This window comes from Psychrobacter piscatorii, assembly GCF_043641605.1.
Classification (GTDB): domain Bacteria; phylum Pseudomonadota; class Gammaproteobacteria; order Pseudomonadales; family Moraxellaceae; genus Psychrobacter; species Psychrobacter piscatorii_C.
This window is the reverse complement of sequence record NZ_JBHZRK010000004.1, coordinates 57,672-172,006: the sequence shown is the minus strand read 5'-3', so window position 1 is coordinate 172,006 and position 114,335 is coordinate 57,672. Positions and strand designations below refer to the sequence as shown.

The window sequence follows — 114,335 nt, the reverse complement described above, 5'->3', positions numbered from 1 at the left end:
GCCTGAGCCAATTGCTGAGCCTGAGCCAATTGCTGAGCCTGAGCCAATTGCTGAGCCTGAGCCAATTGCTGAGCCTGAGCCAATTGCTGAGCCTGGTGAAAATGATTCTCAATCAATATCATCATTTGATGAAGACCCACGCACCTTACTGCGTTGTATGCCTCAAGAGCTGACGGGTGAGTGGAATTCAGAAAAATGGGATTACTGGTTACAAACTGCTCGTGAAGACAACGTACTGGCACAGGACGAGCTGGCTTTAGCACGGCAAGGTACAATGATAGGTCAATGCAATGGCAAAGCTACGTTTTTGACCAGTGTTGATAGTAAGCATTTGCAAGTCACTTTTCAGCAGTTAGCTGCTAAGCTACAGCAACAGTTCACAAGTGCAGAAATTGATTTGAAAATTGACAACAGTATTATGCAAAGTGATGATAAAACACCGGAGCGTCGCCAGCAAAAACGTTTGGAGCAAGCAAAAACGGTTGCTGAGACGAAGTTGCTACACACCCCAGTAATGCAATACTTGACTGAACGTGGTGAAGGAAAAATGGGTAAAGTACAATTATATTAAGTTTTAAAAAAAGCTGTTGTTAAAATTATTTAAAAATATAGATAGGTTTTAAACGTAGTTTTATATAAAATATCAAGGCGATATCACACTATCGCCTTGATATTTTTGTTTTTATTGCGGGTCAAATGGGCTTTCTCAAGTAAGAGAAAAATATTAAGTAACGATAATATAAATTAAAATTCGTTATAATGGGTTAAGTTATATTAAAAACTGAAATGAAGTTTAGGTGAGAATATGTTGGATAATTTACGCGGTATGGCTGTGTTCGCCAGTGTGGTCGGACATGGTTCTTTTAGTGGCTCAGCTCGTGAGCTTGGTATTACAACGAGTGCAGTCAGTCAGCAAATTCGTTCACTAGAGAATGAGCTTGGCGTTGTGCTATTGCATCGTTCAACTCGTAAGCTAAGCTTGACAGAAGCTGGTGAGAGCTTTTATGAGTCTGCAAAAGATGTGGTCAGCGCGGCTGAGCAAGGTCGAATCAAAGTTAATCAATTGCGTGATGAGCTAGCAGGTAGTCTACGGGTGTCGACGACGCCTGAGCTTGGCGTAAATCATATATTGCCAGCGCTCTCTACGTGGATGGCTGCACATGATGATCTGAGTGTCACTTATCTCGCTGACAATCATTATATCGATATGATTGACGAGCGTATCGACATCGCGATTCGCATGAGTCCATCGATTAATGACGCAAGCTTGAGCAGCCATCCGCTCACAGATGTGCGCCAGTTACTTGTTGCCTCACCTCAGTACTTGCGTCAGCATCCTAAGCTGAAAACGCCTAAAGAATTGGCTGACCATCAGTTAATCTGTATTGAAATCATGAAAGATGCCAATCAGATTGACATGATTCAGACAGAGACCAACAAAAAAACGCGTGTAAAAATGAACTCACGTATCTATACCAACAATGTCTTTATGGCGACAACCTTAGCTAAAGAAGGTCATGGTCTGGTTAGAATGATGGAAATGGACATCAAAAAAGAGCTTGAGAGCGGAGAGTTGGTAGAGGTATTGACTGGTTATCAGTTGCCGAGCTTTGTACTATATGCCGTTACTTTAAACCGCGATCAACAACCAGCTAAAATCACTCGTTGCCTAGAAGTACTGAAGAAATATTTTCATGCCAACTAAGTATTATTTAGACTAAATATTGGTTGTTTCAATAATCGGTCAGCAAAAAGCCTATGGATATCGTTATCTATAGGCTTTTTTATTACATGCTATATATTCAAGCAAGCTTTAGAATGTTGGCTTTAATAAGTTGATCAAGCGTTCAGCGACTTGTGTGCTTTCATCACGGCTCATATTGAGCGGTGGTAGCAAACGCACCACATGGCCACCTGTCACATTGATGATGAGTTTTTGCTCATCACGGGCACGATTTACCAATTGGCTACAATCCATGTCTTCTGGCAGTGCAATACCAATCATCATTCCAGCACCGCGGCTACTTACACCATGTTGTCCTAGTGCATTGACTAGGCTTTCTCGGATAAATAATCCTTCCGTCACCGCATTCTCCATGATGTCGCTATTTGCAAGTACATCGTACACGCTATGTACCACGCGACTGGCTAATGGCGTACCACCGTAAGTAGAGCCATGGCTCCCTGCACCAAACAAACCATTGGCACGGCCACGTACCATACAAGCACCGACTGGGAACCCGTTACCTAAGCCTTTTGCGGTCGTCAATACATCAGGGCGCGCATTGCTATGCTGATAAGCAAAATATTTACCAGTACGACCATTACCTGTTTGCACCTCATCAAGCATAAATAGCCAGTTATGTGCGTCGCACTCTGCTTGTAGCTCCTCTAAGTAAGTAAAGCCATTGGCCGCAGTATTAAGACCTCCTTCACCTTGGATCGGCTCTACAAAAATGGCGCAGATGTCCTCATGATCTAAAGCCGCTTGCTTTACCGCCGCAATGTCACCAAACGGCACACGGATAAAGTCGTCATCTAGCGTATAAAACCCTTCGCGGGCTTTTGGGTTAGCAGTGGCCGATAGTGATAGCAATGTACGGCCGTGAAATGACTGTTCCATCACGATGACTTTTGGACGTGCAAAGCCTTGTTGCGACGCATACAGGCGTGCAAGTTTTAATGCGGCTTCATTTGCTTCAGCGCCACTATTGGCAAAAAACACGCTATCCATTTGAGCTGACGTACATAGTATCTCTCCTGCACGCTCTTGCCAGTCAATACCGAATAGATTGCTGGTATGAACCAAGGTCGCTGCCTGCTGTTGAATAGCGTCGGTCACTTGTGGATGGCAATGTCCTAGTCCACATACCGCGATACCAGTTAAGGCATCTAAGTATGGCGTATCGTCTTTTGTGTAGAGCCAACTGCCTGCACCGCGGGTAAAGCTGATAGGTTGACGATTATAAGTGGGCATTAGGTAAGTAGCAGACATGTAAAACATCCTTGGTATAATAAATTGAGTAAAGGGGGAGGTTATAGCTCGTCAGAGAAAGGTGTGGTTTCTGCAGGTAACGTGTAGTCTTCATTTGCCCAAGCACCTAAGTCGATCAGCTTACAGCGACTACTACAAAACGGCTTATATTTGTTGTCTTGCCAAGCAGTTTGAGTGCCACAACGTGGGCAAGGGTAGGTTTTGGGTGCAGTGTTGGTATTAGAGTCAGTCATAATAAAGGTGGATGTATCCTTAATGTTATTAGTATCATTTGCGCACGATAGTTATTTATTATCATATAAATTGTGATGAATTGAGGGTACTAGTTATCGTTATATTACTATTCAATTAGATTGGCTATATAATAGCATGGGGCAGAATAATGACAAAAGACAAATGCTTTAAGGATAGTAGATGACAGACAATATCGAGTTCACGCATCAGCAAGCGCGTGCCTTTCAACCACAAAGACTCTCCGCACCGCGCGACTTTATTATTCCAAAAATCATCAGTGATAATAAAGACGAAAAGCCGTTAATCTTGGAGATTGGAGCAGGGAAGGGCAAGCACGCACTTAGCTTTGCCGTGCAAAATCCTGATAAGCATTTGATCGCCATTGAGCGCACACGCAATAAATTTGATGCTTTCTCAAAGCTGGCTACACTACAAGACCTACCGAACCTAGATGCGATCCATGCAGATGCGATTGCTTGGACGGTGCATGCGCTAAAACCCAATAGTGTGGCTAAAATATTTATTCTTTATCCCAACCCTGAACAGCATAATCCCAATCAGCAATGGCTAAATATGCCCTTTTTTGAGTTTCTGTTATCTCGCTTGCAAGTAGGGGGAGAGATAATACTGGTCACCAATATTGAATCCTATATGGACAATGCAGAGCATCAAGCAGCTAAGCTTTGGTGCCTGCCAAATACTCGTTACCGAGTGCCTGTCGACAGCCAGCGTACGCATTTTGAAGTGAAGTATCTAGCGCGGCAAGAGGTATGCTGGGAGCTAAGCATCCGTAAGCCGAAATGGTATAAAACAAGGTTTGATAACTGGCAAGCTTAATAATAGGCGAAAAAAATAGCCTAAGCAATCAAAAATATAACTAGAAGTGCACCGTCACCATATAGTGTGAAGATTAAACATAAAATAGCCTAAGCAAAAAGATCTAAATCGAAAAAAGCCGTCACTAAAGGACGGCCAAAATTTCACGCTATTAGAAACTATAAATAAGGTTTTACCAAAGTGTTAGGGTTAGTGTGTGCATCAAGTACTGTTAAGAAGGTATATGCGCCAATAAATTTACGGCTAATAAACATAAACTCTTTTGGAGGAAGGTTAAATTCAAAAGATTGCATCGCACGAGTAGCTTTAGTAGATAAGCGTGAATGCAGTTTACTATTGGCCCAAATATAGCGATTTTGCTCATCCAAACAATCTGTAGGGATGTCATCGTTTTTTTCAGGATCACTGAACGGCTCGGTAGCCAATAGGAACAATGAGGCAATATCAGAGCGTACTTTATCACTCATACTATCGAAGAAATCATAACCCGTCATGGCTAGAGTCATCGCCTGATGGTTGTGGTGATATCCTGCCCTCAATAGTCCACGGGCAATCGTAAGCAAATTACTGTCAAATTGGCGAATAGCACCAAAATCTAGCAAAACAAGTTTATCAATATCGTCTGTGCTTTCACTAACTCGAACTAAATAGTTACCAAAATTAGGGTCTGTCTGCATTTCACCCCAGATAAAAATCTCTTGTATCATAATTTCGATGGCAGCTTGACCAATCGCACTGCGGCGCTCCTGAGGCAACAGCTGTAGTGCTTCAGACACGACAGTGATACCTGGCTCATATGACATACATAGCAGACGTTTTTTTGAATAATTACGGTTAATTCTAGGCACGATATAACGTGGATCATTGCTTAAACGATCGTAGAAGCGCTCTGTTGTTGCTGCTTCCGCTTCATAATCGACTTCATGGTGGAGTAGGTCACGTATTTCCTCAAACCAAGCATCGAGAGCGCGCGTTTGGGGGACGATGTTACTTATCTTTAGTAGTCGCTTAAATAGGGCGAGATCAGAATTGATGGCATCTGCCACACCCGGATATTGAATCTTCAATACGACTTGTTCACCAGTTGCTAATACTGTCGCCCGATGGACTTGGGCAAGAGAAGCCGTTCCAATAGGAACAGGGTCAATATCAAGCTCATTTAGTTTTTCACCCAATAGCTGGCGCAATGTTTGCTCAATTGTCGGCCAAGTCAACGTCGCCGTATCATCATTGAGCGTTTGCAAGGCACGCGTAATCTCTGGTGGCAATATATGTTCACCATAGATGGCTAGCATTTGACCAATTTTGACAACTGAACCTTTCAGTTTACCAAGCTCTGATGCCAGATAACTCGCTTGAGCTTCCATAAATGCTTGATTACGTGCTGTCCGTGCTTCTTTATTCAAAAACATGCCAGACACACTATTACCCGCCCAACGACGACCAATATTTAAGGAGGTTTTAGCAATCGACATGCGGCGATCAAACCCTGAGGTTTTTAGACTATCAATTGATTGCTTATTGTTAGAAGGTTTAGACGTATCATTTGCCATAAATATAATCATTCATCCAGTTGGTATTGATTTGCGGGTTCGAGACCTACAATACAAGGGAGATGTGATGCACGGGTATAAAATTGTATCATATAAAGTGCATGGGTTTTATGAGCGCACACAGGCTGTTGATAGTTACTTTGTAAGTCAAAATAATTGCGTGATATTTTGCCGATTTAATGTTGAGAATTGTGCTCATGTCTGGTCTGTCGTTAAGCCGCCATCTCATGTTTCATGAGCATTTCATCAAAAATAGGCACAAAAATGAATATCAAAAAATAAGACCTGGCATGCATGATGCTAGGTCAAATAATGTATAGCGTATCAGTCATATTTGCTTAATCAGACATATGGAGTGAAACATTCACATTATCTGACAAGCGTTAATTCATTAAGCATTTTCACGAGCAATGGCATGATGTCCGATATCACGACGATACTGCGCACCATCAAAGCTAATCGCAGCAGTAACTGCTAGTGCTGCTTGCTGAGCTTCAGAAATATTATTTGCTAAAGCAGTCACGCACAATACACGACCACCGTTAGTCACAACTTCGTTCTCATTGTCATTCGAGAATGCCGTACCAGCATGAAATACTTTAACCGCATTATCGTTCGTAGTGTCCATCTCTGGCAAGCCAGCAATCACATCGCCTTTCGATGATGTTTCAGGATAGCCTTTCGATGCAACTACGATACCTAGGGCAGGGCGGTTGTCCCATTTGGCTTCGCTAGGCAATTGACCGTCTAGTCCTTGTGCGACCAAGTCTACCATTGATGACTGCAGGCGCATTAAGATAGGTTGCGTCTCTGGATCACCAAAGCGGCAGTTGAATTCGATAACATAAGGGTCGCCTGCTTTATCAATCATAAGACCAGCATATAAAAATCCAGTATAAGGATGACCTGCCTCTTTCATCGCATTAACCACTGGCTGAATGACTTGCTCTATGACTTTGTCATGAACGTCTTTGGTTACGACTGGCGCAGGTGAATAAGCACCCATACCGCCAGTGTTGGGACCCGTATCCCCTTCAAAAGCACGTTTGTGATCTTGGCTGGTCGCCATTGGCAAGATATTGTCACCATCAATCATGCAAATGAAGCTGGCTTCTTCACCTTGCAAGAACTGCTCAATAACCACACGACTACCAGCATCACCGAATTTGTTGTCCGCTAGCATATCATCAATCGCTTCATGCGCTTGCGAGATAGTCTCAGCAACGATGACGCCTTTACCAGCAGCAAGCCCGTCAGCTTTGATAACAATAGGCGCGCCTTGCTCATCAACATAAGCTTTGGCAGCAGTAGCGTCTGTAAATCCTTGATAAGCCGCCGTTGGAATATTGTTCTGTTCCATGAACTCTTTGGCAAAGGTTTTCGAACCTTCTAATTGAGCGCAGTATGCTGTTGGCCCCCATGCTTTGATACCAGCATCACGGCACGCATCAACGATACCAGTGACCAAAGGTGCTTCTGGTCCAACGATGACCATGTCAATGTCATTGTTTTGGCAAAATTCGATAACAGCGCTGTGCTTGCTGGCATCAGTAGACGTTAAGACAACGTTTTGGCATTTAGGTTCAAGGGCCGTGCCAGCATTACCAGGAGCGATATAGACATTTTCGACATTGTCATCTTTTGCACACTGCCATGCCAGCGCGTGTTCACGACCACCTGAACCAATCACCAAAATATTCATCATACCTCTTGCCCTTAGCATTAAAGTTAATAATGAGCTATTCGTACGCTCGTAGATATATCGACATATTCTAACAAAAAAACAGTATTAATTACTATGAGTATCCACTTGCCAGCACTTAATCTTGAATATTATGGCATTAAACATCATTGTCTCATTAGCAAAGGTTATCGACATGTCGCTGATTCATGAAATGATGTTGTACGCTTTAGCTCGCGTCGCAGGTGCGTTAAACTTCACTATATTGATGGTATTAAATCCTGATGGCTACATATTCATAAAAATAAGAGTAAGAAAAGGAGAAAATCTTTAGACGTCATAATAAAAGAATAAGTCGCGTGACTGAATATATTGCTATTGCATCACAAGTTATAAGCCCCATATGCAATGACGGTAATTAATACAGATTGATAAACATAAATAGATAAACCAAACCTATAAAAAGGACGAAGGACAATGCCAAACTCCCTCAGTATCGCAAAAGAGCGCATTAGCCAGATAAGCGATATTGCTACCAGTTATGTACAAAAAGACAAATCGCTATTTGATCATTTTATCCATAGCTACTATGAGCCGCTGCATCAAGAAACTGCAGAGGCGATTAGTAATGTTGACTTGGCGGGCATGGCGCTACATCACTTTACATTGCTCAAAGCCTACGATTGCAGCAAACCACAACTGGCAGTATTGAATCCCTTAGCAGAAGAGCAGCACTTTCATAGCTCACACACGGTCATTCAGATCGTGGCATATGATAGACCATTTTTAGTCGATACGATCTTGATGAGCCTTGAAGCTGAAGGTATTGATGTGCATCGTACTTACAATATCATCGTAAGTGTTAAACGCGATGAAGATGGCCAGATTACTTATGTTGAAGGCGCACATGAAAGTGCCACTTCTCATATGTCGTTGATTCATTGTGAAATTGCTTATCAAGATAATGAAAACTTGGAAGCATTACAACAAATGCTCATGTCTAAAATTGACACGCTTGATACCGTCGTTGGTGACTGGAAACAAATGCGTGCGCAGTTAAATGACATTAAGGCTGAGCTGTCTAACAAACCACTGCCAGAAGTGTTCTACTCACAACAAGAAATCCAAGCATTTTTAGATTGGATATTAGACGATCACTTTATCTTCTTAGGTTATCGCGAGTACCGCTTAGAAGGTGGTCACGAAATCGAAGTCACCGAACCTACTAATTTAGATTTATTTGCTATTGGCAATAGCGGTCTTGGGCTATTGCGCGGTTCAGAAGAAGACAAGCTGTCAGAAAGCTTCAATCAACTGCCTAAAGGGCTAAAACAATTATTGACTGAGCCACGCGTGTTGATGCTGTCTAAATCAAGCCGCGTCTCTCCGATACATCGCTCGGTATATATGGACTTTTTGGGCATCCATAAGTTCGATGATAATGGTAAATTGATTGGTGAATATCGTTTTATCGGCTTGCTGACATCACAAGCGTATCAGCTTACCGTACAGCAAATACCGCTATTACGCGAAAAGGCCAACAAGATTATGGCCATGGCAGAATTGCCACGTGATGGTCATGCTCATCATAAATTGATGCATGTGATTAATACATTGCCACGTGACGATCTGTTCCAAGCCAGCGTCGAAGAGCTATACCCAATTGTCTCAGGTATTAGCCAATTACAAGACAAAAAGAGCTTACGCTTATTTAGCCGTATCGACCATTACCAACATTTTGTGTCGTGCTTAGTTTATATCCCACGTGATAAGTTCAACACTGAGCTACGCATCAAAGTACAAAACGTTCTAAAAGATGCTTACAACGGTATGTCTTCAGGCTTTACCACTGAGTTCAATGAATCTGCTCACGCCCGCGTTCATGTCCATGTGCGCACAGTGCCAGGTCAGGTGAATGATGTTAATATCGCGACACTTGAAGCCAAACTGTCAGCACTTATGCAGTCATGGGATGACAATTATCAAAAGGTGCTGCTTGATAATGTGGGTGAGCAACAAGCCAACGCCTTAAACCGTCGCTTTTTAGACTATATTCCTGCTGCGTACCAAGAGCGTTTTGATGCTCGTACCGCAGTTGAGGATACTAAGCGTCTGGCGGGACTGACCGCAGAAAACCCAATGCTTTGGCATTTATACCAGTCGACAGGCGATGCACGTAACCAACTTCACCTAAAGCTATACGGTCGTGAGCAGCCTGTTATCCTATCAAAAGTGTTACCAATACTTGAAAACTTTGGTGTGTCAGTTATCTCAGCACAAACTTATGAGTTTGATTTGCCAGAGCAGCCTATCTGGATGCAAGAGTACGAATTGACGCTAGAGCATGTCGATACGGTCAATATGCAAGTCGTGCGTGGTCAGTTCGAAGATAGCCTCAAGCAAATCTGGGCGGGCCGTGTTGAGAGCGATTCGTTCAATGAATTGGTACTAACGACCAAGCTCGACACTTACGATGTCGTCGTATTGCGTGCATTGTCTCGCTATATGCTGCAAGCACGTGCACCATTCTCTAGTGCTTATATTCAACAAACTGTCGTTAAAAACAGTGATATCAGTGTGGCATTGGGCAGCTTGTTTGATGCGCGCATGAACCCTGAATATAGTGATGAGACGCGCCAAGAAAAAACAACGAAAATTCAAGAGCAAATTACTGCTGCTTTAGCAGATGTCGATAGCCTAGACGAAGATCGTATCTTGCGCTGGTACTTGGATTTGATCAATGCGATGGTACGTACTAACTTCTATCAAGTGGATAGCGATGGTCAGCGCAAAGATCGTTTGTCGTTTAAGTTCTTGGCAGCAGACATTCCAAACTTGCCTAAACCAAAGCCAATGTTTGAGATATTTGTGTATTCACCGCGCGTCGAAGCCGTACATTTACGTGGTGGCAAAGTCGCTCGTGGTGGTCTTCGCTGGTCAGACCGTATGGAAGATTTCCGTACCGAAGTACTCGGCCTTGTCAAAGCACAGATGGTCAAAAACGCAGTAATCGTTCCTGTTGGCTCTAAAGGTGGCTTTATTGTCAAAACCAAAAGCATGGCTGATGGTCGTGAAGCATTCCAAGCAGAAGGCATTGCCTGCTATCAAACGTTCTTACGCGGTATGCTTGATGTCACAGACAACATTGTCGATGGTACTATTGTCCCGCCAGCCAACACAGTACGTCATGATGAAGATGATCCGTACTTGGTTGTCGCAGCGGACAAAGGCACAGCGACTTTCTCTGATATCGCTAACGCGCTAGCAGCAGAGTACAACTTCTGGCTGGATGATGCCTTTGCTTCAGGTGGTTCAGTAGGGTATGACCATAAAGCAATGGGTATCACAGCACGCGGTGGCTGGGAGTCGGTCAAACGTCACTTCCGTATGCGTGGTATGGATATCCAAAACCGTGACGACTTTACTGTGGTCGGTATTGGTGATATGAGTGGTGATGTATTTGGTAATGGTATGCTGCTCTCAACGCATACTAAGCTCGTTGCTGCCTTTAACCATTTGCATATCTTTATTGATCCTAATCCAGATACGGCGGCCTCGTACGCTGAGCGCGCACGCTTGTTTGAGCTGCCACGCTCCTCATGGGCAGATTATGAAGCGTCATTGATCAGTCAAGGTGGTGGTATATTCTCACGCCAAGACAAAACCATCGCTATCAGTCCTGAGATGAAATCGCTCTTTGATATCAGTGCAGACAGCCTTGCACCGAATGATTTGATCAGTGCGTTATTACGTGCGCCTGTCGATCTCATCTGGAATGGTGGTATCGGTACTTATGTCAAAAGTGCAAATGAGACGCATGCCGATGTTGGCGATCGTGCAAATGATTCGCTACGTATCGATGGTAATGAGCTACGTGCAGCCGTCGTTGGTGAAGGTGGTAACTTAGGTCTGACCCAGCAAGGTCGTATCGAGTACGCTCAAACAGGCGGACGTATCTACACAGATGCCATCGATAACTCAGGCGGTGTAAACTGCTCGGATCATGAAGTCAATATCAAAATCTTACTTGGCAAAGTGGTCGAGCAAGGCGATATGACGCTGAAGCAGCGTAATGAATTGCTTGAGAGTATGACTGATACCGTAGCAGAATTGGTACTACGTCAGAACTACTTACAACCACAAGCCATTGAGCTGAGCCATATTCGCGCCGCAGCCAATCTAAGTGATCACCAGCGCTTCATCCAAATGTTAGAGAGTGAAGGGCGTCTGGATCGTGCGATTGAGTATCTGCCATCAGATGAAGAGATTACGAAGCGTCAAAAAGCAGATACTGGTCTGACCAATCCTGAGCTCGCAGTCGTCTTGGCTTATGGCAAAATGTGGGTCTATGACAATCTGTTATCATCTGATTTACCAGATGATCCGTACTTCATTAACGAGCTACGTAAATACTTCCCAGATGAGCTTGCGTCACGCTTCTTTGACGAGATGACTGAGCACCGCTTGCATCGTGAAATTATCAGTACTTACTTGACCAACAGTGTGGTCAACCGCTTAGGTATTGAAGCGCTATTCCGTCTCTTTGAGGAAACTGATCAATCACTAGCGACTATCGTACGTGGTTATGCGATTAGCCGTGATGTATTCAACGTATCGCGCGCTTGGCAAGCATTAGAAGCACTAGATAATCAGGTTGAAGCAACACTACTGCTGAATCTTGAGCTACGTTTACGTGATGTGCTTGAGCGCGGTGTGGTCTGGTTTATCAATGCCTTCGGTCAAAACTTGCAAGTTGCTGATATGATTAGCCGCTTTAGTGAAAGTGTTGAAAAGCTAACTAAGCCAAGTGGCTTTATTGAGCAGCAGTTTGCACAGTATCTGCAAGAAGATACCGAACGTTTGATGCAAAAAGATCTGTCTGACAACGATGCTACCTTATTTGCGATGCTACCGTATCATGTCGATGCGCTTGATGCTGCATTGCTGGCTGAGCAATATGAGCGTCCTGTTGATGAGATTGCAACCCTATACTTTGAAGCCTATCAAGTGTTGCAGTTAGATTGGATGATGGATAATATTGCCAATTTACCACAGCAAGACTACTGGGATCGCCGTGCACGCCATGCGTTAGTGAACGAGTTGTCACGCAGCTTGCGCCTGCTAATGGATGCGGTACTGTCTAAACCAGATGCCAAACAAGCATTTAGTGAATGGAGAGCAAGACACGTCGATCAGCTGGCAGCAGTCACGACGGAGATGAATAAGTTAGATGAGCTGCATAGCAACGATGAAGAAGGTCAAATTGGTCTATCAACGTTGTCAGTATTGATGAGTGAGCTGAGTGGTTTAGTCACTAAATAATAAGTTACTCAGTAAGAAATAAATATCCGTCTTTTCAAAAAAACCACCGTTCTTAATGTTCGGTGGTTTTTTATTGTCTAAACAAAATCGTTTAATCGAAAGTAGAGTAGAAAGTAGCAAACTGACTAGCTTAAATTATGATGCTTTGTCACTGACAACTTTGTGACATCCTTGACCACTGATTTGACTGAATCCACCTGAAAGTTTTTCTACTTTTATTTGGGTTAAGATACGATCTTTTAGAGCCTGCACATGGGAGATTACCCCGATTAACTTGCCTTCTTGCTGCAAACTGGTCAGCGTATCTAGCGCAATGTCTAAAGACTCTTCATCTAATGTCCCAAAGCCTTCATCTAAAAATAGTGAATCCACGCGAATGTTTTGACTGGCCATTTGTGATAGCCCCAATGCCAGAGCAAGACTGATAATAAACCCTTCACCACCTGAGAGATTTTTGGTACTACGGATCTCACCGCCTTGATAATTGTCAATGACATTGAGCTCAAGTGGACTATTGTCATCACGAGCCAGCAGGTAGCGATCACTCATTTTTTGCAGCTGAGTATTTGCATGATTAACCATTAGATCAAAAGTGAGGCCTTGAGCAAAGGTACGGAACTTTTTGCCATCAGATGAGCCAATCAATTTATGCAGTTGTTGCCACACTTGTAACTTCTCTTTTTGGGTGTTGATGGCATCAATTTGCAGCTGTTGCGTGCTTTTTTTATCTTCATTGTCTTTTAGACGCTGACTGATTGCACCAATAGATTCAATGCAGCTATTAAGCTTCTCTTGGACTTGCGCTTGCTGCTGGATAAGCGTTTCTTTATCGTCTGTTGTCAGCGGATTAGCTTGTTTATCTTCTAATGCTTTCTCGGTTTCTTTCAATAAGGATTGCGCTTGATTGAGTGCATAATCAATACGTTCTTGCTGCTGCTTGAGTGTATTGCGCTCATCCATAGGCAAGCGCGCCGCCAAAAACTCTGCTTCCGTATCAAAGCTGGAGGCGGCAAGTGCGTTATCAAATGCGGTATGTTGCGTTTCTAAGGTTTGCGTAGCTGTTTCGATACGACTGGCTAAGTTTTCTTGCTGCTTTATGAGCTGTTGCAAATTATACGTTTCTGTATCTAATTGTCGTTGGGCAACACTGTGCGTCTCTTGCGCTTGATCTAGCGTGTCTCTAAGCGTACGTTCAGCTGCTTCTAGGTCAGCCGCCTCAAAAACCTCTGCGCGTTCGTTTTGGGACTGGGTTAGTGCGGCTGTCTGTTTATTCTTCGCTTGTATTAGACTGTTAAGCGTATCGGTATCTTTTTTGAGCTGTGCTTCTTTATTCTCAATATATGCTTTTATGCGTTCAAGGTCGGTCTGTATTGTCTGCTGTTTGTCCTTATCTTCAGCGAAAGCGTCTTTTAGCTGTACGAGGGCGCGGCGCTGCTGACGTAGTTCTTCAAGATAACTGTCATAATCCGCATCGCTCAGCACTATTTGTTGTGTAATGCTAGCTGATAACATCTGTAAATTATCGGGCGCACGTTGCAAGGTACTGAGCGCCTTTGTCGGATAGCTACTGGCAGCATAAGGGTTAATGCGCTGCAAAATGGTAGTAATGAGCGTTTGTAGTTCAGAAAAGTTCTCTGTAATCTTATTATCGATACCTGTTATGTTGTTTTCACTGATGGTAATATGTGTTTTCTGCTCAGAGATATCGTTTACCAACGCTTGCTGGTCTTTTGATGCTGTCTCTAGTGTCTCACGCATACGGGTTATGTCTTCACCGTAGCTTTCGTAGCGTTCTAAAGTATCTGCGATTTCTTTTTTATACTGATTTAACTTGTCTTTACTATCAGCAAGTGTTTGCGCAATGTCGTTATCACTGCCCAACGCCAGTAACGTTTGTATCAAGTTGGCAATAGTACTGTCAGCTACGTTTTCATCATTCATCTGCTGGCTAATGACATACAGCAGTTCTGTTATGGCGGTGTCATGCTGCTGTATTTGCGCATTGAGTTCGGCTTGCTGATTGCTTTTACTCTCAAGCGTACTTCGTTTACTTGCCTGCTCAATCTGCTGGGCAGTGATGCTCTTATTCAGCGCGGCAATTTGTTCATCTAAAACACTAATATACTGCGCTAATTGGAAGTTTTCGTCATTGGGTAAAAGGTGCGGGTGATTTTGGGAGTAAGGGTGCTCAAGCGCACCGCATAAAGGACAAGGTTTACCGTCTTGTAAATCGGCAATATAGTTCTCTAGCGCCATGACCTTTTGTTGTAGTTGTAGCTGATCCGATTTGTCTTGGCGCTTTTCTTGCGTGTTTTTGAGGTTTGCTTTTTTTGTTGTAATCAACTCTTCATAGCCACTGATTTCACTCTCTAGCTGCTCGATGTGACTCATGATTTTTGTCACTTGTGCGTCAAGGTCACTGCGCTGCTGGTCATGAAAGCGCAGTTGATCGATCTGCTGGCTAGTGCTGTCTATCTGCTCTTGTGTCTCACGCATCTGTGTGACCGATTGTGCTTGAATCAGCTCGCTTTGTACTTTTTTTAATGCGGTTAATTGCTCTCGGGTGGCTTCATTTTTATCACCTTGTGCTTGTTGGCGTTGCTGTTGTACTACCAATGCGGTTTTGTGTTCTTCTAATTCACGTGTTTGGCGTATCTTGTCTTGCGAAAGTACTGAGTTTTGCTGTATTAAATCTTTTAGACGGCGGCAATCGCTGTCAAAGTTAGCAATGTCGCCATCTAATTGCGCCAAATGCGCGGTACTAGCTAGCTGCTTAGTGAGCTTGTCTAAATTGGTCTGTTGGGCGCTGCGGTGTTGCAGTTTTTCGTATAATGAAGTCTTTGCATCCGTAATCTCTGTCGTCAGTGTGTCATGGTAACGTTCCGTCTCACGCAAGGTATGGTCTTGCTGAGCAATCTCAATATCCAAATCTCGGGCTTTTTTAATAGCGGGTAGCGCGGTTTGTAAGGCATCATCGGCGATGTGTACGTTAGCAATGGCATTGTCAAGAAGCCCCTTAGCTTGTTCCAATGCAGCCTTTTGTTTTGGTAATAGTTCATCTAGCTGCTTTGTATCTTTTCGGTACTGCTGGTGCTGCGTACGCGCATTCGTCAGCTTGATAAACTGACTGTCAATCTCCAACGCCTTATTGGCAGCGGTTAAGCGTCTAGCGTTAGGGATAAAATCTTGCTGCGATTGCTGCGCCTGCACCAAGTCGTTTTCATAAGCATTCAGCTTTTCTTTTGCTTCTGTGACGCTATCTAGCCACTTTATTTTTTCGACCAAATCTTGAATTTCTCGCTGATGCGTATTCTGGGTATTTTGATATGACTGCAAATCGGCTCTTAACTGACCTTCTTCTTCGGTATCTAAAAGTGCCAAGCCATCTAAACCGTATTGCAGTTTACTCAATATCTCTTCTTCAGTGCGCTTCTTATTATGAACATGTGTTGAAATGGTGGCATAAATATCAGTGCCTGTAATTTTTTCTAAAATATCAGCACGTTCATCAGCCTTTGCCTTCAAAAAAGCTGAAAAGCTACCCTGAGCGAGCAATATCGAGCGAGTGAACTGCTGAAAATCCATTCGAGTCAGTTCAATGATTTTATTTTTGGTATGTTTTAGAGTGCTCTCTAACAGCTCATCCTCTTTCGACGGATCATCAACGTGAATTCTAGCGATTTCATGAGTTGCGTCTTGCAAATTTCCGTCCGCTTTATTATAAGCGCGGCGCTGTCCCCAACGGCAGCGGTACTGCTCACCATTCAGATCAATCACGACTTCAGCGAAGCATTCCGCTGTTTGCCGCGTCATTACTTCATTGCTGCTTTTGCTGATACTGTTGATCCTCGGTGTTTCACCATATAATGCCAAACATATGGCATCCAATATTGTGGTCTTGCCAGCGCCAGTCTGTCCTGTGATCGCAAAGATACCTTCATTGGTAAAAGCGGTGTTAGCAAAATCAATATGCCATTCACCTTTGAGAGAATTGAGGTTTTTGAGTCTGAGTTCGATTAGGCGCATGGATATATCTTATTATTAGTGATAGCAGCAACTGCGAAAATTTAGAAAGATAGAAAATAGAAGTGCGATAATGATTCACACTTATATCATTCTGCCTGTTTGTCTTCATGATGTAAGTGATAAAGTATCTGACCATAGGCATCACGCAACGAGTCTTTTTGCGAATCAGCCACATCATTTATCGTCAAGCAGCGCTCAAACACTTCCATCTCATTTAAGTCTTGCAAGTTCTCTGAGGTCTGCTGTTGATTAAGCACTTTGTTATAAGTACGAGTGTTTTTTATCTTAAGCACTTCACACGGCAATCCTTCTACCATTGCTTGCACTTGCTCACGCAAATCACTAACAATCTCGTCACCCGTATAGACCACCTCTAACCAAACAGATTCAGTTGGTGTGAGTGATTGTATCGTTTGCGAGATTGTGGTTAGGTCACCAGATATCTGTGCCAGCTGTTGGAATTTTGGAATGGGTAGGGATGTGACTTGCATCTGATTAACCTCATTGCAGTGCAGAGTTTTGTTTGGGACAGCGGCATCAGCAGTATATTTTTTCACTTCCTCATTTTCTAATGGCTTGTCAAAGCCAAACAAGTCATCTATAAAACCAGATTGTACGGGTGCTTTTTTAGCATTTTTTTCTACTGATCTTTCAACCGTGGTAGTTTTAACATTAGCATCTGTGCTGGCAAGTTGAGGCATGACGTTTAGCCCTAAGCCATCATCATCAAAAGATTCAGAATTGCTAAATTGTATAAGTAGCACTTGTTTTTGTTGTCTTGCCTCGCCAAAGCCCATCGCGATGGGTGATCCTGAGTAGCGAATACTCTCACGACCGCCAACGCGCTGTGGTACGTGCAAATGCCCAAGAGCAACATAATCAAAGCCCTCATCAAACATGTCGGCGGAGATTTTGCCAAGTGAGCCAACATAGAGATCGCGCACGCCATCATCGTCGGTTGTTTTGCCACCAGCAGCGAATAGATGACCTGTGGCAATGATAGGGATATGCCGTTGATGACTTTTTATTAATTTTGCCTGCTGTCCTTTTGCAATATTCGCTACTGCATCATAGTGGGCCCGAATACCTCTGATAACATTGGCATCTTTGCTATCCGCGGACTCGCCAGCGCTACTGCTACGCACATCACGGTCGCGCAGGTAGGGTACAGCGGCGATGATGCAATGAGGATTGTTATTATCATCGCCTAAGACCAATACTTCATCTTCTAAATCATCACAAGCCGTGCCAATAACATGGACATTCAAAAATTTGAGCACATTGCTTGGCGCATCCAAAAATGTTGGTGAGTCATGATTGCCTGCGACAATGACCACATGCTGACAGCAGGAGCGTGAGACCCTACCCAAAAACTCATAATACAGCGCTTGAGCTTTATTGCTAGGCGTCATGGTATCGAAGATGTCACCTGCGACAATCAATATATCTACTTGCTGTGCGCTAATGGTGTCTTGTAGCCACTGCAAAAACGCCTCAAACTCTTCATAACGCAGACGACCATATAAACGTCGCCCCAAGTGCCAATCGGACGTGTGCAATATTTTTAAAGGTTTAGTAGAGGTATATTTAGAAGCAATAGATGGGGACATAGTTTGGCTTATTATTAAACGTCAGAACAGGGGTTAGATTGCTTTCATTCTAGCAAGAATTGTTGAAATTTTCTCTGTTGCCAAAAGAAAACCCTACCAATAGATGATTGGTAGGGTGGCTTTGCGTTACAGGTAATAATAAAACACAGAGGATTAATCGATAATGAGTTGTTCTAGATCGGCCCCTGAATTTGTCGCAAGATTTGCAATCATCGATAGTGCGTGCGCTTGCTGGTCTATGGGTTGTTTTACTGCTTCACCTCTCGAGCCTTCACGTAACCAATTTTCAGCTATATCATCACTGTTTTGACTGTGCTGCTGATTCTGTAGATTATACCAAGCCAAGTTATCATGCAGCGCGACCACGTCGCCCATGATAAGTAGAGCAGGTGTCGGCAGCTGAGCGACTTCTTGCTGACTGACGATGCTGGCAAGCGTACCTGTTAGGACTTGCTGATTGGGCATACTGGCATTTGAGACAATGGCAATCGGGGTATCAGCGCTACGACCAGCGCCTATCAGGCCTTCAGTCAAGCGCGCCAGCGAATGCAAGCCCATATAAAATACCACCGTCTCATCGGTGTTCAAGAAGTTTTTAAAGTTACTGTTGGGTGCGCCTGCTTTCAAGAATCCTGTCACAAAACGTACGGATTGTGAGTAGTCACGATGAGTGAGTGGAATCCCCGCATAGCTCGCAGCGGCATTGGCAGCGGTGATCCCTGGTACGACCTGATACGGTACGCCATGAGCGCGCAGGCTCTCAATCTCTTCACCGCCGCGACCAAAGATAAACGGATCGCCACCTTTTAAGCGAACGACACGCCGACCTTCTTTGGCGCTATTAACCAACAACTCATTGATGCCAAGCTGCGCGACCGTATGGTTACTGCGTTTTTTACCGACAAAAACTTTGTCCGCATCACGGCGGCAAAGATCCAGCACTTGTGGCGATACCAAGGCGTCATAGTAGACAATATCTGCTTGCTGCATCAAACGCAGTGCTTTGAACGTCAAAAGTTCTGGGTCACCAGGGCCTGCGCCAACGATATAGACTTCGCCAACGGGGGGTAATTTTTTTTCTGACTCGTCTGACAGAGTGGGCGTTGTATTTTTTGCAGCATCAGGGTGGGCTGTCTTATGAATAGCAGCGGCAGTGCTATCTAAATCCGCTTGCAGCTGAGCAGTCGCTTCCATTTCATTACCGGCAAACATCAGCTGGCTGACTTGACCTTCAAACGCACGCTCCCAAAACTGCCGCCGTCCAGTAAGCGTTGGTATTTTGGCTTTTACCTCAGTACGGAAATCCCCTGCCAACTTGGCTAGCTTACCGTAGCCTTGCGGGATCAAGGTCTCAAGGCGCGCTCTTAATAGACGCGCCAACACTGGCGCTTTACCATTTGATGAAATCCCAATCACAATGGGATTACGATCGATAATCGCTGGAAAGATAAAATCACACAATGGCGGCGTATCGACCACATTGACTGGGATGTTTAACTCAGTCGCATCTGCATGAATCTCATGGTTAAGCGTTTCATCGTCAGTCGCGGCAATGATTACGCGTGCACCTGACATATAGCGCTTATTATAATTCTCGTAGATAAATTCGTGCTTATCATCCGTGAGCAAGGCTTGTATCTCATGGCTGATGTCAGGCGCAAGAATCGTAATGCACGCGCCAGCACGGCTGAGCAAGTCAGCTTTACGCAGTGCCACTTCGCCGCCGCCCACGATGAGCACTTTGCGGCCTTCTAATTTAAAAAATAGCGGGAAGGTGTTCATAGCGTCACCATATATTGAGTTATTTATTATAAAGGGTAGAAAAGGTATGAAAGATGCCGCCATTATGAGGTATCACAGGCATACTCTCACCTAGTGAATTGGCATTAGCATATTCGTTTTTGAAATATTAATTGATATTTTTCTTGCCAATAGGAATAGATGAGAGGACTTTCTCAAATCAATAAATTATCTAACACACGCTAACATATCCTAAAATAATGCTGTTGAGCTAGAAGAAGATTTTTACGATAAATTGATGGCGATTAATGTCAAAGCGCCTTATCTGGCTTCCAAAATGGTAATTCCACATTTTATTAAGCAAGGCGGCGGCACTATTATTAATGTCGGTTCGCAAGCCACACAGATGGCAGGACCGGGCGGCTCAGCCTATGTCACCTCCAAACATGCCATTCTTGGGTTCTCGAAACAGTTGGCTTTTGATTTTGGTAGTCAAGGCATCAAAGTGAATACATTGTCGCCAGGTTTTATAAAAACACCAATGACTGAGGGTATCGACGATGAACGTCTAGCGCGTATTCCTGCCAAGCGTGCTGGTAAGCCTGAAGAGATTGCTGCACTTGCCGTGTTTTTGGCATCTGATGATTCTAACTATATGCAAGGCGCTAACGTTTTGATGGACGGCGGTTGGGTGCTAGGTCGCAAATAGCTTTAGTAGTTGTCAACATGGTCGTCAATAATATAACAAACGATTCTTAGGTTTCTTCCTAATAGTAAAACAAAAAAGCCCTCTCAAAATGAGAGGGCTTTTTTGTTTTTGACGAATGCTGTGAGCAGTTATCAAAAATTATAACTGAGTATGCAATCCGCACTCACGGCTTTCTTCTACCTTAGTTGGATCAAAGTAGTCATGCTCGTTTGGTAGGTTGTTTTCTTCTAGATAAACGTCCAAATCAGCATCTGTTTTTTCAAACAATGGCGCTACTTTTAATACGCCGTCTTTTGATAAGCTGAGTACATCAAGACCTTGACGGAATTCTGTTTGATCTTTACGAATGGCATTAAACCATACATCAGGCTTTAGCTCGTCTAGTGCACGGCGGAATGGCTCAAGCTTAACTTGTTCAGTGAACTCGTCATGCTGAGGATTATCGATACCTGGGATACCATTCATGGTCGCATCACGGTGTGCCGCCGTTTGTTTTGGGATATAAGTCACAACGTTTAGATCAAGATCACGAATCAATTTGTTAGCAAACTGATAGGTCGCATCCGTATTGTAACCTGAGTCTACCCACAATACTGTAATGTCAGGACGCTGTTTGGCAACCAAATGCAAGATCGCTGACTCATAAGGACGGAAATTGGTGGTGATGATTGGGTTTTTTGCTTGCGTCAGTGCCCACTCAACGATTTGCTCAGGTGATTTACCTTGCAAATCTTGGTTTGCTTGGTCGATATCTAGGTTTGGGTGTAATTGGCTCATGATACATTCCTTAATAATTGTTAATATAAAAATAGCGATTTGATAGTGAACAATAAAATTAGTTTTTTGAGAACATCGGTAATGCTGAAGCGTCTCGACCATCATAGCTGCTGGCTAGGGCAGTGAAGGCTTGGCTGATATTAGAGTTGACATCATGCTCATTGAGTACAAAGCTAGTAGCACCAGCGCGCAGCAAATAAGCGATTTGGTCACGACCAAACGCGCCTGCCATGCGAATATCACCTTCATAACCAAGCTGACGCAAGGTCTGTGCAAAACTAAAACCGCGACCATCCACAAAACTTGGGACATGAATCACGATCAAGTCTTGCGTCAATAAAAAGTCTTTTACATCAGGCAGATCATCAGCATCGGTGTTGGACGTGATCCACACACCCAATCGGCTGCTGTGCTGCTTGAGGATGTCCAATACTTGCTCTAGCAAACCGTTTGCCAGTTTGCCATCAGCATTCAATAAATCTGCTAATGGTACGAGTACATCGACTTTTTCTTGCTTGTGTAACAGTTCAAGCAAGGTCAGGTTTGATAACGCGATACCATCAGGCAGTTGCGCTGTCGCTAGCGCTTGCCAAGTATCTTCGCCACTGATGTCTGCGCCATGGCTATCGAGCACATGATGATTAGCCATAGACCTTCTCCTTAAAGGGGGCGATACCAACGCGATCAATCACGTCACCAAAACCCTCAACATCTTGTTCGTTAGTGCCGCGTATATCGAGATAAACATCTAAAATGGTTTGTAAGGTGCTGGCCACATCATCCGCTGGCACCGCTTTGCCTAAGATTTTGCCCAATTTGGCGTCATTACTAGAGTTACCGCCAAGGCTAATCTGATACCAATGCTCACCTTTTTTATCCACACCCAGAATACCGATATCACCTGTGTGATGATGGGCGCAGGCATTCATACAGCCTGACATGTTTAGGCGAATATCACCAAGATCATATAAGTAATCTAGATCATCAAACTGCTTTTCGATTTGCTCAGCAATATTATGCGTAGTGGCATTGGCCAGTGAGCAATAATCCCAACCTGGGCAGACAATCATGTCGGTTAAGGTGTTGATATTGGCGCGTGCTAAATGCAGGTCTGACAGCTGCTGCCACAATTCATAAAGCTCATTGGTTTGCACATCAGCGAATACCAGATTTTGCTGATACGTACCACGTAACTCACCAAAACTATAACGATCAGACAGATCGGCAAGGGCGTCCATTTGCGCATCACTCAAGTCACCTGAGGGCACATAACGACCGTCCACCAATCCGGCTTTTAAAGAAATCACGACCGCACGGTAGCCATCCACTTTATGTGCGACGGTGTTCTGGTTATACCAATTGGCAAAGTCTTTATCAGCGTTTAGTTGTTGTTGTAGCTCAGACTGTACTGCGAGCGCATCAAATGACTGATAATCAGGCATGCTAAAGTAGCTAGCAGCGGTGTCAAAATTGTCTTCAGTCAAGGTAAGTGGACCATCTTTAGTATGTGCTTCCCACTCAGCATCCACCAACTTGGCAAACTGATTGCCGCCTAAGCTATCAACCAAAATCTTGATACGGGCTTTGTACTTGTTATCACGGCGACCATGCAAGTTATAAACGCGCAAAATGGCATCGAGATAGCTGAGTAAATGCTCACGCGGTAAGAATTTGCGAATCGTTTTACCGATAATAGGCGTACGTCCTAAGCCACCCCCAACGATCACTTCAAAGCCAAGCTCGCCTGCGTCATTGGTAACGACGTGCAGACCCACATCATGGACTTGCGTTGCCGCACGATCCGCTTCGGTACCGATGACTGCGATTTTAAATTTGCGCGGTAAAAAAGCAAACTCAGGGTGGAAGGTTGACCACTGACGAATGATTTCGCAATAAGGACGTGGATCAGCGATTTCTTCTTTATGGATACCCGCATAAGGATCCGTTGTGGTATTACGAATACAGTTGCCCGAGGTTTGGATGGCATGCATCTGTACCGTTGCCAATTCTGCCAAAATGTCTGGCACTTCTTCTAGTTTTGGCCAGTTCAGCTGGATATTGGTACGGGTAGTCATGTGCCCATAACCTTTATCGTACTTGCGGGTAATCTCTGCCAATTTGCGCAACTGATAGCTGGCAAGTAGTCCGTAAGGAATGGCGATACGGAGCATCGGCGCATAACGCTGAATATACAGACCGTTTTGCAATCGCAGTGGCAAATACTGCTCTTCTGGCAGCTCACCCGCTAGAAATCGTGCGGTTTGGTCGCGAAATTGGGCAACTCGTTCCTCTACCAACGTCTGGTCAGCGTAATTATATTGATACATGACGTAATCTCAGTTTTGTTTTTAGTCTTAAAAGCAGCGATGGAAGCAATCTAATATCTGTGCTCGTAGGTGAACCACAAATCGCAATTTAAACAATTCAGGGTCACATCATATAAGCTTCTATCTATAAACATAAATTCCTTTCAGACATATCCATATCCAAACACAGCATAAATTTTCATAACGAAAGTTAGGTAGCCTATGCTTATCAAATTTAACGCCTGATCGTTCGCGCTTTATTCTTATTATCATTTATTGGTGGCTGACTTATCAGCCGCTTACTTTGTTGATTATCTTTCTCGACCATTCTTTCTAATAAGAGGTTTTAATAACTATATGTCTCAGACCCAGATTCAGAACCCAAGCCAAAGCCAATCAAAATCAAAGCTGGTTCCACCACATGGCAGTGCCGAGCTTAAACCACTGTTGTTAGAAGGCGACGCACGCGAGCAAGCATTAGAGCTTGCCAGCACCTTGCCAACCATTACCTTAAGCTCACGCGAGCGTGGTGACCTGATCATGTTCGGTATTGGCGGCTTTACGCCACTTAATGGTTTTATGAATAAAGCCAACTGGCAAGGTGTGGTTGATAACATGCGCTTGCAAAGCGGTGATAATGAAGGTTTGTTTTGGCCAATTCCGATCACGTTATCTGCACCAAAGGCGACAGCGGATAGTTTGAGTCAAGGCGACAAAGTGGCATTGGTTGCCAAAGATGGCGAAGTCATGGGCATCTTGACGGTAGAAGAGACCTATACCATTGATAAAGAACATGAGTGTCAGCAAGTATTTACCACCACAGATCCAGAGCATCCAGGCGTCCAGCAAGTGTTGGATCAAGATGATGTCAATATTGCAGGTAGCGTAGAAGTACTGAGCGAGGGCGAGTTCCCAACGCGTTATCCTGGTATCTATAAAACGCCCGCGCAAACGCGTGAAATCTTTGAAAAGAAAGACTGGAAGACTGTGGCGGCGTTCCAAACGCGTAACCCAATGCACCGCTCACATGAGTATTTGGCCAAAATCGCAATTGAGATCTGCGATGGTGTCATGATTCATTCATTGCTCGGCGCACTAAAACCAGGTGACATTCCAGCAGAAGTACGTCAAGAAGCCATCAAAACCCTGATTGATAATTACTTCAAGCAAGACACGGTCATTCAAGCGGGTTATCCATTAGATATGCGCTATGCTGGTCCACGTGAAGCCTTATTGCATGCGTTATTCCGCCAAAACTATGGCTGTAGCCATCTGATCGTTGGTCGTGATCATGCTGGTGTGGGCGATTACTACGGTGCGTTTGATGCCCAAACCATTTTTGAACAGGTTGGCAAAGATGACCTCATCACCCAGCCGCTAAAAATTGGTTGGACGTTCTGGTGTAATGCGTGTAACGCGATGGCATCGGACAAGACTTGCCCGCATGACGCCTCTGAGCATGTCAAAGTATCTGGCACTAAGCTGCGTAAAGCGCTATCAGAAGATATGGAAGTACCAGAGAACTTTAGCCGTCCAGAAGTGCTTGAGATACTGCGTAACTATTACGGTAGCATCGCTCGTGAAGAACGTGCTGAGGTCAAACTCACGGGTGCATCTGCGGTATAAGCTCGAGCGTGTCAGCATAAAAAATCAGTGCTAAATCAATAATAAAAAAGGTGTCGGACAATTAGTCTGACACCTTTTTTATGTTCATCATTTCTAGCATCTTTCACCTCAGTTAGCGTGAGCTATCAAATCTCTAAATCTTCTGCCAGTTTTTGATATTCTCCCGCAAGTGAGGCACCACCTGAGCAAAAATAATTCAGCGCATACGTATCTGGGCTATCAATCATCAGCATATTGTCTTTAAATTGAAAAAAGATGGTACTGTCATTTGCCTGCGCCTGAAAAATCGTACCGTGTGCCGCGTCTTGCCCCATTAATATCGCCTTACCATCAAACTGACAAGTCTGTTTTTTGATATCGCTGCGTGAGCGAATTTTTATATCAATTTGTTGGTCACTCTCTGCACGTACCATGACGCCAACCCAGTCATATCCTTGTGCGCGTTTGTCATAATCTGCAGAAGCATAATCACCAGAAATATAGTCTTTCATAACATCACTGATAACGTCTACTGGAATTGAATGAACTGCTACAGCACTGTGCGCAGAATTCTTCACCGTGGGCGTCACGTTATGACAACCCGTTACGGCAGCTAGGGCAGAGGCCATCAATGTTAATGCTGCAACAGAATGAAAGCGATGGGACGAAAGAGTCATAAAAAGGCCTTTGGTTAAATAAGACGGTAAAATGAATATAGCATTGGCGCTTGGGCCCTACCATATAGAATGATGGTACAGCCTAGCTAAATTATAGTCTATTTAATAAGCCTGCCTGCAATGATTTACCTCACGTTTCCCATAATTTCCTAAAAGCATATGCTAAGTGCTTATGCCAACATCAGGACTTGATAAGCGGATTCGTCACTAAGCGTTTGCTATTTATGCTGCTAGCATGGCTTTCATCATCCGAAAACCGAAATCAACAGAGTAAAAGTCAAAAGAACTAAGCTCAAATGATTGTAAGCCTTGTGATGATGGTCAGAATTTTGACAAAACGCTTCTACCACCTTTATCGAGAGCATCATGCAAAAAAAATTCCGCATTGCTAGCACCCAGCCAACCAATAATAAACATATAAAAGCGCGGGCACTTACCACCAGCAGTATGCTTGCAGCAGCGATCATAATGACAGGCTGTAGTCCAACCGAAGGGGCGCAAAACGAAGCAGCAAACAACGCTAATGGTGAGACGCAGGATGTCAATCTACTCAATGTCTCCTACGACGTGTCGCGTGACTTTTATAAAGACTACAACGCGCTATTTAGCACTGACTATCAAAAAGCCCATCCAAACAGCAAAGTTAATATCAATCAATCGCATGGCGGTTCAAGCAAGCAGGCATTATCTGTTGCCAATGGACTACAAGCAGATGTGGTCACCTTTAACCAAGAGAGCGATATGAACCTGCTGGTTGAGAAAGGTCTGGTCGCTTCTGATTGGAAGCAGGCACTACCAAATAATGCCGTGCCGTACACCAGCACTATGGTGCTACTGGTTCGTGCTGGTAACCCAAAAAACATCCAAGACTGGTCGGACTTAGCACGTAACGATATCGATGTGGTCACGCCCAATCCCAAGACCAGTGGGACGGCACGTTATGCTTTCTTAGGCGCCTATGGCTATGGCTTGTATCAATTTAAAGAAAACAGCAGTGACAACCCAGTTCAAACCAATGACTTTATCAAAAATTTGTTGGCAAATGTCGTCACTTATGACAATGGCGCACGTGCTGCGACGACCAGCTTTACCCAGCGCGGCCTAGGCGATGTACTCATCACTACCGAAAACGAAGCGAATTTGGCCGCTCAGCAATTTGCCAAGGGTCAGGTCGATATTGTCTATCCCAGTTACTCGATTGAGATTGCCAACCCAGTAGCAGTCGTCACGGCAGTGACTGATAAAGCGGGCAAGACCGAAGCGGCAAGTGCCTATCTAAAAGGATTGTGGGACAAGCCTGCACAAGAGCTGATGGCAAAAATGTATATGCGTCCGAGTGATGAGCAAATACTTGCCGCCCATAAAGATACATTGCCTGATATTGAAACGTTTGAGCCTGTCGCCGTCTTTGGCCCATGGGCAGAGATTATGGATACTTTCTTTGTAGACGGTGGTCGTTTTGATCAGCTGGCAAGTACTAAGTAGTCGTTAATTTCTGGCTTGTAGAATGATCTATCTTGGCCGTTATTAGTGAAACACGGACAAGATAGATAAGCCTTATCCAGTGCTGAAATTAGAAAACAGTTGGTTATGCGTATAGAATTTTTTCATAAATTATTGATATGATTGGCTTTGCCTGCTTGTTATTCCCTTTTGGCAATAACATACGCATATTCATCATTAAACATAATAAGATGGCGCTGTTAGCATACTTGCATTACACAACAGACATTTTTGAGGTATTTATGACAGACGTAGCTCATTATCAACAAAAGAGTAAAACCCTTAGTGCCTTGAGTATTGCAGGTGTTGCTTTGACTCTTGGTTTAGCTGGCTGTAGCAATAGTGAGAATACTGAGGCGGCAGCTGACGGTTCAGCGACGACAGAAGGGCAGAATATTGAGCTACTCAATGTCTCATACGATGTGGCACGTGACTTCTATAAAGACTACAACCCTTTGTTTGTTGAGCATTATAAAGCTGAGCATCCAGACAGCAAGATTCTAATCAAGCAGTCACATGGCGGCTCAAGCAAACAGGCATTGTCTGTGGCTAATGGTCTACAAGCGGATGTTGCCACTATGAACCAAGGCTCTGATATCGAGCTACTTGAGAAAAAAGGCTTGGTTGAGTCAGATTGGGAAAGCAAATTCCCTGACAACGCGGTGCCGTTTACCAGTACGATCGTATTTTTGGTACGTAAAGACAATCCAAAAAATATCAAAGATTGGGAAGATTTGACTAAAGACGGTGTTGAGATTGTCATGGCCAATCCAAAGGTGACGGGTAATGGTCGTTATGCGTTCTTAGGTGCATACGGTTATGGTCTACATGCTTTTAATCAAGATGAAACAAAAGCTAAAGGTTACGTCAAAGACATGCTAAAAAATGTCAAAGTCTATGAAAACGGCGGACGTGCAGCAACGACGACTTTCGTTCAGCGCGGTATTGGTGATGTTTTGGTCACGTTTGAGAACGAGGCCAACCTTGCAGCGACTGATTTTGGCGCAGGTCAAGTAGATATCGTTTATCCAAAATACTCAATCAAATCAGAAAGCCCTGTGGCAGTTGTGAAGACGGTAACAGACAAAAAAGGTACTACAGACGCGGCCAAAGCGTATCTTGATTATTTATGGAGTGAGCCTGCTCAGCAACTAGCAGCCGATTTATATCTGCGTCCTAGCGTTAAGAGCGTTCTTGACAAAAACAGTGACAAATTGCCACCTGTTGAGACTTTCCGCCCGAACGATGCCTTTGGCACATGGGATGAAATCATGAGCACTTACTTCAGTGATGGCGGGGTGTTTGATCAGTTGGCTGTTAATGCGCCGCAGTAATTGCCTGCTACGTATATAAGAGCCGCTACTGCGCTAACCACTGAAACTGGTCGCAGCAGTTAATCGTACAGTCAGTCATGAAGCACCCCATAAAGGACATGGTCGTACGCACTATGTCCTTTATATTGTAAGCCGACCAATAATAATTTTAATAACAGTTGTGATAATAATGGTCTTACGGTGAGCACCCTCGCTAAGTACCATCAGTTAGGCAATAGGACATCACTATGAGTGCAACATCTTCTTCTGCCAGCAAACCCACCAACAAAAAAGGGTGGTTGACACGCTTGCGTCAGCGCAATGTGCTACCTGGGTTTGGTCTGAGCATGGGCATCACTGTCTTTAGCTTATCATTACTAGTGGTGCTACCGTTTGCCATGATGGCCTATACCACAACTCAGATGGGTTGGACGGGTTTTTGGGAAACCATCACCCAGCCGCAAGTCACTGCTGCAATTAAGCTCAGCTTATGGATGTCGTTTTTAGCGATGCTGACCAATATGGTCTTTGGTACGCTTGTCGCGTGGGTGCTAGTGCGTTATGAGTTTTGGGGTAAGTCACTGATTAATGCCTTGGTTGATTTGCCGTTCGCTTTACCAACAGCAGTGACGGGCATCTCACTTGCGACACTGTACGCACCTAATGGCTTGATTGGTCAATGGTTCGCTAAATTTGATATTCAGGTCGCCTTTACGCCGATAGGTATTTGGCTAGCATTGGTTGTGGTGAGCTTTCCCTTTATCGTCCGTGCAGTACAGCCTGTACTCGCAGAGCTATCGGTTGAGTTTGAAGAAGCCGCAGCCGTATTAGGTGCCAATCGCTTAACCACCTTTCGTAAGGTAATTTTACCAGAGCTACTGCCTGCTTTACTGATGGGCGCAGGTATGATGTTTGCCCGTGCTACTGGCGAGTATGGCTCCGTTATTTTTATCGCGGGTAATATTCCGATGCAATCTGAGATTTTGCCACTCATCATTATCAGTAAACTTGAGCAGTTCGATATTCAAGGTGCTTCTGCGGTTGCGCTGTTTATGCTACTTATATCGTTTGTAATTTTATTGACCATCAATATCATGCAGTGGAAACTGTCGCGCCGCGTGGGAGCTCGCTAATATGCAAATATCTAATAGCTACGACTACCAAAGCAATGCTGCGACCAAAGACACGCCATGGATACGCCGCACCTTTATTGTGATCGCTGTGCTGTTTATGGTCCTAATGCTGGTGGTGCCATTATTGGCTGTGTTTTATGAGGCTTTTAAAAACGGCTGGCAGTTATATCTTGCGTCATTGGTTGATCCTGAAGCATTGCAGGCAATCAAACTGACGTTGATCACAGCGGCGATTGTTTTGCCAATCAATATGGTGATGGGTATTGCGATTGCATGGTTAGTCACGCGCTATCAGTTCAAAGGTAAGCAGCTGGTGACAACGCTTCTTGACTTACCATTTTCTGTGTCGCCCGTGGTGGCCGGTTTGATGTTTGTTCTGTTATTTGGACTCAACTCTACGATCGGCGGCTGGCTTGAGAGTATGGGATTTCAGGTCATTTATGCGGTCCCTGGGATCGTCTTGGCAACACTGTTTGTGACCTTTCCGTTTGTTGCACGTGAGCTAATACCATTGATGCAAACACAAGGCGACTCTGAGGAGCAAGCCGCATTAACCTTGGGCGCGACTGGTTGGCAGACCTTTTGGCATGTGACATTGCCTAATATTAAATGGGCGCTGCTATATGGTTTGATTTTGACCAATGCACGTGCGATGGGCGAGTTTGGTGCGGTCAGTGTGGTATCTGGTCACATTCGCGGCGAGACCAATACCATGCCGCTGTTGGTTGAGATTGCCTATAATGATTATAACTTTACCGCTGCATTTGCCTTATCGAGCTTACTTGCCGCCCTTGCCTTAGTGACACTACTGATTCAGCAAGTCATGACCAAAATGCAAGAGCGCAAATTTGCCAAGTCTGAACGTTTGGCGGCTGCCCCTGAGCTACCAGTGAGTGCCAATGCGACGACGTCAACGGCTGAGAGTGCTAGTAAGCTATAAGTTGTTTGATAAGTATTCAGGGTTGTTCAATCATATTGACACAGTCGTTAAGACATCAGTCTCAATACGACAAAAGATATTATAAGAGATACCATTATGAGCATTGAGATTCGCAACGTTAATAAAAAATTTGGTGACTTTACGGCTTTAGACAATATCAATATTACCGTGCCAACTGGCAAGCTGACGACGTTGCTAGGTCCATCAGGCTGCGGTAAGACCACATTGCTACGTATCATTGCGGGTCTGGAATATGCCGACTCTGGACAGGTACTGTTTGATGAGCTGGATGTTACCAATACGCCAGTACAGAAGCGTCATATTGGCTTTATGTTTCAGCATTACGCGTTATTCCGTCATAAGAACATTGCGGATAATGTGGCCTTTGGATTGACGTTGCTACCAAAGAATGAACGTCCTAGCAAAGCGGATATCAATAAGCGCGTAGCAGAGCTGCTAGATCTGGTACAGCTCCCACAAGTTGCCAATGCATATCCGCACCAACTATCAGGTGGTCAGCGTCAGCGGATTGCACTGGCACGGGCACTTGCGGTAAAGCCAAAGCTGTTATTGCTGGATGAGCCATTTGGTGCGTTAGATGCCAAAGTACGTAAAGAGCTACGCACATGGCTAAAGAACATCCACCACGAGCTTGGTATCACAAGTATCATGGTGACCCATGATCAAGAAGAAGCCCGCGCCGTATCGGACGAGATCGTTGTAATGAATCAAGGTCGAGTAGAGCAGGTAGGGACGTCAGAGGAGCTGATACACCATCCAGCCAATGCCTTTATCAGCGACTTCTTAGATTTGGCTTAGCGGCTTAGCTTTTATCTCACTGCCATTCATAATTGATAAGCCAAAAAAAATCCTACCTAAGTAGGATTTTTTTTGGCTTATTGAATCGTACAGAGTGCAATGAACTACACTTGTCTATCCATAACATTTAAGCAAGTCTCGATTCATCTTTATCTGAATCACTTGGAGAAAGTTGATCATAAGTGATATTCAAGATGTCTTGACACCATTTTGGTAAGTCATCAGCGACTTCGTACCACATCCATGTACCGTCACGCACACAGCTTAAGATACCCAGTTTTTTCAAATGGTTCAAATGACGCGATATCGTTGGTTGCGGTTGATCAAGCATGTCTACCAAATCACCCACGCAACGTGCTTCTTTTTTAAAAAGAATTTGAAATATTTTTAGGCGTGTTGGATCAGATAAGACTTTGAACAAATCAATAGGTCGTATCGTAAAATTATTATCAGACATAGGAAAATTCCAATGGACTTCGTTTATAGGGGTTCAATATAACAGCAGTTATCTAGAAAATCGATTAAAAAATAAGCAAAATTACAGTTCATCGTTAATTTACTACCTTCTACAATATTCGGTTACATGGACGCTTATATCCACTTACATAGATGAATGGTGCGAAATACAACAGTACCATCACGACCAAAAAATGTTCCGAATGTTATTGAAAATGATAACAATTATCGTTATTATACTGCATGTAATCAGCGTGATGCTGAGCAAGTAGTCGCTATCAAATAGTGGTAATCAGAGGAGCCAATCCATGTACGTATGTATCTGTAATAACGTCAAAGAAAAGCAAATCAAAGCAGCCATTGCTTCTGGTGTAGATACCCTCGATGGTCTAAAAGACACCCTCGACGTTGCAACTTGCTGTGGATGCTGTGAGCCTATGGTCAATGACTACTTGGACGAGCATCATGCAGCACTCGATGTCTTAGCGTATGCAGTATAACTACTTTCAGCTTAGTCGATATTGTCTCTAATCTAACCAAATATATTCAATATCTTGCATCTATTCTTTCATTATACATAAGGAGTAGGTTGCAGGCGTCCATATAACCTCATCGATACGCCAACATCGCTGCTATCAATTTGTATCAAGTATCGTGACTGACAACTGTAGCTAATTACAATTCTCAATTAGCATCTTATTCTTAGTTCACAACATTACATGCCATGCAGCGACTGTATGCTACTATATCTGTCTAAGATTGTAAGACGTTTTGTTGATTTGACCCTTTACTGATCAGTTTACCGATTCCGCTGTCTTTATATGTAAAAATGTGAATATATAATGGTCTGTAAAAAATAAATAGAGGAGTGTACATTATGATAGGCAGTCAAAAAGTCATTGATTATTTGAATTTCTTGTTAGGCGGCGAGCTGGCTGCACGTGACCAGTATTTTATCCATTCAGAGATGTATGCTGAATGGCATTATGGCAAACTGTATGATCGTATCCATCATGAAATGGAAGATGAGACACTACACGCACAAGCAATTATCCGTCGTATCCTGATGCTAAGTGGTACGCCAAAAATGACGGTTGATACAATCAATATCGGCAGCACTGTCCCTGAGATGTTGCAAATTGACCTTGATTTAGAATATAAAGTACAGAAACATCTAAAAGAAGGCATTGCGCTTTGTGAAGCAGAGCACGACTATGTCACACGTGAGATGCTCGTTGAGCAGCTAAAAGATACTGAAGAAGACCATGCGCATTGGCTTGAACAACAGTTGCGCTTAATTGACATGATTGGTCTGCCTAATTATCTACAAACCCAGATGGCTGAAGTCACTCCTAATCTTGTTTGATATCATCACAGATACGAATAAAAAAATATAGCATTTAGTATAAATATGAAAGGGAGAGAGATCATGAAAGGGGATAAAGAGGTCATTCGTGCATTAAACAAGGTACTTGGTCAATCATTAATTGCGATTAACCAGTATTTCTTGCACGCACGTATTGCCCGTCATTGGGGCTTGGAAGCGCTTAACGACTCACTTTATAAGCAGTCTATTGCTGAGATGAAATGGTCAGATGATTTGATTGCGCGTATCTTGCTGTTAGGTGGTTTACCTAACTTACAGGAATTGGGTAAGGTATTGGTCGGTGAAGATGTGCCCGAAGTCATTGAGTGCAACTTGCGTTTAGAAAAACAAAAATTCAGCATCATTACGGATGCAATCACCCTATGCGAGACAAAGTCTGACTATGTGTCTCGCCACCTACTAGTTACGCTAAAAGATGGTAATGAAGAATATCAAGATTGGCTAGAGACGCAAGAAGATTTGCTCGAAAGTATGGGTGCAGAACGCTATATACAATCACAAATCAGTGATGATGACGCGCCATAAATAATTTGTCTTAATTAGCATTCGTCTCAGTTAGCAATGAAGCAAACTTGCCAGCGTGTGATTGGTTTTTCACCAAAACACACACTGGCTTTTTTATGTTTAAAAACCACTAAAGGCTTATATGCGGCAATCAACTTTTGAGTATTTACCGCGGTAGTTAGTACAAACCACGCCCATCTTCTGGTTTTAACCGTAAAAAGCCCAATCCTGAGAGAATGGTAAAGCCGCCCAATATCCAATAAGTGACCTGAAAAGCAAGTAGGGTATCAATTTGAAACCGCTCACGTAACAAGTTGAGCAGTGCGGCACCAAAGGCAATACCCAAGCCGATTGCCATTTGCTGATTGACGGCCATTAAGCTGTTGCCACTACTGGTCTGTGCCCCTTGTAGATCGCCGATAGTGATGGTATTCATGGCACTGAACTGGATTGAGTTACACACACCAATCACAATCAGCACCGGGATCATCCATGGCCACTGCGCCGCATCTGAGAACAGTCCTAGTACAATGATCAGTAAACCCAAAATAAGGGTGTTGTATACCAATACCACGCGGTAGCTGTAACGCTGAATAATTTTGCTGACAAAAGGTTTTATCCCAAGCGCACCAACGGCAATAGGAGCAAGCAGCCAACCTGCCTGCGAAGGGGTGTATTCAAACACGACTTGTAATAGTAATGGTAATAAAAAAGGCACGGCACTGATACCAATTCTTGTCGAGAGATTACCAATAATACCGATTCGAAAGGTAGGCACATTAAAGAGTGTCAAAGAAAATAGCGGCGCAACATGGCGTTTGGCATGCCATACATACGCCAGTAAAAAACCAATCGATGCGGCAGCTAGCAATAGTGCATTGTAACCGTGGCCCACTTTTGAACCCATCTCAACGGCTAACGTCAACGCGCATGCACCCAATGCAAACAGCCCAAAACCCAGCCAGTCTAGCGATTGTTTGTCGCCAAATAGTGCTGGTATTAGTTTTTTGCCAATCAAAAAACCCACCACACCCATCGGAATATTGATCAAAAATATCCAATGCCAGCTGGCATATTGCACTAAATAACCGCCAAGCAAAGGTCCAACCAATGGCGCGACCAAAGCAGGAATTACTGCAAAATTCATCACCGTTAGCAACTGGTTACGTGGGTAGGACTTGACCAAAATCAAGCGTCCAACCGGAGTCATCATGGCACCACCAATGCCTTGTATCACTCGTGAGATGACCAAAAAATTTAACGTAGAGGCCATAGCGCATAGTAGTGAGCCCACGCAAAATACCACAATGGCTGATAAGAAAACACGGCGTGTACCATACTTATCTGCCAAAAACCCGCTAATTGGGATAAAAATTGCTAAGGTGAGCGCATAGCTGATAACGGCCCATTGCATTTTTAACGGTGATTCATCCAACGCTAATGCCATTTGTGGCAATGCGGTGTTCAAAATAGTGGCATCTAAAATTTGCATAAATAACGCTACCGCTAGGACATAGGGTAGGTATTTATTTTGGGTTGGGGTGAGCGTCAGCATGTCAATCCCATTGGATATCTTATTATAAAATCGGGAGGTTCGCGTCTTTACGGACAGATTGCGCGATATAAGTTGAGTAGTATAAGAAAGCTTAGAGGGTAATTAAAGTGCCTCAAGGTAACGAAGCATTATGGTGGGCTTGGGTCATTGAGTGGTATGTCATTAATCACAGCAAAATCGTAACATTGATTACAAGAGAAGACTTTAATATCAGCAGAGGTTATCGTTATAGTAAAGCCTAGCTAACAAATAGCATAGCAATTGATAGAATGATTAGCATGGCTATCAAGAAAAACAGTACTAAGATAAGTAAAAGCTAATATAACCAAAAATAATGGCAATAATCACTAAGGATATTTTATGAGTAATGCATCGACCAGTGACACACAAAACGATAAATATGTACCGCCCAAAATTTGGACACAAGACAAAGACAACGGCGGTAAGTTCGCAAGCATCAACCGCCCAACCTCTGGCGCTCGTTATGATAAAGAGCTACCAGTAGGCGATGCTCCGTTACAGCTATACTCACTGAACACACCCAATGGCGTCAAAGTAAATATATTATTAGAAGAGCTGGCAGAGCTTGGTATTAGCGGTGCTGAGTATGATGCTTATAAAATTGATATTTCGCAAGGTGAACAGTTTGGCTCAGGATTTGTAGCGATTAACCCCAACTCAAAAATCCCAGCGTTAGTCGATCATTCTACTGATACCGCTGGTGAGCCGATTGCTCTTTTTGAGTCGGGCGCGATTTTAATGTATCTGGCAGAAAAGTTTGACAAATTCCTACCTTTGTCACCAGGAAAAGCGCGAGCGGATTGTCTGTCGTGGATCATGTGGCAAATGGGTAGTGCGCCTTTCTTAGGTGGCGGCTTCGGACATTTTTATGCCTATGCACCAGAGCCATTAGAGTATCCAATTAATCGTTACACCATGGAGACTAAACGTCAGCTTGATGTATTAGATACTCATCTAAAAGACAGTGAGTATTTATGCGGTAATGATGAGGCTGATTATAATATTGCCGATATGATCATTTGGGCATGGTATGGGCAGTTGGTACTCGGTAAGCTATACGATGCGGCAGAGTTTTTACAAGTACAAGACTACAAACACATACAGCGTTGGGCGAAGAAAATCGCTGAGAGACCTGCCGTCAAGCGTGCTGTAGAGCTAGAACTAAAACCAATCGATTAATTATTAGCGCGAGTATCATTTAATTATTTTCAATTATTACAGTTAGGCCGGTAAGTTATTCACTTATCGGCCTATTTTTATTATATTTAAAATAATGAATATATAATCGCTGACCACTTCCTTTTGTATTTACATAATGGTACATTAGTACAACAGATAGAAACATTGGTGCGTTAAGATAACCGCTTATCACCGTGACAGATAGGTGTTTATACTTATTTGATTGATGAGTAATGGATTATGAAACACAATAATAAAATGCGCTTACCTATGCTTGCAGCAGTTAGCATGGCTTTGTTTAGTACAGCAAGTATGGCGCACACCGAAACTGAGTTTACCAGCCAAGATTGGCAGGTAGTCTGTGATAATACCCGTACTTGTCGGCTGGCAGGATATCAAGCAGATAATAACAGTGAGTTCCCAGTATCTATCTTGCTGACTCGCCGTGCAGGTGCAGATGCTGGCGTGGATGGTAAAGTAAAGCTTGGTGGCGCTAAAGACAGCTCTTCTAAAGCCTTAATGCAATTGGGTAACCGTCACCGAATATCACTATTTATTAACGATCGAAATTACGGCGAAACCAAGCCGTATTCTGCAGCTGCAGGCAGTGCTGAGCTAACCCAAGCACAGGTCACAGCACTGCTAAGCGCGCTTCAAAGGTCAAGCAAGATTACGCTAGCACTGCGCAACTCACGCTGGCAGCTTTCAGATAAAGGCGCTAGTGCAGTGATGCTAAAAGCTGACGATGTCCAAGGAAGAGTAGGCACACCAAGCGCTTTTATAAATAGCAATGAGGCCGTAAAATCTAACAACAGTGTATTGCCACCCAAAGCTGTACCAGTACTGCGTTTTGTAGAGCCTAGTGGCCAGTCTGCTGCTAGCAATAAAAAGTTTGTCATGAGATCCTCTCAATTGGCCTCGTTGATGAAAGGAACGATGAAAGATGCCGATGCTGACTGCCCAAATCTATCAGACAAGTCACCTTGGCGTGTCAGTCGCCTAAATGACTCACAGCTGCTCGCACAGCATGATTGTTGGACAGCTGCTTACAATGCGGGTAGTGGCGCGTGGGTAATCAATGATAGTAAGCCTTACAAGCCGACATTGGTCACAACTAGCGCCACCAATTACGACAAAGGTAAGCTTAGCTCAGTACAAAAAGGCCGCGGTATTGGCGACTGTATGAGTAAAGTCGATTGGGTGTGGACAGGCCGCGCATTTGAGAAAAGCCATGAAAGCACCACTGGGCTGTGCCGTCTCATCGAAGCGGGCGGGGCGTGGCAGCTACCGACTTATGTCACGGATGTTAAAGTAGTCAAATAATCACCGATTTTTTATTGAATGAGACGTTTAGCATGCTCAATAGAGGACTTATTCGGGCTATTTACTCAGTAATTGAATAAATGGCTACACATAATTTTTTATTGTGCTATACTGCGTCGCCACGTTAGCTTAGGCTTTCGTGAATTATGAGATTGATAACATCGCCTGCGATTTTGGGTCTAGGATGACCATAAGTAATTGTTGCCGATGATTTTGTGTACTTAAATAACGCCTTAAACATATCAGTTATTTTTGACTCATATCTTATCTACTGACCTATATAGGGTCTAGATTGGTTGCTGTTTGCGATTATCTGCTTTGGACAAAGCATTGATAATATGCGTATATCAAGCATGGATAAGACACTCGGCACTACCACCAAAATACGTCAGACAGCACGAACGCATTTATTATAAAGACGCTAAGCTCTATTGGCTTGGTTTCTGATTATCGACACTTTTATGTTGCTCGGTAACCTTTAATAAAAGCAGCGTGATGAACGGTTATCAGTGGTATGCATCAAGTTTGCTGAATTTACAGCAGCTTATACTTACCAAGGATTACTATGACTGACATCTTATCTGCAATCGCTGCTGAAAACGGCATCATCGAAAGCAACGACACTACTGCAAATACTGACACCAATACTCAAGCGGCTACTACTGACGCTGCTGAAGAAAACAAAGTCACCTTTACTGATCTTGGCATTGCTAAGCCAATTCTTACTGCACTTGATCGCAGTGGCTATACCAATCCAACCCCTATTCAAGAACAAGCCATTCCTTTTGCTCTAGCCGGCCGTGACCTTTTATTGTCAGCGCAAACGGGTAGTGGTAAAACAGCGGCTTTCGTTATCCCTGTACTTGACCGTTTGAGCCGTGCGACTAGCTTTGACAAACTAACCAAAGCACTTATCCTAACGCCAACGCGTGAACTTGCTCAGCAAGTACATGACAGCGTCCGTACGTATTCTAAAGACATGCGCGGTCTATTTTGTGTGCCACTCGTTGGCGGCGCACCATATAACGGTCAGATCACTGCTTTGAAAAAGGGCGTTCAAGTAATTGTTGCGACGCCTGGTCGTCTACTTGATCATATCAATGCAGGCCGTGTTGATCTATCAAACCTAGAAGTATTGGTACTTGACGAAGCGGATCGCATGCTAGATATGGGTTTTGCTGATGATATCAGTGACATCCTTCGTGCAGCACCAATCGATCGTCAAACAATCATGTGTTCAGCAACTTGGGATGGCCCAGTCGGTAAAATCGCTGCCAGCTTCACTAAAAACCCTGAGCGCGTATCAATCAAAGTAGAATCTGCACACATCGAAGAAAAAGTGTACTACTGTGATGATTTTGATCATAAAAACCGTTTGCTTGACAAAATCGTTTGCCAGCAAGATATGGAACAGATCATTATCTTTGCTGCGACCAAACGTAGCACTGAAAAACTGGCTAAGCAGCTACAAGAAGCGGGCCATAAAGCAAGCTTCCTACATGGTGATTTGCCACAGAGCAAGCGTAACCGTATTGTTCAAGACTTGCGTAATGGTAAAGTAAAAATCCTAGTAGCGACTGACGTTGCTGCTCGTGGTCTAGATATCCCGGCTATCTCGCACGTCATCAACTATGACTTGCCGCGTCAGACTGAAGATTACGTCCATCGTATCGGTCGTTGTGGCCGTGCTGGTCGTACTGGTGTTGCTATCAGTCTATGCAGCATGGATGATCGTCCACAACTGAATGCTATCAACCGTTACTTAGATCGCAAAATGGAAGTATGTGTTATCGAAGGTATGGAGCCTAAGAAAACCTACGTACCTAGCGAAAACAAAGGTAATGGTCGTGGCCGTGGCCGTGGTCGTTCTAACGGCGGCGGTCAAGGTCGTGGTCGTTCAAGCGGTGGCTATGCTGGTAAATCTAGCGGTGGTCAAGGTCGTGGTCGTTCAAGCGACAGCGCACCAACTGGTCAACGCGCAAGCAACGACAGCGGTTATCAAGGTAAGCCACGTGACACGTCAGGCAAACCAAATGAGCGTTCAGGTGGCAAGCCGTATCAAGGCAAGCGCACTGGTGGTCCAAGCCGCGGTGATAGCAATGGCGTTCCACGTGGTGAGCGCGCTGCAACTGGTCGCGGTCGTCCAAGTGGCAGCCAAGGTCGCCCAGCAAGTCGTTCTGACAGCCGTGGCCAAGGTCGTCCAAACGGCGGCAACCGTGGTAAAAACTCATAATATCGCTATAACGAACGATTAAAACTACTAATTCATTAATCGTCTAGAGATAGCAGCAAAAAGCCAGATACTTGTTATCTGGCTTTTTTATGTTTGATCTAGCCATCATGAACCTGAAAATAGATATCTCAAATGAACGACAGCTGTTTACTGAAGTGATAAACCCATTGGTCATCAAACCAAGCATAATGTCTGCTTGCGCGAGTTTTTTAGCTTGTCTATACTGATTCACTTTTGCCAGCTGTCAGCCTTGGAGCGACTTGATGCCTACCAGTTCATCTTTAGCAATCGATAGCCTGCCATTAGCGTTTGGCATTATCATGGCCATCATCGGCTTGGTCTTTTATACCCAAGGCTTACCAGGTAAGTTTTGGCGACGGTTTTATGCGGTATTACCCGGCATTGTACTGTGCTGTTTTATACCCGCCACCCTAAACAGCTTAGGGGTGTTCGCCGACGGCGTTGGCGCGCAGATTTATGGTTTTACCGCCACGTATTTGCTGCCAGCAAGTTTGCTATTGATGACCTTATCCATGGATGTTCCCAAAATACTAGGTTTGGGCTGGAAAGCCATTGCGATGTTTTTTGCTGCCAGTATCGCCATTATTATCAGTGGACCTATTAGCTTAGGAATTGCCAAATGGGTGTCACCTGAGATGTTTGTCGACGATACATTGTGGCGCGGGTTTTCTGCCGTCGCGGGCAGCTGGATCGGCGGCGCGGCGAACCAAGCAGCGATGAAGGAGCTGTTCGGGGTCAGTGATGATCTATTTGGCATGATGATCTTGGTGGATGCCACTAATGCCTCATTATGGCTACTCGCAATCTTGGTGATGGCAAAACACAGCGCAAAAATCGATCGATTCTTGCGCGCTGATACTAGTAGCATTGATAAAGTTATCAAAGCCGTCGAAAGCTATGAGCGCGATCATGCCCGCCCAGCCACCATCAATGATCTGATGGTAATGTTTGGTTTGTGCTTTGCCATGGTCGGAGTGGCACACTTTGTTGGTGGACAAATTGCTGACTTTTTTGCCCCATATAAATGGGCGGTGCAATATAGTTTTGCCAGTTCATTCTTTTGGATGGTGGTCATTATTACGTTGATAGGTGTCATTTTTTCTTTTACTAAGATTCGCAGACTCGACCATGTGGGCGCGTCCAAAATGGGTACCGTATTTATCTTCGTGCTGATTGCCGCGATTGGTATGCAGATTAATTTGGCGGGTATTGTCTCGCAGTGGCGGCTATTGCTTATCGGCTTTTTATGGATGAGTATTCACGTGGTGATTATCTTTGCTGTTGCCAGACTTATCCGTGCGCCGTTTTTCTTTTTGGCGGTTGGTTCTAATGCCAATACAGGCGGCGCATCATCGGCACCGATTGTCGCGACGGCTTTTCATCCATCGCTTGCGCCTGTAGGGGTGTTTTTGGGTATTATGGGCTATGCGGTGGGGACATTTGGTGGGTATATCAGTACCCAATTGATGCGCTTGGTAGTGGGCTAGTATTTAGGTTATCTATATTCTGATAGTATTTTTCCTCAAAAAACCCGCAATGACTGCGGGTTTTTTTATTATAAGGTGCCTGATGACTTAAGTTGTCGTTTTGTCTATCTATGCTATTGATACGTAAGCCTTGCCATAACCCTGCATGAGTACGTGTTAACCTTCCTGTCACTCAGATGAATAATAATAAATACGTTAGCAATAACTAGCGACTCAATAGGAAAAATAGCATTATGGCCAATCCAAAAAAATTAGAAGAAACAGCAAATAAGACAAGTGTCGTCAAGAACGCTTTATACAACCCCAACCAAGAAAACATTCAGGTCAGAGGTGCGCGTGTTCATAATTTAAAGAATGTCGATGTGGATTTACCGCGCAATGCTTTAGTGGTCTTTACGGGTATATCTGGATCGGGAAAATCATCACTAGCATTCGGTACGCTATTTGCCGAGTCACAGCGCCGCTATCTTGATTCGGTGTCACCTTATGCAAGAAGACTCATCGATCAGGTTGATGAACCCGATGTCGATGCTATAGAAGGGTTACCGCCAGCAGTTGCTCTACAGCAGCAGCGGGGTACGCCGTCAGTGCGCTCTTCCGTGGGTAGTGTGACGACTATTTCTAATGGCTTACGTATGCTGTACTCACGAGCAGGAGCCTATCCTGCCGACCAAGAAATGCTATATGCCGATGCGTTCTCTCCCAATACACCAGATGGTGCTTGCCCGACTTGTTCAGGTATCGGCCGCGTATTTGAGGTCACTGAAGAGCTGTTGGTGCCAGATAACACTAAGAGTATACGCGAGCGGGCAATTGCGGCTTGGCCACCAGCGTGGCAAGGACAAAACCTCAGCCGTATATTGACCACATTAGGCTATGATATCGATAAACCATGGCACACACTGCCGAAAAAAACACGTGATTGGATTTTGTTTACCGATGAGACGCCAACGGTGCCTGTTTATCCTGAGTATGATATAGAACAGACACGCGAGGCGATTGAGAAAGGGGAAAAGCCAAATTATATGGGCACGTTTACCAGTGCCAAAAACTTTATTTTGCATTCTTTTGCCACCACTCAAAGCCCGCGCACCAAAAAACGCGTTTCGCAATTTATGCAGATATCCGAGTGTCCAGAATGTCATGGCAAAAAACTCAAAAAAGAATCACTGTCGGTTAAGTTTGCAGGACTGGATATCGGTGAGCTATCACAGCTCACATTGACGGATATGGCCATCAAACTTGAGAAAACAGCATACACCAAAGTAGCAGATGACACACCAAACCGCGAAAAAGCCATTGTTGCCCAGCGCATTGCTAGTGATATTCTCTCTCGTATTGAGGCACTAACAAGGCTTGGTCTGGGCTATCTGTCGCTTGAGCGTACCACGCCAACGCTATCGCCTGGTGAGCTCCAACGATTGCGGTTAGCGACCCAGATTCGCTCGCAACTGTTTGGCGTGGTTTATGTCCTCGACGAGCCATCAGCAGGTCTACATCCTGCTGACACGCAGGCACTACTTGAGGCGCTAGATGAGTTGATCGCGTCTGGTAACTCGGTGTTTGTCGTTGAGCACGATGTGAGCGTGATTAGACATGCTGATTGGGTGGTGGATGTCGGGCCACAGGCTGGCACGCATGGCGGTGAGATTGTCTATAGTGGGCCTGTAGAGGGGTTGCGTGAGGTTGCGCAGTCGCATACGGGTCAATATCTCTTTGCCAACGACACAGCTAATGCGCAGTCAAAATCTGACAAAAGGCAACCGACAGCGTGGCTGAAACTTGCAAATATCGAGCGTAACAATATAACAGGCTTAGATGTTGAGTTTCCACTTGGGGTCATGACCAGTGTCACGGGTGTCTCAGGGTCAGGTAAGTCGAGTCTCGTCAGCCAAGCATTGGTGGAGCTTATCAGTGAATTATTGGGTCAAAAGACAGTTACTGAAGCCCCTGTAGGTGAGGCAGATTTACTTGAGCAAGAGCTTGAGACAGTCACTGGTGGTGAAATTATCGCTGGCATGTCGCATATTCGTCGTCTTATTAATATCAATCAAAAGGCGATTGGGCGGACACCGCGCTCCAATTTAGCAACCTATACAGGATTGTTCGATGATGTGCGTAAGCTGTTTGCCGCAACCAAGCAAGCAAAAGCATCTGGCTATGACGCTGGACGTTTCTCATTTAACACCAAAAAAGGCCGCTGTCCAAATTGTGAAGGGTTGGGTTTTGTCAGTGTTGAGCTGCTGTTCTTACCAAGTGTTTATGCGCCTTGTCAGGTCTGTCATGGGCAACGCTATGACGAAGAAACGTTAGCCATCACGTATCGAGACAAAAACATTGCTGAGGTATTAAATTTAACGGTTGAAGCGGCTCATGAGTTTTTTGCTGATGAAGCGCCTATCTTGCGCGCGTTAGATGCATTGCTGCAAGTGGGTCTTGGCTACTTACGTTTGGGGCAGACAGCTACTGAGCTGTCAGGGGGTGAAGCACAGCGCATCAAGCTTGCCACTGAACTACAACGCACGCAACGAGGCGATACACTGTATATCTTAGATGAGCCAACCACGGGTCTACATCCTGCTGATGTATCCATGCTGATGGCGCAATTAAATGGTCTGGTCGACGCGGGGAACACGGTCATTATGGTTGAGCATGATATGCAAGTGGCCAGCAATAGCGACTGGGTGATTGATATTGGGCCAGGGGCAGGTGATGAGGGCGGGTTAATTGTCGCTCAAGGCACGCCAGAAGACGTGGCCCAATCAGAAGACAGTCGCACCGCACCGTTTTTATTGGTGTGATTTTATTGATGTGACGACCAGTCTTCAAATTGGGTCTAAGGGTGAAAGGTCTATCCCCAATAGTTATCAGGGCATTTGGGCAATTCAACTAACGTGCGACGTAACGCATCTGACCATTTATGACGAATCGTATTAAAGTACTCATCACGCTCATCAATACGGCGACCTTTGGGTAAGATTAAACTGTCATTTTCATAAAGCACAAAATCTATCGGCATACCGACTGATAGGTTTGAGTGAATCGTCGAATCAAATGACAGCATTAACGCACGTGCCGCATGCCTTACATCCGTGTTATAGCTGACAGAACGATCCAAAATAGGTTTGCCGTATTTGCTCTCACCTAATTGAAAAAAGGGCGTATCTTCTGTGGCTTTGATGCAATTGCCTTCAGGATAAATCAGGTATAACTCAGGCGGATGTCCTTTAATTTGACCACCAAGCATAAACGAGCTAGTAAAGGCACCATCGCGACTAGAATTAGCGACTGCTTTTGCATGATTCATAATATCACGCATACATTCACCGACCATTTGCGCCGCATCAAATAATGTAGTCACTGTATTGAGGTTGCTCTCAGCACGCTGGTCAATGTCGTTTTGTAGTTTATTGAATACGGCTTGCGACGTCGCTAAGCTACCCGCTGTCTGTAACACCATAAAGCGCTCGCCCTCAACGCCATATTGATATAACTTTCTGAATGTTGATATGTGATCAACACCGGCATTGGTGCGGGTGTCACTGGCAAAGACCATACCGTCTTTTAGACGAATGGCAGCACAATAGGTCATAAGATACCCTTGATGAAAAAAGTAATAGAAAATAGCAAACGCTATGATAGCTTTTTGACTAATACCAAACTGTAAAGATTTTCGTAACCACCGCCCATACGTACGCCGCGCACAGGTGCGGTATCTAAATAATCTCGCCCAATCGCCACATACACATGTGAGTTTGGGGTAAATGCCTGATTTGAGATATCAAAAGTATACCAGTAACCATCTAACCAAACCTCAGCCCATGCGTGACTGGCCATGTGATTTTCGGTATCGTCATACAGATAACCTGATACATAACGCGCTGGAATCTGTTGATCGCGCAAGATACTTAAAAATACATGTGTATGGTCTTGGCACACACCGGCACTTGCCGCAAACGCCTCAGCAGCGGTCGTGCCCACATGCGTGACGTCTTTAACAAAAGGCATTTTCATGATCAGTGCATTCGCCATTGCCTTTAGGCTGTCATGAGTGGGTGTTTTTAGATATGGCGCTGCAAATTCTCGCATCTCTGGTGAGCATTTGGTCAATGGGGTTTGTACGGTAAATAGCAGGTAGGGGACATGATCCATATCTTCTAGTCGTTCGGTTTCGGTATTGATCTCAACGACACCCGACGCCTGCATTTGCAAGTTGTTATGTGCTTCGTTACGACTAAGCGTGAGCCATGCATTACCGAAGCCGTCCTTTTGGTTGGTCGCCACTTTAGGGAGCATGACATCCCATTTATGAATGGTTTGGTGCGGCATTTGCATGGGGGTCATGCGTATGTACTGTACACTGCGCTGCGCCAGCTCATCGTAATAGTAGTTGGTTTGGTGACTGATTTGAAGTTTCATAATATCTTCTCCTTTTTCGGTTTATTCCATATGTCTTATGAGCCATTATTATTGGTTTTTGGCTAGACACTTTCTATACACCTTGACGCAATATGAGATTAAACTCTTTGCTAATCAGCGCAAAATCACTAAATTTCTTTGACCTGATCATCTGATTGGTCAAGCGGATAAGCTCACGCCAGCGCGTATTCTCTGGCAACTCATTAATCCAGTGTCTGAATTCAAAACTGACCTCTGTTGAGTCCTCTCCCAACAAGACGGCGCGCTCAAGCTGCTCAAAGTGACGCCCTAATTGCCAAAAACAAGTCACTGTCGGATTTTCTTGTTTCATCGCAGCGTTACACGCGTGTAGCTGCAAGGTCGCCGCTCGATACGTGCCAGCACTCGATAGACGTTTAATCAAGTTATATAGCTCAGCAGTATCTTTACCAATGACACCTTTGGCCTCTTGGACATTGTCCTCAATCGATTGCACGATATTTGGTATGATGTTTTGTTCCAAATCAGACATCATTTGTGCTTTCATGGTGGTAAGCGACGCTTCACCATCAACGGCAAACCCTAAGTGACTGATTAAATGTTTGATCTGTGATTTTTTGAGATCGCCTTTGATAAGCTGTTTCATGACATCGTCATAGTAATACAGGCGCTCACTATATCGGCCTAGCCATATTAAGTGACTGGCGGTAGAGAGTAGCAGTATCATGGGCGCATCATCTAAACTCTCATAACCGGTTTCTAAGGGCTGGACGCGATTATAGTAGTTCGCATGCCCTGAAGCGTTGCCTGCAGAATTGACACCTACTGATGATGAAGGCGAGCACTTGTCGGCTTGCTGGCTGTCTAAAGCACTGTCATCAATAACCCAAGTGTCTTTGATACCGCCGCCTTGCGATGAATTGACGACCAAAGAGCCTTCAACCATGGCCACTCGTGTCAGACCACCGGGTACGATATCTACCGTGCCATCACCATGACTGAGAATAAAGGGACGCAAGTCAATATGACGCGGTGCGATACCATCGCTCACGGCAGTGGGGTTGGTAGATAGTGAGATGGTTGGCTGAGCAATAAAGCCGGCTGGATTTTCAAGCAGACGTACGCGATATTCTTCGATTTCTTCTTTGGTTGATGTCGGACCAATAAGCATCCCGTAGCCGCCTGAGCCTTGCGTTTCTTTTACCACCAACTTGTCCAGATTATCAAGCACATATTTGAGATCGTCGGGCTTACGGCACTGGTATGTCTCAATATTAGGTAGGATAGGCTCTTCATTTAAGTAGAACTTAATCATATCTGGTACAAAAGGATATAAACTCTTATCATCGGCCACGCCCGTACCTGGTGCGTTAACAATCACCACGTTGCCAGCGCGATACGCACTCATAAGACCCGATACGCCCAAGATAGAATCTGAGCGGAATGCTAAAGGATCAATATAAGGGTCATCAATGCGGCGGTAGATGACATCAACTTGTACTTTACCGCGAATACCTTGCATGTAGACTTTGCTGTCCTCAACGACCAAATCATAACCATGAACGAGTGGCACATTCATCTCATGTGCTAAAAAGGCATGCTCATAATAGGCACTATTAAAGCGACCTGGCGTTAAAATGACGACTTGCGGATCATATTTGGACGTTGAGCTGGCAAGACAGGCTTTGAGACGGTTGGGATAATCACTAATACCCATAATAGGGGTGTCAGCAAATATATCAGCTAAGAGCGTCTCTGATATATTGCGACTCTCAAGCATATATGAGACGCCTGACGGGGTGCGCAAGTTATCCTCTAGCACACAAAACTTGCCGGACTCATCACGGATTAGATCGATACCACTAATGTGAGAGTATATTGGTTTATCGAGCTCAATGCCCATCATCCACGGCTCATAGCAGCCACTGGCATACACATAGCTGGCAGGGACAATATCGGCCTTCATAATGTCTTGATCATGATAGATATCATGCAAAAAAGCATTAAGAGCGGTGATGCGCTGTTTACAGCCTGCTTCTATTTGTTGCCATTCGCTCGCTGCAATAATGCGTGGAATGATATCAAATGGAATCATACGCTCGATGTTTTTGGCATCGCTATAGACCGTAAAAGTAACCCCTTTGCGGTAAAAGATGTTTTCTGCTTGTTCGTTTAGATAATTGAGGGCATCCATGTTGATGTTATCAAGCCAATGACCAACGGCTTGTGCAACGGGACGATACTGACCTTTACTCGTTTGGAGCTCATCAAAGCTGGGTGCTCGTGATGGGGGAGTGTCTGTTGAGTTACTGTCTGCTGAATGATTGGCGGGCGTGTTGTCCTTGTCTTTTACACTGATTTCAGGGGTAGCCGTATCCTCATTTGTATTTTTATTCTGACTTTGGTCTTTGATTTGACCTATTAACTGCTCTTCTTGAGGTTGATTTTGGCTCTGACCCTGACTCTGGGATTGAGATGATTTTTTATTCATAAGTACCTCACGTATCCTTGGTAAAGTTATACTTTATGATGACTACACCCTCTATGCTAAGCAAGGGATCACTTGTATTTCGCCCAACAGGTAGTCTATCTCCTGTATGAACTATACAACGGTTACCGAGTAACATACAACAAGGGTTAAGTAATAGGTTTTTAGTAATATCAGCCTAATTCTGATAAATTTAACTCAATTTGTATGAAAAAAGGAAAAGAGTGGACATGAAGATACGAGGTAAGTTCTTGGTGCTGGCTAGTATGGGGTTGGTAGCGACTCTGAGTATAACCGGCTGTGGTAGTGAGCCACAGCAAGATACCTTGCCAGCTGGTAGCACAGTGATTGCCCTTGGTGACTCGCTGACTTATGGCTATGGCACGAGTCTAGATGCAGCTTATCCTAAGGTACTTGCCAATCTGAGTCATTGGAACATTATTAATGCAGGCGTCAATGGCGATACCTCCGCCGATGTGCTGGCTCGTGTCGATGATATTACTAAGCAAAACCCTGACTTGGTACTGCTTGGCGTGGGTGGTAATGATGTGTTGCAACGCGTTCAGCCTGAGACTACACGTGCCAATATCACTGCTACTATCGACACCTTGAAATCTGCAAATATCGATGTGGTCCTTATTGCTGAACCTCACTTTAGTGCCAGCGCTCTGTTTGGACGGGTGAGTGATAACCCATTATATGAAGATATTGCTGATGCTAAAGAGGTGCCTTTATATTCAGGTGGCTGGTCTGCGGTATTGTCGGATGACACGTTAAAGTCCGATCGCATCCACGCCAATGCTGCGGGTTATCGGCAGTTTGCAGAAGGGCTGCATGATTATTTACAAGAGGAAGGGTTGGCACGATGAAAAATAGCTACTTACTGATGGCAATAAGCGCAGTGGTTTTTTTGTTTGTAGATTTTTTACACCGTAACGGACGCTTACTCAATGATAAAGGTGAGATGGTGATTAATAACACAGGTCTTGCTGCTTTGACCTTATTGGTCGCTGAGTCTGACCCGAATCAAAAAGAAACCTTGATCAAGTTGATTATGAACATGTTGTCGCTGGAGGTTTGATTTAAAAAATACGTTGTTTCTTTTTCTTGTAAACCACATTTAATTGAGTTATTTTTTAGTGTCGATTACATTTCTTTAACCAAGGAGAAACAGTTTGCATAATAGATTATCACCGCTCACGATTTCAGTGGTCGCTGCGCTGACACTACTTACAGGCTCACAAACATTTGCAGAAGCCCAATACGGTGATTATGGTAAAGAAACGGCGTTAACGCTCGCGCGCGACTATGCTGGTCGCTATACCGGATCTGACAAGGAAACCCAAGCTGCTAACTATATGCAGCAACGTATGACTATTGATGGTAGTAACAATCAAGTCGATCGTCAGACTTTTGATTTTGTTGCACCTCGCGGTTTATTTAGAGGTCAAACACTAACGAGTAATAACATTATCGTGACCCAAAAAGGTATTGCTGATACCAATAAAACACTATTTGTCGGCGCGCATTATGATTCTGCAGTCGCCTATCCAAATTATCAAAATCTAGAGGCATTGGATGATAATGCTTCTGGGTCTGGCGTGTTGACTGAGTTGACAAGAAACCTGAGCGGCATTGACACAGAACATAATATTCAGTTTGTGGCGTTTGGTGCAGAGGAGGGCGGTCTCAATGGTTCAAAGGCGTTTGTTGATCAGCTCACTGACGCAGAAAAATCGACAGCACTGGGCATGATCAACTTAGATAGCTTGATTACAGGCGATAAGATGTATGCCAATGCGGGGCGAAATGCTTACGACGATGACGGCAATGAAGTGGCTGCCAATGTAGGACTGCGTGAAAATGCGCTACGTATTGCAAAAGAGCTTGGTATCACACTCGAAGTCAATCCAGCTATCATTGCACCTGGCGCGACAGAACCCTACGAGCCTTATGGCGTTGGCTGTTGTAGCGATCAAGAGTCTTTTGACAACGTAATGCCTGTAGTAGGATTTGAGGCGACCAACTGGGCTCTTGGACCTGATTATGATGGTTATACGCAAACGGAAAATCCGAATATCCCAGGTGGCTATACGTGGCATAATCCCGAATTAGACAATGAGGATGTGCTGACAGCTGCATTTGGGGAAGAGCGCATCGCACAAAGAATGCGTGACTATTCGCGTATTCTTAGCAGATTGATCGTTGAGCAAACCAATGCTGACATCATTGCCGCAAACAAAAGCGCGCTTAATCTTCAAAATAGAATGGGGGCAGCGTTAAAGCACAGTGCCACTGATTCGCACTCAGCTATTCTTGAGCGTGCTAATGCTTTGGCTTTACCTGCCGTTGATAACAGTGATAACAATGATGCTTTGCGTACTCAGGTTTGGGTAGACGGCTCTCAAAGCTATATCGATTCTGATAACGTCCAAGAAGGTAATCGCGCTAATATTGGCATCTATGGTGAATACGTTGTGCAACCTAGCTGGCGTGTTGGTGCAGGTCTCAAAGCCACCAATCAAAACAATAAAACGGTAGAGAACGGTATCAAAAAAGACACCAGCTATGGCATTCAAGCTTACTCGCTATTGGGCGGTAAAGACACGGCTTGGTGGAATACGACTTCTGTAAGCTTATCTAAACATGATTTAGATGTTAATAGCACCGTTAGACTAGATGGTAATAATGGCATCAACATTATTAACAATAGCGAACGCGGTAATGCTGATGCCGATGTGTTTAGTGCTTATAATGAGCTTGGCTACAATTTTCTTATCAAGAAAAACATCGCTCATGGCGCTTTTTTAGGTTTGAACTACAGTGATACCGACATAGACGGCTACACGAGTGGCAGTGCCAACTCTCGCACAGCCCTTAAAGTTGATAGCACATCTAGTGAGGCATGGGACTCAGAGCTTGGTTACCAGCTGCAGTATGGGTTTGATTTAATGGGTACACCCGCCAAGCTTCAAAGCAAACTCGCTTACGTGCATGTCATCGAAGACGGTTTAGTGGATCGTTTATCGACAAATTCTTTCGCTGATGGGCAAAACAGAGACATTAGTATCACCCAAACAAACAAAGATGATGACTATGGACGTTTTGAGCTGAGTGTTAGCAACAAGGTTCATAACAATGTCTATGCGTATCTGAATGGCGATACCACCTTTGCACGTGATGATAAAGACAGCTCAGTACAGTTAGGCTTACAGTATCAATTTTAAAACATAATGTATGGATGACAGTCTGCGCCGCTCAGTAATTTATTTATGAGCGGCGTTTTTTATACATTTTAATATGGTAATTATCATAGTGTACTACTGGGTATCGCTGTAGTATGTGTAGAATTGACGGCCTATATAATAAGAACAATAGGGATAAAGTGTATGTTTGACATCATCAAAGACTGGCGTGAGCAGCGCATATTGGACAATAGCGAGTTCACGCACGAAGACTGGGCGCGGGCGGCTGAGCGTATCGTTATCCTTGATAGATTAGGCGAGGAGGAGAGAGGTCGTTTATTTGACTTAGCGACTTTGTTTTTGGATGACAAGTCTTTTACAGGCGCGCAAGGGTTTGAAATTACTGACACTGTCAAACAATCAATCGCGCTACAAGCATGTTTGCCTATCTTAAACCTAAGTCTTGAATGGTATAGCGGCTGGTCGTCTATTATTATTTATCAAGGTTCGTACAAAAGTGAGAGTACAACGGTAGATGAGTTCGGCATCGTCCACGAAGGCAGTCAGCACCGTAGTGGGGAAGCATGGCAGCGAGGCCCTGTTGTTCTTTCTTGGAAGGATGCTAAGCACTCAGGTGAGCGTGATGGACACAATGTTGTCATTCATGAATTTGTGCATAAGCTTGATATGATGAATGGCCGCGCTAATGGCTTTCCGCCGATGCAGCCTGACATGGACCCTGCACGTTGGACTGAAATCATGTCGCGAGATTTCGAAGATTTTCAAACGCACCGTAAGTCAGGTTTAGATCGTTATGGCGCGACTAATCCAGCCGAGTTTTTTGCGGTATTGAGTGAAGTATTTTTTGAAACGCCGCAAAAGCTGGTTGACGCATATCCTGATATTTACGATATTATGGTCAAGTTTTTTAAGCAAAGTCCAATTCAACCAAAACCATAAGTTTAAATTTATATATTAAAAATTGAATATAATATAACAAAGAAATAAAAAGGGCAGTGCTTCATATGTGATGCATTGCCCTTTTTTAATATATTTATCTGACCATTCAGATGCTTACGCTGTTATTTAAACCGTCCACTGATCGTTAATGACAGCGACGAGATAACGCTTACCCTGATACTCATCAAACACCAATCGCAGTACACGCCAGTCCATACCAGCGTATTCTTCAGTGCCTTTATAATAAAACTCCACAACGTCTGAGTTTTGGTATATGTCTTTTAAGTTATTGATTGAATTGCCATTATTGGTCAGTTTATTGACGCTGATATCCACATCATTGAATTTCTTGCCATCCACCCAAGTCTCCAAATACGTCGGCAGCGGTGTGATTAATAAATCACCAGTACCGTCTTTCTCGCCCCATGTGAAGCGAATATTGGACTGTTGTAAATATTGCGCATATTGCGCGCGATTAAAGACTTTATCAGACTCAGGGCGCACGTAGGCATACATCGAAAAACGAACGCCACGTGTGGGATGGATATCATCAGTAATTCTAGCAAAATCCTTATTGGCGAGCGCCCGCTGTATACGCAACGCTTGCTGTTTTAAGGTTTGTTGACTGATATCAGTACTCATAGGCGTTGCTGAGGTGCTGGTAGGTTGATAAACAATGGCTTCACTAGATTCAGAAGCGGACTGGCAACCAGTCGCGGTCAAAGTAAGCAATAAAAGGCCACTAGAAGCCAATGTTGCAGATTTTTCCTTAAAAAAGGTAGGTAGTATTATCATAAAAGCATCCTTACCACAGTTATTAGCAAAATAAACGTTACGATAAGCCACTAAAATTTGTCATCACAATAGATAAAAAAGAGCATAAAAGCGCTATGTAATCGGAATTTTGATGAGTGAACCTGAATGATACGATAATACAGCAGAGTCGTTATATGGCTATGATGTAATAGACCGTAACACTTATAAAATAAAAGCTCGTAGAGAACGACATGCCAACATACAAATCACTGATATTGCTATCAACCATAGCACTGACAACTGTCGATACTGCCACAGCAAATGTGACAAAAGCATCTCAGAAACAAGCTGCTGTGGCTGACATAAAGATCGCAACCATCACAAAAATGTACCAACAAGATATCGATGATCAAGGTATGAGTAATCCTGTGGTGCTACAACAATATGCCAATGATGACTTGCAAGCAGCCATGCAGCTAGAACAAGATTATTTTGATAAAACTCAAATGTCCTGCAATGTTGATTATGATGTGCTGTGGGATTCTCAAGATCCTGATTATACGCAAGACAAGAAGTTTTCGATGACCGATAAAGGATTGGTTCAAGTCAGCTTGGCGCAAGGCAGCAATATCTATTATGATTTGACGTGCAATGATAAAGATTGCCAAATCGCAGATGTTAGCTTGAATGAAGACGGTGGAACTTTGAGTAAGCATTTGCTTGAAACTTGTCGTTAGTAGAAAACTGAATTGACATTAAAAATGTCAGCGCTATGCTATTTTAAATTTAAAAATACTCAGGTAAATATACAAACGACATGACGCAGATTAATATTTAAGTTTCTACTGAAACCGTTGGTATGTTTTCGCATAATGTATATTATGTTAAATAAGGTCTATGTGGTAATAACTTCATGACACAGACTGCAGGTTTGTTCTACGTGTCATTCTTAATCGCCATAACAGCTGCCTAGCAAACCAAGCAAGCAGTCATCATGTGTTTCTTATGAGAATACTGTGAACTAACCTAGCGGACGTTTGAGTTTTTTTTATAAAGCATTGATACTAATCAGTGTTGTTCACGACTAAATTCAATTTGCACATTACCTTGTCCCAGTATATCAGCTAACTTATCAGGCTGACTCAATCTACCAATACGCGCATAAGAATAGGATGAAGAGAAACTCTTATAAAACACTACTAACGTTGATGAGCCATACAACATGACATCACCATTATTAATAGTATTTGCGCGACTGGCATTCGTTGGCAGTGCATTTGGTAGCTGAGCGTGCTTCTCATTACTGTGCAAATCCTCCATATTTAACGTCAAGGGTAATTGTGCCGCAAAAGCATGCGCAGTCGCGTTGTCTTCAGCCAACACTTCAAAACGATTTCCATTAATTGTCATCCACATATTCACTTGCTCCTTTTCTGATATCGGTTGCTCTGTATTATTAGAGCTTGTTTTTTGCGTCAAACTTTCATGCACAATGGACGAGTTTGATGTGCCATTTTGATCGTCAGCACAAGCACTCAATGCTGGCAAGATACCAACAGCCATCATAATGATCATACGGTTGCTCATATTCATCTGTTAAACTCCCCTAAAGTAGTTACTGCGCGGTCAAACGCGATGTTAAGAACGCGGAAATCACTAAGATAACAGCGCTAAATACAAACGTTGCCTGATAACCGCTATGATCAAACAAAATACCACCTACTGTCGAACCTAATGCAATAGCCAGTTGCACCACAGCGACCATCAAGCCACCCCCTACTTCAGCCTGTTCTGGCAATGTGCGAGCAAGCCAGCTCCACCAACCAACAGGGGCTGCTGTTGCTAAAAACCCCCAAAGACCAAGTAACACTGCCACAACCATGGTCGATGTACCAAAAAATATCAACGTCGCTGCAATTGCTGCCATAAGAATAGGAATTACAATCAAAGTTGTATAAAAATGCCGCTCTAAGAAAATGGTAATCACACACGTGCCAATAAACCCCATCATGCCAATGCCAAGCAAAATAAGTGACAAAGTAGAGATATTAACTTGAGTGATGGTTTCTAAAAATGGTCTTACATAAGTAAAAAGTGAGAACTGTCCCATAAAAAACAAACTGACGGCCAACATACCAATCATGACGATAGGATTACGGAGCAATCCTAAGATAGAGGGAGTTTTGTCATTTTTATCTGTGGTGACTTGCATAACAGGTAAACTGATCCACTGCCAAATAAGAGCTAATAGAGCCACAGGAACTAAACAAAAAAAGGCACCGCGCCAACCAATGATTGACCCAAGATAACTGCCCAAAGGTGCTGCAATGACCATTGCCAAGGCATTGCCACTGTTAAAAATAGCCATGGCCCGCGGCACATCTGAGGGTGGCACTAATCGCATCGCCATTGCTGCTGACATGGACCAAAATCCACCGATAACCACTCCAATCAGTGCCCTTCCAATCATATAAATCATATAATTTTGCGCCAGTGCCACAATGGTTCCTGATACCGCCATCATGGCAGTTAAAAGCAACAATAGCGTTTTACGATTCATATTGCCTACCACACGAGAGATCGTCAAACTTGTGATAACCGCAAATGCACCTGAAATGGCAATACCTTGACCTACCATCCCTTCACTGATGCTGAGATCTACTGCTATCGGCGTGAGTAGACTCACAGGCATAAACTCTGAGGCAATTAATGCAAAAACGCACAATGTCATGGCAAAAACCCCACTCCAATAGGCGGGCTGTTCTACATTTTTTTCTTTTTCTTTGGTGTTCAACATACACACTCTCGATATTGTATTGAGAATCTATTAAAAAATGGGTTTTAAACTAAACGAAAAACCGGCCATCACGTAGCTGGTTGTTTTTATAACTCACTACTCTCTTTTTTTATTTCAAGTTTTTATTAAAAAAGTCTGTCAATTTGTCAAAAGGGATTTTATCCATGCGGTCGTATAAATCGACATGGTTCGTATTTGGTAAAATGAGCAGTTCTTTTGGTTGTTTGGCTTTTTGATAAGCATCTTTACTAAAATAAAGTGAGTGGGCATCCTCGCCAGCAATGATTAAGATAGGACGCGGAGATATCTCGTCAATATAGCTCAGCAGTGGCATATTCATGAATGATAAAGGCGTCGTCGCCGTCCATGCGCCGCTTGAGTTCACTGCATTTTTATGAAAACCCCGATCTGTGCGGTAGTAATCGAAAAACTCTTTTTGCACAGGGTTTGGATTACTATCTAACGTTTCGGGCAAAATACGATCTGCCGTGGTCACTTTGTCGTTATCGTCTACATAGAGATCATGATTGGCCGTCGCAGGCTGCCCTTTCTCTGCGTCTATCCAGCGTTGTTGATTGAGATGTTTCAATACTGCTTGACGATCGCCTGCATCATAGCGATCATCACCGTCACCTACCCCATGTCCCATCGCACGACTCATATCGTACATACTGGTCGTGGCGACCGCTTTGATTCGCGTATCCATCGCAGCGGCATTTAAACCCATTCCGCCCCAACCACAGATACCAATAGCGCCAATACGATTTCTATCGACCTCAGGACGTAACCCTAAGTAATCTATCGCTGCACTAAAGTCTTCCGTATTGATATCTGGGGACGCGACATTTCTAGGCGTACCGCTGCTTTCACCCGTATAAGAAGGATCAAAAGCTATAGCGACAAAGCCCTTTTCTGCCATCTTTTGCGCATATAAGCCTGACGATTGTTCTTTCACAGCGCCAAAAGGCCCGCCAACAGCTAATGCTGCTAGCTTTTTGCCGTTATAGGATTTTGGTATATAAAGATCTGCGGCAAGCGTGATGCCATAACGGTTTTTGAATGTTACTTTTTGATGTGTGACGCTATCACTTTTAGCAAAAGTTTTATCCCATTTTTGTACGAGTGGGACGGTAGATGTGGCGGCTTGTGCCATATGATTCGCTCCAAGGATGGTTGAGCTGAGCAGTATTCCCAGGCTAAGCTTTTTGATCATTGATGGTAAGGTCATTGGTTGTCCTTTTTGATAGTAAATCATCACTTATCTGATGATTATTCATAATGTGTGAGTAGAAATAGCCATGTTATAAACAAGACAAAATTGTTTATAATATATTCTCTAAAGTCATGAGATTATCTTATACTTCTACGATTCTAGTGATAATACCCATTTTTTAACTTTTATTTATTCACTCAGGTTCTGAATATGCGACAACAAGAGAATTATAATGAGCTGCATGCTTTCTTATTGGTTGCTCAAGAGAGTAGTTTTACTAAGGCCGCTGTCAAACTTGGGATATCACAATCCGCACTGAGCCGCTCTATTAAGTTATTAGAGCAGCGCTTAGGTCTACAGTTATTCACGAGAACCACCCGTAGCTTGTCTTTAACACATGCAGGCGAAGCGTTGTTTGTGACCGCTGAGCAGAGTTTTAGTTTATTAGATGAGAAGTTAGATGGACTCAAGCATTTGCGCGAAACGCCTGCGGGGTTGGTACGCATTAGTGCTGGTCAGTATGCTATTGATAAAGTGCTGCTACCAAAGCTGGCCAAATTCAAACAGCTATATCCTGATATTGAACTCGAGTTGATTAGCGATACTGCTTTGTCAGATATTATCAGCACACAATTTGATGCAGGGGTTCGCTTTGGTAGTTTAATCACCGAAGGTATGATATCGGTACGTATCGACTACGATGAGGAGATTGCTGTAGTCGGTTCGCCAGACTATTTCCATGAGTTTGGCTTTCCCAAAACACCTATAGAGTTGAACGATCACAATTGCTTGGGCTATCGATTCATGGGTGGCGGTATGTATCACTGGGATTTTATGATTGATGGTCAACCATATAAATTAAAGACGCAAGGACAGTGGGTATTCTCGACTGATTACTCAGTGATTGATGCCGCAAAACGAGGGCTAGGCATTGGTTATGTGCCCATCGATATGATTAAAGATGAGCTAAAAAACGGCAAGCTTATTCATATATTGAGAGAGTTCAGTCATACCTTTAGCGGCTTTCATTTATATTATCCGCATCATAATGTGTCACCTGCGCTACGAGCCGTTATTGATGCTTTGAAGCTCAAATAGTATTTACTTGGGTAGCAAAGCATCAAGAAAAAATGAGCCATTCAAGCTCATTAAGACGACCCCTAAAGTTATGACCATTTAAGGTATAATCATCTATAAATCAGAAACTAACGTTGATATTTATGGCTAAAGTGTCTTTAGATCGCCCCAGCCTTATTGCTTGCCCTATCGCTCACAACCTTTCGGTGTTTGGCGATCCTTGGTGCTTGCTGATCTTACGCGATGCTCATATGGGACTGACACGATTTGATGAATTTCATAACAGCCTAGGCATTGCACCGTCGGTGTTGACCAAACGTCTAACCACTCTAGTCAAAGAAGGTGTATTGACAAAACACCGCTACTCGACACAGCCGCCGCGCGAAGAGTATCTATTAACGGAGGCAGGTCAAGATATACTACCGATACTATTCATCTTAAGGGAATGGGGTCTTACTCACAGTCCTTGTTCAGACTATGATAAAAGGGCTATTTTTGTAGATTCTGAGACAAGTGAGGAAATCCAACCTGTCGTCATTGACAAAGTGACTGGCGTTGAGATTGGTAAACTTGCCATCCAAAAAAAGTTTAAATAAGCGTTTTATATAGATTTTAAGCGTTATCATTTCTTGATGATTTTTCAATCCTTCTTTTGCACAATCAACTCTTTTTCATAAGCCATTGCTTGTGCTCGTGTTATTTGGCAAAAAAAATCGTGCTTAACTCGCCTTTGAATCACCCGTACGCTCTGTTGTATTAAAGAATTCTTTTAGCGATACGTACTTACCACCAGCTGCCATTCTCACGCGAATATATTGGCATAAATGGCCTCAAATTTTATGCTACTTGCCAGCAATTCTATTAGAAATAATGAAAAACTCTTAAGAATAAATATACATAGTAACTGTATTCTTAAGAGTTATTTTTAAGAGTTACTATCTTTTTAGTAGTAACTATATTATCTTATATTACTTCTTTGCCAACAAATCTGCGCGTCGCTTATAAGCCGCTCCCACCAAATAGAATGTATAAAAAACCCATACACAAGGACTGTAAAATGGATGTTACGAAAACAGATATTAATAATACGCTGGCTAATTGGGAAGCTGATGATGTGCGTATACGCGCTACATTAGGCTCTATAGGGATAACCTCGCCTGCTCAACTGGCCAGCATGAGTGGCCAATCATTTTTTGATGCCATGTTTGCGGGAGAGTTGCCCTCACCACCGATTGGTGAAACGCTTGATTTTATTCCTATCCACATAGAAGGCGGTAAATCCATCTTTCAAGGTCGACCCGGTCAGCAACATTACAATCCACTAGGTAGCGTACATGGTGGGTGGTTTTGTACCATCCTTGACTCTGCTGTCGGCTGCGCCATTCACTCAACCTTGCCAGCTGGTAAAGGCTATACCACATTAGAGATTAAAGTAAATATGATTCGAGCGTTGACCAAAGCCATTCCGCTAGTGCGCGCTGAGGCTAATATCATCCATGTCGGGAGACAAACGGCCACTGCTGAGGGACGCATTGTTGGGCCTGATGGCAAACTGTATGCTCATGCCACCACGACTTGCTTGATTTTTGATATGCAGTAGTGAAAATACTGACAACTTTTTTACTTAACATGTTTTTGATCATTGATGAAATTTTGATAGTTAACAAATAATAAGGCCAATACTATGCAAGCATTCGAACGGGCAATGACCCTAGGTAATAAAAAAGCCCGCTATTATGACTTATCTGCTTTGGTTAATAATGATAAAAACGCCCCGTTATCTCCTGCGCATTTTTATGGCGGCAATGGTTTTACGGCTGGTGTCTATTTGCCGCTACTCACCAAGCTCAGTGAGCAATTTACTATCAACAGTCTTGCCATGCGTGGCTATTGGTACGATCTACCATCCGTCAAAAAGCTGACTCGCGAGCAAGATGCTGATATATTGATTGATTTTTTAGAGAGGACACAGGATAAGCCTATTGTAGGTATTGGACATTCTCAAGGCGCGACTGCCACCGCCATTGCCGCGGCCAAACGTCCAGAGCTATTTTCACAACTGTATTTGATAGAGCTCGTTACTTTTACCAAATCGCAGATGCTCATGATGAACTCAGCACCTGACGATTTAAAGATAACTCAAGAGCCTTTTAAAAGCACACAAGCCAAGCAAACACAGTGGGAAAGCGTTGAATCCTACTATGACTATCTACGGGCGCATCGTGCTTTTAAGCGTATTGATGACAACAATCTTTATATCTTTGCAAAAAATAGTCTTGTCCAAAATAAGCAAGGGCAATATAGTTTGCTTTTCGCTCCTGAGCAAGAATTAGCAAGCTACTTCGATACCCCTTTTGTTAATGACGCCTTAAAAGACCTTAACACTGTTGGTTTGCCTTACACTATTGTCGTTGGCAAACCTTCTATGTTTATCAGCGATGAGGTGCGTAAAGTTTGGCAGCACCTTGTCCCTAGCGAGCGAATCATTGAGCTGTCGGACAATGGGCATCTGCTGCCAATGGAAGCGCCTGAACAATGTGCAAACATCATTATAAAAGCGTTTAATGATTGAAAGACATAGTATGAAAAACTCCGAAGATGAAAAACCGATGATTGATGATTGAGAATCACCCTATCTTTGTGAGCTAAGCTCGCACCTAAAGAAAATTAACTTTTATAGCTACTATTAGTATTATCTAAAAATAACGAAAGCCCTAATATCACGGAGTTATCCAATGCGACAGATCAAAAGACTACCTGCCATAGATGGTCAGCTTGGTTGGTTTGAGTCTGTACTTTTTACACGTCCTATGCCCGTGCAGCAAGCTGAAAAAAACGAGCACTTTGACGTTATTGTCATTGGTGCAGGATTCTCAGGTCTCGCGACCGCTGGCCGATTGGCTGAACTCCTTCCAGAGGCGCGCATTGCCCTTGTTGATGCGCTAGAAGTTGGTCAAGGAGCGTCTGGTCGTAATGCAGGATTTATTATTGATATACCTCACAACCTAGATCCTACAGAGCCTGATGCACAGGAAAACACGAAGGCTCGCGACTTGAATACCTTTGCTATTCAGCGACTACAGCGTATTCAAGAGCAACAAGGATTAGAGGTTTGTTGGCACCAGGCTGGTAAGTATTTGGCGGCTCATGAGGAAAAGCACTTCTCTGGTTTGAGTGACTTTGTAAAGACGTTAGAAGCCATCGGAGAACCGTACGAGATACTAAGTGGTGATGCCCTAGCAAAGAAATTGGGTACGCATTACTATAAGCGTGCAGTCTATACACCAGGTAATATATTGGTTAATCCAGCAGCCTTAACAATCTCCGTCGCCAGTGCGCTACCCGCTAATGTGACCTTGTTCGAGAATACGCCAGTCCAAGAAATAGACTTGGCCAATAAAGTCATCCAAACCCCAAAAGCGCGACTCAGTGCCGATACCATCGTCTTAGCCACAAATGCATTTACAGAAAAATTTGGTGTGGCTCCTAATCAAATAACGCCGATATTCACCTATGCCAGTTTGACTCGCCCGCTGAATGATAATGAAATGCAGTGTTTTAAAGACAAGGCTACTAAAAATATAGCACCTTGGGGACTTACTTCTGCGCATCCAGCTGGCACGACGGTGAGATTTACACCAGATCGACGAATATTTATCCGCAATACTTTAAATTATCAGCCTACCCTATCTAGCACTGGGGCATCACTCGACAAGGTAAAAACCAAGCATCGTCAGTCTTATTTAGCGCGTTTTCCGCAACTGCCAGACGTACCATTTGAGTACACATGGGGCGGTATGATCTGTGTCACGATAAATCACCAACCTGTCTTTACGGAGCATAAGCCTAACGTATACGCCATTGCTGGCATGAATGGTGTTGGAGTGGCAAAAGGCACTTATTTAGGTCATTATATGGCGGAGCACATCTGCGGCAAACAAAGTCCAGAGCTGGATTTTATCCTTAACCATTCAGTGCCGAGCTGGATACCGCCTGATCCATTTCGTAGTGTCGGCGCGCATATTCGCCTCTCTTTTGAAGAGTATATGGCAAAAGGTGAAGTGTAGCTTCCAACTATAACAAAAGTGTTAAGTATAAAAATTAAGCACGGACGATCATATGACCCCTATATACACTGCACTGGCTGTACTAGTTACCTTTATCTGGGGTGTGAATTTCACCTTTATTGCGTGGGGGTTAGAGAGCTTCCCGCCACTAATGCTGACTGCTCTACGCTTTTTCTTTACCGCCGTACCCTTGGTTTTGTTTCTTAAGCCACCTACGTTTAACCGTACCTTACTCATCTATGCTATCGGTACCTTCGTCATGCAATATGCCTTTGTATTTACGGCCATGCATCTAGGTGCGTCACCGGGTTTGACGGCGTTGTTGCTACAAATGCAGATTTTTATCACTGTACTGTTGGCGTACTTTATTTTGGGCGAAGCAGTCAGTCGCATGCAAATCATCGGTATGTTGGTCGGAGTATTAGGCCTTAGCGTGATTGCGCTAAACCTTGGTGGAGATATGCCTGTGGCTGGATTTGTCTGCATCTTGATTGCCGCAGTCGGTTGGAGCTTTGGTAACATTGCATCCAAGCAAGCCTCAGCACAAGCGACCTTAAAAGCAGCACAACAAAAAACAGACGTGGCTACTATCGCACCTACCACTGGGAAAAACAAGATCTCTGCTTTGTCTGCTCTAGCACTGGTAGCATGGGGCGGACTCATTGCCTGCGTGATCTTAACTGTATCTTCTCTTATGTTTGAGACTGATGCATGGCAGCTGGCGACATTTACGGATGCATCGCTCAAATCTTGGCTATCACTTGGGTTTATCGTGTATATCTCAACCTTAGTGGGTTTTGGACTCTGGGCACATCTACTCAGTCAAAACACTGCCTCCAAGGTTATGCCGTTTGCTCTATTAGTGCCGGTATTCGGTATGACAACGTCCGTAGTGCTTACGGGCGAAGTTGTAACGTGGTGGAAAATGCTGGCAATGATATTGATATTGTCAGGGTTATTATTAGCAAACGTGAAATTTGGGATAAGGAAAAAACCTGCTCATAAGTACAGAGTCTAATAGTTCACTCTTAGATAAATGGATAAACGATGGTTAAAGACTCATTGTCGAGACAATGAGTCTGGCTATTAAGTAATATGACGTGAAGGCAGATAAAATAAGAGAGACGATCAATAGCCTATGGTTTCTCATGTTTATCGTTACTCATTTATCAAATCCAACCTTCTTCCAAAAGATGCTCAGTATTACTGATTTTAAACTCACTACATAAATCATAAAATGTCATTGGATCTTCAACATTATCAAGCATCTCACGTTTATTAAGCGCCACAAATAACGCCAGTGCATAAGCTGCACTATGAATAGACTTTTTGGGATTAAAGGTAATATCGGTAAAGGCTTGATATTGCATCACCTCCTCATGTAGCTGAGGATTTTGTTTTAGGGCATTTACATATAGCCAATCATAAAACACAGTCAACGGTTCTGTACCCCACTCCATACCAAAATAATTGTAGCCAATGAGTTCACCCGAGGTCATTAATCGCTCGTCCTTTCTGGCTTGTCTTGGCGGTGCTGTCAGCAAGTCAATGTAAGGGCCACCATCTTCAAAAACCATACTGGATTGAAAAGCATTTTCGACACTGTATTGATTACCATCATGCTCATCAGTGATTTTTAAGCTGAACGGACTCAGCGGAAAACTCAGCTTATTGCCAGATTTACTGGATAATTCCAAAACATGGTTAAAGCCATACTTTTTGCGAATGACTTGATGCATATCATTGATAGATTTTTTCTTTTGTCTGGTCGCAAACCCCACATGCCGTTCAAATCTGACCATGTCTGTTTTTACTAGGTTGTCACTGTTGACTCTAGGCATAAAGACAGGTCTGTGCTCTACAGCGTCTTGGCTTTTTTCCATAGAGTTGCTTCTTTGTTCCATAACGATGTGCCTTATATCAATAGTCTTTTATAAATTTTCTTTCACAGTTGATCTGGTCGCCAAATGGTAGCTGTTCACTCATTTTGACAGATATTGAATTCCATTAGCGCTCGCGAGGCAGTTTATCTTATTATGCATCATTTATCTGCCCTATTTTAAATTTGCCAATAGACTTGCTGAGTTTTGTTTTTATGAATACTTAGAAAATTAGCTTTTAGTCGTTTTACGTGCCTGCACTGATATTAGACCTTAAAATAGCACCTTCCAGATTTGCATAGAACAGTACTATGACCCTAATTTTTATATTCTGTGCGCGTACGCGACCGTGGTTTTTACGATAAATCCGCGCTATCGCTTACCAAATGGACGATTCGCTTTATCAATTTCTCTAATTATGTACCGAAATGATGAGCGAAAAACGATACTTAACCCAATAAGCGTGTGGTCTACTCCTTATTTCCCCAATATGCTACAATTATCCCCAAGTGAGCCTTGGGGATAATTAATATATAAATCCTTTTGTATAAAAGGCCTGTAATATTATTAGAATAAATATCGGTGTCCACATCAGTGTCCAAATACTCTCTGGCTCTTTATATAAGGGTATTTTCATAAGTTATCGAATTTGCATAAACCATCACGCATTTTCCTCATAAACATTACGGATAAGAACATGGCTGTCGACAATATAAATGATATCAACAAACTTGAATGTCGAGATAAGGATTACTCGGTCAGTGTCTCAGGTATCGCGGGTTTGAGTCTACGTGTCTATCCAAACGGTAAAAAAGAATACTACCTACGCTACTCTCATCCACATGTCGATGGTAAGCGACCTAGAATGATGCTGGGCAAGATTGAGGACATCAGTCTATATGAGGTCAAGTACAAAGCAGAGACCATACTTAATATGGTCGCAAACGGCTCTGACCCCAAAGCCATACAGCAAAAAGAGCAAGTGAATAAGTATGCTCACCTAAAAAACGCCACATTCGCTGACATTGCTCAAGCATGGCGAGCTCACAAAACATCCAGTCGTCAGCAAAGCAAATCGAAAAAGCCTGCGTTTAGTGAGTCGACACTCAAATTTTGGGATTTGTGCTTAGGATACATGTGCCAAAACATTGGCGACTTAAGGATGAATGATATCACCAGTGAGATGATACTAAGTGTGTGTGAAGCAATCCAACATAATGATAATCAAGCGACTTTCGTTGGTGCCAGCACTCGGCTTTATACGGAAAAAGTATTTTCATTCGCCGTCGCACGAGGATTATGCGATAAAAATGTAGCGATTGACACCCGTGGCGAGCTGGCACCAGCTGGCTCAAGCAATCACTTGCCAGCCATTACCAAACCGGAGCAGTTTGCGACGCTTTTACAGGATATGGCCGATTTCAAAGGGGCAAGCAAGCTCACATTAGAAGCCATGAATTTACTGCCTTATGTGTTTGTCCGTAGTATTGATTTACGCTCTATGCGTTGGCAGGATATTGACTGGGATAATAATACATGGGCGTTCTCCCCGACCAAAGGCGAAGGTCGCGACGACATGGTATCGCACTTGGTTGTGCCATTAGCCACGCAAGTGATTGCGCGATTACGAAATATTCAGTCTATCACAGGCCATAAGGAGTACGTCTTTGCCTCAATGCGTGGTTCAAGCAATGCTTATATCAGTAAAGCGACACTGGTACAGATATTTCATCGGCTTGGATACAAAGATGTGCAATGTGCGCATGGATTTCGAGCATCGGCTAAAACCTTGCTCATGGAACAGCCTGAGCTACGCTACTCAGACATCGTCACAGAGTTACAGCTGGGCCACAGGATAAAAGATACACATGGCGGGGCTTACAATAGACTCGATGAGATCGATACTAGAATCCAGATGATGCAAGATTGGGCGGATTATATAGATAAGCTTCGGAGTTGTTAGAAAGTTATTTTAGAGTTAAAAACCATATCTGGCTGCGCTTATTTATGATTCTTTAAAATGTATTTTACGAAAGCTCACAGGGGACATGCCAGTAAATTGCTTAAACTGTCGACTAAAAGCACTATGGTCTCCATAACCACAATTCAAAGAGATTTGAGTCACGGTCAATTTATGATTGGCCAATAATCGAATGGCATGCTCTAGACGCATTTTTTGTACAAACTGAATAGGCGACATATTTAGTACGGCTTTAAACGTACGTTCTAGCTGTGATTGACTCAGATTTGTCAGTTTGGCTAATTGGACGATATGAATTTTTTGATCAAGATGATCTCGTACATACTGAGCCACGCTTGCCAGCCGAGCGTGCTTACGCAGTATCCGCTCGTTATCCTCATCAATATCTACGGATATACCTACCATCGCTACAATATAATTTTCTATATCATAGACGGGGATTTTTTGCGTAATACACCATCCAAGCTGGCCTGATGCATAGCTATGAAGCTCTAGCTTATCCACGATATCTCTACCCTCTTTTAAGACTTTCAAATCCTGATTGAGATAATCCTTGCCTTGAGAACTCAAAAAAACTTGCTCGGGTGTCAGGCCTATTAGTGCTTGTTTATTCTTAAACCCACTGCGTTTGATGAGCGTTCTATTGACGAGTCGATAGCAGGCTTTATCGTCTTTCACAAAAAACACCACATTCGTCATCGTATCAAACAGAGGCATCAATAAGGATATATTCCCCGCAAACTCATCAAAAGTGGCGGGTCGATAAGTCTGTAGGTGCTTTGCTAGTCCCCTTATTGGGGCATCTAATACTAACGGCCTCATGGTGATATTTCCATATAGCATCTCAAATTTGGCATTGAGTGGTTGGTGATTTTAGGAGCTACCTCACCTTTATACTCCGATATGTCTGTATAACCTGTGCAGAAATGCGCATTTATTCATGTAAAAACATCAAGACTGCTTTTCTGAAAAACGTCATTCTATATTTACGCCTTGTTCATTTATGAATAACGCTAACAGTATATTAAATCACGGATGAATCAGGTAGGCAGTCATGTTTGATACGCTTTTCACTCTTAAGATTCTTGATTCGCATACTGGCGGTGAACCTACTCGCATGGTGTATGAAGGATTTCCTGAGCTTAGTGGGCAATCTATTCAAGAAAAACTTCAAGACTTCAAACAGAACTTCGATCATTTACGTCAAAGCATTATCCTAGAACCTCGTGGTAATGATGTGCTTGTCGGAGCACTTTTGTGCCCACCTTCTGATCCTCGTGCCATAGCTGGCGTGATCTTCTTCAATAATCATGGCTATTTAGGTATGTGTGGCCATGGCACAATCGGTATTATCGCCTCTCTAGCTTATCAACAAAAGATAACCGCTGGTGATCACTATCTAGAAACAAGCGTAGGTCTAGTTAAAGCAACCTTGCATGATGATGGTAGTTGTAGCGTTCAGAATATCCCCTCTTATCGCTACCAAAAACAAGCAGAAGTTCAAGTACCCGATATTGGTCCTATCTATGGCGATATCGCTTGGGGCGGTAATTGGTTTTTCTTAGTCAACGATCATAAACAAGCTATTGAAGCTAATAATGTTAAGGCGCTTACTCAATTTAGCATACAGATTAAGGAAGCACTTCATAAGTCTGGAATCACGGGTGCTAACAATGGCGAAATTGATCATATAGAACTGTTTGGCAAGAGCGATCTCGCCGGCATTAACAGCAAAAACTTCGTATTATGCCCTGGATCTGCCTATGATCGCTCTCCTTGTGGTACTGGTACCAGTGCCAAATTGGCTTGCTTGGCCGCAGACAATGTACTCGCACCTGGTGAGACTTGGTATCAGCAAAGCATCATTGGCAGTATCTTTAGTGCCAGCTATCAGCCTATTGATGTACTTAATAATCATAGCTCTCTTCATAATAATTCTATCAATACTATTATACCCACGATCCGAGGGTACGCCTATGTATGTGCAGAGACCTCTCTCATCGTTCAAGATAGCGATCCGTTCAAATGGGGTATTTCTCTATAAACACCCGTTTATAGAGCTTCTAGGAAGTAACCAACCATTGCTCAGTAATGTCAGAAAAGCGAGACTATCATGGACACACAAGTGTTTGATATACATATCATCGGTGGTGGCATTATCGGGCTATGTGCTGCGGTTACTCTACAGTCTCGCGGGGTAAAAGTTGCAATTTTAGAGGCGGATAAAATCGCTCGCGGTGCAACTTATGGTAACGCAGGTCACATTGCCACTGAACAGGTTTTCCCTATTGCTGATGCCAGTATCTTACGACATGTTCCTGCCATGCTACTCAACCCTGATGGGCCTTTGCGGATAGATTGGCGCTATCTTCCACGCTTAGCACCATGGGCATTCAAGTTATTACTTAACATGCGTATCGAACCTTTTACACGCAGTCATCAAGCGCTTTTGGCATTAAATGCACAAAGCCTTCAAACTTGGCAAGATTTTGCCAAAGAGTGGCAGTTACGTTCTTGGGTACAAATACAAGGATCTGTATTAACCGCAGAGACACCCAACAGTCTAAAAGTTCTGACTGAACATGGTCAACGCTTAAACAGTTTAGGTGTCTCTAACAGCCTACTCTCACAGTCAGCACTGACAGATCTTGAGCCTACATTAAAAGACAATCAACTGGGTGCTTTGTTTTTTCCAGAGACAGGCCATATCACCAATATAGAAGCTATTACCCATAAATTAAGCACTATTTTTAGATCGCTTGGTGGTCAAATTTATGAAAATTGCCGTGTTCTGAGTGCAGAAGTAACGACTGATGGTATTCGTCTGACGACAACACAAAAGCAGCTTCATGCCAGCAAAGTTATGCTCGCAGCAGGGGCGCACTCTAAAGCTTTAGCCAAACAGCTCACAGGCATCTCAGTACCAATGGATACCGAGCGAGGCTATCACCTGATGCTCCCTAACGAAAGTCAGCGTCTCAACATCCCTGTTTCCAGTATGGATCGCCGCTTTATTATGACACCAATGGAAAAAGGGCTGCGTCTGGCTGGCACTGTAGAGTATGCAGGGCTTGAAGCACCAGCCAATATGAACCGTGCCCACATGTTATTGAAACAAGCACAAGCCATGCTAAAAATCCCACTAAATAGTGAAGATAGTATGCCGTGGATGGGATTTAGACCCTCTACTGCAGACTCATTACCCGTCATAGATAGACAAAAATCTGTTTTTTTAAACTTTGGGCATCAGCATTTGGGATTGACCCAAGCTGTCATCAGTGCACAGGTTATCACCGCATTGTATTTTGGCGATAACCCCACTGTAGACCCGACTGCTTATCGATTGGATCGCTTTAGATAAAAAACTCTCACCTCTATGAACACTCATAGAACCAACCATGCCGCTAATAGCCAACGGTTTGCTAACGGCTTTTATTTCAAATAAGGATATTCATATGAACATTCATGGCGTTTTAGTCCCTATCGTGACTCCTTTTACTGCCAACGGCGAGGTTGATACCCAAACACTGACCGAGCTTGTCAATGTCTTTGTAGAAAAGGGTGTGACTGGTATTGTCGCTTGTGGTACCACGGGTGAGTATTACACTTTCTCGCCTGCAGAGCGCGAACTGGTTTTGACCACTATCGCTGACGCTGCTAAAGGCAAAGTCACTCTGATTGCAGGTATCAACAGTTTATCAACCAATCATTCTATCGAGCTTGCCCATCAAGCCAAAAAATTGGGTTATGACGGCCTGATGCTATCTGCCAATCCTTATAGCCTACCAGACCAAGAAGGTATTATTGCGCACTTTGAAACCGTCGCTGATGCCACTAACCTACCTATCGTTATGTACAATTTTCCAGCACGCGTCGGTGTAAGCATTGAATTTGAAACCGTCGCACATTTATCCAAACATCCCAATATTGTAGGCGTCAAGGAGAGCAGTGGCGATTTTAGTCATGCATTACGTATGCTGCAGGCTAATTTTGAAGACTTTGAAGTGGTTTGTGGTTGTGACGACCAACCCGTAGATTTTTTCTTTTGGGGTGCTAAGAGCTGGATCGCTGGTGCAGCCAACGTATTTCCAGCCGAGCAAGTGGCACTGTTTGAAGCCACCCAAAAAGGCGATTGGAATCGTGCTAAAGAGCTGATGACAGCCATGTATCCTGCCATCCACTCTATGGAGTCTGGGAACTATAACCAAAAAGCCAAAGCAGGCTGCGTCAATGGCAACATCAATGTTGGGTCGGTGCGTCTACCGTTGACTGATATGTCGAGTGAAGAGACTCAGTCATTTTTAGCCATGCTGTCTTAATACATCGCGCCATCGTTATCGTTTTCACCACTATATAAAAAGGACTACCTAATGAGCATGACCACAGCACAAGTCTTTGAGCTCGCCAGTAACCAAAAGCTTTGGGCAGGCCATCTGATTGATGCTAAAGCCTCCCTATCAGAGGAGACACTACCTAACTATAGCCCCATTGATAATGCCTGCATAGGTCACATTGCCAGCGGCAGTCAGCAAGATGTCAATACGGCAGTGATGGCTGCCCGAGAAGCTTTTGAACATGGTGAATGGCGACGGATGTCTCCTGCTGAGCGCAAATCTGTCATGCAGCGCTGGTGTCAGTTGATGGATGACAATATCGATGAGCTGGCGGCATTAGATTGTGTCGATGCTGGCAAACCTATTACAGAGTGCCTTAATACTGACCTGCCCGCTACTATCGAAACCTTTGAATGGTACGCCGAAACAGCCGATAAGGTTTTTGGCAAAGTTGCTCCGACGGGAGCTGATTCACTAGGTTTGGTCGTGCAAGAGCCTATCGGTGTGGTGGGTGCAGTACTGCCATGGAATTTCCCTGCGCAGATGTATGCATGGAAAGTGGCGCCTGCCCTCATAACTGGCAACTCAGTCGTCGTCAAACCCGCTGAACTGACCTCACTCTCAGCATATCGATTGACACAATTGGCGTATGAGGCGGGCGTACCAAAAGCAGCTTTGCAAATGGTCTGCGGGCTTGGTGAAGAGGTGGGCGCGGCACTCGGTCAGCATATGGATGTTGACATGGTTTCTTTTACAGGATCAACAGAGGTTGGTCGACTGTTTCTACAGTACTCTGCACAAAGCAATCTGAAAGAAGTGGTTTTAGAATGCGGCGGCAAGAGTCCTCAGATTGTCTTTGCAGATGCTGTGGTCAATGAACAGACCATTGAACATATTTTATCTGCCGCTTTTTGGAATATGAGCGAAAACTGTAGCTGTGGTTCACGTTTACTTGTGCACTCTAGCCAAAAAGAGGCGGTATTATCACTACTACAAGAAGGTCTGAAATCTTGGAAGGTTGGTCATCCTTACGATTCCGAGGTCGCTATTGGCCCAATGATTGAAAAAGCACATTTCGAAAAGGTCGTATCACACCTCAATACAGCCAAAGCAGAAGGGGCCAGTCTGATCGCAGGTGGTCGCATCCACGATGAGCTTGGTAGTGGTTGGTATATCGAACCGACCGTCTTTGACAATGTCAGCCCAGATATGACGCTGTTCAAAGAAGAGGTTTTTGGTCCTCTTTTAGCGGTAACAAGTTTTGAGACCGAAGACGAAGCCATTCAGCTTGCCAATCACAGCGACTATGGGCTTGCCGCCTCTTTTTATACTCAAAATATCCATCGAGCCTTTCGCGTGGCGTCTGCCATTAAGGCCGGTACGGTCTCGATTAATGGTTTTTCAGAAGGAGATATTACAACGCCTTTTGGTGGCTACAAGCAATCTGGCTTTGGCGGTCGTGATAATGGTTTGGAGGCACTATCGCAGTACACCCAAACAAAAACCGTCTGGTTAGTGAATTAAAAACTGCCATCAGCCACGTTCAAATTAGCATAACCGAAAACATTACAAGGAAGTAACGTTATGGAAAATATTATCAACACTATCGTTGGATATATCTGGAGTGATGCGCTCGTCTATCTTGCACTGGGTGTCGGCATATATTTTACAGTCATGACCCGTGCTGTACAGATCCGTTATTTCAAAGAAATGATCAAATTGTTGTTCGACAAGCAAAGCTCACCGGCAGGGATTAGCTCTTTTCAAGCATTTTGTATGGCGTTATCAGGACGCATTGGTGTCGGTAATATTGCAGGGGTGGCGACTGCCATCGCAGCGGGCGGCCCAGGCGCAGTATTTTGGATGATTTTTATGGGTGTTCTGGGCGGTGCTAGTGCTTTTATCGAGTCTACTCTAGCACAGGTCTATAAACACAAAGTCGGCGATCAATACCGTGGTGGCTCACCGTTCTATATAGAAAGAGGCTTAAAGCTTAAGCCCTTTGCGATTCTCGTCGCTGTCGTCACCTGCCTATCTTATGGCGTATTAGTACCCGGCGTGCAGGCCAATACGATTGCCGATTCTTTTAATACCGCATTTAATATACCGCCCATGGCAACTGGAGTGCTGCTAGTCGTACTACTAGGCATCATTATATTTGGTGGTGTGAAGCGTATCGCTAATTTTGCCGGCAAAGTCGTCCCTATCATGGCTATCGGCTACATTCTCATGATGGTGATTGTATTGATTTTCAATGCGCAAAATATTCCTGCAATGTTTGCACTCATCTTCAAAAGCGCTTTTGGAATGGATGCGGTATTTGGTGGTATGGTTGGAACTGCGATATCTTGGGGCGTACGCCGTGCGGTTTTCTCAAACGTTGCAGGTGCTGGTGAGGCCACCTTTAGCTCGGCGGCGGCAGAAGTATCACATCCTGCCAAGCAAGGTTTGGTACAGAGCTTTTCTATTTATATAGATACCGTGCTTGTTTGTACTGCAACAGCGTTAATGATTTTATCAACAGGTATGTACAACGTGGTTACTCCTGAGGGTGTAACATTGGTTAGCAACATGCCTGGTGTGGAAGCGGGAACTGCATTTACCCAAGCAGCGGTATCGACAGTCTTTAATCAGTATGGTAGTGGTTTTGTGGCAATTGCTATTTTCTTATTCGCCTTCACCTGCTTGATTGCCTATTATTATATTGCCGAGACGACTTTGGTTTATTTAGATAGTAAGCTTCGCTATCCAATGCTTAAGCATGCACTTAAGCTGATTTTTCTAATTGTTTGTTTTACAGGCAGTGTTCAGTCGATTGGTATGATGTGGGCGCTGGGTGATATCGGCTTTGGTAGTATGTGCTACTTAAACTTCATTGCTATTCTACTTTTGAGCAAAGTGGCTTTTAAAGTCCTCAAAGATTACGACGAGCAGATGAAATTAGGCGTCAATCCTGTCTTTGATCCTAAAAAGGCTGGCGTGGACAATGCAGACTTTTGGGTTGATTACAGTCAGGAGCATGGCCATAAATAATCGATTTAGTGATAATGCGGCAAAAGTTAATGGATAAAAAGTTGTTATCAACGTCAAGCAGGCCTCCCCTATTTATGTTAAATTGCAAAAAACGGTAAGGACATGACGCATAAAATAGCCATAGTATTGTATCCACTCATTTGACAGGAAGGTTTTAGATGACACTAGATAACAACGTACTACGTAAACGCACCAGCTTGTTGGGCTCATTGCTTGGTGACGCCATTTCTCGACAATCTGGCGAACAAACGCTAGAGACCATTGAGACGCTGCGTAAAGGATTTATTCAGCAGCGCCGCGAACCTAATGAGGCACATAAGCAGCAGCTCATTGATTTTATTGCCTCTTTAGACAACAAAACCTTAAAAAACGTCATACGCGGCTTTTCTATCTATTTTTTTCTGGCCAATCTCAGCGAAGAAAATTACTTGCGTGAGCAGCGTCACAAGCTGCGTATGCAATCTGAGCAAAGCTGGGAGGGATCATTCCGCAGTACCTTACTTGAGTGCCGTGAGCGCAATATTGAGCCGGCTCAAATGCAGGAGCTTATTGATCAGCTCAAATTTACGCCTGTATTTACCGCTCATCCCACCGAAGCGCGCCGTCGTACAACGATGAATATCTTGCAAAGCCTTTTCACTCATAGCGATGCTTTAAACAATCTAACAGAAAACAGCTTCGCCTATGAGCAAGCCAAAGAACAAACCGCTCAGACGATTGATCTACTATGGTCGTCAGATGAAGTGCGCACGCGCAAGCCGCTGGTCTATGATGAGATTAATAATGGCCTGCATTATTTTAACGCCAGCTTATTTAACGCCATTCCCAAAGTGTATCGCAATATCAAAAAAGCCATTGTTGATATCTATCCGGAGCTGACCGACAATCCACTGCCTGCCTTTATGAGCTTTGGCTCGTGGATTGGCGGTGATAGAGATGGCAACCCTTTTGTCACTTTTGAGACCACAGAGCTTGCCGTGTTGATGCATGCTGATACTGTGCTGCGTCATTACCAAGTACTGCTCAAAAAACTGCGCCGACAGCTCATTCATAGTGACACCATTGTCACCGTCTCACCTGATATCTATGCCAAAATCAAAAGTTATGATGAGCTTGATCAGCGTGTGTTTGACTACAACCTCGATGACTATGGCAACGAGCCTTATCGTCGATTGCTTTCTTTAATACTCACTAAGGTCAATGCCACCAATCGCCGCATCCAAAGTAAAGGGGCTGATATTGAGGCTGAAAAAGACGCATATGCCAATCCAGAAGAGCTGCTAGAAGACTTACGTATTATCCGCCAAAGTGTCACTACTCACGACAAGGCGCATGCAGATGGATTATTGCTCGATGTGATTCGTCTGGTCAAAACATGTGGCTTTCATTTGGCGGCGCTCGATATCCGTCAAGAGTCGTCATACCATGGTGAAGTCATTGCCGATATTTTTGCGAGTGCCTCCAACCTACCTGACTATCAAACTCTCAATGAGTCCGAACGCCAAGAATGGTTGACGCGCTTGCTACAAAAACCTGGCACGCCGCTTATCTATACTGACAACCTAACAGATAAAACACGTGAGCAATTGGCGCTGATGAATTCAGTGGCTACTTTACGCAAATTGGTAGGACAAGATACTTTTGGCAGCTATGTTATCTCAATGACCAATAATGCCAGTCAGTTATTAGAAGTACTGCTACTTATGCGCTTTGCAGGCCTGTGCAGGGTTGATAATGACGGTCAGTTGTCAGCGGATCTGCCCGTTGCTCCCTTATTTGAAACGATCGAAGATCTCAAAAATATCGATCAAATACTGCCTGCTGTACTCGATAATCCTTTATATCGTGGTCTACTGAAACAGACAGATAACACGCAAGAAATCATGCTGGGCTATTCAGATTCCTCAAAAGACGGCGGTATTATCACCTCTGCATGGCAGCTGTATAGCGCGCAGCAAACCATCAATCGCATTGCTGAAAAGTACGGTATCAAAACGCGGCTGTTCCACGGACGTGGCGGTTCTGTAAGTCGCGGCGGCGGCTCAACACACAAAGCCATAGCCGCTCAGCCCGCCGGCACACTACATGGTCAAATCAAAGTCACTGAACAAGGCGAGGTTCTTTACGCCAAGTACGCCAATACCGATACAGCTGTTTTTGAGCTGACGATGGCCATCACAGGTACGCTCAAAGCATGCTCAACAAGATTTGTGGTACAACCTGATGAGCTACCCAATTACGAAGCGTTATTTGCGCGTTTGGCCGATGCAGGCGAGCAGCGTTATCGCAAACTCACCGATCATACTGAAGGGTTCTATAAATTTTACTCGCAAGTGACGCCTGTACAAGAGATCTCTTTATTGAATATTGGCTCACGCCCCGCTCACCGCAAAAAAGGCTTGCCTAGCAAAACCACATTGCGCGCGATTCCTTGGGTGTTTGGTTGGTCGTTGGCACGCTTCACTTTACCTGCTTGGTACGGCGTTGGTAGTGCCCTCCACAGTGTCAAAGACGATGAGGATTGGATGAGAGAGATGAATGCGCACTGGCCATTTTTTAGCGTCTTTATCAGTAATATTGAGATGGCTTTTACCAAATCTGAGATGAGTATCGCTCGTGCTTATAGTCAGCTGTGTGAAGATGACGCGCTACGTGAGCAGATCATGAGTGAAGTACTCGATGAGCATGAGCTAACCTCCTCTGGCCTAAACTCTTTGCTAGATCAAGAGGATTTGCTAGCTAGCCAGCAAAATCTGGCTGCCTCACTTCAGTGGCGAGATGCTTATTTGGATCCTATCAACTATATCCAAATCGAGCTGTTAAAACGTGCCAGACAGCAAGATGACAATACGGCAGATAACCATAAAGATGGCGATCTCAACGTAGAAGATCCATTAATCCGTAGTATCAATGCATTGGCAGCGGGTTTGCGTAATACGGGGTAATAGCCATTCAGGGCTTATCTATAAAACAAGCGCTTTTGTGAGAAAGGGCTTGTAAAAAACCTTAATCGTTAGTCTCGCGATATAACGTGGTTTGTGACTCTTGCCTAAAGTCCTCATAGGTAATGGCAGCCTCACTCTCTGGAGCTGGAGAAGGTCCTATAGGCTCAACTTCAGCTGCGGGCACGTTTTGTTCGCTATTATCTGAATTAATCGATTGTGCTGACACTAACGGCTCCTCGACCGTATTGGCGTCATTAGGTAATGGATTGTCATCACTATTCACTACAGGTTCGGCACCGACCACTGGCGTGCTGGTCGTAGCCGCAGGCGCTGTCCCGTCTAAGTTACTATCATTATTGGTAGTAGCATCAGAAACAGAAGTCGATAAAAATCCCGTAAAAATAAGGGTAAGTACGACAATAGCAATGAGTAGTGAACCAAAAATTATACCAATAATGAGAGGCTTTTTACTACTTGCCACTTTCTTTTGTGGCTTTATAGCGTCCCTATGATCTGGCTCCAATGGCATGGCTTTAGTGTTTAAAGGGTCATCAATTGTTGTGCTAGATAAAGGCGTCGCTTGATCGAGATCGACAGAGGATGGCTTTTTTCTCTCATTATTCTTACTTAATTTGCTATCTAAGTTATCGTTTAAGATATTATCGATACCAGCATAACTATCAATTCGCTTATCTGATACCTTTTCTTGTGTCGATGCGTTTTGACCTGAAAAGTCAAAAGTAGCGTTTGTTGTCACGATGTCGACCAACTCTAATCTTGGCTCTTTATCGTTATTTTCATCTTCAAATAATTGCAGCTCTTCTACGCTTAGAGGTTCAAAAGCAGGTAACTTACTTGCCGTTTTTAAGGATGTTGAATCATCATTATCATTTTGGGTGTCATTTTCAGCGCTTTGAATTCGACTGATAAAACGTTCGTAAATATTATTTTTGGCACGCTTACGCGATTTTTTATGAACGAGTTGAGACAACTCTTCGTCAAAATCAGTACCGATGTCTTTTTTTTCGTCGTTCATAAAATAACACCAAGCCAGTTTATGCTACTGGCAGTAAATGACTGATAAAATGAAGTTGTGATTTTTATTGCTAAACTGTAACAGTATTGCTAGTCCCCAATATAGTTGCTCATACCCCTATCTTCAAGCACAATTTATTTGAGGCCGCTAACATTTGTAAGACTCATCTTAAATAATGGGATGAATTATTATCAAAAGTAGCTCGTATACAGACAACATATACCATAACAGGCTTAATAACATGGATTTAAAACAGCTTAATGCATTTATTGCTGTCGCGAATTTGCGCAGCTTTAGTGCAGCCGCAGCAAAGACAGGACTGTCACAGCCAAGTTTGAGCCGCCTGCTTAAACAGCTCGAGACCGATATGGATGTTGTGCTTATCGATCGTTACCACAGGCCATTACATCTGACGGAAGCGGGCGAATTTTTTTACGATAAGATAAGCACCATACTGACAGAAATTGATACTGTCACCAGTATGACCCAGCGCTTATCAGCGCCAAGTAGTGCGCTGAACATCGGTTTTGTGCCATCAGTATTATATGGGTTACTCCCTGAAATCATCGCCATGCTCAAGCAGTCCAATCCTGATATAGAGGTCAACCTTAAAGATATCAGCTCTTATCAGCAAATGGAGGCACTCAAATCTGGTGAGATTGATATCGGTTTTGGGCGTTTTGCCCATCAAGATCCCTGGATTCAACAAATATTACTGCGTCATGAGCGCTACGTGGTGGCCTTGCCAAAGTCGCATCCTCTCGCCTATGTAAAGGAGCAGCGATTAATAGATTTGGCAAACAATCGCTTGATTTTGTACCATCAAACGCATTTACCGATTGCCACAACACTACCGACATCAGAGTCAGTTAGTGCAAAGCAGGAAGCTAATACAAAAACCAGACGTGTCACCAATGAAAAATCTGCACTTAGTGAGCCGATTACAGAGCCGTTACTACATTTGTTTGCACAATACGGTATCTCACCGTTTATGACCACCACGGTGAGTGACTTGCAAGTAGCCCTAGGCTTAGTCGCTGCGGGCGAAGGTATCACGCTTGTACCTGCCAGCTTAACCACGGTACGTACAGAACAAATCAGCTACCAGCGTTTGATACACGAAAACGTCACCTCTCCTATTTACCTGCATACTCTCAAAGATTTTGTGCATCCAAGTATTTCTGAGTTATTGAATGCTATCTATCAGGTCTATGAAGAACGAGGCATCACCTACCGGCGACAAAAATTTGTGTAACGTCCTTAAATGACCAGATATTGCGTGGATATTGTGTTATAAAGAAACGCCAAAAAATAATCTGCTCTAATACTTGATATTATCAGATTAATATGCTAACCAAAAAGAATGGCAATGCAAACAAATAGTAATAATAACTAGAATAATCATTCTCCTGAATCGTATTGGTGTGCTAAAGTCGATACAAGATTAATCGTTTTATAAAAAAGCATGTATAAACATGTATAAAGCGGTTGTCTAATGATCACTGGCAAACTGACACAGGTAAGTGATGATTTGCCGTTTTAACCATTTCGAGGTATTCATGTCCACACAACCACTCAACAACCCAAGTACCACTGACGATATCGTTACTGAACAGCAAGAAGGCTTTAGTTGGCGTATATTTGGCCCAGGTATTTTGATGGCCACCGCTGCAATCGGTGGCTCGCATCTGATTTCATCGACGCAGGCTGGTGCTATATATGGCTGGCAGTTGGCGATTATGATTGTTTTAGCCAACGTTTTTAAATATCCGTTTTTTCGCTTTGCAACCGACTATGTTTACGATACGGGCGAGAGCTTGATTGCAGGCTACGCCAAGCGTTCAAAGGTATATCTTTGGGTATATTTTATCCTCTCTATCTTATCAGCGGTCATCAGTACGGGTGCGGTCTCGCTTATTGCAGCGGTGATTTTGGGCTTTATGCTACCCGCCTCTCTTGAGCTATCGACGATGGTGCTGTCTATGATCATCGTGGCCGTCTCTTGGTTCTTTTTGATAGCTGGTCATTATAAATTGCTCGATGGCGTGACTAAGTGGATTATGATTGCCTTGACGGCAGCCACCGTTGCCGCTGTCGTGATTGCTGCTGGCAAGCCCACGGTTATGGCAGCAGATTTTATTGCTGTGTCTCCTTGGAACCTAGCGACACTCGGTTTCATCGTTGCATTGATGGGCTGGATGCCAGCACCGCTTGAGTTTGCCGCGATTACTTCTATGTGGACTTCTGCCAAAGTCAAAGCCGATCACACCACGCATAAGCAAGGCTTGCTCGACTTCAACGTTGGTTATGCCGTTTCAGCGATTCTGGCCTTGTTTTTCTTATCGCTTGGTGTGTTTGTCCAGTATGGTTCAGGGCAAGAGATTGAGTTAGTTGGCGGTGCTTATATCAACCAGTTAATCAATATGTATACGGCAACCATCGGTGAATGGTCACGATTGCTGGTAGCATTCGTCGCCTTCATGTGTATGTTTGGCACCACAATCACGTGTGCTGACGGCTACGGCCGTGCCAATGCTGAGTGCTGGCGTTTGCTTAAAGGCGAAAGCGAAATCAATAAAAAGCAAATCGCTTTTTGGACGACATACGCTATCGGTGGCGGGCTTGTGATTATTACGTTCTTCACGGGACAGTTGGGCGCGATGCTTAAGTTTGCCATGATATCCGCGTTTGTTTCTGCGCCTATTTTTGGTTGGTTAAACTACTCATTGGTCAAGAAACATAAAAAACTGTCAGCAGGTATGAACGCTCTGTCTATCGCAGGCTTGGTATTCTTGGCAGGATTTGCCTTATTGTTCTTAGCCAATTTGGCAGGTTTATTTGCTTAAACTTAGTCTTTTTTAAGCTCATGATAAATAAAGCCCTAATAGCTCAGCTATTAGGGCTTTTTGGTGGGAAAAGGGCAACTTAAAGAGCAATACGCCTATTGTAATTGTAACTAAATGTAAATTATAAAACATCTTAATATTTGAATATTTGGGTAATATGAATACTTATCATAGCGAAGTATTGAAAAGTACATAATGCTATTTGTTTTATGAATAATATTAAATTAACTACAATTAATTATTAAAAATAATAAACAATAATCTATAAGCTAACCTTTGCAGACGTGGATAATTGGGTATAATCAGTGACAACAACAAGATTATTTTCTATCCATACAAGCCCATGAAAGGATACTCACATGACCTCACTCTCAGCAGGTGCACGCTTTCGCAGTGCGCTAAAACAAAAAAATGATAATAACCAGCCACTACAAATTGCAGGCGCGATCAATGCTTATACCGCGATGATGGCGACCCAAGTCGGCCACCAAGCGCTGTATCTCTCTGGTGGCGGTGTGGCAAATGCATCATTTGGTTTGCCTGATCTTGGCATGACCAGCCTTGATAATGTACTAGAGGATGCTCGCCGTATCACCGATGCAGTTGATACGCCATTATTGGTTGATATCGATACGGGTTTTGGCGGCGCGTTTAACATTGCTCAAACCATCAGAAAAATGGAAAAAGCAGGCGTGGCAGCGGTACATATCGAAGACCAAGTCGCGCAAAAGCGCTGTGGTCACCGTCCAAATAAAGAAATCGTTAGTATCTCTGAGATGGTCGATCGCCTAAAGGCGGCATTGGATGCCAAAACGGATCCTGATTTTGTGGTGATGGCTCGTACTGATGCGCTGTCCGTTGAAGGCTTAGACGCCGCTGTTGAACGTGCCGTTGCTTTTCAAGAGGCGGGTGCAGACATGATCTTTGCAGAAGCATTAACCGATATCGAGATGTATCGTAAATTTACCGATGTACTCGATATTCCAGTCCTCGCCAACATGACTGAATTTGGTCAGACCGATCTATATACCACTGACCAGCTATACGGTGTGGGCGTAGATATGGTTCTATATCCATTATCTGCCTTCCGCGCCATGAATAAGGCCGCATTGAACGTTTATCAGCACTTGCTCGATGACGGTACGCAAGAAAAAGTCGTCGATACCATGCAGACGCGTATGGAGCTTTATGATTTCTTAAACTATCACGAGTTTGAGCAAACCTTAGACAAGCTGTTTGCGGACAATAAATAATCATAATAAGCAGTATTTTCACTTAACAATATAAAAAGCTACCCACAAAAGGAATGTAACCATGGCAGCACAGAAAGAACTTTCAGGCGCAGGACTTCGCGGACAAGTTGCTGGTAAGACGGCATTATCGACCGTTGGCAAATCAGGCTCTGGTCTGACCTATCGCGGCTATGACGTATCAGAGCTGGCAGATAAGTGTATTTTTGAAGAAGTGGCGTATTTGCTGCTATATGGCAACTTGCCTACGCAAAGCGAACTTGATGCCTATCAAGCTAAGCTCAAAAGCCTTCGCGGCCTACCACAAGCATTAAAAGACGTGCTTGAGCGTATCCCAAGCGACGCGCATCCAATGGATGTGCTACGTACTGGCTGCTCTATGCTAGGCAACCTTGAGAGCGAAACGGATTTCGCTCAGCAAAACGATAAAACTGATCGTATGCTGGCAGCTTTCCCATCGATCATTAACTATTGGTATCGCTTTAGCCATGACAACGTGCGTATCGAGACTGACACAGATGATGCTACCATTGGCGGTCATTTCTTGCACTTGCTCAAAGGCGAAAAGCCAAACGAACTACACGAAAAGGTTATGAACGTCTCGCTTATTCTCTATGCAGAGCATGAGTTTAACGCGTCGACCTTTACCGCTCGTGTGTGTGCATCTACCTTGTCTGATATCCATTCTTGTATCACTGGTGCAATCGGTTCACTACGCGGTCCATTACATGGCGGCGCGAATGAAGCGGCGATGGATATGATTGAAGGCTTTAACTCACCTGATGAAGCTGAAGAAGAAATGATGGGTATGCTGGCTCGTAAAGACAAAATCATGGGCTTTGGTCATGCGATCTATAGCGAGTCAGATCCACGTAACGTCGTGATTAAAGGTTGGGCTGAGAAGCTAGCTGCGGACGTTGGTGATGATGTGCTATATCCAGTATCCGTACGCTGTGAAGAAGTCATGTGGCGTGAGAAAAAACTGTTCTGTAATGCTGACTTTTTCCATGCGTCAGCCTATCACTTTATGGGTATCCCAACCAAACTGTTCACGCCAATATTTGTCTGCTCACGCCTGACTGGCTGGGCCGCTCATGTGTTTGAGCAACGTGCCAACAACCGTATCATTCGCCCAAGTGCCGAATACACCGGTGAAGAGCTGCGCCCTGTACCAGATATGAGCGCGCGTTAATTTTTTTGAGATAGAAGCTATGTAGAGTGTACCGATTTGATGCACTCTACCATTACTTTTAAAGCATTTGAAATACTATGATATTCAGCAGCACTTTTGATATTAAATCGGCATTGAAAAATGCACCCTTTTTACATACTTGGTGGTCTTTCGCTAAAGAAGGTAAAGATTCCAAGAAGATTTTTACAGACGAACTTGAAAGAGAGCTTTATACAGATCATCCATTATATGGACTGGAAGTCGAAGTTCTTGCAAACGGTCAAGGGGACGATTATTTATTTAAAATAAAACAGTCAAGCCAAGTCTGTGTTGTGCATCTAACTCGCAAACATGCTACTGAAATTCCCCCTTATCCATTAACACAAATATATGAAAGCTTAGATGATTGGTATGAAACAGACTATATCCCCGATTTTTTTGAAATATTGGGCACTCCAAGTGATTTAAGTTTTTTTGAGCAAAATGTTATTGGTTATGCCATCGGTTTTGTTACGAATTTGGATTTTGAAAGCTACCTTTATACTTTAGATAGTAAAGAGTGTCTTTTGACAGACGATGAGTATCTCAGTTTTATTTCCTTAAACTTTGATAATAGGTTTGAAGTATTGATAGCTTTTAATCAGTGGTTTAGAAAAAAATTTAAAGATGCAAAATATGATTTATTAGAAATGCATCAATGGTTTAGTGAAAAGTTAGTACTTTAATACCTGCCTAGATTTTAACAAAAATATTCAAATGCCAACCAGCCAACTGCCAAAGGTGACTTATGGACAACGCCCTAGTACAACCCATGAATGACGAATTTAAAAAACCACTTCCTGATACTGACCTTTATTACTTTGACACTCGCGAAGCTGTCGAGCGCATCGAAGCGGGTGCTTATGACAAGCTACCATTCTGCTCAAAAGTATTGTGCGAAAACCTTGTGCGCCGTTGTCCACCTGAGGATTTAACGGCAGCACTAAAGCAGCATATCGAAGGCAAGCAAGATCTTGATTTTCCTTGGTACCCTGCCCGCGTGGTCTGTCACGATATCTTGGGTCAGACGGCTTTTGTTGATTTGGCAGGCTTGCGTGATGCTATCGCTGAGCAAGGCGGTGATCCGTCCAAGGTAAACCCTATCGTGCCAACCCAGCTGATCGTTGATCATTCATTGGCGGTTGAGCATGCAGGCTTCGAAAACGACGCGTTTGAAAAAAACCGTGCTATCGAAGAACGCCGTAACGATGACCGTTTTCACTTCATCAACTGGTGCCAGTATGCCTTTGATAATGTCAACGTCGTACCACCAGGCAACGGCATCATGCATCAGATTAACCTAGAGAAAATGTCACCTGTCGTACAGGTCGTACACAATAAAGCCGGTGAGGAAGTCGCGTTTGCCGACACCTTAGTTGGTACGGATAGCCACACGCCGATGGTCGATGCGCTAGGTGTGATCTCAATCGGTGTAGGCGGTCTAGAAGCCGAAAGCGTCATGCTAGGTAATCCATCATATATGCGCCTACCTGATTACGTTGGCGTCAAATTAACAGGCAAACTGCAAAAAGGCATCACTGGTACGGATCTCGTACTGGCGATGACTGAGTTCTTACGCGACGCAGGTGTGGTCTCTACCTATATCGAATTCTTCGGTGACGGTGCACGCCAGCTAAGTGTCGGTGACCGCGCCTCTATCTCAAACATGACGCCTGAATATGGCGCAACTGCTGCAATGTTCTATATCGATGAGCAAACCATTGACTATCTACGTCTGACGGGTCGTAGTGAAGAGCAAATCAAACTGGTTGAGCAGTATGCTAAGCAAACGGGCTTATGGGCTGACGGTATGGAAAAAGTCGAATACGCCCGTGTGCTTGAGTTTGATTTGTCATCAGTCGGTCGTAACATGGCTGGCCCATCACGTCCTCATGCCCGCGTATCAACCGATGATTTGGTGGCCAAAGGTATCGCCCACGCGCCTGATCAAAAGCTACCAGAGCCAAAAGATGGTCTGATGCCGGATGGCGCGGTTATTATCGCTGCTATTACCAGCTGTACCAACACCTCAAATCCACGCAACATGGTTGCCGCAGGTTTGGTTGCCCGTAATGCTAATGCCAAAGGATTACTACGTAAACCTTGGGTGAAGTCATCATTAGCACCTGGCTCAAAAACGGTCAAAATGTACTTAGAAGAAGCAGGCCTGATGCCAGAATTACAAGAGATTGGCTTTGACGTGGTTGGCTTTGCTTGTACGACGTGTAATGGTATGAGTGGTGCACTTGACCCTGACATCGAACAAGAAATTATCGACAATGATTTATTTACCACGGCAGTACTATCTGGTAACCGTAATTTTGACGGTCGTATCCATCCGTATGCCAAGCAAGCATTTTTGGCCTCGCCGCCACTCGTTATCGCTTATGCCATCGCTGGTAACATTCGCTTTGATATCGAAAAAGACTCATTGGGCAAAGACCAAGATGGCAACGATGTCTATCTAAAAGACATCTGGTTTGATGATGAAGAAGTAGATGCCATTGTTGCTTCTGCCGTGAAGCCTGAGCAGTTCAATGCCGTATATATCCCAATGTTTGATGAAGCCAAGAAGGATACGGGCAAAGCGTTAAGCCCATTGTACGACTGGCGTGAAATGACCACGTACATTCGCCGTCCGCCGTATTGGGAAGGTCAAATGGCAGCGATGAACAAACTAAAAGGTATGCGTCCGCTTGCTGTATTAGGTGATAACATCACTACCGACCATATGTCACCTTCGAATGCTATTCTTGGCTCATCAGCAGCTGGCGAGTATCTCGATACTATGGGCTTGCCTGCTGAGGACTATAACTCATACGCAACCCATCGCGGCGACCATTTAACCGCGCAACGTGCGACCTTTGCCAACCCTAAACTATTGAATGAAATGGTACGCGATGAAGATGGCGAAGTTGTCCAAGGCTCATTGGCGCGCGTTGAGCCAGAAGGTCAAGTCATGCGCATGTGGGAAGCGATTGAAACCTATATGAACCGTGAGCAGCCGCTTATCATCATCGCAGGTGATGGCTATGGTCAAGGCTCAAGCCGTGACTGGGCTGCCAAAGGCGTGCGTCTCGCTGGCGTAGAAGCAGTCGTCGCTGAGGACTTTGAGCGTATTCATCGTCAAAACTTAGTGGGCATGGGAGCGCTGCCTTTACAGTTTGAGGAAGGCACGACTCGTCATACGTTAAATATCGATGGTACAGAAACTTTTGATGTCACAGGTGAAGTCTCGGCTGGCGGGTTGATGACTCTAGTGATTCATCGTACCGATGGCCGTACGGACGAGACGCCTATTATCTGCCGCTTAGATACAGCTGATGAAGTCAAAATGTATAACGCTGGCGGTATGCTACAGCGTTTTGCCAAAGAGTTTATCGAAGGTACGTTAGATATTGTCTAAGTGTCATGTGTTCTGATTAACCAACTCCTCTGAAGACGCCGATGTTGTATAACTTCATATGACATCGGCTTTTATTTGCTTTTGCGTTCTATACACTGAGTTTTGTGACTTACTCCTAAGTACTAGATAGCAGCTAGATATTGAGTTTACTTAATCAATAGCGTAATATGTACTATATATTGTACAAGTTACACAGAATATCACGAAAGGAGTAAGCCATGAGAGTCGTTAGTTTTTCAGAAGCAAGAAAGCACCTAAAATCTGTCCTAGACACGGTAAATGATGATGCCAATGCCACTATCGTGACCCGCCGTGACGCTGATGATGCCGTTGTGATGTCGCTTGATTATTACAATAGCCTGATGGAAACCGTCTATCTGCTAAAATCTCCTGCCAATGCAGCGCACTTAGCGGACTCTATTGCCCAATATAAAGCTGGTAAGACTGTTACGCGTGAGCTAATAGATACGGTAGAAGATAGTGATAAAGGTGATGGTAGCAGCGATAATAATGAGCATACGGATAGCGATATTGAAAGTGCTTGAACTCAAAGACTGTAATCCATCCAAAGGAAAAGGGTCTAACAATGAGTGAACAACTAGCATGGACAGATGCTGCGTGGAAAGACTACCTGTACTGGCAAACGCAGGACAAAAAAACACTCAAACGTATTAACAAACTCATCACCGAATGTAAGCGTAATCCGTTTGAAGGCATTGGCAAGCCTGAACCCCTAAAAGAAAATCTATCTGGATTTTGGTCAAGACGCATCGACGACGCCAATCGGTTGGTATATGCCGTCGATGATAACTATCTTACGATTATCTCTTGTCGCTATCATTATTAATGAGCGTTCTTAGTCGTTCGTGTTTACTTGCTGATGACGCCATACCCAATCTTATAACAATATAAAAAGGACTTAATACAGTGGCCCAAACCAATACTAAATCAAAAACCCCTTTCGCCCCGCAACTATCTGTCCCCGCTACCTATATGCGCGGCGGTACCTCAAAAGGCACGTTCTTTAAACTATCTGATTTGCCTGAGCGTTGCCAAGTCGCTGGCGAGGCGCGGGATAACTTCTTATTGCGCGTCGTCGGCAGCCCAGATCCTTATGGCAAGCAAATCGATGGTCTCGGCAATGGCAGCTCCAGCACCTCAAAGACGGTTATTTTATCCGAATCAGATAGACCTGATCATGATGTGAATTATCTGTTCGGACAAGTTAATATCGCCAAGCCTATGATTGATTGGGCAGGTAACTGTGGCAACTTAACCGCGGCTGTTGGTGCTTGTGCCATAAATATGGGTCTGGTCAGTGCTGACAAGATTGCTAATAGCATTGATGGCAATCAAGATAGTGGCATTTGTGAAGTACGCATTTGGCAAGAGAATATTGGTAAGACGATTATTGCTCATGTGCCCGTCTATAAAGACGCAAATGATAAAGTACAGGTTCAAGAAACCGGTGATTTCGAATTAGACGGTGTCACCTTCCCCGCTGCTGAGGTTAAAATTGAATTTATCGATCCTGTGGACGCCACAAGCGATATGTTCCCGACTGGCAACTTGGTCGATGATTTTGATGTGACGGGTTGTGGCCTTGATACTAATAGCGTCAAAGCGACCTTTATTAGCGCGGGCATACCGACTATCTTTATGAACGCAGAAGATTTAGGCTTTACCGGTACTGAGTTGCAAGGTGACATCAACAGCGACAGCGATCTACTTGCCAAACTTGAGAAAATTCGTGCCAAAGGCGGTGTGGCGATGGGAGTGTTTAAAGATGTCTCTGAGGCGCAAACCAGCCAACACATTCCTAAAATCGCTTGGGTTGGCGCAGCAAAAAGTTATACGGCGTCGAGTGGTAAGTCAGTTAATGCAAGCGATATTGATCTAGTCGTACGTGCCATGAGTATGGGGCAATTGCATCATGCCATGATGGGGACGGCAGCGGTCGCGATTGCTGCTGCCGCGACCACGCAAGGTACGCTTGTTAACGAGGCTGCTGGCGGTGGCGAGCTTAATGAGGTACGTTTTGGTCATCCCTCAGGGACATTACTCGTCGGTGGTAAGACTGAACAGGTCGATGGACGCTGGCAAGCCAAAAAAGTGTCGATGAGTCGCTCAGCAAGGCGTATCATGGTCGGTGAAGTTTTTGTGCCAGCGAATGCGTTTTAAGCGCAGTCATGGCTTATTTTAATTTTTGATAGAGTGTTATGCCAACATCTCCCCAACCCCGCCGTGTACAACTAGACAAAAAACCACCAGTCGAGAAGAAAGAACGGCGGGCGCTACTGTGGGATATCCTCAAAAAACTGGCGGTATTTGCCGGGCCTTACCGCCTATTGATCATTGCCACCTTAGCGCTGACTGCCCTAGGCTCCTTTACCGCGCAGGTCAATGCGTTTGTACTGCGCTATACGGTCGATACTTTAACTGAGATTGCCACGCTTGCCGAGCCTTGGGAAGCTGGCATACGTATGCTGATGATTATCAGTGCGGTGTTATTGACCAAAGAGATACTGTCGATATTTATCTCTTTTGGTCAGCGTTTCTTTGGTGAAAAGATTCGCATCAATCTGTCGCGAGATTTATCACAGCGCATCATTGAGCGTATTCTCACTTATCGGATGGCATTTTATACCAGTAGTGAAAATGACAGCGGCAAATTGCAAACCCGTATTGATTATGGGGTCAGCAGTCTCACGAGCCTCGTACAAAACTTCTTTATCGATATGCTGCCACTATTTGCCAATGCGATCGTGGCGCTTATCATCATGTTTTCGACCAATTTTTGGGTCGGCATGGTTGGTCTTGTCATCATACCCATTTACTTTTTTATCAGCCAAAAACAGGCAAAGCGACTGCAAGGATTTCGTCGGCAGATGCGCGGGTTTCGCGAGGCCAAAAGCGGTTTGGTAATCTCTTTGATCAATTCGATCAGCGTGGTGAAATCCTTTGTTCGTGAATCTATCGAAGCTGAGAAGCATTTAACCATTCAAAAGGAAATGACCGATAATCAGCTGCGTATTCGCAGTATTGGCTTTGTTTATGATGCCATCAAAACCTTTATTGAGCAGATTGGCGTCGTGGTTATTATCCTTCTCACGGCTTATTTTGTGCTACAAGGTGAGATGACCATTGGTATGATTTTGTTTCATGTCATGCTGTTTCAAAACGTCGCCGCCCCTATCCGACAGCTGCATCGCATCTATGATCAAATAAATAATGCATTGACCTATGCCGAAGGGTTTTTTGATATCTTAGAAGATGATAAACAAGTTGAAAACATTGCTGGTATCAGTAGCGACAACCTAAAGGGTCATATCGAGCTTAAAAACGTTGATTTTACCTATCCGAACGGCACACAAGCGCTCAAAGACGTCAGCTTTACCATCAAGCCCAACCGTATCACCGCGTTGGTTGGCCTTTCAGGCGCTGGCAAGAGCACCATAATCAATCTATTGGTCAAATTTTATGCGCCAGACGCTGGTACGATCTGCCTAGATGGGCACGATTTGGCTGACTGTGATACTCACGAGTTGCGTCAGCGCATCGGTCTGGTATTACAAAGCAATCATATTTTTTCGGGTACGATCAGTGAAAATATTCGCTATGGCGATATGAATGCTAGCATTGATGACATCATTGTAGCGGCAAAAAAAGCTTCGATACATGAACAAATTGTCGCCTTGACAGACGGTTACGAGAGTACTGCCAAGTCCCTATCAGGCGGTCAGCAGCAGCGGATTGCGCTGGCAAGGATGTTTTTAAAAGATCCGCCGATTGTGTTTTTGGATGAGCCGACCGCCAGTCTCGATGCCATCGCCAGTCAGCAAGTCAAAAAGAGCCTAGATTTGATCAAAAAAGACCGCACCGTCATCATGGTCTCGCACAATATTGCTCAGATTATCGATGCCGATGATTTGGTGGTCATAGAAAATGGTGAAGTGGTCGAGACAGGTACCCATGAAGTGCTTTATGCGCAGCGCGGCAAGTATTTTGAGATATTCAGTGCCATGTCTGATAGCTTAAATTTAGACAAAATCAGCCAAACGCTAAAGGGTTAGTCATGGTTAATGACTGCCTAAATCGTTATAATGCCCCTATTTTACCGCCTATTGCCAGAAGCTAGACCATTATGAATTGTGAATTTTCTATCAAAACCTTTGACGAGCTGACCTCAGTTGACCTTTACCATATTCTAAAAGCACGCTCGCAAGTGTTCGTCGTCGAACAAAACTGTGCCTATCAAGATATGGATGAGGTCGATTTTGATTGCTTGCATTTGATTGCCCATCAAAACGCAGCGTTAGTGGGCTATTGCCGCATTGTCCCGCCCGAATTCAATAAGCTAAAATCCAATCTGTCGGTCGCCGACCCTGCGATCAAGACCAACCATACTGCCATGCCTGCTATCGGTAGAGTGCTTGTGCTATCAGAGCACAGAGGTGATGGCCTAGCACGCCAAATAATGACTCAGGCTATTGCTCATTGCCGCAAAAAGTACGGTAAAAAGCGTCCGATTATTATCTCGGCACAGGCTTACCTGCTTAGTTTTTATGAGTCTTTGGGTTTTGTGCCTGAAGGTGAGCATTATCTCGAGGACAATATCGAGCATGTAAAAATGGTGCTATATGTCGCTAAGAAAAACAAAGTAAGAAAAGAAAGTGTGGATACTGCGTCAACCACGACCAAAGTTTTAAGCTTCCTGCTGTTTATTATAGCAGCGCTGTTCATTTTAGGTCTGTTGTATTTGATGATTTAACCGGCCTACAAAGTTTTACTTCTTAACACAATTCAGTCTGGTTGTTCCATATTGAGTATGCTACTTTTGAATGATAATCGCTTTAAGAGGATGACTGCGAGCATGGGTCAACAAAGCGAAAAGTTAGCACACTCAAGGAAGAGGAAACAACCATGTCAAATACCAATTCAGATACAGGCCATTCAAATACGAATGAGGCAACGGTAGAGAGCAATATTCGTCCAGAATATGACGATGAAATCCAAAAAATCGCCGATTATGTACTCAATTATTCCATAGATAACGAGTCACCAAATCCCACTGATGCGTGGAATACTGCGCGCCACTGTCTCATGGATACCATCGGCTGCGGACTACTGGCATTGCGCTTCCCTGAGTGTACCAAGCACTTAGGGCCTGATTGCCCTGATCAAATAACGCCGCATGGCGCTCGCGTCCCTGGCACATCCTATAGACTAGACCCCATCAAAGCCGCTTTTGACATCGGCTGTATGGTGCGCTGGCTTGACTATAATGATACGTGGCTTGCTGCTGAATGGGGACATCCTTCTGATAATCTGGGCGGTATCTTAGCGGTCGCAGACTATATCAGTCAAAAAAATATCAGCCAAGGGCAAGCACCATTGACCATGAGAGCTGTGCTTGAAGCCATGATAATGGCGCATGAGATTCAAGGTGTGATGGCACTCGAAAACTCATTCAACCGTGTGGGTCTTGATCATGTGTTTTTGGTCAAATTGGCATCAACTGCGGTGGTTGCCAAGCTGTATCGGCTGCCACGCGAGCGCATCATGGCAGCTATCTCACAAGCCATCGTCGATGGTCAGGCACTGCGTACCTATCGTCATGCACCCAACGCGGGCAGCCGAAAATCATGGGCGGCAGGTGATGCAACCAGCCGTGCGGTACGTCTGGTAGATATCACCGCGCGTGGTGAAATGGGTATCCCCGGCGCACTAACTGCACCGCAGTGGGGATTCTATGATGTGCTATTTAGCCATACCAATAAAGATCTCGCCACAAAGTCTGAAGACGATCGTCGCTTTAAATTCCAGCGAGATTTCGGTAGCTATGTGATGGAAAACATCTTATTTAAAATAAGCTTTCCTGCTGAGTTTCATGCGCAGACTGCTTGTGAAGCGGCGGTTATTTTGCACCCACATGTGAAAGGTCGAATTGATGATATTGAAAAAATTGTCCTAACCACCCATGATTCAGCGATTCGCATCATCTCAAAGGAAGGCGCGCTTGCCAATCCCGCCGATCGAGATCACTGCTTACAATATATGGTGGCTGTTCCCTTATTGACAGGCGATCTGATGGCGGAGAACTATGAAGATGATTATCACGAAGAGCATTTATCAATCGATGAGCTACGCGAAAAAATGGTAGTAGAAGAAAACGCGCAGTATTCAAAAGACTACCATGACCCCAGTAAGCGCTCTATTGCCAATGCTATTCAGGTATTATTTACAGATGGCAGTAGCACAGAAAAAGTTGCCATTGAATATCCTATCGGTCATAAACGCCGCCGCGCCGAAGGCATTCCCATACTTGAGGCAAAGTTCCGTGCCAGTCTGGCCACCCGATTTATCGAAAGTCGTTGTCAGCAGATCATCGAGCTGTGTGACGATCAAGAAAAATTGGAGCAAACGCCAGTGAACGAGTTTATGGACTTATTTATGGCTTACTAACCACTTAGGGCGTGTCACCATTTACCACACCTACTACCAAGGGATTGACTCTCCAGCCCAATCGACAAAACTGCCTGATTGGGCAGCCGTCATCCCTGATAGCACTTCCAATAAACATTCAGCGCTATATGCTGGCGAGAATAGATGTCCTTCAGCGACATTACCTTGGAACGGCGCGGACAGTTGGGTATTCACGGTGCCCGGTTGCATAACGACTACGCACACCTCTTTGAGTGATCGGCCCCATTCGATACTCAAGTTTTTCATCCCCATATTGAGCGCCGCTTTGCTCATTCTATAGCTATACCAACCGCCAAGTTGATTGTCAGTGATGCTACCGACGCGGGCTGATATGGTCGCAAAAATCGCTGGATGCTCAGCGCTGCGTTCAGCTTTGGCAAGCAACGGTTTGATATGCTTGGCTATGAGCAAGCTTGCTAGTGCATTGATTTGCATATTTTGCAGAAAAAACTCTGTTTCAATCTGCCTTAAGGCCTTTTCTGGTTGCGCAGTCTCTGTATGTAGTAATCCCACGCAGTTGATCACCCAATCTACATGACCCACTGTCTGCTTGATGCTGTCGGCCGCTTTTATGATGCTGTCCTCATCACTGATATTCATGGGTAACCAGTGTAAATTTTCTGCTTCAAAGTTTGGCTCACTGCGATGATAAGTGGCGAATACTTGTGTGCTATGACTTTTAGCAGATGCGCCGTCAGTTTGATCGGCAGCTGACTCTTGTACCAGTTGCTTGACCATAGCCTGACCAATACCACCCGTTCCGCCGATGATAAGATAGGTTTTATTATTCATGTCGTTATTCATATGCCACCTTCCCTTTTTTATACAGCTCTTAGCACGTGTTGGTTTGTCTATTCATTTTGGCTGATTTTACGAGCGTTTGCTATGATAAAAATAATAGACATTATTCTCATTCTATATACGCTACAATAATTTTTAGCGATTAAACCCACGTTTTTTGCTTTCCATTACTTATATTGACGTTCTTATACGGATATCAGCGCCTTATGCTATCACCCCAAGACCAACTGACCGAGCTGGTACGTGCCTTAGAGACTGATCAGCACGTCTTTGCCACTGACCCGTTACTAATCACAGAAAAGCTACAGAGTGAGGATGGCACGCCTATCCAAAAGCTGCATCGACGGGCCTCACGGATAGATAGCAATGGTGCACTTGCGCGGGTGCTGGGCAAAATAGACGGTCGCATCAAAGGCATCATGATTGTCATGAGCGTGGTGTGGTGTATTTCGGGATTTTTGGGATTGTTTACGCTATTGCAGTCTAATGTGGTGAACTTTTTTTATGTATTGGTTTGCTTGCTTGGTTTTCATACTATTATGCTTGGTGGCTGGCTGGTGATGACACTTATCAATCGAGACCAGCAAGCGCCCAGCTGGTTTGCCAGCTTTGTCAGTCCAAGCTATCTCATACGCGGTAAAGACGATGTGACCAAGGCGGCCGTCGATCTGTATGAGCGCCAATTACAGCACAGCGGTATGCGTTGGTATTTGGGCAGATTTAGCCATCAGCTGTGGCTGGCGACATTGACCGGTATGCTACTTGCGATTATATTTTTATTGATCGTACGTCAGTATAGCTTTAGCTGGGAATCGACCCTACTATCTGATCAGGCGCTGGTGAGCTTAACGCAAATACTCGGCTGGCTACCAAGCATGGTTGGTTTTGATGTGCCGGATAGTACAGCGATTGCACAAAGCAGGCTGGTAACAGAAGCGATGCCACTGTCTGTCGCTCGGCAGTGGGCAGGATTGCTAGTCGGTAGCTTGCTGATGTACGGTATTGTCCCGCGTGCGATAGCGTGGGTATTTTGTGCATTAATGTTCCGCCGCAAAAAGATGCGGTTAGATATCAAGCAACCGTATTACCAAAAGATAATAAATTTTTGGCAGCGCCATGTGGTTGATGCAGATGATTTTACGGAAACGCCCGCACCTGTCGCGCCCAAAGCAGCGGTGAGCGCAGGCAAGAAACTGGTCGCCTTGCTTGAATATCCTTCAAATCAGGATAAATGGTGGCAGTCAGGGTTAGATGATAGCCAAAATTTTGAACCATCAGAAGATATTGAGAATTTTGGTATTGTGGATGATCGTGAGGATATGGCACGTCTCAAAGATTACTTGGATAAGCATCCAGTACAAGTACTACTGGGTATTCATAGCAAGGCATTGCCTGACCGCGGGACGCTACGCAAACTCGATCAAATCGCTGCTCATGCAAAAAATGGACTGATTGTACAACTGCTTAGTGATGCTGATTTAACACTTGAAGATGAACCGGTAGACAAGCAAACAGTCCGCTATCAGCAGTGGCAGACAGCGCTCTCTGCGCGAAAAATTGGCTTGGTGGATATCGATTCTTAAAGTTTTTGAATGCGATACTTAATAATAATTATTTTTATAAAAGGAACAAAATAAACCAGTAATATAGAAAAGTGGTTATCTTTTGGATAACAAGGATGTTTTATAGTGGCTAGGAGCCAAATATGTCAACAGACAACACCCTCTTAACATCAGGTGAGTATGGTCCGATATTGGATGGTTACAAAGAGGCGTTAAACCAAAGTATCTTAACGGCTGCGCCAGAGTCGTGGCAGCCAATGCTGGCAAGTATCTTACCTGCTCACTGGCAAGAATGGCTGTTACCGCTGGCTGGTGGCCCATTTTTCTTATTGTTTTTGGCAGAGTGGTTTTATCAGTCTAAGCGTGGCAAAGGTGAAAGTTTCAGCTGGCGCCGTGCGATGACCAATTTTAGCTTGGGCGGCTCTTATCTCGGGTTTGAATTGATTGTCCAAGCACTTATTGTACTGCCTATTTGCTTGTGGTTATATCAATACCGACTATTCACTATTGAGGTGACATGGCTGACAGCCATACCCATATTCATCGCCGTTGAGTTCAGCTATTACTGGTTTCACCGTGCCTCACACCGTATGACTTGGTTTTGGTCAGCGCATGTCGTGCACCATTCAGATGATAAGATGAATCTATCCACCGCGATGCGCCAAAGCCTGCTGTACTCGGTGACAGGCTGGTGGTTGTTCTTCGTTCCATTAATGCTGCTGGGTGTGCATCCTGTATGGGTGTTTTTCTTTTATGCGTTAGATTTAATTTATCAGTTCTTTATCCATACCGAAACCGTTGGGAAATTTCCAAAATGGGTTGAGTATATCTTTGACACCCCATCCAATCACCGCGCCCATCATGGCACCAATAGTGAATATATTGACCAAAATTATGGCGGCGTTCTTATTATTTTTGATCGCTGGTTTGGCACTTATGTAGAAGAAGACACCGTCAACAACCCCGTCAAATATGGTGCCGTTGGTGAGACCAGTCACGATAATATTATTGGTCTGATATTTGGGGTGTTTTACCGAATGTGGCAACGGTTTTTTCGTGCTAAGGGTATTAAGAAAAAAATTAAGGTACTGCTGCGCCCACCTACGGCAATCTCATAGCGTATCATGAATACATAAAATACAGTTTACGATATGGACACTACGCATCCATAACCAACACGCGACCAGATTTGTTTTACAATAAATGGCTACAGTGCTTTGATCATCAATAACAATAAGACGCTACTATGAATAATGACAATAAAAAAGAAAATCATGAGCATCACAAGCCTGCAGGTCTTTTTGCAGATAAAGCGTTGCCTAGTGACTCAAATAATAACGCCAATACCTCGCAATCACCAGCCGCTCAGTCGAAAATGACTCATGATAATCAATCTATATCAACTGAATCAGTACCACCAGCTGCAACCACAAAGGTGACGAAAAAAACCATCGCCAGTGGTGAGGCGCTAAAATTGGCAGTGGTAGGTCACACCAATACCGGTAAGACCTCCATATTGCGGACGTTATTGCGTGATGTCTATTTTGGTGAAGTCAAAAATGAAGCGGCGACCACACGTCATGTCGAGCAAGCACAGCTGACAGACAGTCAAACAGGGGAAGTGCTGGTAGCATTATACGACACACCTGGCCTAGAGGACGCATCAGGACTCATGGACTGGTTGGAGGACAATACTGCCAGTCGCCGTGATGGTATTGAGCGCTTGCAGCAATTTTTGGCATCAGATATCGCTCAAGGTGCAGATAGCGGTGTTCTAGACAGCTATGACTATAGCCAAGAAGCAAAAGTGATTCGTCAGCTGCTGGCAAGCGACATGGCCATCTATGTGGTAGACGCTCGTGAGCCAGTATTGGGCAAGTATAAAGATGAGCTAGCGATTTTATCGTGGGCTGCCATTCCGGTGATGCCTGTCTTTAACTTTACCGACAGTCAGAATGCCAATATTGATGACTGGCAAACCATGCTGGCAAGACGCAACCTACATATCTCCACACGTTTTGATTCAGTCGCTTTTGAATTTGAAGATGAGATGCATCTTTGGCAAAATCTAGCGACTATGCTCACTCATCCTGAGATGCTTGAGCAATTGATGCAGCGCCGGACTGAAGATTGGGCGCTGTTGTATGACGAGGCCAATATCATTATTGCTGACTTTTTATTGAATGTTGCTTCTTTTGTACGCGAGATCAATGAAGATGACGACCCGATGCCTGTATTAGAACAAATGCAAGAAGCGGTTAGACAAAGTGAGCGTGCGATGCAGCACAATTTACTTAATTTGTATAAATTCTATGATAATGCAGTCGCGGCAACACCACTTGAGCTACAAGCCTACCAACAAGATCCTTTCGACCCTGAGTTGCTCAAGAGCTATGGTATCCGTACCACTTCTGGTGCAGCCGCAGGCGCGCTGTTAGGGTTGGGTATTGATGCAGCAGCGCTAGGTACGACACTGGGCTTGGGTGCAGCTATAGGTGGTATCGCGGGCGGGTTACTATCTAATACTAGTAGTATTGCAGATAGGATCACTGGGGTAAAACGCTTATATATCGATCCTGCGACGTTGACATTGTTAGCAACGCGAGCGATAGACTTACTCACTGCCCTACGCCATCGCGGCCATGCTGCTACTGATGCCACTCAACTACTATACAAAGGAGAGAAAAGTAGCCTTGATACATCGTCAAATGATGGCAGTTACCATAATAGTAGCAATGACAATGCCGATGAAGATAACAATCCAATCACCGTATGGCCTGCGAATAAATTGCCCAGTGAGTTAAAAAAGGCTCGCGGCAAACCGCAATGGTCATCACTTAGCAGTGGTAAGTCTGAACAGGCGCAGCTGCTGCGTGCAGATATGGCATGGTCGCTGTCGGGCAAGTTACAGTCCTACAAGCGTGAGTCTTAATTATTTACTGCCCTATTGTTTACTATACATCTAGCCTAGCAATGTACTCAATGCCTCTATGCCGCGTATATCTGTCTGTTGAAGATAAATCGGATACAGCGGATATTTAGAAAAATTTTCTTCAATATCCTGCATCAACTGCTGCTGGCGCTCAGCACGGCGGCGCCAAAACTCATCTGACTGAGTGGGTGCTATCAACTGATTGATGACTATTGCTGCTGGCGTGAGCTTGCTATCCTCTAGCTGGTCGATAGCCCGTTTAGTCTCAGCTAATGGTAATACATCGGCAGTCATAACCAATACAATCGCCGTTTGTGTACGATCATGCAGCAGTATTCCTGCTTGGCGAAACAGCTCTTTACGCTTTTCTAGCACCGATACTGCTTGCTCCCAGCGATCAGACTTTTTTGCGGCAAACGGATTTGCCACATCGTTCTTTTGAGCGCTATCCGTTTGACCGCTTTTTTGATTGTGACTGTCCAAATGTGTCGCTACTGAGCGCAGCTTAGCCTGCCTACGCTGCTGAGCAAGTAGTCCATCTGTCCATGCACCCATCATCTCTGGTAGTACTAGCAACCGCAAGGTATGTCCTGTTGGTGCAGTATCAAAGATAATATGTTCATAGCCTGCATCTGCCGCTTCGACTAAATGGTGACACATGGATTCGAGCATCGCCGCTTCTTGGGCGCCGGGTGCTGATTTTGAGAGTCGCAGGTGCTCACGAATTTTGGGTATCATATCTGGATTGGCATAGGATTTAATCGTACGCTCAACTTGAGCAAAATGCTCGTCAACGATCACATCAGGATTTAGCTCAATCGCATCTAAATAAGGTGAGATTGCTGTTTTTGCATTATTAAGCTGGGTATTTAGTACATCGCCCAAGCTGTGTGCTGGATCCGTTGAGACAATCAGCGTCTTTTGCTGCTGGCTTGCGTAATAGCTGGCAAGAGCAGCGGCAGTAGTGGTTTTTCCCACACCGCCCTTACCACCGATAAATATAATCGGTTGTGTTTTTAGTTGTTCTACTAATGTATGTAGAGGATGTAATGCCATATATTTATCTCATTTCTTATATTATTCTTATTTTTTAATCATCAACAGACCATTAGCAGCAGCCAACATGGTCAAATGGGCATCTATCCATACCCATACGTGTATGCCACTCATGGAAGTTTTCTAAAAATAATGGTTGTAACTCCAAGGTATAAAAGCTGGCAGGATTATCAATGCCTAAGCTCTCAGCAAACATAAGCAGCATAAAAAAATCTTCTTCATCACGAGCAGCGCGTGCCATCGTTTGGCGATAAGGTGCATGATAAAACTCATTCAATCCAGCCATAAATCGTTGCCACCATGGTTGGACGTTTTCAGTTACTTCTCGCTCGTTTGACGTACTATTATTGTCCATAATTTACTCATCCCTTTTCCTGTTTTTCTTATCTATCATGCCTATATGATACAAAAAACGCCAGCAATTGCTGCTAGCGTTTTTGAGTTGATAAATATTTAATATGGTTTAGCGTCTAAATGTTATCGCTTTTGCCTTTATGTATCGACCACTCTTTACGTAGTACCGATAGACTCTCAAACGTCACCAAGATCGTTGCGATTAAGATAATGATATCCATAATGATCAGCAACCAATTACCATCAGTAAAGAAGGTTTTTAGCTGGATCAATAGTGCAAATACTGTCATGACCAGTAAGAACGTCAATGGTGCTAAAGTGTACCAAACTGGTTTGCCTTTACGTAACAAAATAACCGTTACGATCATTAGTGTTAACGCCGCCATTAACTGGTTAGTCGTACCAAATAGTGGCCAGATAATCATACCACCAGCACCATCAATACCACCGGCACCAAACGCCAACAGCAAGCAGCTGCCGACAGCGAGTAACGTTGCAACCACACTCTTATTGAGGACTGGTAGGTTATAAAACTCACCGAACTCTTGGAAAATATAGCGTTGCAGGCGTACACCAGTATCCATAGTGGTACCTGCAAACAAGGCAGCCATGACCGTAAGCATCGTCTGTGATAGTACCATGTCGATACCAACACCTGCGTTTAATATGGTCGCACCACCATCAATAAAGGCACCGATAGAACCGTCGCCAAATTTTTGATAGACCGCTTGCCAATCACCAAGGGTAGCAAAACCTGCGGTTGCCGCCAGAATCGCGCCGAGTGCCAGCATACCTTCGCCTAGCGCACCAAAATAACCAACGAAACGCGCGTCTTCTTCTTTATCAATCTGCTTAGACGTCGTCCCTGTCGCAACCAATCCGTGGAATCCTGATATCGCCCCACAAGCAATCGTCACAAACAACAGCGGCATCAGTGATGGCGTGCCAACTGGCAGTGCTGTGTTTATTGCTGGCGCGACAATATTTGGCGTGCCGATAAAGATAGCTGCGTACAATAAAATCAAACCAACAAATAACTGTAAACCATTAATATAATCGCGAGGTTGAAGCAGCATCCATACGGGCAACAACGAAGCAATCGCCGCATAGGCGAATAAAATAAGAATCCATACAGCGTTATCAGGTAAGCCCATCACGGTCTCAGGTAACACAATCGGGAACATAGGACCAAGATAGATCAGCCCATATAAAGCGCTTACCCCGATAATAGATACCCAAACCAAATTCATCTTGTAGCGATAAATACATTGACCGATGATAAAGGCAACCACCAAGGCGCCCCAAACAGGCAATACAGCGGATGGCGTTTTGATCATCATATTAGCAATAGCAACACCAAATACCGCGTTAACCATCAATAGTAATAAGAAAATCACAACCATCATCAAGCTGCGGACACGTGTGCCCATGACCGTACCCGCAATAGAGCCAATCGATTGACCTCTATTACGCATACTTGCCCAAATGGCCGACATATCATGTACACCAGCCATAAAAATCGTTCCCAAAACCACCCAAATGATGGCAGGCACCCAGCCCCAAATAACCGCAATGGCAGGACCAATAATCGGTGCAGCGCCTGCCACCGAGGTAAAATGGTGCCCCCATAGTACATATTTATTTGTAGGAACGTAATCGACCCCATCTTTCATCGTATGCGCTGGCGTGGGACGACTGTTATCTAATGCTAAAATTTTGGTAGCAATGAATTTTGAGTAAAACACGTAGCCACAAAGCATAGCAGCAACGCCGAATATCAGTACAATAGCACTATTCATCTTATCTCTCCCTAGACAAGTAGTAGGTAGTCTTATAAGTTCAAGCTTTTTAAATCAGAATATAAAAAATATGCTAAATTAGTGTGCAGCGAGTCATTCATATAACCCGACCCGTCACCGAATAAATTGTAAAAATCATGTGAGATGAATATTAGCCAACAAATTTTTGCATTACACAATAACGGTGCGTCACCAAGTAGCATATAGCGTGGTGAATCTTTGTTTAAAATTCTGGTTAAATGGTAACCGATTTCACGACAAATGTAACGCAAGTAAGACATGAAAAACAACAAATAAAGGAAGCACAATGGCACATTATTTTGGATTCGTACCTTCAGATAAATTAAAAGTATTAATCAGCGAGGCCGAACAAGTCGTTGCTTCAAATGAGCAAGTAGATTATTACCCTTACCGCGACGCGCTCACTCATCAGACAGCTCGTGATCTAACGGACAATTTATTGGTTGGTTTGGTAGAGATTATTCCAAACCCTGAACGGCAAGCCGCGATGCGTAAAATCGTCACCATGATAGAGCGCTCAACCGATACCCTGCTTAATATCTTACTTGGTAAAGAAAGTAACGAAGAAGTACTTCCAAGCTTTCACTTTCTAAAAGACCAGGCAACTTTTATTGATAATGAAGGTGTCAAACGTATTGGCTTTAAATTGTCAGAAACAGATGCTAGAACTATCGTCGAAGGCTTTGCTGCTATCACACCAGAGCATGTAGATAGAGCCAAGTTTAAAACAGCGCTCGAAACCATGAACGAAGCGACATTGACCCACTTCGTCAGCCGCTACGCTGAAACGTTAAAACTAGGTATGATCAAACGCAAGTCAGTGCCAGTTGCCAAGTCTGCAATTGATAAAGGGATGAATATGGCGCTTAACAAACTACTCCCTGATCTACCAAATGACTCGCTCAATCGTTTGGCGAATTATTACCGTCCATTTATCATTGAAAAACCAGAGTAATTGCTAAATTTTGACCAAATGGTCATATAACATTGGGAAAATTTACCAAAACTTGTTAAAATACTTGGCATTTTTCACCAAAGGTGCGCCCGATGACCCAAATCAGCAATCAAGAAATCGAAAAAACATTACGTAACTCAGAGTGCCTAATCAGCAGTATAGAAGTAGCGGCTGCTTATGAGCGTTTGGCTGCTCAGCTCAACCTACACTATGCTGGTCTGAACCCAATTGTGATGGTTGTTATGAACGGTGGATTAATTCCAGCTGGTCAACTATTGACGCATCTTACTTTCTACCATCGTATGCATTATATCCATGCGACACGCTATCGTGACAATGAAGGTACTAACGATCTTGATTGGAAATTCAAGCCTGATGTGAGTATCGAAGGCGAGCATGTCTTGTTGATTGATGATATTTTTGATGAAGGCATCACTCTAAAGGCTGTTGTCGAGGAACTAAATAAAGAAAAACCATTATCTCTCGAGTCTTGTGTGCTGCTGAACAAGCAGCATGACCGCAAAGTTGCCGACTTTGATGTTGATTTCGTCGGTATTAATGTCGCAGATCGTTACGTCTATGGCTGCGGTATGGATTTCCATGGTTACTTGCGTCACCTGCCAGGTATCTATGCTATCAAAGAAGATAAGGTTTAAGTCTTACCTCTAAGTGACTAACAATATCTAAGCACAAAAAAAAGCATCCAAATCAGATGCTTTTTTTGTGCGCAGAATAATCATAAATCCTAAAACTGTAGGGACAAACCAGTATGTCTTTCAGTCGGTGTTTGAACTGCCTTTTCAAAAGCGTGTTTTGTACTGTATATCGTTACCTGTTTTTTGGCGCGAGTCACCGCTGTGTAAATAAGCTCTTTGCTCAATAACCTTGCATGACTATCATCAAACGTAATCGCGACATGATCAAATTCAGACCCCTGCGACTTATGAATCGTCATAGCGTATGCTGTAGCGACTACTTCCTCGTTGAGTAGATTGACCGTAATTCCTTGGGTCTTATTTTCAAAAAACACCTCCAATTGGTTTCGTTCATCTGATGTTTGTAAGCAGAAACCAATATCACCATTAAATAACCCCAATTCATAGTTATTCTGCAAAATCATGATAGGACGACCATGGAACCACGTATTTTGACCTAATGGCAGCTTTAGCTCAGCAAGATGCCATTGGGTGAGATAATTATTGATGTAATGATCGCCCCACTCACCATTATGGCCAGCAGTTAATACTCTGAATTCACTAAATATTTCCATCAATAATGCAATAGTACTTTTTATTGATTCTGGCATAGACTTTCTGATCGGATCTTCCAGCAGATTTTTAACTTCCTCTATATATGACTGGTAACCCTGCGAGATTCTCGAAATATTTTTATCTTTGCTTAGGCTATTTTTTATCTGATTGCTTGGTACAGATTCTACTTGCAACGTATTAACGTATTGGAAACTCAAGGCATCGTCTTGCCTTAATAATTGCCAAATAGTTTGAGGGTTTGTCTCTGCTCTATTGATTTGAGTAGCCAGCTTGCTAATACCTGAGTCCGCACCAAATCGACGGCTCTCAGTCAGCTCCGCATGAATGAGTTGTAGAGATGGTATACGGCATAAATCCGCCAATACTGCGCCTGCATCGACTGCCGCCAACTGATTAGCGTCTCCTAACAATATAAGTCTTGCCCCTGGTTTTACTGCACTCACCAAGTAATTAGCCAACTCAACTCCTAGCATTGATGCTTCATCAACAATGATAATATCTTCGCCAAGTGGATTATCGGCATTGTAACGAGGTCTACCCGTCCGCCCAATACCTAGCAAACGGTGAATGGTTTTGGCTTCTTGCAGCTGTAAATCAATACCCGCTGTATCCAAAGCAGCCTGCAAAGACTCTTGCATACGCTGTGCAGCCTTACCAGTCGGCGCTGCTAGTGCTAGACTCGCACTATCCGTACTAAATATAATATTTTCAGAACCCTCCCCTCCACTCTCTGTCGCTTGTTGCAGTGCTATAACTAACTGAGCAACGGTGTATGTTTTACCTGTCCCTGGACCACCGGTAATGATACTAAACGCGTTGTTATTAGCGACATTAATCGCTTTTATTTGATTTTCGTGAAGACTTTCAGGTATGGCTATTGGTAAAGGACTTACTTTTTGATTCAAGATATTGTTAATATTTTTTGCCAAATTAAATTCGGCTTGCCATGCTCGATGTAGCCAAAAAGTAATGGAGTTTGTCGAATTTCTATTGTTAGTTACTTTGTAAATGATAGGTTGACTATTACTACTTAGGCTATTTTCTTCATTGTTACTATTAGTGTTAGCCTTAACCTCAGCAAACAAATCATGCTTATTAACTAGGTTCATAAAAAAAGTAAAATCGGTATTTTTCAGTAGCTGAAATACCTTTGCTATCGTATCAAAACGCTTGGTTAGCATGTCCTTTTCATGATTACTTAGCGCCAACTGCATCCATAGCTGATCCCGCTTATCAAATAATGTGCTTAGCAATACAAATATCGACGTTTCGGCAGTAGATTGATCTTCTGGTTGAGTATTCGATTTAGTATCTATGAGCGCAAAGATTGGCATTGCTAGCATCTCTAATAACTGTTTCTGCCAAGTGTATAGTGTGACTGACTCATTATTGATTTCACCTTGCAATACCTCTTCATGTTCAGAGGACTCAATGGTCAGTACGGTATGGCCCTCTTCTAAATGAGTCGCTAACATCATGAACAATGCGTTAAATAAATAACCGTCTTCTGTCTTGTCTACCTGTTTGCTCTCATTACTCGCCTTTGAATGCGTCGCGTCGTACGCTATACGCGTTTGCTCACGGCGTAGCAAAATATAATCACTGATATTACTGGCCCAGCTTTCTTGTAAGCCCATTGCTGCACTGCTTTTACTATTATTGCTCATTGTATATTTGTCTCTATTTTGACCTAGTTGATCTTTTTAGAATCTTTGATTAATGATAGTCGTTATGTAGGCTTACTAATCAGGTACACCAAATAGCGCATCTAAACCTTTGATAAAATCGATTGGAATATCCCAAGTTACGAGTCCATAACGGCTGTTGTGTGGCGATTCGCTCGTTTTGATACCATCTTGTGATACGGTAGCAGCTGCTTGAGCGTTAGGCTTATATACCCCTCGTAGAAATACATACTCTACTGCGCCTAAATACTTAGCTTCGTTACCTACATAGTCAGTAATCCTTATCGAAAGGAATCGATGTAACGCTACTTGGTAAATTGCTGCCTGTAGCCAATATCCTGCCTTGGACATGGCTTTTTTGAGTGTGTTTTCGTTATAATCGCTTAGGCTATTTCCTAAAAAATTGCTCTTATAATCGACCACATAGTACTTGCCAGCATGCTCATATACTAAATCAATCTCACCGCGTAAATAACGATACAAGTGCGTTCTATTTTGCGGAACAAGATTGACATGTTTGTCTGTCTCATCCGGTAGATACTGTTGAAATAACTTGCTGATATCTTCTGCTTTAAAGCGCTCTGACAAACCCATATTGAATTCTAATTCGGCAAATCGCTGATTTGCATCTAGAGCACACAAGGGTTGATTGGAAGCCAATAGCGGGGTAATCAGCACTTCTTCAACCCAAGTAATCAATGCCTCATGCTTTGTCGTATCTATTGACTCAGAGTCAAATGAGTCACGATCTCCTTCTCTCTTTACCTGTGACCTACGGCTTTGATGCTCAGCACTGCTATACACCAGCGGCAACTGATAACTACTCACCGCTCTATCAATCACCCCAGACCACTGAAGTTTATTAGTGAAATCGATTTTTTCAAATATTTCATGCAAAAACGTACCTGCATTAGCCCCTTTTACAAAGGTGAAGCGAATATCCTCTTCTAATTTGAGACTTATCTCATCGATTTTTTCAAGAGACGCATTACTATCAAGGCTGCTATTAGGATAAGGCTCTAACGACACTGCAGCGTCTGCCATATCAATGTCTATTGCATCATCAATACGCTCATCAACAACCGCCATTGCTTGCGTTGATTCGTCTAGCTGACGAGCCAAAGCCGTAAAGCTGGTCTTAGCCCAACCATAAAAATAGTTCGTTTTCATGACCTCAGCAAAAGGAACATACTCAATAGATTGTGTAGTGGGTTCGATGGTAAGCTTGGTATCTGTTGACGTTACTGTTTTAGCATAATGATTATTATAGAACTCATCAATATCATGCCCTCTAAGTATACCTATCGTGCCCTTTAGCCTATCAGGTAATTCAAATTTTGCGTCTGGAGAGTCAAACCAATAAAATACTGGTTTGCGCTTCATATCTCTTGTGTCATTAGGGTCTCGCAACACCACATAAAGTTGTTCGCTAGCCCGAGTGAATGCCACATAACCAAGTCGGCGCAGCTCATCAAAGCCTTCTTTCGTTTCGATATCGGTATAATAATCGTCTACAGTAGCAGAGCCTTGCAATGGTGAGAAACGACGCTGATTACCTATTGACTGACCCTCTGCTGATTGCTGTACTAACGCTGAAGGTGCTTGCTGAGCATTATATAGATACAATCCATAGTCTTCTTTGTTGCCTGATTTCCTACTGGCATCTCCCATACCCAGTACATAGACGATGGGAAACTCAAGTCCTTTTGACTTATGAATAGTCATGAGCTGCACGCCAGACTCTGTGGGTAGCGGATACTGCTTAGCCCAATCGCTGTTGGGTGCAGCCTCTATGTGCCGTCTAAACCAAGCTAACAGCTCATGCTCACCCATACCTAGGCCATACTGTGCCAAGACGTCCATCACATGGCGCAAATCCATGATATGTCGATCACCTTCTGGATGAGCGGCCAGTGCCTGCCAAACGCCTTGTAACTGTATGGGGCTTTTATCTAGTAAGTAATGTAGCGCCGATAAAATACCAAAATGCTGCCAACGCTGTGCGCCTTCTTTTAGATAAGTAATAAAATCTTGATAGCTCTTTTTATGTTCTATATTTTGGACATCGCTACTATTTGGATTGATAGTATTAAGTCTGTCGTCACTATCAACCACACCTGATTCATGATCCGTCATCATGGCTTTAATATCTTTGATACTCAGTCCATATAGATGGCTGGTTAAGACCCGATTGATCATGTCATGACGATACGGGTATAGCATGGCACTAAGTAGCGCTGCGATATCTTCTGCCATGATCGTTTCAAAGATACTGACGTCACTGGTAGTTAGGGTTGGCACGCCCAGTTTAACCAACTCATCTTCAACCTGCTTTAAATCTTTTTTGGTACGTGCCAGCACCCCAATATCACTGGGCTGAATCGGCTGATCGTTTAATGTCTGACCACTACTGAGCAAAATAGCAATGTGACGAGCGGTGATTTCATACTCATCATAATCAAGCTCTGCCTCTTTACCATTAGGCAAATGCAAGATGCTCACTGGCTGAGCAGAGAGAACGTCAGTCACCAAGCTACTATCTTTTGCGCCTGAATCTTTGAACCAAGACAATTTACTCTGCTCTTTTGCGGCTTTGCTGTGCTGATAATAAATACCACTGCCCAGCTGCGCCAGCTTGTTTTCAGCAGTCGTTGCTGTAGGTATACCGAACCAGCAGTTGAGTGCATTAATCAAGCTAAGGGTGGAGCGCCGGTTGGTGTTGAGCGTCCAAATGGTACTTTTGTCAAACTGTGCTTTCATATAATTATAGTTGGTCACGTCACCACCACGAAACCCATAGATCGCCTGCTTTGGGTCACCAACCAGTAGCAAAAACTCATGGTTGGACTTTTTGGTGGTGGATTGCTTGTCATTATCTGACTGTTTGCGTTTACTCTTTGGCAAATAGATGCTTTCAATCATAATGGCCTGCTCGCCATTAATATCTTGCGACTCATCAATTAATGCAATTGGGTAATGGTGACGAATATAACGCGCCAGCTTATCTCCTTGCCGACCCGTTAGTGCTTGGTTTAAGCGCACCATCTGTAGACTAAAGGTGGTCTCCCCTCGCTCCTCTAAGATAACGGGCAGTCTGTTGCGTACGGCAAGCACGATATGGCGATTAAGGTTGGCTAGAACCAATAAAATATGCTGATTTAACCCTTCGATCATATCCAAGAGCGCCATCAACTTATTGATGGTCTTTAGCTCAAAAAGGGTCTGATGCTCTTTTTCTCTATCTTTATTGAAGTTTTTAATTTTGCCGTCTTCATTTGGATATCTGGCATCCTGCAAAGAAGTCAGAATCTTATTTTCACGCTCATTCAAATGGCTGTTAAATGCTAGCTGATATTGCGCTATCTTTTGATGGACATCAACAAGTGCATCGAACTGTTTAAATAGATTGGAACGCCCATTAAATCCTTGAGATTTCCTATAATCAGGATTTAGATAGGGCTGAATGTCTGCCAAATCTAACTGGGCAAACTCATGAATCAGCTTTTCATACGCATCAAAGTCAAAACCTTGATCTAGTTTTATCTCATCAATCGGTGCAGAAATAAAATTGAGCGAACGAGAAACGAATTTTTTATGATCATGCACTTCAGTCAGCTTACCTTGCTGATCCATAAGTGCATATAATTTAGGCTGCTCGTGATATAAACGGCTTTGAAACTGACGCAGCTCATCATGAATGATACTGTCCGTAACCTGCTCGATACTACTGTCTTCGATAATCGCCATGCCTTGCTGATGACCGGTTTCACTACTGTATTCCTTCAGCCACTTTTGCGCCAAGCTATCGAGCGTACCCACAAACAGTTTATCTAATGTTGTTAATACCAGCGCAGTGCGTCGGATGGCCTCCGTCATTGAGTAGCTATATACATGGTCTAGCAAATAACCGACCAAGTGCAGATTTATAGGGTCTTGCATGATGGTATCTAAGCGTGCGTGTTTAGCTTGCTTGATTAACCATTTTCCGCGCTCTTCTCTAACCTGTGCGCGCTTTTCCTTAGCCATCTGCTTATCATGCTCACGGTCTTGATTAAACTCATCAACGCCTGTCCGAGCAATTGGTTCGATACTGGAATCACTATCTTTTGGTTTACTCTTATTGTTATCATCGCTGTCAGGCAGTACCTGCAATATGCTTGGATATAAGTTATTTTTATTATTGGTATATGCACTCAGATTGTTGACCCACTGTAATAACTGATAAAACTCTACCAGACGATCATGGATGCGCTGACGCATTTCGGCGGCGGCGGCTCGAGTGAAGGTTGTGGCAATGATTTGCTCTGGCGCACGCCGTGCCTCAATCAGTAAACGCAGCACAATGCCAGTCAGCGTCCAAGTCTTACCCGTACCTGCTGAGGCTTCGATAAGGTGCCGACCCGTTAAAGCAACAGCAACCGCTGGCGGCACCTCTTCTTTTGCCTTGGGCTCAGCTGTAGCATCTGAATGCTCATCAAATAAATTTGGTTGTGTAGAGATATCAACGGTGTTGGTTATGTCGGTAAAATCTGTCATATGGACGTATACTTTTAATTATTATCGATTAGATCAAAAGGATAAAAGAGACACTAAGGTCTAGCTATCCAATCCTTTTAGTGCCGCAAACATTGGCTCATACAATGGTTGCGCCAAGGTGGTCAACGCCGCTGATAAGGCTCTAAAGGCGTCTTGATCACGCAGCACATATTGCCAAATAGCATGCTGCGAGCAAGTATCGTATACCGTATCTAAATGATCATCAGACCTTAACCAATCTTTAAAATCTGCTCGTTTTGGCCAATAACTGCTATTTTCATTAGCATCTGCTTGCGGTTTTGAGCACTTAGCCAGATAATTTAACGCATACTCAGGCAATAATGTGATGGGAGTTTGACCCGATAGGTTGCCAAAAATCGCCCATTTCATCAGTTCTATCACTGCATCTTCATAGACGATTGGGCTTAGTTTAAATGCGATGAAATTTTTGTAGGTATCTACTTTTGAGCTGGATTTATTAAAGCGCCAAATACACACGCCATCATTTGCTGCCACTTGCTCAGCCGTGGTGCGTCTGGCTACTTGCCAGTATAGATGGGACAACCAAAACTTAAGTAGATGTTTTGGACTGGCAGAATTGGGCAGTATATTTAACCACTGCTTGGGTGACTGCTCAGCATAGCCACTTGTTTCTTGAGTATGAATCTTTTCATTGTGAACATCCGATTGTGCCGATACTGGTGCTAATATTGGTACGGGGCCTTTTATCTTAATAGATTTAGGCAGTAATGTAAGCCATGCGTCTGTGTCTATTTGACTGTTTGCGTCGTTATTCACATGACTGAGCACAGCCGCCAAATCTGACAATTCAACGGGTTTTTCTATGGTTGGGGTAAGTAACTGCAAATCTGCCATACCCTCTGTTCTACCTGTATTAGGTACAATACTCTCACCGAAACCATTAGCGATCAACTGCTCTTCAAATTCTAGACACTGCTGCTGTAATTGTTGTTGTTGATTGGGCAACGTGGTTTGGCGCGCTACCCCTGCTGGTATGATTTTTTGATATATCAAAGTTGAGCTATCTGGCTGAGCCATATTGTCAGTACGTTTATCGGCGGCCAGCCCTTTAATCAAATGATCTTTAATCTGATAAGTTGTCAGATGATCCAAAAATAATGGCTCTTGATGTGCCATCGCTTCCTCACCTTGTACCACATGCACCTTTTGAGACCGTAAAAACGCTTTAGCAGGATGGCGCACTTGATACACCAACATACCTTCGACATCTATCTCCCCAATGTTGAATACGGTATCACACACCATTCGGGTGAGCGCCTTAGTCCTATCGCTCATATCATTAGCAGCAACAAAAGTATCCAGTCCTATCATATTGGCTAATGTAAACACGATTTGATGATCTATGTTCCCTAGCCTACCCAAACTATGGCCTAGCATTTGAGCAATGGCTTCGTACTGTGTTTTTGTGGGCAAACCAATCAGCTGTGGATGCTCGCTAGATCTTCTTTTCTGTAGCGTCTCAAACACTGCTTGCCACAGCGGCGCCGGAGGGAACTGTTTTTTCTGAGCCAGCTTTGTTTGGTACATGGCTTTATTTAACAATCTATCCAGCTCATCGGCTACAGTAGTATCAAGGTTGCTATCGCTAACATCATCAGACGTAACATCTTTTTTCTCAGAAGCCCTTTCAATATCTGCTTCAAACAAGCTCTTGTGAAAAGGTAGTGCTGGATGCTCAGTAACCAGCCACTGCTTGATGAGCTTTGGTAAATAACGCTTAAGGCTTTCTGTCGTTGGATCAATACTTTCAGGCAAAGTATCAAGCGAGTTGATCTGCCACTGTACCTCACCTTGCAAAAACTGTAGCAGCTCGCTCACTGGGTTAGCTGGTAGATGCTCATGAGTGTCAGTCAGACTTTGGCCATTGTAGAATATCCAACACGCACTACGCGCACATAGTAGGGCATCCAAAAATGCCCCGTTATCATCATCCTCACTGACTCTATCACCGCGCCGTGAATTGGTCGCTTTCATCAAGTCATATCGGTTATCACGGTCACGCCCTGGGAACTCAGAGAGATCCATATTGAGCATCACCACCAACTCAAATGGTACGTTACGTAGCGCACCAAATCGACCAAAAGTGATCACGCCAGTCGGTTCTGCACTGACTTGTTGGCTTTCAAGCTCAGCTTCGATACTGTCTAGCATAAAGCTCAGCTTTAGCGGTAACTGCTCGACCCCTGCCAGCTTTTGCTCCACCTCTACCCTATTAGTATCACCACTAGAGTATTGTCTATATTGACGGTTGGCACGTAAGCTCGATTTAAAGCCATTCATCGCATTATAGATAGCGCGCATCGTGCGTGTTTGATCGACATCGCCAAAGTATCGATGGATAACTTGGGTCTCAATCTGATCCAGCCAGTCTTCCGCTTTCATTTTTTGTGTATGGTCATCACGTCGTGCCACTAAGCCAGTATAAATACAGCAAAGCGCTTCTACAATCATGGCATCATTTAGACTCACTTGCGCGAGTGGTAAGCTCATCTCAGGCACAGCCGTACTTGGCCATTCATCCTGATCTAAGGGATACAGACAATCACTCAGACTCGCCTCTGGCATGACCAAACCTAGGGTCAATCTGTCCAATGCTTGTGCAAAGCTAAAACGATAGTCATAGTCATTGACGTCTAGTGTCTGCTTTAGATGCAGCTCATCAAACCCGCGCATAAATCCAGCTTCCACCAACAAATCACAACCACGGCTCATTTGCTCATGGGTCAACCCAAAACTCTCAAATAAGGGCGGCAGCATTAACCAGTCTAAAACCTCAGCCGCTTCAAAACGGGCGCTATGACTGCCAAGCAGCTTATAAAACCCGATAATCGCTTCCCATAACTGGCGAATATCAGCATCGACAACACCTGTCACCTTAGCAGGCAAAGTCAGACCATCTTGTCCCCTGCCATTGACGAAAATAGAGCTGATGAGCGCATGATGACGCTCAACATCAGGTAGCAATACCACAATGTCTGATATATGGCGCTTTTTCTCACCAGCTTTGATGGGCTCATTGAGCCAGCGACCAATCATAATGCGCAGTACTTCAAGTTGCCGTTGTAGGTTATGACAAGAATGAATGCTTAGGCTATTGTCTTGAGAAGAGATAGCCCAAAAACGGTCTTTTTCAAAGCGTTTATTCTCTAGCACCTCATCGTCATACCATGACGTTTCTTGCTCAAAATCCAATGCTATTTGGTTACCGACGGCCTCTGAGACTTTTGCGGCTGTCGCTTGTTGTGTTGATTGCTCGTCAAGCATCAACACATCGTTTTGCAAACGGCGCAATAAACTTGGGCCGTTTTCTGCTGCTTGCAACCTATGATCGTCATCACTATTACTGATGCTGCCATCGATGACGCTACCAGTTTCGCCGTCAAACCTATCACTAAAGTTATCTTGCCACTCTACTAGCGCCTCTTGGTATTGCTCGTTACCTGACAAATTAGCTAGCATGGCGAAAGTATCACGAGACTGTTTGCCTAAACGCGACAGTAAACTGTGCCCGTAATCACGTAAAAACACGCTTTGGGGATTAATGATCTGCTGACGCTGTAACCATGACTTATCGACAATATCTGCCCAAAACAGCTTTGAGGGATTGTAGTGTAATAGCGTGATATTCATGTATTTCGACAAGCGCTGCAAAAAATCAAGCTCAGTCTGTGGCAATTGCTGAATGGTAAAAATACGCAATACTTTGGGCAACTGCTCACGCTCATTTGCTTTATTATCTTTTAAAGCTGACCAAAAGGTATTCTCAATGGCCACACGGTGCTGATGTACATCCGCAAATAAATGCGACCACAAGAATCGCTGTGCAATCTCTAACTCTACATAGTGCGCCACCAACCACTCAGGCGTACCGCGTGCATACTGATCAAAACGTAGGGACAGCGCATCTTTATCTGCGATTAGCTTATCTACATCAAGCAGCTTGTTGTCCGACCATAGCGCTAGCCAATCCTCACGGTGAGTCAAATAACGGTTAAACACCCTTGCCAAATCGCTTGCCAGCTGCCAA

At 43.9% G+C, this 114,335-nt stretch carries 79 protein-coding genes and 5 pseudogenes (1 of these 84 only partly in view); 54 read left to right on the top strand and 30 right to left on the bottom strand.

Annotated elements, in window-relative coordinates; translation table 11 throughout:
* Positions 1-571: pseudogene (locus ACHUET_RS05585) on the top strand (DNA polymerase III subunit gamma/tau); the annotation flags it as partial.
* A 234-nt stretch (positions 572-805) separates the two neighbouring features.
* Positions 806-1,705, top strand: coding sequence for a LysR family transcriptional regulator (locus tag ACHUET_RS05580; RefSeq protein WP_371532105.1), 900 nt, complete (start codon positions 806-808; stop codon positions 1,703-1,705).
* A gap of 108 nt (positions 1,706-1,813) precedes the next feature.
* On the opposite strand, the gene ACHUET_RS05575 is transcribed toward ACHUET_RS05580, so the two are convergent.
* Positions 1,814-2,995, bottom strand: a complete 1,182-nt coding sequence (locus tag ACHUET_RS05575; protein WP_394211340.1) for an aspartate aminotransferase family protein — start codon at positions 2,993-2,995, stop codon at positions 1,814-1,816.
* A gap of 41 nt (positions 2,996-3,036) precedes the next feature.
* On the bottom strand, positions 3,037-3,228 hold the full coding sequence (locus ACHUET_RS05570; RefSeq protein WP_238038265.1) for a DNA gyrase inhibitor YacG: 192 nt from the start codon (positions 3,226-3,228) through the stop codon (positions 3,037-3,039).
* Between the two features lie 181 nt (positions 3,229-3,409).
* On the opposite strand from ACHUET_RS05570, the gene ACHUET_RS05565 reads away from it, so the two are divergent.
* Positions 3,410-4,066, top strand: a complete 657-nt coding sequence (locus tag ACHUET_RS05565) for a class I SAM-dependent methyltransferase (protein WP_371532108.1) — start codon at positions 3,410-3,412, stop codon at positions 4,064-4,066.
* A 158-nt stretch (positions 4,067-4,224) separates the two neighbouring features.
* Here the strand turns inward: ACHUET_RS05565 and ACHUET_RS05560 are convergent, their stop codons facing one another.
* The gene (locus ACHUET_RS05560; protein WP_394211338.1) at positions 4,225-5,619 is read right to left on the bottom strand and encodes an ABC1 kinase family protein; all 1,395 of its coding nucleotides are present in this window, start codon (positions 5,617-5,619) and stop codon (positions 4,225-4,227) included.
* Between the two features lie 391 nt (positions 5,620-6,010).
* Entirely contained in the window at positions 6,011-7,321 is a 1,311-nt protein-coding gene (gene purD / locus ACHUET_RS05555) for a phosphoribosylamine--glycine ligase (protein ID WP_394211477.1), read from the bottom strand.
* Between the two features lie 456 nt (positions 7,322-7,777).
* On the opposite strand from purD, the gene ACHUET_RS05550 reads away from it, so the two are divergent.
* Positions 7,778-12,622 (top strand): NAD-glutamate dehydrogenase, encoded by a 4,845-nt coding sequence (locus tag ACHUET_RS05550; protein WP_394211336.1) that lies wholly within the window; start codon positions 7,778-7,780, stop codon positions 12,620-12,622.
* A 135-nt stretch (positions 12,623-12,757) separates the two neighbouring features.
* On the opposite strand, the gene ACHUET_RS05545 is transcribed toward ACHUET_RS05550, so the two are convergent.
* The 3 genes from ACHUET_RS05545 to cysG form a co-directional block, all read right to left on the bottom strand.
* Positions 12,758-16,648 carry an AAA family ATPase gene (locus ACHUET_RS05545; protein ID WP_394211334.1) on the bottom strand — a complete coding sequence of 1,297 codons (3,891 nt, stop codon included), beginning with the start codon at positions 16,646-16,648 and terminating at the stop codon, positions 12,758-12,760.
* An 86-nt stretch (positions 16,649-16,734) separates the two neighbouring features.
* Positions 16,735-18,258, bottom strand: coding sequence for an exonuclease SbcCD subunit D C-terminal domain-containing protein (locus ACHUET_RS05540; RefSeq protein WP_394211332.1), 1,524 nt, complete (start codon positions 18,256-18,258; stop codon positions 16,735-16,737).
* A 153-nt stretch (positions 18,259-18,411) separates the two neighbouring features.
* A complete protein-coding gene (cysG, locus tag ACHUET_RS05535) occupies positions 18,412-20,040 on the bottom strand; it encodes a siroheme synthase CysG (RefSeq protein WP_394211330.1) in 1,629 nt (542 codons plus the stop codon).
* A 229-nt stretch (positions 20,041-20,269) separates the two neighbouring features.
* Here cysG and ACHUET_RS05530 point away from each other — a divergent pair.
* A pseudogene (locus tag ACHUET_RS05530) lies at positions 20,270-20,707 on the top strand (SDR family NAD(P)-dependent oxidoreductase); the annotation flags it as partial.
* A gap of 138 nt (positions 20,708-20,845) precedes the next feature.
* Here the strand turns inward: ACHUET_RS05530 and ACHUET_RS05525 are convergent.
* From ACHUET_RS05525 to ACHUET_RS05515, 3 genes are read right to left on the bottom strand one after another with little or no spacing between them, the layout of a single operon-like run.
* Complete coding sequence (locus ACHUET_RS05525) at positions 20,846-21,484, bottom strand: phosphoadenosine phosphosulfate reductase domain-containing protein (protein ID WP_394211328.1); 639 nt, start codon at positions 21,482-21,484, stop codon at positions 20,846-20,848.
* 58 nt (positions 21,485-21,542) lie between these two features.
* Positions 21,543-22,133 carry a DUF934 domain-containing protein gene (locus ACHUET_RS05520; protein WP_394211326.1) on the bottom strand — a complete coding sequence of 197 codons (591 nt, stop codon included), beginning with the start codon at positions 22,131-22,133 and terminating at the stop codon, positions 21,543-21,545.
* Positions 22,126-23,811 (bottom strand): nitrite/sulfite reductase, encoded by a 1,686-nt coding sequence (locus ACHUET_RS05515; protein WP_394211324.1) that lies wholly within the window; start codon positions 23,809-23,811, stop codon positions 22,126-22,128. The genes ACHUET_RS05520 and ACHUET_RS05515 overlap by 8 nt, the downstream gene beginning before the upstream one ends.
* A gap of 336 nt (positions 23,812-24,147) precedes the next feature.
* Between ACHUET_RS05515 and sat the strand changes: the two genes are divergently transcribed.
* Positions 24,148-25,416 carry a sulfate adenylyltransferase gene (sat, locus tag ACHUET_RS05510; RefSeq protein ID WP_394211322.1) on the top strand — a complete coding sequence of 423 codons (1,269 nt, stop codon included), beginning with the start codon at positions 24,148-24,150 and terminating at the stop codon, positions 25,414-25,416.
* 125 nt (positions 25,417-25,541) lie between these two features.
* Here the strand turns inward: sat and ACHUET_RS05505 are convergent, their stop codons facing one another.
* A complete protein-coding gene (locus ACHUET_RS05505) occupies positions 25,542-26,072 on the bottom strand; it encodes a hypothetical protein (protein ID WP_394211321.1) in 531 nt (176 codons plus the stop codon).
* A gap of 366 nt (positions 26,073-26,438) precedes the next feature.
* On the opposite strand from ACHUET_RS05505, the gene ACHUET_RS05500 reads away from it, so the two are divergent.
* The 5 genes and pseudogenes from ACHUET_RS05500 to ACHUET_RS05480 form a co-directional block, all read left to right on the top strand.
* Entirely contained in the window at positions 26,439-27,557 is a 1,119-nt protein-coding gene (locus ACHUET_RS05500; RefSeq protein WP_394211319.1) for a sulfate ABC transporter substrate-binding protein, read from the top strand.
* Between the two features lie 260 nt (positions 27,558-27,817).
* Positions 27,818-28,909 (top strand): sulfate ABC transporter substrate-binding protein, encoded by a 1,092-nt coding sequence (locus ACHUET_RS05495; RefSeq protein WP_394211317.1) that lies wholly within the window; start codon positions 27,818-27,820, stop codon positions 28,907-28,909.
* A gap of 227 nt (positions 28,910-29,136) precedes the next feature.
* Positions 29,137-30,021 (top strand): sulfate ABC transporter permease subunit CysT, encoded by an 885-nt coding sequence (cysT, locus tag ACHUET_RS05490; RefSeq protein ID WP_201548240.1) that lies wholly within the window; start codon positions 29,137-29,139, stop codon positions 30,019-30,021.
* 1 nt (position 30,022) lies between these two features.
* The gene (gene cysW / locus ACHUET_RS05485) at positions 30,023-30,961 is read left to right on the top strand and encodes a sulfate ABC transporter permease subunit CysW (protein ID WP_394211316.1); all 939 of its coding nucleotides are present in this window, start codon (positions 30,023-30,025) and stop codon (positions 30,959-30,961) included.
* A 96-nt stretch (positions 30,962-31,057) separates the two neighbouring features.
* Positions 31,058-31,777 (top strand): annotated as a pseudogene (locus tag ACHUET_RS05480) (sulfate/molybdate ABC transporter ATP-binding protein); the annotation flags it as partial.
* Between the two features lie 130 nt (positions 31,778-31,907).
* Here the strand turns inward: ACHUET_RS05480 and ACHUET_RS05475 are convergent.
* Complete coding sequence (locus tag ACHUET_RS05475) at positions 31,908-32,237, bottom strand: ArsR/SmtB family transcription factor (RefSeq protein WP_394211314.1); 330 nt, start codon at positions 32,235-32,237, stop codon at positions 31,908-31,910.
* Positions 32,238-32,544: 307 nt separating this feature from the next.
* On the opposite strand from ACHUET_RS05475, the gene ACHUET_RS05470 reads away from it, so the two are divergent.
* From ACHUET_RS05470 to bfr (ACHUET_RS05460), 3 genes are all read left to right on the top strand, one after another.
* The gene (locus ACHUET_RS05470; RefSeq protein WP_075107600.1) at positions 32,545-32,736 is read left to right on the top strand and encodes a (2Fe-2S)-binding protein; all 192 of its coding nucleotides are present in this window, start codon (positions 32,545-32,547) and stop codon (positions 32,734-32,736) included.
* 377 nt (positions 32,737-33,113) lie between these two features.
* The gene (bfr, locus tag ACHUET_RS05465; protein ID WP_075107601.1) at positions 33,114-33,602 is read left to right on the top strand and encodes a bacterioferritin; all 489 of its coding nucleotides are present in this window, start codon (positions 33,114-33,116) and stop codon (positions 33,600-33,602) included.
* A 63-nt stretch (positions 33,603-33,665) separates the two neighbouring features.
* On the top strand, positions 33,666-34,148 hold the full coding sequence (bfr, locus tag ACHUET_RS05460; protein ID WP_201601076.1) for a bacterioferritin: 483 nt from the start codon (positions 33,666-33,668) through the stop codon (positions 34,146-34,148).
* 157 nt (positions 34,149-34,305) lie between these two features.
* On the opposite strand, the gene ACHUET_RS05455 is transcribed toward bfr (ACHUET_RS05460), so the two are convergent.
* Positions 34,306-35,682: a DHA2 family efflux MFS transporter permease subunit gene (locus tag ACHUET_RS05455; RefSeq protein ID WP_394211311.1), complete on the bottom strand. Its 1,377-nt coding sequence runs from the start codon at positions 35,680-35,682 to the stop codon at positions 34,306-34,308.
* 360 nt (positions 35,683-36,042) lie between these two features.
* Between ACHUET_RS05455 and yghU the strand changes: the two genes are divergently transcribed.
* The 5 genes from yghU (at position 36,043) to uvrA (ending at position 44,747) form a co-directional block, all read left to right on the top strand.
* Positions 36,043-36,882: a glutathione-dependent disulfide-bond oxidoreductase gene (gene yghU / locus ACHUET_RS05450; RefSeq protein WP_394211309.1), complete on the top strand. Its 840-nt coding sequence runs from the start codon at positions 36,043-36,045 to the stop codon at positions 36,880-36,882.
* A gap of 240 nt (positions 36,883-37,122) precedes the next feature.
* Positions 37,123-38,205 carry a DUF1176 domain-containing protein gene (locus ACHUET_RS05445; protein ID WP_394211307.1) on the top strand — a complete coding sequence of 361 codons (1,083 nt, stop codon included), beginning with the start codon at positions 37,123-37,125 and terminating at the stop codon, positions 38,203-38,205.
* Positions 38,206-38,770: 565 nt separating this feature from the next.
* Positions 38,771-40,438 carry a DEAD/DEAH box helicase gene (locus ACHUET_RS05440; protein ID WP_371532126.1) on the top strand — a complete coding sequence of 556 codons (1,668 nt, stop codon included), beginning with the start codon at positions 38,771-38,773 and terminating at the stop codon, positions 40,436-40,438.
* Between the two features lie 263 nt (positions 40,439-40,701).
* Positions 40,702-41,946: a DUF819 family protein gene (locus ACHUET_RS05435; RefSeq protein WP_394211305.1), complete on the top strand. Its 1,245-nt coding sequence runs from the start codon at positions 40,702-40,704 to the stop codon at positions 41,944-41,946.
* Positions 41,947-42,179: 233 nt separating this feature from the next.
* Positions 42,180-44,747 carry an excinuclease ABC subunit UvrA gene (gene uvrA, locus ACHUET_RS05430; protein ID WP_394211303.1) on the top strand — a complete coding sequence of 856 codons (2,568 nt, stop codon included), beginning with the start codon at positions 42,180-42,182 and terminating at the stop codon, positions 44,745-44,747.
* Between the two features lie 50 nt (positions 44,748-44,797).
* Here the strand turns inward: uvrA and ACHUET_RS05425 are convergent, their stop codons facing one another.
* The 3 genes and pseudogenes from ACHUET_RS05425 to ACHUET_RS05415 form a co-directional block, all read right to left on the bottom strand.
* A complete protein-coding gene (locus tag ACHUET_RS05425) occupies positions 44,798-45,538 on the bottom strand; it encodes a proteasome-type protease (RefSeq protein WP_394211302.1) in 741 nt (246 codons plus the stop codon).
* Positions 45,539-45,579: 41 nt separating this feature from the next.
* Complete coding sequence (locus tag ACHUET_RS05420) at positions 45,580-46,365, bottom strand: transglutaminase family protein (RefSeq protein ID WP_394211300.1); 786 nt, start codon at positions 46,363-46,365, stop codon at positions 45,580-45,582.
* A gap of 853 nt (positions 46,366-47,218) precedes the next feature.
* A pseudogene (locus tag ACHUET_RS05415) lies at positions 47,219-48,757 on the bottom strand (circularly permuted type 2 ATP-grasp protein); the annotation flags it as partial.
* Between the two features lie 305 nt (positions 48,758-49,062).
* Between ACHUET_RS05415 and ACHUET_RS05410 the strand changes: the two are divergent.
* The 4 genes from ACHUET_RS05410 (at position 49,063) to ACHUET_RS05395 (ending at position 52,977) form a co-directional block, all read left to right on the top strand.
* Positions 49,063-49,701, top strand: coding sequence for a GDSL-type esterase/lipase family protein (locus ACHUET_RS05410; protein ID WP_394211298.1), 639 nt, complete (start codon positions 49,063-49,065; stop codon positions 49,699-49,701).
* Positions 49,698-49,913 (top strand): hypothetical protein, encoded by a 216-nt coding sequence (locus tag ACHUET_RS05405; RefSeq protein WP_394211296.1) that lies wholly within the window; start codon positions 49,698-49,700, stop codon positions 49,911-49,913. Before ACHUET_RS05410 ends, ACHUET_RS05405 begins: the two co-directional genes overlap by 4 nt.
* Positions 49,914-50,007: 94 nt before the next feature.
* Positions 50,008-52,059 carry an autotransporter domain-containing protein gene (locus tag ACHUET_RS05400; protein ID WP_394211295.1) on the top strand — a complete coding sequence of 684 codons (2,052 nt, stop codon included), beginning with the start codon at positions 50,008-50,010 and terminating at the stop codon, positions 52,057-52,059.
* Positions 52,060-52,221: 162 nt separating this feature from the next.
* Positions 52,222-52,977: a M90 family metallopeptidase gene (locus tag ACHUET_RS05395; RefSeq protein WP_394211293.1), complete on the top strand. Its 756-nt coding sequence runs from the start codon at positions 52,222-52,224 to the stop codon at positions 52,975-52,977.
* A gap of 126 nt (positions 52,978-53,103) precedes the next feature.
* On the opposite strand, the gene ACHUET_RS05390 is transcribed toward ACHUET_RS05395, so the two are convergent.
* Positions 53,104-53,772, bottom strand: a complete 669-nt coding sequence (locus tag ACHUET_RS05390) for a hypothetical protein (protein WP_394211291.1) — start codon at positions 53,770-53,772, stop codon at positions 53,104-53,106.
* Positions 53,773-53,984: 212 nt separating this feature from the next.
* On the opposite strand from ACHUET_RS05390, the gene ACHUET_RS05385 reads away from it, so the two are divergent.
* Positions 53,985-54,470, top strand: coding sequence for a hypothetical protein (locus ACHUET_RS05385; RefSeq protein ID WP_394211289.1), 486 nt, complete (start codon positions 53,985-53,987; stop codon positions 54,468-54,470).
* A gap of 331 nt (positions 54,471-54,801) precedes the next feature.
* On the opposite strand, the gene ACHUET_RS05380 is transcribed toward ACHUET_RS05385, so the two are convergent.
* The 3 genes from ACHUET_RS05380 to ACHUET_RS05370 all read right to left on the bottom strand — a co-directional run bounded on the left by ACHUET_RS05380 (position 54,802) and on the right by ACHUET_RS05370 (position 57,758).
* A complete protein-coding gene (locus ACHUET_RS05380; RefSeq protein WP_394211288.1) occupies positions 54,802-55,326 on the bottom strand; it encodes a cyclophilin-like fold protein in 525 nt (174 codons plus the stop codon).
* A gap of 22 nt (positions 55,327-55,348) precedes the next feature.
* Entirely contained in the window at positions 55,349-56,530 is a 1,182-nt protein-coding gene (locus tag ACHUET_RS05375) for an MFS transporter (protein ID WP_394211286.1), read from the bottom strand.
* Positions 56,531-56,639: 109 nt separating this feature from the next.
* Positions 56,640-57,758 carry an alpha/beta hydrolase gene (locus tag ACHUET_RS05370; protein WP_394211284.1) on the bottom strand — a complete coding sequence of 373 codons (1,119 nt, stop codon included), beginning with the start codon at positions 57,756-57,758 and terminating at the stop codon, positions 56,640-56,642.
* A 195-nt stretch (positions 57,759-57,953) separates the two neighbouring features.
* On the opposite strand from ACHUET_RS05370, the gene ACHUET_RS05365 reads away from it, so the two are divergent.
* The 6 genes from ACHUET_RS05365 to ACHUET_RS05340 all read left to right on the top strand — a co-directional run bounded on the left by ACHUET_RS05365 (position 57,954) and on the right by ACHUET_RS05340 (position 63,905).
* On the top strand, positions 57,954-58,841 hold the full coding sequence (locus ACHUET_RS05365; protein ID WP_394211282.1) for a LysR family transcriptional regulator: 888 nt from the start codon (positions 57,954-57,956) through the stop codon (positions 58,839-58,841).
* A 122-nt stretch (positions 58,842-58,963) separates the two neighbouring features.
* Positions 58,964-59,416, top strand: coding sequence for a winged helix-turn-helix transcriptional regulator (locus ACHUET_RS05360; RefSeq protein WP_394211280.1), 453 nt, complete (start codon positions 58,964-58,966; stop codon positions 59,414-59,416).
* Positions 59,417-59,877: 461 nt separating this feature from the next.
* On the top strand, positions 59,878-60,420 hold the full coding sequence (locus tag ACHUET_RS05355; protein WP_201599361.1) for a PaaI family thioesterase: 543 nt from the start codon (positions 59,878-59,880) through the stop codon (positions 60,418-60,420).
* An 84-nt stretch (positions 60,421-60,504) separates the two neighbouring features.
* Positions 60,505-61,392, top strand: a complete 888-nt coding sequence (locus ACHUET_RS05350) for an alpha/beta fold hydrolase (RefSeq protein ID WP_394211277.1) — start codon at positions 60,505-60,507, stop codon at positions 61,390-61,392.
* Positions 61,393-61,555: 163 nt separating this feature from the next.
* The gene (locus tag ACHUET_RS05345; RefSeq protein WP_394211276.1) at positions 61,556-62,887 is read left to right on the top strand and encodes an NAD(P)/FAD-dependent oxidoreductase; all 1,332 of its coding nucleotides are present in this window, start codon (positions 61,556-61,558) and stop codon (positions 62,885-62,887) included.
* 52 nt (positions 62,888-62,939) lie between these two features.
* Positions 62,940-63,905, top strand: coding sequence for an EamA family transporter (locus tag ACHUET_RS05340; protein ID WP_394211274.1), 966 nt, complete (start codon positions 62,940-62,942; stop codon positions 63,903-63,905).
* 151 nt (positions 63,906-64,056) lie between these two features.
* Here ACHUET_RS05340 and ACHUET_RS05335 read toward each other — a convergent pair whose 3' ends face one another.
* Positions 64,057-64,770: a DarT1-associated NADAR antitoxin family protein gene (locus ACHUET_RS05335; RefSeq protein ID WP_201599385.1), complete on the bottom strand. Its 714-nt coding sequence runs from the start codon at positions 64,768-64,770 to the stop codon at positions 64,057-64,059.
* Between the two features lie 694 nt (positions 64,771-65,464).
* On the opposite strand from ACHUET_RS05335, the gene ACHUET_RS05330 reads away from it, so the two are divergent.
* Positions 65,465-66,730, top strand: a complete 1,266-nt coding sequence (locus ACHUET_RS05330) for a tyrosine-type recombinase/integrase (protein WP_394211272.1) — start codon at positions 65,465-65,467, stop codon at positions 66,728-66,730.
* 42 nt (positions 66,731-66,772) lie between these two features.
* Here the strand turns inward: ACHUET_RS05330 and ACHUET_RS05325 are convergent, their stop codons facing one another.
* The gene (locus tag ACHUET_RS05325) at positions 66,773-67,570 is read right to left on the bottom strand and encodes a helix-turn-helix domain-containing protein (RefSeq protein ID WP_394211270.1); all 798 of its coding nucleotides are present in this window, start codon (positions 67,568-67,570) and stop codon (positions 66,773-66,775) included.
* 232 nt (positions 67,571-67,802) lie between these two features.
* Here ACHUET_RS05325 and ACHUET_RS05320 point away from each other — a divergent pair, with 232 nt between their 5' ends.
* The 6 genes from ACHUET_RS05320 to ppc all read left to right on the top strand — a co-directional run bounded on the left by ACHUET_RS05320 (position 67,803) and on the right by ppc (position 77,060).
* Complete coding sequence (locus ACHUET_RS05320) at positions 67,803-68,792, top strand: proline racemase family protein (protein ID WP_394211268.1); 990 nt, start codon at positions 67,803-67,805, stop codon at positions 68,790-68,792.
* Between the two features lie 69 nt (positions 68,793-68,861).
* Positions 68,862-70,109 (top strand): NAD(P)/FAD-dependent oxidoreductase, encoded by a 1,248-nt coding sequence (locus ACHUET_RS05315; protein ID WP_394211266.1) that lies wholly within the window; start codon positions 68,862-68,864, stop codon positions 70,107-70,109.
* Positions 70,110-70,203: 94 nt separating this feature from the next.
* Entirely contained in the window at positions 70,204-71,067 is an 864-nt protein-coding gene (gene dapA / locus ACHUET_RS05310) for a 4-hydroxy-tetrahydrodipicolinate synthase (RefSeq protein ID WP_394211264.1), read from the top strand.
* 51 nt (positions 71,068-71,118) lie between these two features.
* Positions 71,119-72,606 (top strand): aldehyde dehydrogenase, encoded by a 1,488-nt coding sequence (locus tag ACHUET_RS05305; RefSeq protein ID WP_394211262.1) that lies wholly within the window; start codon positions 71,119-71,121, stop codon positions 72,604-72,606.
* Between the two features lie 60 nt (positions 72,607-72,666).
* Positions 72,667-74,115 carry an alanine/glycine:cation symporter family protein gene (locus ACHUET_RS05300; protein WP_394211260.1) on the top strand — a complete coding sequence of 483 codons (1,449 nt, stop codon included), beginning with the start codon at positions 72,667-72,669 and terminating at the stop codon, positions 74,113-74,115.
* Positions 74,116-74,273: 158 nt separating this feature from the next.
* Positions 74,274-77,060 carry a phosphoenolpyruvate carboxylase gene (gene ppc, locus ACHUET_RS05295; RefSeq protein WP_394211258.1) on the top strand — a complete coding sequence of 929 codons (2,787 nt, stop codon included), beginning with the start codon at positions 74,274-74,276 and terminating at the stop codon, positions 77,058-77,060.
* 61 nt (positions 77,061-77,121) lie between these two features.
* On the opposite strand, the gene ACHUET_RS05290 is transcribed toward ppc, so the two are convergent.
* Entirely contained in the window at positions 77,122-78,096 is a 975-nt protein-coding gene (locus ACHUET_RS05290) for a RodZ family helix-turn-helix domain-containing protein (RefSeq protein WP_394211256.1), read from the bottom strand.
* Positions 78,097-78,337: 241 nt separating this feature from the next.
* Between ACHUET_RS05290 and ACHUET_RS05285 the strand changes: the two genes are divergently transcribed.
* From ACHUET_RS05285 to ACHUET_RS05230, 12 genes and pseudogenes are all read left to right on the top strand, one after another.
* Positions 78,338-79,351, top strand: coding sequence for a LysR family transcriptional regulator (locus tag ACHUET_RS05285; protein ID WP_394211254.1), 1,014 nt, complete (start codon positions 78,338-78,340; stop codon positions 79,349-79,351).
* 304 nt (positions 79,352-79,655) lie between these two features.
* The gene (locus ACHUET_RS05280; protein ID WP_394211252.1) at positions 79,656-80,942 is read left to right on the top strand and encodes an NRAMP family divalent metal transporter; all 1,287 of its coding nucleotides are present in this window, start codon (positions 79,656-79,658) and stop codon (positions 80,940-80,942) included.
* 359 nt (positions 80,943-81,301) lie between these two features.
* On the top strand, positions 81,302-82,195 hold the full coding sequence (gene prpB, locus ACHUET_RS05275; RefSeq protein ID WP_201599353.1) for a methylisocitrate lyase: 894 nt from the start codon (positions 81,302-81,304) through the stop codon (positions 82,193-82,195).
* A 61-nt stretch (positions 82,196-82,256) separates the two neighbouring features.
* Positions 82,257-83,384: a bifunctional 2-methylcitrate synthase/citrate synthase gene (prpC, locus tag ACHUET_RS05270; RefSeq protein WP_394211250.1), complete on the top strand. Its 1,128-nt coding sequence runs from the start codon at positions 82,257-82,259 to the stop codon at positions 83,382-83,384.
* A gap of 77 nt (positions 83,385-83,461) precedes the next feature.
* Positions 83,462-84,088, top strand: coding sequence for a hypothetical protein (locus ACHUET_RS05265; protein ID WP_394211249.1), 627 nt, complete (start codon positions 83,462-83,464; stop codon positions 84,086-84,088).
* Between the two features lie 86 nt (positions 84,089-84,174).
* The gene (gene acnD, locus ACHUET_RS05260) at positions 84,175-86,808 is read left to right on the top strand and encodes a Fe/S-dependent 2-methylisocitrate dehydratase AcnD (RefSeq protein ID WP_394211476.1); all 2,634 of its coding nucleotides are present in this window, start codon (positions 84,175-84,177) and stop codon (positions 86,806-86,808) included.
* Positions 86,809-87,026: 218 nt separating this feature from the next.
* A pseudogene (locus ACHUET_RS05255) lies at positions 87,027-87,287 on the top strand (type II toxin-antitoxin system Phd/YefM family antitoxin); the annotation flags it as partial.
* A gap of 107 nt (positions 87,288-87,394) precedes the next feature.
* A complete protein-coding gene (locus tag ACHUET_RS05250) occupies positions 87,395-87,655 on the top strand; it encodes a Txe/YoeB family addiction module toxin (protein ID WP_037025847.1) in 261 nt (86 codons plus the stop codon).
* 80 nt (positions 87,656-87,735) lie between these two features.
* A complete protein-coding gene (gene prpF, locus ACHUET_RS05245; RefSeq protein WP_394211247.1) occupies positions 87,736-88,989 on the top strand; it encodes a 2-methylaconitate cis-trans isomerase PrpF in 1,254 nt (417 codons plus the stop codon).
* Between the two features lie 38 nt (positions 88,990-89,027).
* Complete coding sequence (locus ACHUET_RS05240) at positions 89,028-90,881, top strand: ABC transporter ATP-binding protein (protein WP_394211245.1); 1,854 nt, start codon at positions 89,028-89,030, stop codon at positions 90,879-90,881.
* Positions 90,882-90,952: 71 nt separating this feature from the next.
* Positions 90,953-91,579 carry a GNAT family N-acetyltransferase gene (locus ACHUET_RS05235; RefSeq protein ID WP_394211243.1) on the top strand — a complete coding sequence of 209 codons (627 nt, stop codon included), beginning with the start codon at positions 90,953-90,955 and terminating at the stop codon, positions 91,577-91,579.
* A 152-nt stretch (positions 91,580-91,731) separates the two neighbouring features.
* Entirely contained in the window at positions 91,732-93,273 is a 1,542-nt protein-coding gene (locus tag ACHUET_RS05230) for a bifunctional 2-methylcitrate dehydratase/aconitate hydratase (RefSeq protein ID WP_394211241.1), read from the top strand.
* Between the two features lie 33 nt (positions 93,274-93,306).
* Here the strand turns inward: ACHUET_RS05230 and ACHUET_RS05225 are convergent, their stop codons facing one another.
* A complete protein-coding gene (locus ACHUET_RS05225; RefSeq protein WP_394211239.1) occupies positions 93,307-94,098 on the bottom strand; it encodes an SDR family oxidoreductase in 792 nt (263 codons plus the stop codon).
* Positions 94,099-94,301: 203 nt separating this feature from the next.
* On the opposite strand from ACHUET_RS05225, the gene ACHUET_RS05220 reads away from it, so the two are divergent.
* The 3 genes from ACHUET_RS05220 (at position 94,302) to ACHUET_RS05210 (ending at position 98,589) form a co-directional block, all read left to right on the top strand.
* A complete protein-coding gene (locus ACHUET_RS05220; protein WP_394211237.1) occupies positions 94,302-95,678 on the top strand; it encodes a DUF2868 domain-containing protein in 1,377 nt (458 codons plus the stop codon).
* 122 nt (positions 95,679-95,800) lie between these two features.
* Entirely contained in the window at positions 95,801-96,775 is a 975-nt protein-coding gene (locus tag ACHUET_RS05215) for a sterol desaturase family protein (RefSeq protein WP_394211236.1), read from the top strand.
* A gap of 128 nt (positions 96,776-96,903) precedes the next feature.
* Complete coding sequence (locus ACHUET_RS05210) at positions 96,904-98,589, top strand: DUF3482 domain-containing protein (RefSeq protein WP_394211234.1); 1,686 nt, start codon at positions 96,904-96,906, stop codon at positions 98,587-98,589.
* Positions 98,590-98,619: 30 nt separating this feature from the next.
* On the opposite strand, the gene ACHUET_RS05205 is transcribed toward ACHUET_RS05210, so the two are convergent.
* From ACHUET_RS05205 to ACHUET_RS05195, 3 genes are all read right to left on the bottom strand, one after another.
* On the bottom strand, positions 98,620-99,645 hold the full coding sequence (locus tag ACHUET_RS05205) for an ArsA family ATPase (protein WP_394211232.1): 1,026 nt from the start codon (positions 99,643-99,645) through the stop codon (positions 98,620-98,622).
* Positions 99,646-99,697: 52 nt separating this feature from the next.
* Entirely contained in the window at positions 99,698-100,000 is a 303-nt protein-coding gene (locus ACHUET_RS05200) for a cory-CC-star protein (protein ID WP_394211230.1), read from the bottom strand.
* Between the two features lie 115 nt (positions 100,001-100,115).
* Positions 100,116-101,798, bottom strand: coding sequence for a carbon starvation CstA family protein (locus ACHUET_RS05195; protein WP_394211228.1), 1,683 nt, complete (start codon positions 101,796-101,798; stop codon positions 100,116-100,118).
* A 307-nt stretch (positions 101,799-102,105) separates the two neighbouring features.
* Between ACHUET_RS05195 and ACHUET_RS05190 the strand changes: the two genes are divergently transcribed.
* Complete coding sequence (locus ACHUET_RS05190; RefSeq protein WP_238038328.1) at positions 102,106-102,774, top strand: hypothetical protein; 669 nt, start codon at positions 102,106-102,108, stop codon at positions 102,772-102,774.
* 92 nt (positions 102,775-102,866) lie between these two features.
* Positions 102,867-103,430 carry a hypoxanthine-guanine phosphoribosyltransferase gene (locus ACHUET_RS05185; RefSeq protein ID WP_290176904.1) on the top strand — a complete coding sequence of 188 codons (564 nt, stop codon included), beginning with the start codon at positions 102,867-102,869 and terminating at the stop codon, positions 103,428-103,430.
* Positions 103,431-103,519: 89 nt separating this feature from the next.
* On the opposite strand, the gene recD is transcribed toward ACHUET_RS05185, so the two are convergent.
* The 3 genes from recD to ACHUET_RS05170 all read right to left on the bottom strand — a co-directional run.
* The gene (recD, locus tag ACHUET_RS05180) at positions 103,520-105,712 is read right to left on the bottom strand and encodes an exodeoxyribonuclease V subunit alpha (RefSeq protein ID WP_394211225.1); all 2,193 of its coding nucleotides are present in this window, start codon (positions 105,710-105,712) and stop codon (positions 103,520-103,522) included.
* Positions 105,713-105,787: 75 nt separating this feature from the next.
* The gene (locus tag ACHUET_RS05175; protein ID WP_394211223.1) at positions 105,788-110,266 is read right to left on the bottom strand and encodes a UvrD-helicase domain-containing protein; all 4,479 of its coding nucleotides are present in this window, start codon (positions 110,264-110,266) and stop codon (positions 105,788-105,790) included.
* Positions 110,267-110,326: 60 nt separating this feature from the next.
* Positions 110,327-114,335: the 3' portion of an exodeoxyribonuclease V subunit gamma gene (locus ACHUET_RS05170; RefSeq protein WP_394211221.1), read on the bottom strand. Its footprint extends 464 nt past the window's final position; the window shows 4,009 of its 4,473 coding nt (coding positions 465-4,473); the start codon falls outside the window, past its right edge; it ends in the stop codon at positions 110,327-110,329.

Bases quoted from the DNA above. Each gene is read 5' to 3' on its own strand.
- prpC (WP_394211250.1), top strand. From the start codon at position 82,257: ATGGCAGCACAGAAAGAACTTTCAGGCGCAGGACTTCGCGGACAAGTT.
- ACHUET_RS05580 (WP_371532105.1), top strand. From the start codon at position 806: ATGTTGGATAATTTACGCGGTATGGCTGTGTTCGCCAGTGTGGTCGGA.
- ACHUET_RS05355 (WP_201599361.1), top strand. From the start codon at position 59,878: ATGGATGTTACGAAAACAGATATTAATAATACGCTGGCTAATTGGGAA.
- bfr (WP_075107601.1), top strand. From the start codon at position 33,114: ATGATAGGCAGTCAAAAAGTCATTGATTATTTGAATTTCTTGTTAGGC.
- ACHUET_RS05195 (WP_394211228.1), bottom strand. From the start codon at position 101,798: ATGAATAGTGCTATTGTACTGATATTCGGCGTTGCTGCTATGCTTTGT.
- recD (WP_394211225.1), bottom strand. From the start codon at position 105,712: ATGAGCAATAATAGTAAAAGCAGTGCAGCAATGGGCTTACAAGAAAGC.
- prpB (WP_201599353.1), top strand. From the start codon at position 81,302: ATGACCTCACTCTCAGCAGGTGCACGCTTTCGCAGTGCGCTAAAACAA.
- ACHUET_RS05385 (WP_394211289.1), top strand. From the start codon at position 53,985: ATGCCAACATACAAATCACTGATATTGCTATCAACCATAGCACTGACA.
- ACHUET_RS05215 (WP_394211236.1), top strand. From the start codon at position 95,801: ATGTCAACAGACAACACCCTCTTAACATCAGGTGAGTATGGTCCGATA.
- ACHUET_RS05515 (WP_394211324.1), bottom strand. From the start codon at position 23,811: ATGTATCAATATAATTACGCTGACCAGACGTTGGTAGAGGAACGAGTT.
- ACHUET_RS05550 (WP_394211336.1), top strand. From the start codon at position 7,778: ATGCCAAACTCCCTCAGTATCGCAAAAGAGCGCATTAGCCAGATAAGC.
- ACHUET_RS05495 (WP_394211317.1), top strand. From the start codon at position 27,818: ATGACAGACGTAGCTCATTATCAACAAAAGAGTAAAACCCTTAGTGCC.
- ACHUET_RS05380 (WP_394211288.1), bottom strand. From the start codon at position 55,326: ATGAATATGAGCAACCGTATGATCATTATGATGGCTGTTGGTATCTTG.
- ACHUET_RS05525 (WP_394211328.1), bottom strand. From the start codon at position 21,484: ATGAGCCAATTACACCCAAACCTAGATATCGACCAAGCAAACCAAGAT.
- cysW (WP_394211316.1), top strand. From the start codon at position 30,023: ATGCAAATATCTAATAGCTACGACTACCAAAGCAATGCTGCGACCAAA.
- ACHUET_RS05330 (WP_394211272.1), top strand. From the start codon at position 65,465: ATGGCTGTCGACAATATAAATGATATCAACAAACTTGAATGTCGAGAT.
- ACHUET_RS05345 (WP_394211276.1), top strand. From the start codon at position 61,556: ATGCGACAGATCAAAAGACTACCTGCCATAGATGGTCAGCTTGGTTGG.
- cysT (WP_201548240.1), top strand. From the start codon at position 29,137: ATGAGTGCAACATCTTCTTCTGCCAGCAAACCCACCAACAAAAAAGGG.
- ACHUET_RS05190 (WP_238038328.1), top strand. From the start codon at position 102,106: ATGGCACATTATTTTGGATTCGTACCTTCAGATAAATTAAAAGTATTA.
- ACHUET_RS05230 (WP_394211241.1), top strand. From the start codon at position 91,732: ATGTCAAATACCAATTCAGATACAGGCCATTCAAATACGAATGAGGCA.
- ACHUET_RS05405 (WP_394211296.1), top strand. From the start codon at position 49,698: ATGAAAAATAGCTACTTACTGATGGCAATAAGCGCAGTGGTTTTTTTG.
- ACHUET_RS05340 (WP_394211274.1), top strand. From the start codon at position 62,940: ATGACCCCTATATACACTGCACTGGCTGTACTAGTTACCTTTATCTGG.
- ACHUET_RS05545 (WP_394211334.1), bottom strand. From the start codon at position 16,648: ATGCGCCTAATCGAACTCAGACTCAAAAACCTCAATTCTCTCAAAGGT.
- ACHUET_RS05470 (WP_075107600.1), top strand. From the start codon at position 32,545: ATGTACGTATGTATCTGTAATAACGTCAAAGAAAAGCAAATCAAAGCA.
- ACHUET_RS05390 (WP_394211291.1), bottom strand. From the start codon at position 53,772: ATGATAATACTACCTACCTTTTTTAAGGAAAAATCTGCAACATTGGCT.
- ACHUET_RS05300 (WP_394211260.1), top strand. From the start codon at position 72,667: ATGGAAAATATTATCAACACTATCGTTGGATATATCTGGAGTGATGCG.
- yghU (WP_394211309.1), top strand. From the start codon at position 36,043: ATGAGTAATGCATCGACCAGTGACACACAAAACGATAAATATGTACCG.
- ACHUET_RS05370 (WP_394211284.1), bottom strand. From the start codon at position 57,758: ATGACCTTACCATCAATGATCAAAAAGCTTAGCCTGGGAATACTGCTC.
- ACHUET_RS05325 (WP_394211270.1), bottom strand. From the start codon at position 67,570: ATGAGGCCGTTAGTATTAGATGCCCCAATAAGGGGACTAGCAAAGCAC.
- ACHUET_RS05305 (WP_394211262.1), top strand. From the start codon at position 71,119: ATGAGCATGACCACAGCACAAGTCTTTGAGCTCGCCAGTAACCAAAAG.
- ACHUET_RS05280 (WP_394211252.1), top strand. From the start codon at position 79,656: ATGTCCACACAACCACTCAACAACCCAAGTACCACTGACGATATCGTT.
- ACHUET_RS05250 (WP_037025847.1), top strand. From the start codon at position 87,395: ATGAGTGAACAACTAGCATGGACAGATGCTGCGTGGAAAGACTACCTG.
- ACHUET_RS05235 (WP_394211243.1), top strand. From the start codon at position 90,953: ATGAATTGTGAATTTTCTATCAAAACCTTTGACGAGCTGACCTCAGTT.
- ACHUET_RS05395 (WP_394211293.1), top strand. From the start codon at position 52,222: ATGTTTGACATCATCAAAGACTGGCGTGAGCAGCGCATATTGGACAAT.
- dapA (WP_394211264.1), top strand. From the start codon at position 70,204: ATGAACATTCATGGCGTTTTAGTCCCTATCGTGACTCCTTTTACTGCC.
- ACHUET_RS05315 (WP_394211266.1), top strand. From the start codon at position 68,862: ATGGACACACAAGTGTTTGATATACATATCATCGGTGGTGGCATTATC.
- ACHUET_RS05570 (WP_238038265.1), bottom strand. From the start codon at position 3,228: ATGACTGACTCTAATACCAACACTGCACCCAAAACCTACCCTTGCCCA.
- ACHUET_RS05540 (WP_394211332.1), bottom strand. From the start codon at position 18,258: ATGTCCCCATCTATTGCTTCTAAATATACCTCTACTAAACCTTTAAAA.
- ACHUET_RS05425 (WP_394211302.1), bottom strand. From the start codon at position 45,538: ATGACCTATTGTGCTGCCATTCGTCTAAAAGACGGTATGGTCTTTGCC.
- ACHUET_RS05240 (WP_394211245.1), top strand. From the start codon at position 89,028: ATGCCAACATCTCCCCAACCCCGCCGTGTACAACTAGACAAAAAACCA.
- ACHUET_RS05365 (WP_394211282.1), top strand. From the start codon at position 57,954: ATGCGACAACAAGAGAATTATAATGAGCTGCATGCTTTCTTATTGGTT.
- ACHUET_RS05575 (WP_394211340.1), bottom strand. From the start codon at position 2,995: ATGTCTGCTACTTACCTAATGCCCACTTATAATCGTCAACCTATCAGC.
- ACHUET_RS05350 (WP_394211277.1), top strand. From the start codon at position 60,505: ATGCAAGCATTCGAACGGGCAATGACCCTAGGTAATAAAAAAGCCCGC.
- ACHUET_RS05285 (WP_394211254.1), top strand. From the start codon at position 78,338: ATGGATTTAAAACAGCTTAATGCATTTATTGCTGTCGCGAATTTGCGC.
- ACHUET_RS05205 (WP_394211232.1), bottom strand. From the start codon at position 99,645: ATGGCATTACATCCTCTACATACATTAGTAGAACAACTAAAAACACAA.
- ACHUET_RS05175 (WP_394211223.1), bottom strand. From the start codon at position 110,266: ATGACAGATTTTACCGACATAACCAACACCGTTGATATCTCTACACAA.
- cysG (WP_394211330.1), bottom strand. From the start codon at position 20,040: ATGAACACCTTCCCGCTATTTTTTAAATTAGAAGGCCGCAAAGTGCTC.
- bfr (WP_201601076.1), top strand. From the start codon at position 33,666: ATGAAAGGGGATAAAGAGGTCATTCGTGCATTAAACAAGGTACTTGGT.
- ACHUET_RS05360 (WP_394211280.1), top strand. From the start codon at position 58,964: ATGGCTAAAGTGTCTTTAGATCGCCCCAGCCTTATTGCTTGCCCTATC.
- ACHUET_RS05320 (WP_394211268.1), top strand. From the start codon at position 67,803: ATGTTTGATACGCTTTTCACTCTTAAGATTCTTGATTCGCATACTGGC.
- ACHUET_RS05520 (WP_394211326.1), bottom strand. From the start codon at position 22,133: ATGGCTAATCATCATGTGCTCGATAGCCATGGCGCAGACATCAGTGGC.
- ACHUET_RS05225 (WP_394211239.1), bottom strand. From the start codon at position 94,098: ATGAATAACGACATGAATAATAAAACCTATCTTATCATCGGCGGAACG.
- ACHUET_RS05565 (WP_371532108.1), top strand. From the start codon at position 3,410: ATGACAGACAATATCGAGTTCACGCATCAGCAAGCGCGTGCCTTTCAA.
- ACHUET_RS05445 (WP_394211307.1), top strand. From the start codon at position 37,123: ATGAAACACAATAATAAAATGCGCTTACCTATGCTTGCAGCAGTTAGC.
- ppc (WP_394211258.1), top strand. From the start codon at position 74,274: ATGACACTAGATAACAACGTACTACGTAAACGCACCAGCTTGTTGGGC.
- ACHUET_RS05210 (WP_394211234.1), top strand. From the start codon at position 96,904: ATGAATAATGACAATAAAAAAGAAAATCATGAGCATCACAAGCCTGCA.
- acnD (WP_394211476.1), top strand. From the start codon at position 84,175: ATGAATGACGAATTTAAAAAACCACTTCCTGATACTGACCTTTATTAC.
- ACHUET_RS05500 (WP_394211319.1), top strand. From the start codon at position 26,439: ATGCAAAAAAAATTCCGCATTGCTAGCACCCAGCCAACCAATAATAAA.
- ACHUET_RS05440 (WP_371532126.1), top strand. From the start codon at position 38,771: ATGACTGACATCTTATCTGCAATCGCTGCTGAAAACGGCATCATCGAA.
- ACHUET_RS05560 (WP_394211338.1), bottom strand. From the start codon at position 5,619: ATGGCAAATGATACGTCTAAACCTTCTAACAATAAGCAATCAATTGAT.
- ACHUET_RS05375 (WP_394211286.1), bottom strand. From the start codon at position 56,530: ATGTTGAACACCAAAGAAAAAGAAAAAAATGTAGAACAGCCCGCCTAT.
- ACHUET_RS05420 (WP_394211300.1), bottom strand. From the start codon at position 46,365: ATGAAACTTCAAATCAGTCACCAAACCAACTACTATTACGATGAGCTG.
- uvrA (WP_394211303.1), top strand. From the start codon at position 42,180: ATGGCCAATCCAAAAAAATTAGAAGAAACAGCAAATAAGACAAGTGTC.
- ACHUET_RS05185 (WP_290176904.1), top strand. From the start codon at position 102,867: ATGACCCAAATCAGCAATCAAGAAATCGAAAAAACATTACGTAACTCA.
- ACHUET_RS05455 (WP_394211311.1), bottom strand. From the start codon at position 35,682: ATGCTGACGCTCACCCCAACCCAAAATAAATACCTACCCTATGTCCTA.
- ACHUET_RS05435 (WP_394211305.1), top strand. From the start codon at position 40,702: ATGCCTACCAGTTCATCTTTAGCAATCGATAGCCTGCCATTAGCGTTT.
- ACHUET_RS05410 (WP_394211298.1), top strand. From the start codon at position 49,063: ATGAAGATACGAGGTAAGTTCTTGGTGCTGGCTAGTATGGGGTTGGTA.
- ACHUET_RS05335 (WP_201599385.1), bottom strand. From the start codon at position 64,770: ATGGAAAAAAGCCAAGACGCTGTAGAGCACAGACCTGTCTTTATGCCT.
- ACHUET_RS05505 (WP_394211321.1), bottom strand. From the start codon at position 26,072: ATGACTCTTTCGTCCCATCGCTTTCATTCTGTTGCAGCATTAACATTG.
- ACHUET_RS05265 (WP_394211249.1), top strand. From the start codon at position 83,462: ATGATATTCAGCAGCACTTTTGATATTAAATCGGCATTGAAAAATGCA.
- ACHUET_RS05290 (WP_394211256.1), bottom strand. From the start codon at position 78,096: ATGAACGACGAAAAAAAAGACATCGGTACTGATTTTGACGAAGAGTTG.
- ACHUET_RS05475 (WP_394211314.1), bottom strand. From the start codon at position 32,237: ATGTCTGATAATAATTTTACGATACGACCTATTGATTTGTTCAAAGTC.
- ACHUET_RS05200 (WP_394211230.1), bottom strand. From the start codon at position 100,000: ATGGACAATAATAGTACGTCAAACGAGCGAGAAGTAACTGAAAACGTC.
- sat (WP_394211322.1), top strand. From the start codon at position 24,148: ATGTCTCAGACCCAGATTCAGAACCCAAGCCAAAGCCAATCAAAATCA.
- ACHUET_RS05220 (WP_394211237.1), top strand. From the start codon at position 94,302: ATGCTATCACCCCAAGACCAACTGACCGAGCTGGTACGTGCCTTAGAG.
- purD (WP_394211477.1), bottom strand. From the start codon at position 7,321: ATGAATATTTTGGTGATTGGTTCAGGTGGTCGTGAACACGCGCTGGCA.